Consider the following 115,343-nt stretch of genomic DNA (forward strand, 5'->3'; position numbering starts at 1 on the left):
GAACGTGAAGCTGGTGAAAGTGAATCCGAAGATGCACGACATCAAGGATCCTGCTTTCGAGAAGCACAACCACCTTGAGCAGATTGAGCTGCGCTACGAAAAAATCACCTGGACCTACAAAGACGGTAACATCATTCATTCCGATTCCTGGAACGAACGTACCACCGCGTAATCCTGATGCGGACAGGTTTTCCTGTCCGCAGTTTTTTTTGCTCAGCGCCTGAGATGCGGGTGTTCAGCAAAGAGAAAATACAATCTGCCTGCCTGACCCTGTGCGCTTTGGGTTCCTTTACGGAAAAGCGATGGGCGGTAGCGTGTCCGGAACTGATAAGAGAATATCTCATGGAAAATCCAGCCATCCTGTTACGTCGACTTAATCCTTATTGTGCCCGTGCGATGGAGGGGGCGGCTTCCCTGTGCCAGACTCGCGCGCATGCGGAAATTCTGCCCGAGCACTGGTTGCTGAAACTGCTGGAGCAGGGCGAGGGCGATCTGACGGTGCTGGCCCGCCGCTATGAATGGGATATGGACGCCATATGGCAGGACCTGCTGGCGTTTATGGACGCGTTACCCCGTTCGGTGCGCAGTCGCCCACAACTCTCGGATAATATTCAGACCCTGATGCAGGATGCGTGGCTGAGGGCCTCGCTGGCAGGCGAAGAACAGATCCGCAGCATTCACCTGCTGATGGTGCTGGCAGATAAGCCAAAACGGGTGCGCTGCGACGGACTGTGGCCGCTACTGACCCTGACGCAGAGCCAGCTTGAGCGCCTGCGCGGGCTTCTCGACGCGCAGTCGGACGAGCGTCCGGAGGTACAGCAGGAGGCAGAACTGGCGCAGGGTGGCGAGGTGGAATTAGTGGGCCGGCCGGTGAATGCTGATATTAAAGGGGAGCTGAGTCCTGCACTTCAGAACGCGCTGGACAAGTTCACCCTTGATGTCACCGCCCGCGCCAGGGACGGCAAAATCGACCCGGTGTTTGGCCGCGACACTGAAATTCGCCAGATGGTGGATATTCTTTCCCGTCGCCGCAAGAACAACCCGATTCTGGTCGGCGAACCCGGTGTCGGCAAAACCGCGCTCGTGGAAGGGCTGGCGCTCAGAATATTCGAAGGCAATGTACCGGACGCGCTGAAGCCTGTCTCCGTGCGCACCCTCGATCTTGGCCTGCTGCAGGCGGGCGCGGGAGTAAAAGGTGAGTTCGAACAGCGCCTGAAAAACATCATTGAAGCGGTGCAGCAGTCACCGCAGCCGGTGCTGCTGTTTATCGACGAGGCGCACACCATCATCGGGGCGGGCAACCAGGCGGGCGGTGCGGATGCGGCCAACCTGCTGAAACCAGCACTTGCACGCGGTGAACTGCGGACCATCGCCGCCACCACCTGGAGCGAGTACAAGCAGTACTTTGAGCGCGATGCCGCGCTGGAGCGCCGCTTCCAGATGGTGAAGGTCGACGAGCCGGACGACGATAGCGCCTGCCTGATGCTGCGTGGCCTCAAGTCACGCTACGCGGAGCACCATGGCGTACATATTACCGATGATGCGGTGAAGGCAGCCGTCGCGCTCTCAAGACGTTATATTACCGGTCGCCAGCTGCCGGATAAGGCGGTTGATCTGCTGGACACCGCCTCGGCCCGCATCCGCATGAGTCTCGATACCGTGCCGGAACAACTGACCTGCCTCAGAGCGCAACTCACTGCACTGGAGATGGAGAAGCAGGCGCTGCTGGAGGATATTGCAGTGGGTAACAGCGCCCACAGCGAACGACTGGCCTCTATCGAACAGGAAGAAGTCAGTATTATTCTGCAACTTGACGAAAAGGAAGCGCAGTACGGCCAGGAGCTAAAGCTGACGGAAGAACTGCTCGCCTGCCGCGCAGATATCTCTCGCCAGGCAGACATTGCCGATTTGCAAAAACAGCTTAATGTTGTTCAGCAAAATAACCCGCTGCTGGGACTGGATGTGGATGTCCGCACTGTCGCCACGGTGATTGCCGACTGGACCGGGGTGCCGCTCTCCTCGCTGATGAAAGATGAGCAGACGGAGTTGCTGAATCTGGAAGAGAGCTTAAGCAAGCGCGTGGTGGGGCAGGACGCGGCGCTGAACGCTATCGCGCAGCGCCTGCGCGCCAGCAAAACCGGCCTTGCGCCGGAGAACGGCCCGCAGGGCGTTTTTTTGCTGGTCGGCCCGAGCGGTACTGGCAAAACCGAAACGGCGCTGGCGCTGGCGGACGAACTGTTCGGCGGCGAGAAATCCCTTATCACCATCAATCTCTCCGAATATCAGGAACCTCACACTGTCTCCCAGCTAAAAGGCTCTCCTCCAGGCTACGTCGGCTACGGGCAGGGCGGCATCCTCACCGAAGCGGTGCGCAAGCGCCCGTACAGCGTGGTGCTGCTCGACGAAGTGGAGAAGGCGCACCGCGACGTGATGAACCTGTTCTACCAGGTCTTTGACCGGGGCTTTATGCGCGACGGCGAAGGACGGGAAATCGACTTTCGTAACACGGTCATCCTGATGACTTCCAACCTCGGCAGCGACCACATCATGCAGATGCTGGACGAACAGCCGGAGGCAACCGAATCTGACCTGCATGAACTGCTGCGTCCGCTGCTGCGCGACCACTTCCAGCCCGCACTTCTGGCTCGATTCCAGACGGTGATTTATCGTCCGCTGAAGGACACGGCCATGCGCACCATCGTGGATATGAAGCTCGCACAGGTCAGTAAGCGCCTGAATCGTCACTACGGCCTGAGCACGAATATTGACGAGAGCCTGTATGACGCGCTGACTGCCGCTTGTCTGCTACCGGATACTGGCGCGCGCAATGTCGACAGCCTACTCAATCAGCAGATTCTGCCGGTGCTGAGTCAGCAACTGCTGACCCACATGGCCGCGAAACAGAAACCACATACCCTGATGCTCGGCTGGAGTGATGAAGAGGGGATTGGGCTGGAGTTTAAACATGGCTGAAGAAACTCAGGATCCGTTCAGAATTAAAGAAGGTGGTGTCAGGCTACTTACGACGGGTGAGATACAGCTGGCATACTCTGTTTTTTTATCCACTATTGATTATTCGAAAGTATGGATCCACAGGGAAAGTTACCTCCCTTTCAATTTACAGGATAAGAATACGGCGATGACGCCGGACGGGGAGATCTATTTTCGCGATCAATACTGTGATGATTTTTCCCAGACGACAGACGATCTTCAGCATCTGTTCATCCATGAAATGGGACACGTCTGGCAACGTGTAAAGGGGATGAATGTCATCTTCAGAGGATTGGTAAGCTGGATGGTAAGTTATCATTATACACTTGATGGTCGCTTCTTAAGCGATTATCCGATGGAGCAGCAGGCGCAGATTATTGCAGATAATTTTACGTTGCAAACTCAGGGATATAAGGTATGGCATCGATTGTGGGGCGGTAAAAATCCAACCATTACTCTTGATGGTGATACTACTGAGTCAGTCATACGTGAACAATACAAAATTGCATTGCGAGGGTTTCCATGGTGAAAGTATTTGGTTTTCGTATGTTTTACTCTGTGGTTTTTTCTGGTGTGCCTCTATTGATATTAACTGGATGCCCTGGTCCGGGAGATAGATTTATCCCCCATGAAACCACATCCGTTAGCAAGCAGGGAAAAAATGTATGTTTTAACATTAATGATGCGCAGGATTATCAACTTGCTGATATAGGAATAAATCCACGAGGAACTCCCTCGAAGGAAAAAGATTTTAATTTTTCCCCTGGCCTCACCATCGCTGATGGTGAATTATGTATTCCACCTTCTTTTTATCATTTTCCTGATAATGGGAGGTTCATTGTCGAATATATATTAACTTCAAAGAAACATGATGATGAACCACGGAAGTTCGTTGTCGGTGTGGGGATAAATCATGGGGAGTTTTACAATTTTCCGTTGACCGATCGTGAAATTGCAAGACCGTATGGCTCAATTAAAGTTTCTGAATAGTACCCCGGCATAAAGTCATGAAGTTTTTTTATTTTTTCACTTTAGTGGCGACGGCGAATATGGCATGAATAATTTTTAAATGACCGTTTTGCTGATTAAAACCCTTGCCTGCGCCCTCGGGGTTGGAGCTGTAATCACTCTTTTTCGTACTTGCTGAGTACCCTGATTAAACCTGCAATGTGCTCGTCGGCAATAGCATCATGGACAGCAGGTTATCCCATGGAGTCAATATCATGAGTCTGACCGATACGCTTAAGAATCCCCTGTCTGCATTAACTGAAAGTGGGCTGAACCGCTACCGCCTGGATATTCCATCCTGTACAGCAGCACTGGATGTGGAAAGTTTCGCCGGTAAGGAGTTTATGAGTGAGCTTTACTACTATCAGATTATCTTTACCAGCAGTGATCAGAATATCAGTTCAGCGCAACTGCTGACCAGGCCTGCCACGCTGACCATGGGGACAGGGCCGCTGATGGGGCTGACCGGGCAGAAAGTGGTACATGGTGTGGTGACGCATTTTAAGCGTATCAGTGGTTCACGAGACCAGGCGACGTACCAGATTATTATTGAGCCATTCCTGTCTCTGCTGCGCAAACAATTCCGTACCCACCGCTTTTTCGTCAATAAGTCGGTCCCGGAAGTTGTCACCGAAGTATTGCAGGAGCATGGCCTGAAAGGCTGGGAGTATGAGTTTACCCTCATGGCTGATTATCCGAAGCGTGAGCAGATAAACCAGTACAAGGAAAGTGACCTCGCTTTCATAGAGCGCCTGCTGGCCGAAGTGGGGATTTTCTACTTCTTCACCCTGCAACCGGACACGCAAACCGAAGTGGTGCACTTCGCGGACAAGCAGAGTGCATGGACCTTCGGTAAAACGCTGCCTCTGAACAGCCCGTCAGGGATGAATGACAATAAAGCCGATGCTGTATGGGGCGTAAACGTCCGGCAAAACGTGGTTGAGCGCTCTGTCATCGCCAGTGATTACAACCACCGTGAAGCCCAGAATATCCTGACCTCTGTACCGGCGGACATGACCCGGGGTGAAGGTGACGGAGTGACCTATGGCGAGGTTTATCACTACCTGCCGCGTCATCTTGAACGTGGCGACAAAATCACACCTTCCGCGGAAACCGGCAACTTCTGGGCCCGCCTCGAGCACGAGCGTTTTCTGTCGGGACAAACGACTGTCAGCGGATGCAGCAATGATGCCCTGCTTTCTCCGGCTCAGGTACTGACCATCAGTGAACTGGCGATCCCGCCGACTTTACCCTCTGAAACGGATAACGGCATTATCATTACCCGCACGGGTTATACCGCCAGTCGAAAGAATGCTTTGTTAGTGACGTGGGAAGGTATGCCTTATTACGAAAACCGTTGCTGGCGTCCGGCTCCTAAAAAGCGCCCGGTGGTCAGCGGCACCCTGACGGCACGAGTGACCAGCGCCAAAGATAACGATATCTACGCCTGGCAGGATACATCGGGCATGTACCGGGTGAAATTTGATGCTGACCGTGACGATAAACGCCAGGGTATGGAAAGTATGCCGGTGCGTTTTGCCAAACCTTACGGTGGTGACAAGTACGGCTTCCACTTTCCGCTGATACAGGGTACTGAAGTCGCCATTGCCTTCCATGACGGCGATCCGGATCGTCCGTATATTGCTCATGCCCTCCACGACTCCCGCCACGTTGACCATGTTACGGAGGCCAACAGCACGCGCAATGTTATCCGCACCGCTGGCCTGAACAAACTGCGGATGGAGGACAAGCGCGGCGAAGAGCACATTAAGCTCAGCACGGAGTATGGCGGCAAAACCCAACTCAATTTAGGGCATAACGTCAATGCTTCCAGGGTTCTTCGTGGCGAGGGGGCGGAGCTGCGCACTAACGATTGGGTCAGCGTTCGCGGTGGAAAAGGTGTTTTGCTTACCGCAGATGCGCAACCTGATGTCGGCAGTAAAATGCTTGAAATGGATGCGGCGATTGAGCAGCTTACACAGGCGCTCACGTTAGCCAGGAGCCTCCAGGCCTCAGTTAAGGGCGCGAAGGCTACATCATCAGATATCGACAGCCAGAAAAAACTTAACAGTTCATTGAAATATCTAAAAATGCCAGGATTGCTGGCCAGTGCTCCCGCTGGAATAGGCATTCTCAGTCCTGAGGCTGTCCGGCTTGCTTCAGGCGGGGCAAGTATTGGCCTCATGTCAGGTAAAAACACAGATATCAGCACCGGGCAATCGTTCACTGTAGCGGCAAGCGAAGCTGTAAGTTTGTTTGCACAGGCTGCTGGAATGAAAATGTATGCCGGGGCTGGGAAGGTTGATATTCAGGCACAAGCTGACGCCATGAATGTCTCAGCATTACAGGACATCACTGTCGCCAGTAGTCAGGGGAGCGTGAAGGTAAATGCCAGCAAGGAACTGATTTTAAGTTGCGGTGGTGCTTATATAAAGCTTAGCGGCGGGAATATTGAACTGGGATGTCCGGGAAATATTTTGCTGAAAGCGGCCAATGTTAATCAGACAGGTCCTGCCAGCTTAGATACACCGCCGGTAACTTTCCCTAAAGGATATGGCGGGACTTTTACCGTTACCGATCCCGAATCAGGAGATATTAAACCATTCACCAGTTATAAAGTAACGTCTCCTGATGGTGAGATATTTGAAGGAATATCCGACTTGTCAGGGAAGACCGCACCGCTTTACACGTCGATGCCTGGCAACGTAAACATTGAATTTCCACGTGAGCAAAAGAATGAAGGGCCAGGGCATTGGGTTACTGTTGATCATGATTATCATGGGTTGAAAAATACTGCAATTATGGCAATCAATCGCTTAACCTCTATGGGAGATGAAGGACGTGTTTTTGGTTCTGAAGGAAAGGACTATATGAATACGAAAAGAGATAAAATTCAGGAATGGCTGCCTTTGCCATCTGATGCTACAGACGAGATAGCGCAGCAATCGGCAGTACATCGTTACGGAGAACAGAGAAAGGTCACGCAAACTTTTCTGGAAGGTGATGATGCCTGGGCTGTTACAGGTCAGTTGTGGCATTGGCAACCAACGACCGCTGATGATGTCTATGAGGGAAGTAAATGAAAGTTATTTTAAAACGGAATCGTGTATTGCATTGTTGGGCCATATTTGACCTCTTTTACATTATCAGATTTGGTTGGTTGAATATCTCTCAGGGCCGAATTCCTTTAGTTGATGATATATTATCTTTTAGCGAAATCTATCCGCAGCAAGGTGTTTATCCGCTAATCCTTTTTTCTTTCTCGTTACTGTTTAACGTGTCAGTTATATTTTCTGCTGTAATGTTCTTAAAAAAGTGGAAGTATGCGAATTGGATAGTCTATGTTCAAACGCCATTCAGACTATTCTTCATGATCCCTTCTGTTTCGATATTGCCATGGATGTTCAAAACTATGTCAATCAAAGTTGGAGCGATGTTTCTTGCCGCTGTATTCTTATCAGAGATAATTAAGCTTGGGACATTTTATCTTACAAGAGAAAAGAGCTCATGAATTTTTGTTAAATCTGAATAAAGAGGGATGTTTATGGCAGGAAATTCATTAGTGACATCTGTGACACATACAGAGGCAAAAGCTACGGCGGGAAGGCAAAAACCTTATTGGGTTGAGTTTCAATTGGTAGATGAGCAGGGTGATCCCGTGGCGAATATGCCATGGTCTGTTGAAAGTTCTCATCCTGTTTCCGGGCCGGTGGAGGGATTCACTTATTCGGGTCAGAGCGATGCTGACGGGCTAATCAGAGTTGATATGCCGCATGGGCTGGAGCTGAGGCTGACGTTAGATGGCAATCAGCTTGCTACGGAAATGGAAAAACGTGCCTTACGCGTTAGCCGCGATGCGGAAAATGATTCTGTTGTGCGCCCTGAAGCTGAAGAGAAAGGATATATCTGGCATCATGCCGTTATCGGTGAACTTTGTCAGAGTTCACCAAACCTGAAATTAAGACCTGGGGAAATGTTACCTGCATACCACTTTCCTGCAAAAACAGCATTTAAAGGATTTAAATTCCGAACGAATGAACTTGAAAAGCGTCATGTAATAGAAATATGCCCTTTCAGAGCCTGGGAACTTGTTCTGCATCATCAAAAGGACTATTCCATTGCGAATGGAATTAACCTTGGGGCAGCAGCAACACTTGCCTATGCAGATGACAGTACTCTGGATACGGTGTCAATTACGCGCTTTTTTATTAACCAGTGCCAGGATCTATCCCGCTTACCTCAGCTTTATAAAGACGGCTCTGCATGGAATATGTTAGTACAGGATGTTCCCTTTAGTGAACGATATCATCCCCCGGTATTTATGGATACCTCACGAGACACGTCACCTGAGGAAGACGAGAAGAACCCACTTGGAACAGTACAGGCAGAAGATGATACTGCTGTAACAAAGGCAGACGGTGATACGCAGTTTTATTATGTCTATAACGCGAATAAGGTGATTGTTGCCTGGCGTGGAACGGCCAGCTTGTTTGATGTGGGGACGGATCTTGCGTTTAGGCCGATAAATTCAGAATTATGCGATATAGATAAAACGCAATGCACTCCGTTACTACCTGCTGGGAAAGTGCATACTGGGTTCTGGAGTGGATATAACAGAGTTGAAAAAAAATTTAGTAAAGAAGTTTCAAAATTTGAACAATTGGCAGGTGAGCGTGAACTATTTATTTGTGGCCATAGCTTAGGGGGCGCGCTGGCATTAATTCATTCGGTAAAGTTAAAGAATGTTAATCCAGTTCTTCATAGCTATGGAATGCCACGAACTTTTACACGTGATGCAGTGATGCAATTGTCGGAGATTACCCATTACCGTCATGTGAATGATAATGATCCTATTCCAGCCGTACCCGCAGAAGCCAACCTTGATAACGAGTTATATAAATTATGGGGATGGTTTGGTGGAACCCTAGGCTTTTTCTGGTCATTGGGTGAGCTTCTCGCTTACCAGATGGTTGCCTGGGGAGACTGCTTCTGGCACCACGGCAATGCGGTTGCCTTTCTCACAGCCACACAGAGCCGGGAATGGAATGAGTGTAAGAGGGATCTCCCAACTCCTGCAGGGTGCATTACCATCAGAAATCCACTTCCACTAAAGGCTAAGCTTTATATGGTGCCCGCTCTGGCGGAACAAGAGATGCAACAGGCCGGTAAGAAACAGAAAGAATTTAAAGCGTCATTGACGCAATCGGATCTAAAAAATTTCTTCCCTAAAGGTAGCAACCCTGACAGAGGGATTAATTTAAATATTTTTGAACACTTTATGACGTCCTATATGCCCTATATGTATAACAAGGTGTTAGAGTTGATTGATAATGCCGGCATAGTGGAAAAACGCACATTTACTGAGCACCGGTATAATGTGGATGCATTCAGGGAGCAGATGGGAGAAAATAAAAATGATATACCGAATGATGAATTATCCAGAAATGAAATTTTCCTCAATATAGAAGGCTTGTTGGGAATATCGCTGACTCCAACATTATCTATGCCGTCTGGCAATGATACGCTTTTGCGGTTTGCTCAATATGGAGAAGAGGTAATGGAAAATGTATAATCAATCAATAATTATTCTGCTTTCCCTGGTGTTGTTTTCCTCTGCAGGATGCAGTGTTAGCCAGGCCGTTAACAAGACGTTATCTCCACCGGCGGATACAAAATGGGTTAATTTTGAAGTAAAAAACCCTTCTCAGTACACGAAACCGATTCCACTTGAGGTCAGATACATCTCGCATGAATGTATGAAAAAAAGAATCAGTGGATTTGATGGCTCAGTTATCACAGAGCCAAGCTATAACGTTATTGGGATCCCCATGCAGCAAGGTAGCGGGGATATCTGGAAAGCAAAAGTTGCTATGACTGGTGGTGGTTCATGTAAATGGACGTTGAGTGCGGTCAATTTAGGTATCGAGTATATAGACGCGACACATCTTGGCAAAGATCTTGTTCCTGGTACGGCGGTGGGGGTGTCGCTCGCTTTTGATAATGATGCCTCCAGAAACGGGCAGTATACTGCAACTTTTGGTGATTTAAATTTATCTCCAAAATATTACCCATATATAATAGAGTGGAAATTAATTCGTAATAGGAATGACTTAACTCTTTTAGGCCGGTATGACTTTATTTTAAGTCAGGTTACTAATATAAATAATGTAAAATTTGAGCCGTTATTGGATGAAAGTAAAATAATTAGATATATTGAGCCTGAAAAAAAGATTAAAGGTATTCACGCTAAAATAATATATCCAGATGGCAGTGTTATATCCGATGGCACTGTGTTTCCTGATTTTGATAAGATTGATAAAATGAATGTTAAAAAGTAAAAATGATAGCGTTTTTTTTGCTAAACGTATCAGGCTAATTAATTGTTATAATTAAGGGCTGTAACGCGTTTTTATGATTGGTTTAATATAGAGCAGAGGTAATGAAAAATGTCTAATCAAACAAAATTTATTCTGCTTTCCCTGGTGTTGTTTTCCTCGGCAGGATGCAGTATTAGCCAGGCCGTTAACAAGACGTTATCTCCACCGGCGGATACAAAATGGGTCAATTTTGAAGTGAAAAATCCATCTCAGTATACGAAACCGTTTCCGCTTGAGGTCAGATACATCTCGTATAAATGCATGAAAAAGAGAATCAGTGGATTTGATGGCTCAGTTGTTACAGAACCCAGCTATAACGTTATTGGGGTCCCCATGCAGCAAGGTAGCGGGGATATCTGGAAAGCAAAAGTGGCTATGACTGGTGGCGGTTCATGCAAATGGACTTTAAGTGCAGTAAATGTAGGTATTGAATATATAGATGCGACTCATATTGGAAAGGATCTTATCCCAGGCCCCGCTGTAGGTGCAACAGTTGCATTTGATACTGATGCTTCTAGAAATGGACAGTTTGAAATCATAAGTGGAAATAAATTCAATTACTCCCCTAAATATTACCCCGTATTAGAAAGGTGGAGCGCTCAAAAGAACTCTACAAAATCAGATAAGCTGAACTTGTTTGGGGAGGATAATTCATTTTTTGATGTTCGTATGATTATAAAAGATAATGATGCGTGGGTTAATTACCATCCAACAATCGAAGAAAATAAGAAAGTTGAGATGATATTCCCTTATGAAAAGAAAAAAGGAGTGGCATTCACTTTTGTATACCCCAATGGTGAAAAGGTGTCATCGCGAGAAATAAAACCTGACTTTAAAAAGCTTGATGAAATGAAAATTAATTAATTGTGTGTTTTTATTAGTTGAGAATTAAATATGACAAAAGGCTTAGTTTTACTTGGTGACAAAACTTCTCATGGCGGAAAAGTGATCTCCGCCTCTTCCAATATTACTGTCGACGGGAAAAAAACTGCGTTAGTTGGTGATATGGTGAGTTGTCCGGTTGATGGGCATGGAACAAATCCTATCGTGGAAGGATCACCGCACCGGACATTTAACGGGCGGGCTGTTGTCGTCGATGGCTGCAAATGTCAGTGCGGTTGTACTGTAATTTCAAGTGCTCAGAACAGCACAATAGGATAATCAATGGGCTGGGAAAGGACGAAAGCAACAACTATGGAGTTGCCTCCTGAGCCATCTTTTACGGGATGGCTGTTGGCAGGAGGTGTAGCCGCGGTTGTGGGTATTTTGCTGTTTATCCTGCATGCGTCAGGCATGGTTAAGGCACTTGCTGTATTCAATATCTGGTGGCTGGCATCCAGCCCGGTTCTTGGCTGGTTTTTCATGTTTTGTTTGCGGGGATGGCGGTGGGGCAGAACAGTCAATGAACATCAGTTTTTGCAGAAGGAAGCGGAATACGGACAGCAACAGTGGGAAGCCTGGGCTGGACGCTATCTGGCTGTGCTTGGAAGCAGCATACTGCTACCTTCCGGAGTGACCTCTGAGGCCATTGCTAAATCAGATGCTGCAGATGCGCCGCAATTGCTTTCACTGACCAGCCATTTTGATGCGAAATCGACGACGTCCATCTCCTTGCTCGAACTGGGTCTGGCCGGTGTACAAAACGCGATCGCGATGTTGCCTGCGACAGTGCCGTTCAACGTTACCATTGTGAGCGACATGTTTTCGTCTGACTTCGAGACCCGGTTTCGCAAAACATGGGGAAAAATTTATCCAGGTCGTGCGCTGACAGGTTCGGTTTCATGTTGTGAAGCCCTTTCTTTTGCCTGGATCGAAGAGCGACTTAAAAATCCCGTTTTCGATATTGATTTGATCCTGATATTGCAGAATCAGGGGGCTAAACAGTATTCCGATGCACTCGCAGCGATGGTACTTACCAGCGATGATGTTGCTGAAAAATACCAGCTTTCACACTCCGCCCGCATATTGCGACCGATGCCGCTGGACATGACAAATTTCAGGCCTGATATGGGGTTGTTCCTCGAAACACAAACGATCGCCTGTCAGACGTCAAACGTGTTCTGTGATTACGGGCACTGGAATGACGGGTTTGCTGATCTAATGACTGCGTCTCAATCACATCTGACACCGTGGGTGCCCCAGGAAATTGATGTACTGGAAAAATATAACGGAATTCCAGGGGCCGGGAGTGCGTGGCTTCTGGCCACATTACTGGCCGACATCGTGTCCGTCAGCAACAAACCTGTTTTAGGGTTGTTTACCTCAGATGCTGATCGTTTTGTCAGTACTGTTACCTCAGGGAGTGAAAATAATGATGCCGGGTAGTACATGGAGCAGAGGAGGGCTTGCCGGCATAATAGCCTGCATCTCAGCGATTATTGTGGCCTTGATCCTTCATTTCGGCCCCTCGCATGGCCTTGATACCCGACCGATGCAAGTGCTTGCATTCGTTGCCGTATGGATAGTCCTGCTGATTGTTTTCTATACGCCGTTCATGTTCCGGTTTATGAAGGAAAGATATCATCGCTGGCGGGAACAAAAGAACAATGCTTTGCCTTCTGATGAATCAAGGGTTACCCGGACTCCACCACGCAATGTCACCGTTGATACAATCCGTGACGCCATGCGTAACCTCTACGGTCGTCGCTGGGCCCGTAAAACACGCATCCTGCTGATCACTGGCACCGTCTCTGAGGTAGAACTGCTGACCCCTGGTCTTACAGCCCAGCTCTGGCAGGAAGACCGCGGCACATTGTTGCTGTGGGGCGGTGACCTCAATACCCCAGCAGACAGAGCCTGGCTGACAGCGCTGCGTAAACTGCGCCGTCGCCCGGTAGATGGGCTGGTGTGGGTCACTTCAGCGTTTGACCAGCTCTCAGCACCAGGGCTGGAACAGCCGTTGCCGGTACCGTCTGAAAGCACCATGGATTCCCTGTCTCACGCCATCAGCGCACGTATGGAAACGCTTGGCTGGAAGCTCCCGCTGTATGTCTGGTCCCTGCATCCGCGCGCCGGTAAGCCGGAAGGGCGCATTACGCAGGCGACCGGCTGCCTGTTATCTGCTGGTTGTCGTACCGAAGGGCTGGCAGAACAACTCTCTGTCCTGACGCCAGATTTGACCTCGCAGGGTTTGCAGCAGACCTGCGGCGAGGTGACACATAACTTCTTACTGACGCTTGCCGACCAGCTCATTCGCGAACCGGAGAGCGTGACCGCACCGCTGTCGGTGATGCTCAATCCGTACCGCCCGCTGCCTCTGGCCGGCGTGGTGTTCAGTCAGCCTTCCGGTGGTGCTGAACGTTCTGTGTCGCACCACTGGGGCATGGATAAGCGCTGGGATGTTCTGCCTGACTCCGTCCGGACGCTCCCTGCCGGGCTGCGCCCGCGCAAGCCGGGCGTTCCATGGCGTAACGTATTTGCGTCAGTTGCAGCCCTGGCGATGGTCGCCTGGGCCGCCTGGATGAGCATTGCGTATGTCACCAACCGCAGCCAGATTGACGGTGCGAATGTCCAGGCTGCACTTGCCGCCCGACAGAATCAGCCCCTGGAGCAGCGCCTGCACGCACTGTCTGAACTGCAAAAAAACCTTGCCCGCCTGCAGTACCGTTCAGAGCACGGCGTGCCGTGGTACGGGCAGGCCGGGCTGAGCCAGAACAATGCGCTGCTGGCGGCGCTCTGGCCACGCTACCGGGACAGCGCCTTGCCGCTGCTGCGTGATGCCGCCGCTGTTCACCTGCAGATCCGGCTTAATGCCTTTAATGCGCTACCGCCGGATAGCCCGCTGCGCGAGCAGAGGGCAAAAACGACCTATGACCAGCTGAAGCTTTATCTGATGCTGGCGCGTCCTGAGCATATGGATGCGGCCTGGTTCAGCGCGGCACTGCTTCAGGACTGGCTGAAGCGTGACGGTGTGAAAGACGGTGTCTGGCAGGGCATGGCTCCGTCGCTGCTGTCGTTCTTTGGCTCTCAACTGGTCACGCATCCGGACTGGAAGCTCCGTGCCGATGAGAGCATGGTCAGCCAGGCGCGGTCGCTGCTGGTTCGCCTGATGGGCGTACGCAACAGCGAATCGTCCCTGTATCAGAAGATGCTCTCCCAGGTAGCGCACCTCTATGTTGATATGCGCCTCGAAGACATGACCGGGGATACCGATGCATCCCGTCTGTTCAGCACCACGGAAATCGTGCCGGGTATGTTTACCCGTCAGGCCTGGGAGCAGGCCGTGCAGCCCGCCATTGAGAAAGTGGTGAAGGCGCGCCGGGACGAGCTCGACTGGGTGCTGACTGACAGCAAACGTCCGGTCAGTAAGCAGGATGACATCTCTCCTGAAGCGCTTAAAAATCGCCTGACGGAACGTTATTTTGCCGATTTTGGCGGCGCCTGGCTGGAGTTCCTCAACAGCCTGCGCTGGAACCAGGCGACCACGCTGTCCGACTCCATTGACCAGTTGACCCTGATGGCCGACGTGCGTCAGTCACCTCTGGTGGCGCTGATGAATACCCTGAACGTGCAGGGGCGTACCGGGCAGACCGGCGAGGCTATTTCAGACTCACTGGTGAAATCCGCCAAAAATCTGCTCGGTGGTGACAGTAAGGATGCAATTGATCAGAGTGTCGGTGTTCATGGCCCGCTGGATGCGACCTTTGGTCCGGTGCTGGCGCTGATGGACAAGAGCCGCTCGGGTGCTCAGGAACAAAGTTTGCAGTCGTTCCTGACCCGCGTGACACAAGTGCGTCTGCGTCTTCAGCAGGTGACCAATGCTGCCGACCCGCAGGCAATGACTCAGACCATTGCCCAGACCGTATTCCAGGGCAAAGCCGTGGACCTGACTGAAACACGCGACTACGGCAGCCTGATTGCCGCCGGTCTGGGCCAGGAGTGGAGCGGCTTTGGACGGACAGTGTTTGTGAGTCCGATGGAGCAGGCCTGGCAGCAGGTGCTGATCCCGGCGGCTGAGAGTCTCAATGTCCAGTGGCAACAGGCGGTGGTCAGCGAATGGAACTCTGCATTTGGTAGCCGTTATCCATTTAACAACTCCGGCAGTGATGTCTCGCTTCCGCTGCTGGCTAAATATCTCAACGCGGATTCCGGGCGTATCGCGCAGTTCCTGCAGATCCGCCTCAGGGGCGTGCTGCATAAAGAAGGGAACCGCTGGGTACCGGACAGCATCAACTCACAGGGGCTGGTCTTTAACCCGGCGTTCCTCAGTGCCATCAATACCCTGAACCATATCTCGGATGTGGCTTTCACCGAAGGCTATGCCGGGATGAGCTTCGAACTGCGTCCGGGCACTGCTGATGGCGTGATGCAGACGGACATGGTTATCGACAGGCAGAAGCTGATTTATGTGAACCAGTTGCCGTCATGGAAGCGCTTTGCCTGGCCTGCAGATACCGAAGCACCCGGTGCGAACCTGAGCTGGATAAGTACGCAGGCAGGAACCCGTCAGTACGCCGATTTCCCTGGCGCCTGGGGTTGGATCCGTCTGCTCGATAAAGCTGTGGTCAGGGCTTATCCGGGTGTTGACAGCAGTTACAGTCTGAGCTGGAAAGCACAGGACGGACGCACGCTCAATTACACCCTGCGTACCGAGGCGGGCGAGGGGCCACTGGCGCTGCTGAAACTGCGTAATTTCCGTCTGCCGGAAACCATCTTCAGCACCTCCGGTGCAACATCACCAGACCAGGTTGCCAGTGCAGGCAATGATATAGAGGACGTATACTGATGAGCACGCTCAATGCCTTACTCAGCGCCTGCCAGACAGAGCAGGAACCTCTGCTTGCGGCAACCCGTGAGCGCGTGGCGCAGTGGGACAACTGGCTGCAGCCGCTGTCCGGTTCATCGCCCGCTGGCGAAGAGCCCGGCTATGACGATGACTTCCAGCAGATGCGCGAAGAGGTCAATAAACTCTCCGGCGCCGATACCGAACTCATCTGCCGGCTGGCGGAGAAGCTGCTGACCACCACAGCGAAAGACATTCGCGTCGCGACGTACTACTGCTGGGCGAAGCTGCACCGCGAAGGTGAGCAAGGGCTGGCTGAAGGGCTTGAACTGCTGGCCGGGTTGCTGGAGCGCTTTGGACCACAGTTGCACCCGCAGCGTGACCGCAGCCGTAAGGCGGCGCTGGAATGGCTGGCGGGGTCACGTCTGACGGATTCACTTTCCCTGTACCCGGAAGTGGTCAGGGAAGAGGCCATACGTACCACCGGTGCGCTGCTGTTGATAGCGCAGCTTACCGAAAACGAGCCGGATGAAACCCGTCCGGAACTTAACGCCCTGTACGGTGCGCTGGAAAATCGTCTACAGAAAGCGGGGGGCGTGGATGCGGTGGTACCGCAGAACGCCAGTACCAGCGAACCCCCTTTCTCTGCCGGTCACGGCGATGCCCCGGCTATCGGGCGGATCACTTCCGGTCAGGATTTGCTGGCGCAGGCCCGTACGCTCACCGAATACCTGCGCGAACAGCCGGATGGCTGGCTGTCAGCGCACCATCTGATGAAAAGCCTGCGCCATGACACCTTGCTGGCCATCCCGGCCCCGGATGCGCAGGGGCGTACACGCATTGAGCCGCCAAGGGCGGATCAGCGGGCGTTACTTAAGCGCCTGTACCTTCAGCAGAACTGGGCTGAAATGCTGGAAACCGCCGACAGCACGTTTTCCCGCGGTGCCAATCACCTGTGGCTGGATTTGCAGTGGTATATCCATCAGGCGTTGACCAAAACCGGCCAGGAAACACTGGCCGGTATTGTCGCTGCTGACCTGAAAGGGCTGCTGACACGCCTTTCTGGCCTCGAAACGCTGGCATTCAGCGACGGTACGCCGTTTGCGGATGAAGTGACCCTGAACTGGATCCAGCAGAGCGTGCTGGACACGGCGGGTGGGTGGGGTAATGACACTCCTTCCGCGCAGGTGTCCAGTGGAAACGATGACATTCTGGCGCTTGAACCGGAAGCGGTGACATTGGCTGATAATGAAGGGCCGGAGGCAGCGCTGGGATGGCTACAGACTCGCCCGGGCATAGCCACCGATCGTCAGAAGTGGCTGTTGCGCCTGCTAATGGGGCGTATTGCTGAGCAGTACGGGAAAAATGAGCTGGCGGCCCATCTGTTTGCTGAGTTGAGTGAGCAAGCCAGTGAAATCACCCTCAGTGACTGGGAGCCTGAGCTGCTGTTTGAAGTGCGCGCCCGCCACCTGAAACTCCTCCGACTGAAAGCCAGTCGCAGTGAGGCTGATAAGTTTCGACTGACTCCGTTGATGGACCAGCTACTCGCTGGATTGATTGCGGTCGATCCTGCCCGTGCAGTTGTCCTTTGCGGTTAGTTCCACTGGAAAATGAATAAATGGAAGACTTAACCCTGCGCTATTTTGACGCAGAAATGCGCTACCTGCATGAAGCCGCGAAAGAGTTCGCGCAGACCCATCCCGATCGCGCAGCGATGCTCGACCTTGATAAAGCCGGAACACCCGATCCGTATGTCGAACGCCTGTTTGAAGGCTTTGCCTTCTCGGTGGGGCGGCTGCGTGAAAAGATAGATGACGATCTACCGGAACTGACCGAAGGGCTGGTCAGTATGCTCTGGCCACACTACCTACGTACCATACCGTCACTCTCGGTTGTGGCGTTTACGCCCGCGCTTCAGGCCGTGAAGATGGCGGAAGTGATGCCAGCAGGGCTTGAGGTATACTCTCGCCCGGTAGGGCCTAAAAACACGATCTGCCGCTATCGCACCACCCGCGATGTGATGCTCAATCCTATGAGCATTTCAGGGGTGACCATGACCACTGAGCCTGACGGGCGTTCGCTGCTGCGGATGCGCTTTGCCTGCAGCACCCAGGCGGACTGGTCCCATGCTGACCTCAGTCACCTGAGCCTTTATCTCGGGGCTGACGCGCCCGTCAGCAGTCATCTGCATTTAATGCTGACTAAACGGCAGGCGGCACTCTATATACGCCTGCCCGGGCAGACCGACCGTATTCGCCTTGACGGATATTTCTCGCCGGGAGGATTTGCGGAGGAAGACGGACTCTGGCCGAAAGGGGATACCGCCTTCAGCGGCTACCAGCTGCTGCTGGAGTACTTCACCTTCCGCGACAAGTTTATGTTTGTCCACTTCAACGGTCTTGAAGGGGTAACCCTGCCAGTTGGGGTGGAGTACTTCGACATTGAAGTCGTGTTCAGTTCACCCTGGCCATCAGAGCTGCCGGTCGCTGATGATGCGCTTCGTCTTCATTGTGTCCCGGTGATTAACCTGTTCACCCTGGAAGCTGACCCGCTCACCATTACGGGTCTTGAAAGTGAGTACCTGCTGCGTCCCAAACGGCTGCAGGACGGACATACCGAAATTTATGCGGTGGATTCGGTTACCGGCTCCAGCCGCACCAGTGACGCGGAGTATGTCCCGTTCAGCTCCTTCCGCCATAAAGGCGGGATGATGCGCCGCCAGGCACCACCGCGTTACTACCATACCCGCGTGAAGCGCAGTGTGACCGGGTTGTATGACACCTGGTTAATACTGGGAGGACATCAGTGGGAAAATGATTGTCTGTTTGAACGTGAAGCCGTGTCACTGCAAATCACCGGCACTAACGGTCAGTTACCTCGCCGTGCGCTGCAGAGCACGCTGCTTGACCGCTGTGAACAGGTGGTCAGTACACCGCTTTCGGTACGCAACCTCTGCAAACCGACTCTTCCAGTCTATCCGCCAGCCGAAGACCGTTTCCACTGGCGGGTATTGAGCCATCTGGGCTCCGGATTCCTGAACATGATGAGCACCGCCGAAGTGCTGCGCGGCACCCTGGCGCTGTACAACTGGCAGGAAGATGAAATGAACACCCGCCGTCTGGAGGCGATTCAGCATGTTGAACACCACCGACTGCAACGGTTTGAGCAGGGCTACCTGATGCGGGGGCTGGATATTGAAGTCGCACTCGACAGCAACGGTTTTACTGGTGAAGGGGACATTCATCTGTTTGGCGAGATGCTCAACCGCTTCTTCGCCCTTTATGCAGATATGAACCAGTTTAACCAACTCACCCTCATCATTCAGCCAGAAGGAAAATGTATACGGTGGAAAGAGAATCACAGTCCGCGCCTGCCCGGTTGATAGCGCAACTTGGCGACCGGCTGCCGTACATCAACTTTTACCGCTTTTGCCAGTTGCTGGAGCAGAGTCAGCCGGATAAACCCGTGGTGGGGAGTACCTGGCAAGTGCGTCATGAACCGGTGTGCTTCCGGCCGCATCCGGGTATGGGCTTCCCGGCCTCCGAAGTCAGAGGGGTGGAACGTCCGGAGCATTCAGACCTGCCACCAGTGGTCCGTATCACTTTTATGGGACTATACGGCGTTGAGTCACCACTGCCAACACACTATACCGATGACATCACCCAGCGCCGGGAAGGGTATGAAGCAACAGCCGCCTTTTTAGATATCTTCAACCACCGGCTGATTTCTCAGTACTATCGTATCTGGCGTAAATACTCATACCCGGCGACCTTCGAGGAAAGCGGTAAGGATAAAACCTCGCAATACCTGCTGGGGCTGGTAGGGCTCGGGATTGACGGTTGCACAGACAGTATCGCGGCACCAGCTTCTCGCTTTCTGGCGCTGCTGCCGGTGATGCTGTTGCCTGGACGCACTGCAGAAGGCCTCGCCTCGCTGGTACGCCTGCTGGCACCGAATACGCAGGCTCGAATCTGGCATCACGATAAACGCCGGGTACCGCTGCAAAAACCGCTAACCATGAGTATCCACCAGCCAGTCGCCCTGACAAATCGTCCCGTGATGGGCAACTATGCCATTGATGTGAACAGTCAGGTGCTGATGAGGCTTACCACCACCGACCCTGTGGAAGTACAGGGCTGGTTGCCGGGTGGGGAACTTCATACGGATCTATTGGCGCTGCTGCATGTTTATCTTGGCTCACGCCTTGATGTCCGTCTGCAACTGCTCGTGGACCGACGTCTTTTGCCTGATGCGACGGTAAGTACCAGGCCCAGGGCTGATACCGTGCAACTGGGGCGCACTGCCGTCATGCGTCCGCTGAATCAGGCGAACACCACAACATGCCCCAAAACAATAACCATTAATCTTGGCCGCTATGAGCGGGTACAGGAAAATATTTACCGCAGGGAGACCAATGAAGATGGCGATTACCGCTGGTAACACCGCAATGACGTTGCTGGCATTAACACTCGCAACGGCCTTGAGCGGCTGTGGCCTGACACAAACCGTCAAAGACGGGACGATTTCAGTAACAAAATCCATTTTTTACAAGCAGGTAAAAATCCTGCATCTGGATATTCAGGCTCGCTCAGGGATGAATAACAACGCGAAAGGCGCGTCGCTGGCGACGGTCGTGCGCATCTACCAGCTTAAGGACCGTAAGGCATTCGACAGCACGGATTACCCGTCGCTGTTTGCTGACGACAGCCAGGCCCTCAAAGCCGATCTGCTGGTGGAGAAAGATATTCGCCTGCGTCCGGGCGAATCGGTGGCTCTGGATATGCCAATGGATGAGAAGGCACAGTTTGTGGCGGTGGCAGGGATGTTTATGTCGCCGGATCAGACTAACGATACCTGGCGTATCGTGCTTACCCGTGACGTTCTTGACCCTGACAAGCCGCGCATTATCGAAGCCAGCAATAACCGCCTGACGTTACAGCCACTGAAGGATAATTGAGATGCCTCGTCCTTCCCTGTATGAAACTCTGTTCGGCAATTTCGCTGGCGGACTCGACCTGCACGACGTCAGCGAGGAGAACCAGCTTATCCTGTCTGTACTGGACAACATGCAGCGCATTCTTAACTGCCGCGCTGGTACGCTGACGCATCTTCCGGACTACGGCCTGCCGGAGATGACAAAAATCCTGCAGGGGATGCCTGGCTCCGCGCACCAGCTCATCAACACGTTGTCGAAGGTGCTGCTGAAATATGAACCCCGTCTGAATAAGATCACCGTAGTGATGCTGGAGCAGACGCAGCCAGGCGAGCTGCGCTATGCCATTGACGCGGAACTGAAGGGCATCGGACTTGTACGCTATGGTACCGAGTTTATGCCTGAAGGCAAAGTGCTCATCCGCCATTTGAAACAACAGCAGTACCTTGATTCCCGCTCCACGATTTAGTTTTTTTCTCTGGCTGAAACTCTCATGACGACACTCACAGAATGCTACTTTAAAACCGGTGGCGACCCGCGCACGCTTGCGGATTACGCGGCACTTCGCGAAGAAATGAATAAACTGACCCACCCGGCGCGTCCGGACGTTAACTGGCCGTATGTGGAAAAACGCTGTCTGTCGCTGTTTGAGCAAAACGGCGTGGAGCTGCAGACTGCCGCCTGGTACACGCTTGCCCGCATGCATCTGGCCGGACTGTACGGCCTGAACGAAGGGCTGGCGATACTTGAAGCCCTGGTTAGCCGACAGTGGGGCAACCTTTGGCCGCAGCCAGTCCATGCGCGTATCGAAATTCTCAGTATGCTGAGTAAACGTCTTCAGCAGACGATGCGTACCCTGATGCTGACGTATGCCGACCTCAGCCAGTTATACCAGGCGGAAACGTATCTGATCGCTCTCGAAGAGGTATTGCAGCGCCTGGAGTTAAAACATGCCAGCCAGCTTGATCCCCTGCTTAATCAGGTTCATCAAGCGGCGGTAAGGCTCGAAGACAGTAATCATGCGGGCGTCAGTCAGTCCGGTGAAATGGCTATCCCTGCGGGAGTCAGTCTCACGGAACCCACAGAGAGCAGTCGATGGATTTATGTGGCGGAACCTGAGCTACAACCCGTCGCGCAAACGAAAAAAGCGGCATCTTACGGGAACTGGAAGCCGTTTGCCGCCGGGATGCTGACTATGCTGGTCGTGGCGGGAGCGGGGGGATGGGGATGGACGACATTCTTCCGGCCAGATCCCACTGAGGCGAGGCTTGCCGCAACGCTTTCGCCGTTACCTGTAGCGCTTTCAACTGAGCAGCAGACAGTGCTGCGGCAAAAATCGCTGCCACCCGAGCCGGGAATAAAACAAACGCAGCAGCAGCTGGAACGTCTTGCGCAGCTAAAGCCGGACTGGGCCGTAAGCTATGGCGATAACCTTGTTCAACAGGCACTAACACTGTGGCCCGAACAGGCAAAACCGCTTGAGAGCCAGTGGCGGCGTCAGCTTAATACAGCTGCTTTCCCAGTCGATAACCTCAGTGGCTGGCATCAGGGAATGGAGCAGCTACAGCAACTGGCAAACCGACTCAATTCTCTGGATGAGCAGAAGGGAAAGTACATCACGGTGAGTGAACTGAAATCAGCCGTGTTTACGATGATGCAATCCTTCAACCGCACTGTTCCGGTTGAGGAACGCCTAAGGCAGCTCTCTGAGCAGCAAAAAAATATTACCGGGTTTTCAGCACAGCGAAGCCAGACGGAACAGCACCTGCAACAGCTCATTGCGCGTTTTGCCTTGCTGAAACAATCGAATGACGATATGCCGTCAACATCTACCCAGCACAACGTAAACACAGGGAATTAACGTGTCAGCCAAAGAGCGTTTTTTGAAAAAAGTACAGCCAGGTTTGGCCAGCGCATCCTGTGGTAAAACGTCCGTGGAGGCCGATATCCAGGCGTTTCGCTGGCGGATGGACGATTTGGCGCAGCAGGTCAGCGAGTGGTTTGCCGGCACCTCTATTACGGTGACATTGGGGATAAGGCATATTCACGATCTCAGCACGATCGGCTATAGCCTCGGAAACGGCATATGCCGCTACGATATCACTACGATATGCCTGCAAAACGGTGAGCGCAGCGTGAGTATTATTCCTGAACAACTTTGTCGGGGCAGGGAGATCGGTTGCGTGGTTATACGCGTTGAGACGGCGGATATACAGGTTTTCCAACTGAGCCTTGCACCAGAAAAGGGCTGGTTCATACGAACAGAATATCAAAGTGCACAGGACAATGTGATGATGACCGAGGAGCTTTTTTTTCGGGCTATTGATAAACTTGCGTAAGCAAACGCAAGACATAAAAAAACCAGCCATAAGAGGCTGGTTTTCAATGTGTTTTTGGTCGGCACGAGAGGATTTGAACCTCCGACCCCCGACACCCCATGACGGTGCGCTACCAGGCTGCGCTACGTGCCGACGCATAGAAAGAATACTACTCGATTCCGTTTTGAATGCAAGGGAATCTGTCGCTAACTGGTTTATAATTAATCAGTTAGCGATGAAGCGCTTCTCATCCGTCAGGACCTGCAGCAGCAGGCTCAGCTGCGGTTTCTGGTCTTTCAACCGTTCACCCTGCAGATTATACGTCTGGTAATTCCCGTTGCTGTTCAGCACCAGCGTCAGCTTCGGCGTGGTCACCACCAGCGTGTTACTCCCGGCAGCCGTGACCCAGTTATGGCGGCGCGCGGCGCTGAAGAGATCCTGTCCCTGCGAATACTCATTTGCTGGCGTGCTGACGTGCAGCAGGCGTTGCATCAGGGTGGTCATGACATCTTTATGCTCGGTAAGCATATTGATGCGCTGAGCCGGGGTGCCAGGCCAGTGGATCACCAGCGGAACCTGCAGGTTCGGGCGCGACCAGCTCATACTCTTCGTCTCGTTGCCCAACGGTACGCCATGGCCTGCGGTGACGATCACCACGGTGTTGTCCAGCTTGCCTGACTCGCGTAGCGCGTCGAGTACGCGGCCTATCTGCGCATCGACATCGCCAGCCGCGCGGCCGTAGCGTCGCGCAAAGTCATTCTTATTACTGTTGGCAAGGGTTGTGCCGTTAAAAGCAACCCATGAGAACCAGCGGTTATCTTCCTGGGCGTAGCGCTGCAGCCAGTTTATCCATTGGCTAGCGGTCTGTGCATCGGACTGATTTTGCGCTGGCGGCAGCGAGAAATCTGACAGCAGCGCCTGACGGTAGAGCGGGCTGTTAAAGCCATCTGATGAGAACAACCCTAGCTGGTAACCTTGCTGATTCAATCCGGTAATCAGCGCCGCAGGTGTGCGGGTAGAGAGTACGCCGTCCATGTAGCCGGCTGAAATGCCATAGAAGAGGCCAAAGATGCCCGCATCGGTTGAGTTACCGGAGCTCATATGCTGAGTAAACGTGACGTTTTTACTCGCGAAATCGGCCAGCGCAGGCATCTGCTTCTCGTAACGGGAATAGTTCAGGCCGTCGACGGTGATCAGCAGGACGTTTTGCCCGCGACCCATATCGCGATAGCGTAGGTCGCTCAGGGGATACTGAACGCTGACGGCTTCCGGATTACCCTGTTCGACCAGGCGGCGCTGGTACTCCTGCGCATCAAGCAGGCCGTGTTTCTCGAGGAAGCGACGGGCTGTCATAGGATACGAGAGCGGCAGGTTAGCGCGCTGCATGGTAATAGGGCGATAGAAGTTCGCATCCGCCCAGATATACATGATGTGCGAACTGATAAAGGAGACAAAAAAGAGCGTGGCGACAGGCTTCGCGTAATGGCGTCGCCGGGTCAGGCTGCGAAGTTTTTGCCAGCTCCAGGTGGCAAACAGCATCTCAATCAACAGGATCACCGGGACGCTGATAAACATCAGCTGCCAGTCACGGGCCGTTTCATTTTGGTCGGGGTTAATCACCAGTTCCCAGACGATGGGGTTGAGATGCAGGTGGAAGCGGGTGAACACTTCGCTGTCGATAAGCAGCAGCGTCATCCCCACCGTCGCAAGGATGGCGGACAAGAACCGCATCAGACGCTGCGACATGACGATAAACGTCAAAGGGAACAGGATCAGCAGATAGGTGGCGAAAACCAAAAAGCTAAAGTGACCCACAACGCTCATCCAGGAGTAGATACGCCCGGTTAGCGTTGTTGGCCAGTCTGCGACAAACAGATAACGACAGCCAATGACCGTCGCCAACAGAATGTTGAACAGGGCAAACCAGTGCCCCCAGCTGACCATCTGGGAGACTTTTTCACGGTAGCGCTGACGATTCGTCACCATAAACTGTTGTTCGTATCCCTTAATGGGCCTGGTCGTTGCTGACGGATGACTGTAAAGCCTGGGCGAAAGATTTTGCGATCGCCTGACGCTGAGCCGGAGCAACGCTGGTGTTAATAAGGTTGGTGACCATATTTCCCAAAACCATCAGGGAGAGATCGGTCGGCGTTTTATGTTTTTCCAGTACGTTGACCAGCTCACTGAGCAGTTGTTCAACGTGTTCATCACTGTAGCGGGAATGTTGTGGCATAAATCAAAATCAGTTTGTTGATGAAAGGGCAACATATTACCGTAGCAACAGCTTTTTTTCCCCTTTTTTATCTGTTGTTGCACACATGTCCTGGTGGTGGTTGAATACCGCCCGGTCTAAAAGGAGAGTTTATCATGAGTCTGGAAATCAACCAGATTGCCTTGCACCAGCTTATCAAGCGCGATGAGCAAACCCTTGAAGTGGTGCTGCGCGATTCGTTACTGGAACCCACGGCGACCGTTGTGGAGATGATGGCAGAGCTGCATCGCGTCTACAGCGCCAAAAATAAAGCCTATGGCCTGTTCAGCGAAGAGAGTGAACTGGCAGATAGCCTGCGCCTGCAGCGTCAGGGCGAAGAGGATTTCCTGGCGTTTAGCCGCGCCGCTACCGGGCGTCTGCGCGACGAGCTGGCGAAATATCCCTTCGCCGACGGCGGGATCGTGCTGTTCTGCCATTACCGCTATCTGGCGGTGGAGTATCTGCTGGTGACCGTGCTGAATAACTTAAGCAGCATGCGCGTGAACGAGCAGCTGGATATCAGCTCGACGCACTATCTGGATATCAATCATGCGGATATTGTGGCGCGTATTGATTTGACCGAGTGGGAAACCAACCCGGAGTCGACCCGCTACCTGACTTTCCTGAAGGGACGCGTGGGCCGAAAAGTGGCGGATTTCTTCATGGACTTCCTCGGTGCCAGCGAAGGTCTTAACGCCAAAGCGCAGAACAAAGGTCTGCTGCAGGCGGTTGACGACTTCACGGCTGAAGCTCAGCTCGATAAATCTGAGCGTCAGAACGTACGCCAGCAGGTTTACAGCTACTGCAACGAACAGCTGCAGGCAGGGGAAGAGATTGAGCTGGAGTCGCTGTCAAAAGAGCTGGCGGGCGTGAGCGAAGTCAGCTTCCAGGAATTCACCGCGGATAAAGGCTATGAGCTTGAAGAGAGCTTCCCGGCGGATCGCAGTACGCTGCGTCAGTTAACCAAGTTTGCCGGCAGCGGTGGTGGGTTAACCATCAATTTTGACGCGATGTTGCTGGGTGAACGCATTTTCTGGGATCCGGCCACCGATACGCTAACCATCAAAGGTACGCCGCCGAACCTGCGCGATCAGCTTCAGCGCCGCACCTCGGGCGGGAAATAACAGCCATAAAAAAACCCCGCAGAAGCGGGGTTTTTTTCGACGTGTTTGCGATTACGCGCGAACGAAGTCGATGTGAGACAGTTTTGGCTTGAACGGGTGACGCTGAACAGCCTGAACCTTCACTTTTTCTTCTTTCCCGCCAACAACGAGAGTCAGAACTTCGCTGTAAAAACCTTCTTTGGTCTGCAGGTTCCACAGTTTGTCGTGGTCCAGTTCGATTGCAACTGGAGCAGCTTCGCCACCATAAATGATAGCTGGGAACTTGTTGGCGTTACGCAGGCGGCGGCTCGCACCCTTACCCTGAACGCTACGTACTTCTACTTCGATAGTAAACATTGATTTCTCTCTGTATTTATAACCCTGCTACAGGCGACCCAGCAGCAGGCGAGTGTTCTGCCCCACGGATGTGGAGCGGGCGGCATTTTATACTCATATGCCCCTCACTTCAATGAAAAGTGCCGTTAACCGCGCATTTCGTTCGCCCGGCGGAAGCGGCCTTCATAGTCAAAGACCTTCTCACGCACCTGCCAGAACTGGCCTTTTTTACGGGCAACCACAAAATCAGGATGACGCAGCAACACCTGCTGATGGACGATGTCGGCAACGGTTATCCAGCGCAGAGGCACCCCGGGCGTACGCGTATGAGGGTGGATGAAGAGATGTTCGAAGGCCGTGCGCTGGGCTGGAGTCTGCAGGCGAAACCGCTCGCTAACGTCGGCTCCGTCTTCATCGTAATAGGTGATCTTCAGCCACTCACCTTTGTCGTCCGCACCAGGCTGCAGCGCCATGCCGGAACAGCGCAGCACCAGCGCATCTTTCAGCTTCAGCGCCGCTTTCAGCATATCGTCCGGGTCAACCAGCACCGTGTCGCATTCCCGGCAGCGACGGGCGGCAATGTCGTTTTCGGCGTTGCACTGCGGGCAGTTTTTAAAACGGAAACGGAAATCGCACTGCTCGCGATGCCCCTCGTCATCTTCAAACCAGCCCTGACAGCGGCGGCCAAAGTGTTCGATCAGCGTGCCGTTAGCAGTGGTTTTTCCCCAGAAGGTGTTGGCAAACCCGCAGGCCGGGCAAAAGACCTGCACGGGCACGTTGTCGCTTTTTCCTTTTGGCGCGCCGACTTCAGGCGTATAGAGATCGTGCGGGTTACCGGCATAATCCAGAATCAGGCAGTCGGTTTTTCCCGGAGCCAGACGCAGGCCGCGGCCAACAATTTGCTGATACAGACTGACCGATTCGGTTGGGCGTAAAATGGCGATCAGGTCGACGTGCGGCGCGTCAAAGCCGGTGGTCAATACCGACACGTTAACCAGATAGCGGAACTGCTGGGCTTTAAAGGCGTCAATCAGGCTGTCGCGCGCCGGGCCGGGCGTCTCGCCGGTGATTAACGCCGCGTCGCCAGAGGGCAGTAACCCGGTGATTTCTCGCGCGTGCTCAACGGTGGCGGCAAAGATCATCACCCCTTTGCGCGTCGCGGCGAACTCCTCAATCTGGCTGATGATATGCGGCGTAATACGCTTTTGTTTTTTCAGCTCCTGGTTAAGATCCGCTTCGCTGAATAAACCGTTACTCTGCGCCTGCAAACGGCTGAAATCGTACTGCACCACCGGCATATCCAGCCGTTCTGGCGGTGTCAGATAGCCATGCTTAATCATGTAGCGCAGCGGAAGTTCATAAATGCAGTCGCTAAACAGGGCTTTGTCATCGCCGCGCACCATGCCGTGATAATGGTAGCGATAGATCCAGCCTTTACCCAGACGAAACGGGGTTGCCGTCAGGCCCAACAGGCGTAAGTGAGGGTTCACCTCTTTCAGGTGCGTCAGGATTTGCTGATACTGGCTGTCGTCGTCATCGCTGATACGGTGACACTCGTCGACAATCAGCAGCGAAAATTCGCTGCGAAACAGGTCCAGATTGCGGGCCACCGACTGCACGCTGCCAAAGACCACTTTGCCGTGGCTCTCTTTGCGCTTGAGCCCGGCGGCGAAAATGTCGGCTTCCAGTCCAAGTGCACAATACTTGGCGTGGTTTTGCGCGACGAGTTCTTTGACGTGCGCCAGCACCAGCACGCGACCACGGGCCAGGCGTGCCAGTTCGGCGATGACCAGGCTTTTGCCTGCACCGGTCGGGAGCACAATCGCCGCCGGTTCGCGATGTTTACGGAACCAGGCGAGGGTAGCGTCAACGGCTTCCTGCTGGTAGGGACGAAGTGTAAAAGTCATAGGGTCTCGGTTTCGTTATTCCGCACATATACCCGTCATACTTCAAGTTGCCTGTGCGTTGGCTGCACTCGTTCACCCCGGTCACTTACTTATGTAAGCTCCCGGGGATTCACTCCTTTGCCGCCTTCATGCAACTCGAATTATTTAGGGTATAGATAGTATGCCACGAAACTTTTTCCCTTGAGTGGCGCAACCAGACCATTATACTGAACCGTTCCAGACTGCTTCTTTTTCGGACCTGTTGTCCGACTTCCAGCACCATTAAGGCTAAAAAGATTTCATGCGACTTGATAAGTTTATCGCTCAGCAACTCGGCGTAAGCCGCGCTATTGCCGGGCGCGAAATTCGCGCCAGCCGCGTTACCGTGGATGGCGACATTGTGAGAGACACCGCTTTCAAACTCCAGCCCGAGCATCAGGTTGAATATGATGGCAATCCGCTGACCCAGCAGCATGGTCCGCGCTATTTCATGCTCAATAAGCCGGAAGGCTATGTCTGCTCAACGGACGATCCGGATCACCCGACGGTGCTCTATTTCCTCGACGAACCGGTTGCACACAAGCTGCATGCCGCAGGCCGACTCGATATCGACACCACCGGTCTGGTGCTGATGACCGACGACGGGCAGTGGTCTCACCGCATCACCTCTCCGCGCCATCACTGCGAGAAAACGTATCTGGTCACGCTGGAATCTCCGGTTGCGGATGACACGGCAGAGCAATTCGCGAAAGGCGTTCAGTTGCATAATGAAAAAGATCTCACCAAACCCGCTGTGCTTGAGGTGATCGCTCCGACCGAAGTCCGTCTGACCATCAGTGAAGGGCGTTATCATCAGGTGAAACGTATGTTTGCCGCAGTGGGAAACCATGTTGTGGGCCTGCATCGTGAGCGGATTGGTGCGATTGAACTCGATCCCGACCTGGCACCTGGCGAATATCGCCCGTTAACGGAAGAAGAGATCGCCAGCGTCGGTCTGCCTTCGCACTAATTTCAGGAGAGCTCTGTGACCACCAGGCCACACTCGTCGTTCAAAATCGTCTTCATTCTTGGCCTGCTGGCCATGCTGATGCCGCTGTCTATTGATATGTACCTGCCCGCGCTGCCGGTCATTTCTGCGCAGTTTGGCGTTCCGGCGGGCAGCGCGCAAATGACGCTCAGCACCTATATTCTCGGCTTTGCCCTCGGCCAGCTGTTTTATGGCCCGATGGCGGACAGCCTTGGACGCAAGCCCGTCATTCTGGGTGGGACGCTGGTCTTCGCGGCCGCTGCGGTTGCCTGTGCGCTGTCGCAGACCATCGATCAGCTGATTATCATGCGCTTCTTGCATGGTCTGGCGGCAGCTGCGGCAAGCGTGGTGATCAACGCCCTGATGCGCGATATCTACCCGAAAGAAGAGTTCTCGCGCATGATGTCGTTTGTGATGCTGGTGACGACGATTGCGCCGCTGGTGGCTCCGATGGCGGGTGGTGCGGTGCTGGTGTGGTTTAGCTGGCATGTGATTTTCTGGATCCTGGCACTGGCCGCGCTGCTGGCCTCGGCGATGATTTTCTTCTTTATTGATGAAACGCTTCCCGTCGAGCGCCGCCAGAAATTCCACATCCGTACCACAATCGGCAACTTTGCCTCGCTGTTCCGCCACAAACGCGTGCTGAGCTATATGCTGGCGAGCGGGTTCAGCTTCGCCGGGATGTTCTCCTTCCTGAGCGCCGGGCCGTTTGTCTACATCGAACTGAACCACGTTTCGCCTCAGCATTTCGGCTATTACTTTGCGCTCAACATCGTCTTCCTGTTTATCATGACCATCATCAACAGCCGTTTTGTCCGGCGGGTAGGGGCGCTGAATATGTTCCGCGCCGGGCTGTGGATCCAGTTTGTGATGGCTATCTGGCTGGTGGTGAGCGCGTTTCTTGGCGTGGGCTTCTGGGCGCTGGTCGTTGGTGTGGCGGCCTTTGTCGGCTGCGTGTCGATGGTGTCATCTAATGGAATGGCGGTTATCCTGGATGAGTTCCCACATATGGCGGGCACCGCATCGTCGCTGGCTGGGACGTTCCGCTTTGGCATAGGTGCTATCGTCGGGGCGTTGCTTTCCATGGCCACCTTTACAACGGCATGGCCAATGCTGTGGGCGATGGCTTTTTGCGCAACCAGCTCCATACTCTTCTATCTTTACGCCAGTCGACCGCGAAAAGCGGCTCACTAAAATACAGAGAAGGCCCGAGAGGGCCTTTTTTGTTGATACATATCAACCAAACCCCCGTTCGTTTATGCCGTGTTTGTTTATTTTATGTAAAATCTATTTGTGTAAAAAGTCACATCATTGTATTCAAAAAGGTTGAGTTAGATCGCAGAAACGGGTACATATAGCGCCAACGCGAGCCTGGACACGAATAAAAAGCGCTGAATAGTGCAGGCTGGCGATGATGTGTTACTATAAATGTAAATAAATTGTGAAGTAAATTTTGCTTCCGGGGAACGAACGTGAATACATTACAGCTCTCGATTGTCCATCGCTTGCCCCAGAGCTATCGCTGGTCGGCGGGTTTTGCAGGTTCGAAAGTTGAACCGATTCCGCAAAGCGCTGCAGAGGGCGAGAATTGTCTGGTTGCGCTCAAGCTGCTGAGCCCGAGCGAAGGAGAAGCATGGCCGGTGATGGAGCGTCTCAGCCAGGCCCTGACGGATATTGAAGTAGACAGCTCCGTGCTGGAGTGTGAAGGTGAGCCGTGCCTGTTTGTGAAAAGCCAGGACGAGTTTGCTGCTACCTGTCGCCTGAAGAATTTTGGCGTTGCTATCGCTGAGCCTTTCTCTGGCCAGTACCCGTTCTGAGCGCTAGTCTGCCGATAACAGCTGGCGCGTGTAGCGCTGCGTTGGTGCGCTAAACACGCGCTGGCACTCACCCTGCTCGACCACCTCTCCCTGTCGCAACACAATCACCTGATGGCATAGCGCCCGCACCACCTGTAAATCATGGCTGATAAAGATATAGGCCAGCCGATGTTTTTCCTGTAACCCTTTGAGCAGCGCCAGGATCTGCGCCTGAACGGTTCTGTCCAGAGACGACGTCGGTTCATCCAGAATAATCAGCTCCGGTTTCAGGATCAGCGCGCGGGCAATCGCGATACGCTGGCGCTGCCCGCCGGAGAATTCAGCCGGATAGCGGTGACGCGTCTCGGGATCTAAGCCCACTTCGGCCATTACCCGTATGACCTCCTGCTCGCGTTGCTGAGCGCTCAGGGCGGGCTGATGCACCCGCAGGCCCTCTTCGACAATCTGTAACACGCTGAGCCGCGGGTTAAGCGAGGAGTTGGGATCCTGAAAGACCACCTGCATGCGGGGACGCACGGGCAGCATCTGACGCCGGTTCCAGCGGTGCAGCGGCATGCCGTCAAAGAGGATTTCACCCTGTGAGGCAATTAAGCGCAGCAGCGCCAGACCGGTGGTGCTTTTGCCCGAACCGGATTCGCCCACCAGCCCCAGGGATTCACCAGGGCGCAGCGAGAAGCGGATGTTTTTCAGCACCGGGTTCCGATCGACAATACGCCGCAGAATACCTTTGCGGATCGGGAACGAGACGGACAGATCCTCAACGCGCAGCAGCGGCGCGCTGTTCGCATCGAGAGGAACCGGATCGCCGGAGGGTTCGCTGTCGAGCAGGCGTTGCGTATACGGATGTTGCGGCGCGTTCAGCAGCGTGGACGCATTATTCTGTTCAACACATCGCCCGTTTTGCATCACCGCGACGCTGTCGGCCAGCTTTCTCACAATGCTCAGGTTGTGCGTGATAAACAGCAGGCTCATATTCAGTTCGTCGCGCAGCTCCCGCAGCAGCGTCAATATTTGCGCCTGTACCGTCACGTCCAGCGCCGTTGTGGGTTCGTCGGCAATCAACAGTTCGGGGCGCGTGAGCAGGGCCATGGCAATCATCACGCGCTGGCGTTCGCCGCCGGAGAGCTGGTGCGGAAAATCATTCAGCCGTTTGGCCGCATTGCGTATGCCTGTCCGTTCAAGACAATCCAGAATTTCTCCCCGCGCCGCCTCTTTGCGCATCCCCCGATGCAGGGAGAGTACTTCATAGAGCTGTTTTTCCAGGCTGTGCAGAGGGTTGAGGGAAACCATCGGCTCCTGGAAGATCATGGCGATCTTGTTGCCGCGAATGCCGCGCAGGGTATGTTCGTCGGCATGCAGCAGCGAACTGCCGTGAAACAGAATATCCCCTTGCGGGTAGCTCACCGGCGGAGACGGCAGCAGGCGCAGGATAGAAAGTGCCGAAACGCTCTTGCCTGAGCCCGACTCTCCCACCAGGGCCAGCGTTTCACCGCGCTGGATCTGCAGCGACAAGTCGGTGACCACGGTGCGCGTCTCGCCCTGCGTTGAAAAAGCAATCGACAGGTTATCAATGCTGAGAAGGGGCTGGGTCATCTTATACCGCCTTGTTCGGATCGAAGGCATCGCGCACGGCTTCGCCAATAAAAATCAGCAGCGAAAGCAGCACGGCCACAGAGAGAAAGGCGGCGAAACCTAACCACGGCGCCTGAAGGTTGTTCTTGCCCTGCAGCAGCAGTTCGCCGAGCGACGGGGAGCCCAGCGGTAACCCAAAGCCAAGAAAATCCAGTGATGTGAGAGTGGTGATGGAGCTACACAGAATAAACGGCAGGAAGGTGAGCGTTGCCACCACGGCGTTTGGCAGCATATGGCGGAAGATGATCCCGCGGTCGCTCACGCCAAGCGCCTGCGCGGCGCGAATATAGTCAAAATTGCGGGTGCGCAGGAACTCTGCCCGCACCACACCCACCAGCGCCATCCAGCCGAACAGGACGGTGATGCCTAACAGCCACCAGAAGCCCGGCTGCACCACGCTGGAAAGCAGGATAATCAGAAACAGCGTTGGCATGCCTGACCAGACTTCAATAACCCGCTGACCCCACAGGTCAATTTTCCCGCCGTAGTAACCCTGAACGGCGCCTGCCACGACGCCCATCACGCTGGAGAAGATCGTCAGCATCAGCCCAAAGAGGATTGAAATTCGGGTGCCATACAGAATGCGCGCCAGCACATCGCCACCGTTGGCATCCGTTCCCAGCCAGTTTTTCGCGGAGGGCGGTGAAGGGAAGGGGGTCGTGGTGGAGAAGTTAATGCTGTTTGCGCCAAAGCGCACCGGCGCCCAGAGCGCCCAGCCGTGCTGCTCGATCTGCTGGCGGAGCCACGGATCCTGATACTCTGCCGGCGTTGCAAACGGGCCGCCAAAATCGCTTTCGCTGTAGTTGGCGATGACCGGCACGTACCAGCGGTCATTAAAATGCACCAGCAACGGTTTGTCGTTGGCGATCAGCTCCGAAAACATGCTCAGGACAAACAGTACGGCAAAAATCCACAGCGACCAGTAGCCGCGACGATTGTGGCGAAAACGGGCCCAGCGGGCCTGGTTGACGGGGCTTAAACGCGGCATCAGCGACCCTCAAAATCGATTCGGGGATCGACCAGCGTATAGCTGATATCACTGATGATATTCAGCAGCAGGCCAATCAGGGTGAAAATATAGAGCGTGCCAAACATCACCGGATAATCACGCGACACGGTGGCCTCATAGCCCAGCAGGCCCAGACCGTTGAGCGAGAACATCACCTCTATCAGCAGCGAGCCGGTAAAAAACATACTGATGAACGTGGCAGGAAATCCGGCAATTACCAGCAGCATGGCGTTGCGAAACACGTGCTTCCACATGATCTGCTTCTCGCTCACGCCCTTGGCGCGGGCAGTGACGACGTACTGTTTACGAATTTCATCGAGAAAGGCATTTTTGGTCAGCATGGTCAGGGCTGCAAACCCGCCAATGACCGTGGCCAGAACCGGCAGCGTGATATGCCAGAGATAGTCGGTGATTTTCTGGTACCACGGTAAGGTGCTGAAATCGGCGGAGACTAACCCTCGCAGCGGGAAGAGATCGAAATAACTTCCCCCGGCAAAAAAGACAATCAGCAGGACGGCAAACAGAAACGCCGGGATGGCATAGCCAATGATGATGAACGTGCTGCTCCAGATGTCAAAGCGGCTGCCGTTGTAAACCGCTTTGCGGATCCCGAGCGGAATAGAGACCAGATAGATGATCAGCGTTCCCCACAGCCCCAGCGTTATCGAAACCGGCAGGCTTTGCTTAATCAACGTTAACACTGACGCGCTGCGAAACAGGCTATCGCCAAAATCAAAGCGGATGTAATCCCAGAGCATTTTGAAATAGCGCTCGTGAATCGGTTTGTCAAAGCCGTAGCGGTGGGTGATCTCGGCGATCACCTCCGGATCCAGCCCGCGTCCGCCGCGATAATGGCTTTCGCTGATATTCCCTACGCCGGTTCGCGCATGGCTCGCGCCCATGCCTTCACCGCCTCCGCCGGGCATCCCGCCGCTGTTGCCAAATTCAATGGCGGCAATCGCCTGATCGACCGGGCCCCCGGGGGCGATTTGCACGATAAAAAAGTTAATTGTGATGATCGCCCACAGGGTGGGGATGACCAGCAGAAGACGGCGGATAAGATACGCACCCATGATGATTCCTTATCGCCGCTCAGCGGGAAGTCTGGCGGCTTTGTTAACGTCATACCACCAGGTATCAAATCCCAGGGAATAGACAGGGCGCAAGGCAGGCACGGAGAACTTGTCCCAGCGCGCAAGGCGATCTTCCCCCATATACCACATCGGCAGCATGTAGTAGTTCCAGGTTAAGACTCTGTCGAGGGCGCGCCCAAGCGGCACGAGCTTTTCTTTATCCCCCTGGGCCGCCACAATTTTCGCAATCAGCGCGTCAATCGCCGGGCTTTTGACCCCTGGCGCATTGTATGAAGAGTCGATGTAGCTGGAGGCCCAGGAAATTTGCAGGTCCGAACTGGGCCACGGCTGCGCGGGCCACAGGCGCTGCATCATATCGTAATCACGGCTGCGCATGCGGCTGGTGATTTGCGCGTTATCAACCTGACGAATGTTCATGGTCACGCCCAGCCGCTCAAGGTTGTGCTTAAACGGCAGTACCCACTGATCGTTGCCTCCGGACGAGAGCAGCAGCTCAAAGCTGAGGGGCTTACCCGTTTTGGCATCAACGCGCTTTTGATTCTTCAGGTGCCAGCCCGCGTCATCCAGCAGCTTGCTGGCTTTCAGCAGGTTGTCGCGATCGTAACCGTCACCGTTCGACGCGGGTGGCTGAAACACGGTGGTGAAAACCTGCGGCGGAATTTCCGCTTTCAGTGGCGCCAGCAGAACCAGTTCGTCGGCTTTCGGATAATCACGGGCGGCGTACTCGGTATTTTGAAAATAGCTGTTGGCGCGGCTGTACGCGCCGTAAAACAGGGCTTTGTTCATCCATTCAAAATCAAAGGCCAGGGAAATGGCTTCCCGTACCCGGCGGTCATTAAATACCGGACGCTGAATATTAAACGCCAGCCAGCGGGTGTCCTGGGCCGATTCATTTTTATGTTCGTCTTTGACGATATAGCCTTTGGCGAAATTTTTACCGATATAGCGGGTCGCCCAGTTTTTGGCGCTGCTCTCGACGCGTAAATCAAAGGCTCCGGCTTTGAAGGCTTCAAACGCCACGTTATCGTCAAGGTAGTAATCATAGCGAAGGGTGTCGAAATTCCAGCGTCCGCGGTTTACCGGCAGGTTGGCCGCCCAGTAGTCTTTGACGCGGGAATAGACCACATACTGCCCCATGCGCCAGTCGGTAATGCGATAGGGGCCGCCTGCCAGCGGTGGGGTTGAGAGCGGGTCGCTTAGCTTATGATTTTTCCAGAACGATTCCGGCATCACGGGCAGCGAGAACAGACTGAGCATATTCTCTTTGTTCGGTTCGCTCAGCTCAATGCGCACGGTGAGCGGCGCAATGGCTCTGACCGACGCGCCTTTATAGACGATGCGGAACTGGGGAACGCCTTCTGTCATGAATTTATGGAAGGTGAATGCGACGTCGCTGGCCTTAACCGGCGTACCGTCATGAAAACGTGCCCGTGGGTTCAGCGAGATTTCGGCCCAGGCGAAGTTATCCGCGTAGCGCACGTTATCGGCAATGAGTGGATAGTAGCTGCCGGGTTCATCATCAGACGTGACAAAGAGAGTATCGTAGAGCGATTCCGTTCGCGCCGCCGCCACGCCGCGCAGGGCGAAGCGGTTGAAGTTATCGAAGGTTCCCGTGGCGGAAAGCGTGACCTTTCCGCCCTTTGGTGCGGCAGGGTTGACGTAATCGAAGTGCGTAAAATTAACCGCGTATTTCGGCTCGCCAATTACCGCGAAGGCGATATTTTCTTTGATGGTTTGCGCCTGGCTGGACAGGCTCGTTAATGCCAACATCAGCAACATGAAGCGCATAAACATCACGCGGCGGCTCCCTCTTTTACAGACCTGCTCAGTTAAGCTGAATAATAAGTGACGTCACGGGCAATGTGAAATTATTCACCGTCGGGTGAAACGTCAGGCCGCCAGTTGCGGAACTGCTCCAGCGGCATCGGGCGGCTAATCCAGTATCCTTGCAGGTAATTAACGCCGTGTTCGCGTAGCCAGGCGGCCTGTTCCGGCGTTTCCACCCCTTCGGCAACGGTCGACATATTCAGTCGTCTTGCCAGCGTCAGTACGGCATCCAGCACCGGCGACGTCACCGTCTCAGTGCCAATGGCATTAACAAAACCACGGTCGATTTTGAGGTAGTCCATGGTGAAATGCTCAAGATAGATCAGCGCGCTGTGGCCAGTACCAAAATCATCTATGGCTATCTCAAAGCCTTCGTTGTGCAGCCATTCGAAGAGGCTATTGGCTTCCCGATGGTTAAGCATGTCGCGCTCGGTGATTTCCAGCACGATCTGGAAGTAATCCGGCGGCAGCAGGGCTTTGAAGGTGCGCATATCGTCTTTGAAGCTTTCCGCATGCAGATGCCCCGGCGCAATGTTGATGCCCACTTTTGCCCCCGGGGGTAACAGTGTTTGTAACACGGGGGCATCGCGAATAATAAGATCAAAGAGATGCAGCGTCAGCGGGACAATCAGCTTCTGCGCTTCGGCAAAATTGATAAACGCGTCCGGCGGAATTTCCCCCATTGTCGGGTGTTTCCAGCGCATCAGTACTTCGAGCCCGGTCATCCTGAGCGATGTGGAATCAACGACGGGCTGATAGACCACGTAAAACTGACCGCGCTTAATGGCGCTTAAAATCTCTTTGCCCGGATTCAACCGTATGTTGAGGATATAGTAGTTGAGCGATCCGGCACAAATCCCGCAGACCAGCCCGAAGAACAGGGCGTAGAGAATTTCATCGCTGGTCCATGCATCCGCATACAGCTTAATGGTCAGGGGGACGTCTTTCAGCGTCGCGGTGCGGGCCGGGATTTCATGTAAGTCGTGCGCATTGACCAGCGTGCTGGACCGCGTTGACAACGCATGATCGCCAATGATGATGGCGATGCCCGTGAATTCATCCTGGCGCGCGGTATAGAGCAGGTAAGGGGTCAGATTGATATTCACCGAGGTGAACACACCGCCATCCTTCACTAAGGGGTTACGGTACCAGATGGCAATCGCGGGCTTATTGGGCAGCATGGGTGTACCTGGAAGCAATGCCATATCGATCTGTTTGTTGACGTGCAGCTCAGGTATCAGCTCCTCCATCGGGGCATTCATCGGGCCTGTGGCAGACGAGCAGAACGCCATTTTGTTTCTGACCAGCAGGAATGCGCGAACGTTAATGCTAAAGGCGGCGCGCGAGGTGAGTTCCTGGTTGACGTCATGGCAATTGTCCAGCGTGAGTGGCTGGAGCGTATCGATAGCGTTTTTTAACTCATCGAAATAGCTCGCCATGTAGATGCTCACATCGTGGATCAGGGTGTCGAGTTTGGCTTCTCGTTTGTGGTAGCTCCAGAAAAATTGCAACGAACCCAGGAGCAGGGCGGCGATGAGGCCTGTGATAATACTGAGGATCAGTATCTTGCGATTACTGGAGAAGTAGCGGGTGAACATAGACGTCGTGATTCCTGAAATGCCGCTGGATGTATTCAGTGTAATGGGCAAAAAAAAACACTGCCGAAGCAGTGCTTTTTTTCATCGTATCGCCAGCCAAGGGATAACCAACGATACAATTGTCATATTAACTGCGGGTCAGTACACGGCGCGCTTCGTTATAACGCTTCTTCCAGTACGGTTCGTTCATGCTGGAAATGGTCACACCGCTGCTGGTGGAGGCATGTACAAACTGGTCATTACCAATGTAGATGCCAACGTGTCGACCTGTGGAACCTGCACGGAACAGAACTAAGTCACCGGTGCGAAGTTTAGTGCGCGAAATCGACTTGCCCATCTCCTGCTGCTCATATGTTGAACGCGGAAGATCTAACCCAAATTGCTCGCGGAACGTACGCTGCACAAAACCGGAACAATCGATACCTGTTTTTGTGCTGCCACCAAGACGATAGCGCACGCCTTTCCAGCTAGCATACTGGTCCATAATGCGGGACTTCACGTCCAGATTACGTACCATATTTTCAAATTCATCCTGAGAGGCTTGCAGTGACGAGGAATCTTCCATTCCCACAACACGCGTCTCAGGATGCATATTCTTTGCGGTATTCGATGTACTACATGCAGACAACAGTACCGCGACTGCTATCGCCGGGATTCCCCGTAAGATATATCTCAGAAACGGTTGAGATTTGACCATTTTGTTTATTTTCCCTTGAAGTCCTTAACGACAAATATCGTTATAAAAATGCCAAACGTGACGAGACTAATTATCTGTTCACATTGAGACAATTCTTTCTGGTCACATTTGTGGCACAGCGCACAAAATTATTCACCAGCGAAATAATTATCTCTATGGGGCAAAACGAGTTCGAGATTAACCGATTGCCAGGGGTATTGCGAGTAAAAAAAGCCTTTTTTTTATAAGAAATTGTGATACGGAAAGTAAAAATCCGTAATTGCTTAAATTGCAGTCAGATCCGACGTTTAATCGCGCAATTGCTTCATTTTTATCATGAATATGATGACGAGAATATGACAGTGGGGAAAGATCGCGCTGAGAGCAGCATCAGGGATCATGTCGATCCATGATGCTTAACGTTAATTTTGGTTAGTTATTTGTTTAATTATTGTTGCGTTTTGCCGGGAAGATAGCGATCGAAGAGGGCTATTATCCTGTCGCTCAGGGGAGTCATCAGACACCACGGCAGCGCAATCAGCGCAACGGAGAGCGAGCCGACGGCAATATCGGTGAACCAGTGTGCGCCAATCATTACGCGCGGGAAGGCAAAAACCACAAAAATAATCAGGGCTATCGCAAAGGCTTTTCTGCCGAAATAGCGAAGCATAATTGCGGAAAAAATAAGCAGCATCATACCGTGATCGCCCGGGAAACTGTCCTTCGACGCATCTTTTGTAGGAATATGCAGCAACTCGCTGACGCGATAAATATCGGTGAAGAATAGCGTTGGACTTGAACGCTTAACCGGAATAATCGCGGTGGCCAGCTGGTTAATTATCACCGCAAACAGCAGCATCACCAGACCGATAATCAGAATACGCCGGCGTCCGGTTTTATCGTCTTTCAGCCAGAAAGAGAGCATCAGGCAGCCCATGGCCAGCAGTGAGAAGCCGTCAAAGGCACGGTTGTTGGTGATAGCCACCAGCCACAGGAACGCGTTGCTCTTCACCAGCTCCTGGTTGAAGAAGTGAAAAATGGCAGAATCCAGCGGGAACCAGAAACCATGACTCGCCGGGATATACCAGGAGAAGAAAAGCGCCAGACCGGCGACATTAAGCAGTAATATCAGGGAAAATCGAGTTGTCATAACGTTCTGCATAGAGTGAAAACTGGGGCAACGTTAGCCGCCCGAACTTAAACGAATACTCAACAGGCTGGACTGCAGGGCATTCCAGTCGGCGTTAACCGCACTAATTAACTCTATACGGCTGTCCGGTGGTGCCACATTTTGCGTTTCAATAAAGAAATCCTCGCCCTGGCGGTTGATCCGCACCAGCCCGTCCGGCGTGCGCATGATCCCTTTCACGCGATCGACGGGCGCAAGTCGGGCCCACTCCAGGATCCCGATGGTGTCGAAAACGGTTTCAGCATCAAAAATCCATCCGCAGGCCTGATATCCCTGACCGCTGTTCAGATTACGACGCCAGCGCTGGTGCTCTGGCAGACTCAGGGCAGCCAGACCCTGCTTAACCGGATGACTGTGCGCATGATCCGCGCTGGCAGGTAGCTCGGTGAGGTTCAGACGGGGAAGGTCAAGCAGGGCAGTGTCAATTTTTCCCTGCGTGGTCTGCACCCGCGTGCGATTGCCGCCGAAATGCTGCCACCACGCGTCCAGCGCGGCCTGGCTTTCAGCCGTGGCGCGATCTTCTTTGTTGGCAACGATAACGTCTGCTGAGGCGAGCTGATCGCGGAAGTTCTCGTTGGCCACCGCTTTGTCATCCAGAAGCTGACGAGGATCGAGCAGGCACAGGGTGGCGCGCAGATCGATCCACGGCTCATAAACCGGGGCGGTCAGTAAATCGAGAATCTGCTTTGGGTGACCCAGCCCGGTGGGTTCAATCAGAAGTCGGTCGGGTTTGCCCTGACGCAGCAGCGTATTGAGCCCCACCTGCATCGGCAGGCCATTGACGCAGCACATGCATCCGCCTGGGATCTCTTTAATCATCGCGCCGCTGGAGGACAGCAATGCGCCATCAATGCCCACCTCGCCAAATTCATTGACCAGCACGGCCCATTTCTCGGCCGGATCTTTATTCGCCAGCAGGTGGAGAATGGAGGTGGTTTTACCGCTGCCGAGAAAACCGGTGATGAGGTTGGTTTTGGTCACGTGTGCTCCGCAAGAGAAGTGTGATGCTATAACTCTGTTCTCTCTATCCTGGCGAAAAACGTGACCTGTGAGAAGGGGAAGGGCGAACGGAGGCCTCATCCGTTCGCGTTAAGCGCAATAATCGTTAAATATTTAACGTTTCGATAACAGCCTGGCGTGCGCCATGGCGGGTAATGCGCTGCCAGGCCTCGCTGACAGCCTCAATAAAAACGCTATTTTGCGCGAGATCGTGTCCAAAGACCTCGCTCAGCCCCAGCAGCGCGTTGACGCGGTCATCCTCGCTGCTGGCGGTGACCATCGCGCGGATTTTATCGCTGAGGGGATCGCGAACATCAATCGCATTGCCACGGTCATCGGTACCGCTGACGTAGCGTAGCCAGCCGGCCACGCCCAGGGCCAGCAGCGGCCATGGCGTTTTTCGCTCAAGATGAACGCGGATCCCATCCAGCATTCTTTGCGGAAGCTTCTGGCTACCGTCCATTGCGATTTGCCACGTACGATGCTGTAGCGCCGGGTTGGCAAAGCGTTCGAGCAGGCTATCGGCATATGCGGTGAGGTCGACATCCTTAATACGTAATGTGGGAGCCTGTTCATCCAGCATGAGCCGCCGGGCGGCAGCACGGAATGCAGCGTCCTCCATGCATTCATTGATATGCGCGTAGCCCGCGAGGTATCCCAGATACGCCAGGAAAGAGTGGCTGCCGTTGAGCATGCGTAATTTCATCTGCTCCCACGGCAGAACATCCTGCACCATCTGGACACCTGCAGCTTCCCACGCCGGACGGCCGGCGACAAAGTTATCTTCCACTACCCACTGAATAAACGGTTCGCAGCTGATGGCGCACGGATCTTCAACGCCGAGCGCTTCGGTGATTTCCGCCAGCGAGGCTTCAGTCGCGGCGGGAACAATCCTGTCGACCATCGTTCCCGGGAAACTCACATGGTTATCAATCCATTCTGACAGCGCTGCGGAACGTTTCTGCGCCATGCCCAGCACCGCATTTTTTACCACGTGCCCGTTATCAGGGATATTGTCGCAGGAAAGCACGGTAAATGCGGGCAAGCCGCGCTCGCGGCGACGGTGGAGCGCTTCGACCAGGATCCCTGGAGCGGAATGCGGCGCGGAGGGGTTTTCAAGGTCGTGGACGATCCGCGCGTTGTGCAGATCAAGTTTACCGGTGGCGGGATCGATGCAATAGCCTTTCTCCGTGATGGTGAGCGACACAATAGCGACCTGAGGCTCACAAAACTTCTCAATAATCGCCGACAGAGAGTCCAGCTTTGCGTTCAGGCATTCATGGACGGCACCAATGATGATCGGCTGATTACCTTCAGCGCCTTTCTCCAGCACGGTAAACAGATGATCCTGCGCGCGCAGCTGACTCATCAGCACATCGCCGCTGAAAAGGCTAATCTCACAAATACCCCAGTCGCCGCCTTTTTCATTCAGCACGCGGTTTGTTAACAATGCCTGGTGCGCGCGGTGAAATGCGCCAAAGCCAAAATGGACGATGCGGGAGCGTAATTGCGCGCGATCGTAGCGAGGTTGCTGAACGTGGGCAGGAAGCGAGGTGGAGGCAATTGTCTTCATGAAATACACACCTGATTAACCATTAATTAACAATGCCAGTGTAAAGTTATATGACAGCAAATAAAATTGGTGAGCCGTAAATATCCCCGTTCTGTGAGTTTGATCAATCAATGTGTGGCGGTATGTTGACCCTTAGCGGCAAACATGTATGGTAGTCGTCATTGCAGTAACGCATATTGGTATAACAACTTAAGAGGGTGAGGCAATGGAACAAACCTGGCGTTGGTACGGGCCGAACGATCCGGTTTCTCTTGATGATGTGCGTCAGGCTGGCGCAACGGGTGTCGTCACGGCGCTGCATCATATTCCTAACGGTCAGGTATGGCCGGTTGAGGAAATTCAACAGCGTCAGGCGCTGCTGGCAGAGAAGGGATTAACCTGGTCTGTGGTGGAAAGTATTCCGGTTCATGAAGATATCAAAACCCATTCAGGGGAGTACCAGACCTGGATTGCTAACTACCAGCAGAGCATTCGCAACCTGGCGGCCTGCGGCATTGATACAGTCTGCTATAACTTCATGCCCATTCTGGACTGGACGCGGACCGATCTTGAATATCAGATGCCGGACGGTTCAAAAGCGCTGCGTTTCGATCAGATTGCCTTTGCGGCATTCGAACTGCACATTCTTAAACGTCCTGACGCCGAAGCGGATTACACCGCAGAAGAGCAGCAGCAGGCGCTAGCGTGGTTTAACGCCGCCAGTGACGCAGACATCGAAAAACTGGCCCGTAATATTATTGCTGGCCTGCCGGGTGCTGAAGAGGGTTATACGCTGGATCAGTTCCGCGCGCGTCTGGCGGAATACGGCGATATTGATAAGCACCAGCTGCGTGAAAATATGGCGTATTTCCTGCGTGCTATCGTGCCGGTCGCTGAAGAGGCGGGCGTACGCCTGGCCGTGCACCCGGACGATCCACCGCGTCCTATCCTGGGTTTGCCGCGTATCGTTTCCACCCTTGAAGATATGCAGTGGCTGAAAGAGACGGTAAATAGCATCTATAACGGCTTTACCATGTGTACCGGCTCCTACGGCGTGCGCGCGGATAACGATCTGGTACGGATGATTGAAACCTTCGGCGATCGTATCCACTTCACGCATCTGCGTGCGACCTGCCGTGAAGAGAACCCGAAAACCTTCCACGAGGCGGCGCACCTGGGCGGTGATGTGAATATGGTCGCGGTGGTGGACGCTATTCTGGCGGAAGAGGCGCGTCGTAAGCAGGCGGGCGATGTGCGTCCTATTCCATTCCGCCCCGATCACGGACACCAGATGCTGGACGATCTGCGTAAGAAAACTAACCCGGGCTATTCGGCGATTGGCCGTCTTAAAGGGATGGCGGAAGTGCGCGGCGTTGAGCTGGCGCTGAAGATGACGAAGTATCCGGAGCTTCTGTAAGCTCTGTTGCCCGGTGGCGCTACGCTTACCGGGCCTACAAAAAAACCGGCCTGAGAGCCGGTTTTTGTGTTTTTGTAGGTCGGGTAAGGCGAATCCGCCACCCGACAAATGCCGCAATCAGTCAGCGCGACCCATATAGCGTTTTTCTTCGATATGGATGCGGATTTTCTCGCCAGCAGAGAGATATTCCGGAACCTGCACAACCAGGCCGGTCGTCAGGGTAGCCGGTTTGTTGCGCGCACTTGCGGACGCGCCTTTGATGCCTGGCGCCGTTTCAACAATTTCCAGATCGACGGTCTGAGGCAGTTCCAGCGCCAGCAGCACGCCGTCCCAGGTCAGGACCTGCATGTCAGGCATACCGCCTTCAGGGATGAACAGCAGCTCTTCTTCAATCTGATCTTTGGTGAAGATGTATGGAGTGTAATCTTCTTTGTCCATGAACACGTATTCGTTGCCGTCGATGTAGGAGAAATCGACATAGCGACGGGTCAGGGTCACGGTATCGACGATATCGTCACCTTTAAAGCGCTCTTCCACTTTCAGGCCGGTACGTACATCGGCAAAGCGCATTTTGTACAGCGTTGCTGCACCACGGGCGCTCGGGGCCTGAATGTCGATATCTTTCACAATCAGCAGTTTGCCGTTGTAATTCAGCACCATACCTTTCTTAATTTCGTTCGCTCTTGGCATTGCAGTAATCCTGTTTACGGGAGGTAAAAAATATCGCGCCAAATTACTCGCGCGCGGCCTTTCAGGCAAGTGGAATTCGTGGCTTTTGCTATCAATACGCAAAAGGTGTTACTGTGCGCGCGATGCCCGACTACGCGGGCGTCCGTCAGCGAAAGAGAGCATTTATGGATTGCCGTCCAGACTGTGGCGCGTGCTGTACAGCACCGTCCATTTCAAGTCCCATTCCAGGAATGCCCGAGGGTAAGCCTGCCAATACCCGCTGCGTACAGCTCTCGGAAACGAATCTGTGTATGATCTTTGGTTCGCCTTTGCGCCCGAAGGTCTGCTCCGGGCTTCAGCCCACTGCCGAAATGTGTGGCAGCACGCGCGGGCAGGCGATGACGTACCTTCTTGAATTGGAAGCGCTCACCGCGCCTTAAACGTCTTTAATCCGCGTCAAACAGCCAATCGTCAGCGTACACATCACCAGCGCAATCCAGAACACCGTGTGGTAGTTCCAGATTTCAGCCACAACGCCGGCCATTGAACCAGCGATAATCCAGCCCACGCGGGTGGTATTGGTATAAAGAGTGGTGGCTGAGCCTGCCTGACCCGGCATCAGATCCTGAAAGTAGAGCATGCCTATCCCGGCGAGAATGCCGATATAAATGGCATTCAGCAGCTGTAAAGCCAGCAACAGCCCCGGCGTATGAACCGTCAACATACCCATATAAAACAGCAGGCCGGCGACGGCGGCGATGCGCATTAAAAAACGCTTTCCGAAACGCTTTGCGTAATATCCCGCGATGAGCATAGTTGGGATCTCAAGCCCGGCTGCGGTGCCCATCATAATGCCCGCCAGCTTCTCCGACAGGTGCAGTTCATCAATAATAAACAGCGGCATATTGATGATATACAGGCTGTTGGTGCCCCACATCAGCGTGCAGACAACAAACAGGAGCAGGGCATCGCGGCGGTTGCGGCGCGGCGCTTCCAGCACACCCGTTGCCACTTTGGGCTCTTTGCGCATGGACGGCAGGAAGAACCACACCAGCGCGCCGCACGCCACAAACGCGACAGCCGCGCTCAGGTACATCACCGTAAAGCCAAAACCCATCGCCAGCGCGTAAGCCAGCGGCGGGCCAATCACCCATGCCAGCGACACCTGAGCACGCATGACAGAGCTGAACATCACCGCTTCACGCCCGGTATGGTCGGCGTGTTCGCGGGCAAGGGCGAACATCTGCGGGTTCGCCGTCGAGCCAAAGCTGCTCAGAAATACCCCAACGAAGAGCAGAATGAAGTAGTTGCGGTTCCAGGCAAACAGAACGCAGGCCATTACACCCAGCAGACAGCAGAAAACGATCAGGCTCTTACGATCGCCTTTTCTGTCGGATCGCCCCGCCAGAAACTGACTGACCAGGATGCCGATGATGGCGCTTCCGGTAAAAAAGAAGCCAACCATGGCCGGACGGGCGTGGACCTCATTTGTCAGAAATAAACTCAGCGTCGGCGTCTGTAACGCACCGGCAATGCCTGTGAAAAAGGCAACAACCAGGAATGCCGCAGAGGTCAAATCAAAGGGCTTCGGCGAGGCGGCCGCAGGGGTGTTATGCATGTTTTATAATTAGCGAGTAGCAGAGAGGAGGCGGAGTTTACGCCGTCAGCTAAAAAATAAACAGTGGGTGCGGTCAATGATGCCACGAAAAATCAAAATGGCATTTCAACTTATGAACAGTCTGGCTGACCTTAGCTGAAACTGATTTGCTGAACTTCAGCAAAATTCAGCTCAACGAAGAAGAAATGTGCTGTATCTCTAAATTCTGACATCAGAAATACGAGTTTACTTGCAAGGTATTGCAGAAAGCGCAAGACTTTTTGAAACGTTTCAGCGCTATCTTGTTTTTACAAACGGAGCAGGCTAGCGCATTTTTTCTCATTAAAGCTGAAACGATTCAAGTTCAGCAGGAGTGGAGAACCATGTTCCAGTTATCTGTTCAGGATATCCACCCGGGCGCTCAGGCCGGGGATAAAGAAGAGGCTATTCGCCAGGTTGCCGCTGCGCTTGTGCAGGCGGGCAACGTCGCGGACGGCTATGTAAACGGCATGCTGGCCCGCGAGCAGCAGACCTCAACCTTCCTCGGCAATGGCATTGCCATTCCGCACGGCACAACCGACACCCGCGATCAGGTGCTGAAAACCGGCGTTAAGGTTTATCAGTTCCCGCAGGGCGTGCTCTGGGGTGACGGTCAGGTGGCTTACGTGGCTATTGGTATCGCGGCCAGCAGCGACGAACACTTAGGCCTGCTGCGTCAGCTGACGCATGTCCTGAGTGATGACGCGGTAGCTGAACAGCTTAAGTCCGCCACGACAGCGGAAGAGCTGCGCGCCTTGCTGATGGGCGAAAAACAGAGTGAAGCGCTGAAACTTGATAATGAAACGCTGACGCTGGACGTGGCTGCCTCCGATCTGGTGACGCTGCAGGCGCTGAACGCAGGTCGTCTGAAAGAAGCCGGCGCGGCAGATGCCACCTTTGTCACCCGCGCGATCAACGATAAGCCGTTGAATCTGGGTCAGGGTATCTGGCTGAACGACAGTGCTGAAGGCAACCTGCGCAGTGCTATCGCCGTGAGCCGCGCGGCCAATGCGTTTGACGTAGAAGGCGAGCCAGCAGCCATTCTGGTGACCGTGGCGATGAACGATGAACAGCCGGTTTCCGTGCTGAAGCGTCTGGGCGACCTGCTGCTGAACAACAAAGCTGAAAAACTGCTGAACGCTGATGCCTCCACCGTGCTGGCACTGCTGACCAGTGATGATGTGCTGACGGATGACGTGCAGACTGCGGAGTTCGTTGTGCGCAACGAACACGGCCTGCATGCCCGTCCTGGCACCATGCTGGTGAATACCATTAAACAATTCGAGAGTGAGATCACCGTGGCGAATCTTGATGGCACGGGCAAACCGGCCAACGGCCGTAGTCTGATGAAAGTTGTCGCGCTGGGCGTGAAGAAAGGCCACCGTCTGCGTTTCACCGCGCAGGGTGCGGATGCTGAACAGGCGCTGAAAGCGATTGGCGACGCCATCGCAGCGGGTCTGGGGGAGGGCGCATAATGAGCAGACGTGTTGCGACTATTACGCTGAACCCGGCTTATGACCTGGTGGGATTTTGCCCGGAAATTGAGCGCGGCGAAGTCAATCTCGTGCGTACCACTGGCCTGCATGCCGCGGGCAAAGGGATTAACGTCGCGAAAGTGCTCAAGGATCTCGGTATCGATGTCACGGTAGGCGGTTTCCTCGGTAAAGACAACCAGGATGGTTTCCAGCAGCTGTTCAGCGAGCTGGGCATAGCTAACCGTTTTCAGATTGTTCAGGGCCGTACCCGTATCAACGTTAAGCTGACGGAGAAAGACGGTGAAGTGACCGATCTGAACTTCTCTGGCTTCGAAGTGACGCCGTCTGACTGGGAACGTTTTGTGAACGACTCGCTGACCTGGCTTGGTCAGTTTGACATGGTCTGCGTTAGCGGCAGCCTGCCGTCCGGCGTGAGCCCGGAAGCGTTTACCGACTGGATGACGCGCCTGCGCAGCCAGTGCCCGTGCATTATTTTTGACAGCAGCCGCGACGCGCTGGTTGCGGGTCTGAAAGCCTCTCCATGGCTGGTGAAGCCGAATCGCCGCGAGCTGGAGATCTGGGCGGGCCGTAAGCTGCCAGAATTAAAAGATGTGATTGACGCTGCCCATGCGCTGCGCGAGCAGGGTATCGCTCACGTGGTTATCTCTCTTGGTGCAGAAGGCGCGTTGTGGGTTAACGCGTCTGGCGAATGGATCGCCAAACCGCCGTCGGTTGACGTTGTCAGTACCGTTGGCGCAGGGGATTCCATGGTTGGCGGCCTGATTTATGGTCTGCTGATGCGTGAATCCAGTGAACATACTTTACGTCTTGCCACCGCCGTTGCTGCCCTGGCCGTAAGCCAGAGCAATGTCGGAATTACCGATCGTACCCAGTTAGCCGCGATGATGGCGCGCGTTGACTTAAAACCTTTTAACTAACAGCAGGAGAGGAATAATGAAAACGCTGCTGATCATTGACTCCGGTCTCGGACAGGCTCGCGCCTATATGGCGAAGACCTTGCTGGGCGCGGCGGCACAAAAAGCACATCTGGATATCATCGATAATCCAGGCGATGCAGAACTGGCCATTGTACTGGGCGATAAAATCCCGGCTGACAGTGCGCTGAACGGCAAAAAAGTGTGGCTGGGCGATATCAATCGTGCAGTGGCACACCCTGAACTGTTCCTGAGCGAAGCGAAAGGTCACGCGTCAGTCTACAGCGCGCCTGTCGCGACGGCGCCGGCTGCGGCCACAGGGCCGAAACGCATTGTGGCGGTGACGGCCTGCCCGACGGGCGTGGCTCACACCTTTATGGCGGCTGAAGCCATTGAAACCGAAGCGAAAAAACGCGGCTGGTGGGTAAAAGTTGAAACACGCGGCTCCGTTGGTGCCGGCAACGCTATCACCCCTGAAGAAGTGGCTGAGGCCGATCTGGTGATCGTGGCGGCGGATATCGAAGTGGATCTGGCGAAATTTGCCGGTAAGCCAATGTACCGTACCTCTACCGGCCTGGCGCTGAAAAAAACCGCTCAGGAGTTTGATAAAGCGCTGGTGGAAGCGAAACCGTATCAGGCAACCGGAGCGCGTCAAACCGCAACGGAAGGAAAGAAAGAGTCTGCAGGCGCCTACCGCCATCTGCTGACCGGCGTGTCTTACATGCTGCCAATGGTGGTTGCGGGTGGTCTGTGTATTGCCCTCTCGTTCGCATTTGGTATTACCGCGTTTAAAGAACAAGGGACGCTGGCCGCTGCGTTAATGCAGATTGGCGGTGGATCCGCGTTCGCGCTGATGGTGCCTGTGCTGGCTGGCTTTATTGCCTTCTCCATCGCTGACCGTCCTGGCCTGACACCGGGTCTTATTGGCGGTATGTTGGCCGTGAGCACCGGTTCCGGCTTTATCGGCGGTATCATCGCCGGCTTCCTGGCCGGTTACGTTGCGAAGCTTATTAGTTCGAAGCTGAAGCTGCCGCAAAGTATGGAAGCGCTGAAGCCGATTCTGATCATCCCGCTGATTTCCAGCCTGGTGGTCGGCCTGGCGATGATTTACCTGATTGGTAAACCTGTTGCGGGCATCCTGGCGGGTCTGACCCACTGGCTGCAAACCATGGGCACCGCGAACGCGGTTCTGCTGGGTGCTATCCTCGGTGGCATGATGTGTACCGACATGGGTGGTCCGGTGAACAAAGCGGCGTACGCCTTTGGCGTTGGTCTGCTGAGTACCCAGACCTACGCGCCGATGGCGGCCATCATGGCGGCAGGTATGGTGCCTCCTCTGGCGCTCGGTCTGGCAACGATTATTGCCCGTCGTAAGTTCGATAAAGCGCAGCAGGAAGGCGGTAAAGCCGCGCTGGTGCTGGGTCTGTGCTTCATCACCGAAGGCGCGATTCCGTTCGCGGCCCGTGACCCAATGCGTGTCCTGCCATGTTGTATCGTTGGCGGCGCGGTTACCGGGGCTATCTCGATGGCGATTGGTGCAAAATTGATGGCACCACACGGCGGTCTGTTTGTTCTGCTGATCCCTGGCGCAATCACTCCGGTGCTGGGTTACCTGCTGGCGATTATCGCGGGTACGCTGGTGGCGGGTCTGTCTTATGCGGTGCTGAAGCGCCCTGAAGCAGAAGTGGTTGCGAAAGTGGCCTAAGCGTTAACGTAATAAAAAAGCCGGGTGCGTAAGCAGCCCGGCTTTTTTTATGCCGCCTGTTCAGCGGTTTGCTGCGCTTTGAGCCAGGCGATTTCTTCTGCCCAGATATCCGGATTGATGGTTTCGAGCACCATTGGAATACCGTCGAAGCGGGCATCCTGCATAATAAAGCGAAACGCATCATGGCCGATGTTGCCTTCGCCCAGGCTGTGGTGACGGTCAACGCGGCTGCCAAAGGCGCTTTTCGCATCGTTTAGGTGCATTCCGCGCAGGTACTTAAAGCCAACAATCCGCTCGAACTCCTCGAACGTGTTTTTCGTTGCCTCGGTCGTGCGCAGGTCATAACCGGCCGCAAACGCGTGGCAGGTATCAATGCACACGCCCACGCGGGATTTATCTTCCACACCGTCAATAATGGCCGCCAGATGTTCGAACTTAAAGCCGAGGTTGCTGCCCTGACCGGCGGTGTTCTCAATCACCGCCGTCACGCCCTGGGTTTTATCCAGAGTGATGTTGATGGACTCGGCAATGCGCGCCAGGCAGGCATCTTCATCGATTTGCATCAGATGGCTACCCGGATGGAAGTTCAGCAGCGTCAGCCCCAGCTGTTCGCAGCGCTGTACTTCATCCAGAAACGCCTCGCGGGACTTATCCAGCGCTTCCTGAACCGGATGCCCGAGGTTAATCAGGTAGCTGTCGTGGGGGAGGATCTGGCCGGGCCCGTAGCGGTATTTCTCACAGGCGGCTTTGAAATCATCAATTACGTCAGCGGTAAGCGGCGCGGCGCGCCACTGGCGCTGATTTTTGGTGAACAGGGCGAAAGCGGTCGCCTCAATTTCGGCGGCGCGAATGGCGGCATTCGCAAGGCCACCTGCAGCGCTAACGTGCGCTCCAACATATTTCATAAAGGGACTCCTGTTAACCCGAAATGCCTATGATAGCGGGTTAACAGGAGAAGGATGTAGTGGTTTATGCCATCAGGCTATGGACCACGAGGTTAATCGCGCCGCCGCCGACAATCAGCCAGATGAAGAGCACCAGCGCCATCAGCAGCGGTTTCGCACCGGCTTTTTTCAGCGCGCTGACGTGCGTGGTCACCCCCAGCGCCGCCATGGCCATTGCCAGCAGCACCGTATCCAGCGTCACCAGCATATCGACAACGGCTTTCGGCAGCAGGTGGAAGGAGTTGAAAATCGCCACCACGATAAACAGGATCGCAAACCACGGAATGGTTATTTTGCTTTTCTCGCTACCGCCCGCCGGAGCCAGCTGTTTAACCCGCGCGGCCAGGAAAATCAGGAATGGCGCGAGCATCATTACGCGCAGCATTTTGGCAATCACCGCCGCGTTTTCAGCTTCCGGGTTAATGGCGTGCCCTGCAGCGACCACCTGGGCCACTTCGTGCATCGTCGAACCGATATAAATGCCGTACGTTTCCGGGCTAAACCAGTGAGCAACCAGAGGATACATCGCCGGGTAGAGGAAGATCGCCAGCGTACCGAAGATCACCACCGTCGCCACCGCCACCGTCACCTTGCTGGCTTCGGCTTTAACGACGGGTTCCGTTGCCAGCACCGCCGCGGCCCCGCAGATACTGCTCCCGGCACCGATCAGCCAGCTGGTTTGCTTATCCAGGCCAAAGACTTTCTGACCGATAAAACAGGCCAGTAAAAAGGTGCTGGTCAGGGTCAGGACGTCGATGGCGATCCCGCTCACGCCCACATCCGCAATCTGCGAAAAGGTGAGACGAAAGCCGTAAAGAATGATCCCGAGACGCAGCAGATGCTGTTTGGCAAAGATCACGCCGCCGTCGCAGGATTTCCAGATATGCGGGTAAACGGTATTGCCCACGACCATACCGAGCAATATTGCCAGGGTTAACGCGCTAAAACCTGCTCCCGCGATGGCCGGAATACTTCCGCCCCATAGTGCCACGCCGGTAACCGCTGCGCTGAGCGCAAGACCCGGCACGAAGTGCCACAATGTACGATGATGCTGTAAGGTGAGTTCTGACATAACCTTCTCCTTTGTCTGGCTAAAGGTTACGGCGCTCTGGCTTAAAAATAAAATTGATTATATACTTATAATCAATCTATATAAGTGGTAAGCAACCATGCACATTACATTGCGTCAGCTGGAGGTCTTTGCCGAAGTGCTGAAAAGCGGATCGACAACACAAGCCTCGCAGATGCTGGCGCTCTCTCAATCTGCGGTCAGCGCGGCGTTGACCGATCTCGAAGGGCAGCTGGGCGTTCAGCTTTTCGACAGGGTAGGGAAGCGTCTGGTGGTCAACGAACATGGCCGTCTGCTCTACCCGCGCGCGCTGGCATTGCTGGAACAGGCTATCGAAATCGAACAGCTGTTCCGTGAAGAAAACGGTGCGATCCGCGTCTACGCCAGCAGCACGATCGGGAATTACATCCTGCCGGAAGTGATTGCCCGCTACCGCCGGGATTTCCCGACCCTGCCGCTGGAGATGAGCGTGGGGAACAGCCAGGACGTCATCAACGCGGTGATCGATTTTCGCGTGGATATCGGCCTCATCGAAGGACCCTGCCATAACGTCGATATCATTGCCGAGCCCTGGCTGGAGGATGAACTGGTGGTGTTTGCTTCCCCGGCCTCGTCTTTACTGCAGGGGGAAGTGACGCTGGAACGCCTCGCGCAGGCGCAGTGGATCCTGCGTGAGCAGGGCTCCGGTACGCGGGAAATTGTCGATTACCTGCTGCTTTCCCATCTGCCGCAATTCCAGCTGGGGATGGAGCTGGGTAACTCGGAGGCCATCAAGCATGCGGTGCGCCACGGGCTGGGCATCAGCTGTCTTTCCCGGCGGGTCATTGCGGAACAGCTTGAGACGGGCTCGCTGGTGGAAATTTCCGTTCCGCTCCCGAAACTGGTACGCACGCTGTGGTGTATTCACCATCGTCAGAAACACCTTTCCAGCTCGCTACAGCGTTTTCTGCGCTATTGCGAGATGTAATCTTCTCCTCACCCTGACCCTCTCCTCAAATGGGAGAGGGGAAAGCCCCGATTTCTGCTTTACTTATAATCTTGGCCGAGTCATGAAGCTCTCTTATAACTGAGTATTTCTGCCGGAAGGAACGCGGATCGTCTGCTACAATCGCGCCTCATTTATTAAATGGACAGCATTTTCACATGGTTTCAGAAATTAAAACCACAGAAGCGCCCACGCTACGTCGTGAACTTAAGGCGCGTCACCTGACGATGATCGCCATTGGCGGTTCAATCGGTACAGGTCTTTTCGTTGCCTCTGGTGCAACAATTTCGGCAGCAGGCCCGGGTGGGGCACTTTTCTCTTATATCCTGATTGGCCTGATGGTGTATTTCCTGATGACCAGCCTGGGCGAACTGGCCGCGTACATGCCGGTATCCGGTTCGTTTTCGACATACGGTCAAAAATACGTTGAAGAAGGCTTCGGCTTCGCGCTGGGCTGGAACTACTGGTACAACTGGGCGGTGACCATCGCCGTTGACCTTGTCGCCGCACAGCTGGTGATGAACTGGTGGTTCCCGGATACGCCGGGCTGGATCTGGAGCGCGCTGTTCCTGGCCGTCATCTTCCTGCTGAACTACATCTCCGTGCGCGGTTTCGGCGAAGCGGAATACTGGTTCTCTTTGATCAAAGTGGCAACCGTCATCATCTTTATCGTCGTCGGTGTGGCGATGATCGTTGGTATTTTCAAAGGCGCTGAACCTGTGGGCTGGAGTAACTGGACAATAGGCGATGCGCCGTTTGCCGGTGGCTTTTCGGCGATGATTGGCGTGGCAATGATTGTCGGCTTCTCCTTCCAGGGGACCGAGCTGATTGGTATCGCCGCCGGTGAGTCAGAGAACCCGGAGAAAAATATTCCGCGTGCGGTCCGTCAGGTCTTCTGGCGTATCCTGCTGTTCTATGTGTTCGCAATCCTGATTATCAGTCTGATCATTCCGTACACCGATCCAAGCCTGCTGCGTAATGACGTAAAAGACATTAGCGTCAGCCCGTTCACGCTGGTCTTCCAGCACGCCGGTCTGCTTTCTGCCGCGGCAGTGATGAACGCCGTGATCCTGACCGCCGTGCTTTCAGCCGGTAACTCCGGGATGTACGCGTCCACCCGCATGCTCTACACGCTGGCGTGCGACGGTAAAGCACCGCGTATCTTCGCGAAACTGTCCCGTGGCGGCGTACCGCGTAACGCGCTGTACGCGACAACGGTGATTGCCGGTATGTGTTTCCTGACCTCTATGTTTGGCAACCAGACGGTATACCTGTGGCTGCTTAACACGTCCGGGATGACGGGCTTTATTGCCTGGCTGGGCATTGCCATTAGCCACTACCGTTTCCGCCGTGGCTACGTCATGCAGGGGCACGATCTTAACAACCTGCCGTATCGCTCAGGATTCTTCCCGCTGGGGCCTATTTTTGCCTTCATTCTGTGCCTGATCATTACGCTGGGACAGAACTATGAAGCCTTCCTGGCGGACACCATTGACTGGGGCGCCGTCACGGCAACCTATATTGGTATTCCGCTGTTCCTTGTCATCTGGTTGGGTTACAAACTGACCAAAGGAACACGCTTCGTTCGCTACAGTGAAATGGAATTCCCGGAACGATTTAAATAATAACCGCACTTCCTCTCTATTTAGCCCGCTCATTCGAGCGGGCTTTTTTATGGTCGCTTAGAAACTATAAGTCATACCGACGGTATAGCGGCGGCCGTCGAGTACGGTGTCGTAGGTTTCGTAATCAATCTGCTTATCAAGCACGTTATAAACACCGGCGGTAAGCAGCAGGTTCTTATTCGCGTTATAGCGCAGGCCCACATCAACCTGGGTATAAGACGGCGTGCCCTGAGACATTGACGTGCGGCTCAGGTATTCAGAGGTTTTACCGCGCAGATTCAGACGGCTCCAGAATCCAACATCCGGCGTGGCCTGCCAGTCCAGCGTGGTGTTGAACATGTGCTTCGGCATTTTGTTCAGCGGCTTACCGGAGAATTGGCCACTTTTTTGTTCAGATTCGGTGTAGGTGTAGTTAGCGGTCCAGTTAAGATCGCGCGTGATTTTCCAGCCGAAGGTGGATTCCACGCCGCGCATGTTAGCCTTGTCGACGTTGACGCGATCGCTGACGAAATCATAGGTATGATTGCCGATGGTACAGGCGGGATCCGCACTGCTGTTGCAGCGCCGCACTTCAGTGATTTTGTCCTTGAAGTCGGTATTGAACAGCGTCACTCCAGCATTAAGGTTGTCGCTGTTGTCCCAGAGCAGGGCGATCTCTTCACTCAGGCTTTTCTCCGGTTTCAGGTCCGGGTTCCCTACGATGATACCGTCAAGGCGTCCACCGCCCGTTGCCTGGCCCCAGCTGGCAGAAGACTGGCGCAGGTCCGGCGCACGGTAGCCAGCAGAGACTCCGCCCTTCAGCGTCCACTGTTCTGCCAGATGCCATACGCCATAGCCGCGTGGCGTCCAGTTGGTACCGTAGTTTTGGTCTTTATCCATTCGCAGACCGCCGGTCAGCGTAAAGCTGTCGGTCATTGCCCATTCATCTTCGGCAAACAGTGCCCAGCTCCAGCGCGTCAGTTTGTTCAGCCCATCAGCGGCTTCCAGCTGGTTGCCGTTGTCGCGCAGTTTCTCATAACGATACTGCCCGCCGAGGGTCAGGGTGTGATCGCCCAGGAAGATCTGGTTTTGGTTGTTGAACGTAGTGTTCCAGGAGCGCATGTCACGATCCGGGTTGTTCGTCTCTTCCTGCTGGATGTAGCTGGTGGTATTGAAGTCGCTGTAATAGCCGCTGTGGGTTAATGAGTACGTTGTATGCTCGTAGCGTGTCTCACTTTTGGTATTCGGCTTACAGGTATTACCGCGGCAGGTTTCAGCCGCTTTAGACATGCCTGGCGTACTGTTTCTGTCCTGAAGTTCACGGGCAAAATCGAGGTCGATATCATTTTGCTCGTCCGGGGTAAAGTTCAGCGTAACGCCGCCGTTACGCATTTTCTGCTCGTTATAACCGTTTACGATTTTATCTTCCGAGCGGCGTGACAGCAGGCCCGTCACTTTTGCGCCAAGCAGGCCGTCAATCAGAGGGCCAGAGGCATAAGCGTTGGTCTGGAAGATATCGCCGGAATCACTGTTTTCCTGGAACGTACCATCCCCGTGCAGGGAACCGGTCCAGGCTTTAGTATTCGACACTTTTTTGGTGATGACGTTAATCACGCCGCCCATGGCGTCTGAGCCATACAGCGATGACATAGGGCCGCGGATCACTTCAATGCGCTCAATGGATTCCAGCGGCGGTAGCCAGCCTTGTTCAATACCCGCGTTGTCGCTGTTAGGGCGCGTGCTGCGCGTGCTGACACGCTTGCCGTTGACCAGGAAAAGGGTGTACTGGGATGCCATGCCGCGAATACTGATATCGCTGCTGCTGCCCCCGCCGGTGACGACCACGCCGGGCACATCTTTCAGCGCATCGGTGACGTCGCGATAGGCTTTGTCTTCAATTTGCTGTTTCGAAATGACGGAGATGGAGGCGGGAGCATTCTGGATCTTTTGTTCAAAACCCGTGGCGGTGACGACAACGGTGTCTTGATCGGCTGCATGAACGAATGGTGGAAGTGTGGCGACGCCAACGGCGATAGCCAGTGCCTTAACGCGAGGTATAGTCATTTGTACATTCCGTATAAAAAGAAAAAAACTCCATCGGGATAACCCTGATAACGCTATGTCTTTGTCTTGTAAGAACGCTTTGTGATGGAGAAGAGCCTGGAATTGTACAAAAGAATGTAGATTTGTAAACACAAATGATAATCGAAATCATTTGTGTTTGATGTTAGATTCAGACTAATGATGCACATTCAAAAAAATAAGATAGGGAAGCTTGCCCGGTAAGCAGAGCGTCACCGGGCGAGAAGGGCACTTACCTGAACAAATGCTCCGCATGGAAGCGGAGATGGTCCTCAATAAAGGACGCAATGAAGTAATAGCTGTGATCGTATCCCGGTTGAATGCGCAGCGTCAGCGGCCAGTCTTTCTGGCGTGCAGCTTCTGCCAGCACCGCAGGCTGTAGCTGTCCGGCGAGGAATTGATCCGCATCACCCTGATCGATGAGAGTGGGAATGACCTCTTCAGCGTTGCTGTTCAGCATCAGCGCGCAGCTGTCCCACGCCAGCCATTTTTCCGCATCTTCACCCAGATAATGGGTAAAGGCTTTTTGCCCCCACGGTACCTGAGAGGGGTTCACAATAGGCGCAAATGCCGACACGCTGGTGTATTTACCCGGGTTTTTCAGTGCCATTATCAGCGCCCCGTGTCCGCCCATCGAGTGGCCGCTAATCGCGCAGCGGTTACCTACCGCAAACTCAGACTGCACCAGGGCAGGAAGTTCATCGCGAATGTAATCATACATACGGTAGTGGCGCGCCCAGGGCTGCGCGGTCGCATTCAGATAAAAACCGGCACCTTTACCCAGATCGTATCCTGCATCGTCGGCCACATCATCGCCACGCGGGCTGGTGTCTGGCATCACCAGTGCAATGCCCAGCTCGGCGGCAATACGTTGTGCACCTGCTTTAGTGGTGAAGTTTTCGTCGTTGCAGGTCAGGCCTGAAAGCCAGAACAGAACCGGAGGGTTTTCCGTCGGGGGCAGGAAAATGCTGAACGTCATCGCACAGTTCAGAACGGTGGAGTCGTGCCGCCAGCGCTGCTGTCGACCTTCAAAACAACGGTGCTCTTCGAGCAGTTCCATGCAGGGCTCCTTAATGAGAATGCGCATTCATAACATCCATAATACAGCGTTTTCATTGACCTGTGAGTAACTTTCACTTTCGCCGGACGGCGAGATGCTGCATCATAAATTTACTTTTCTTTAACATTTGGAGCCGTCATGGCGCTGCGTATTGCGCTCAGTGGGTTTGTCGTTCTGGTGGTGGCAATGGGAATCGGGCGTTTTGCCTTTACGCCTCAGGTGCCGCTAATGATTGCTGCCGGGCAGCTTACGTTGACCAGCGCGGGTCTGGTCGCGGCGATGAATTATCTGGGCTATCTGGTGGGCGCATGGGATGCGATGCGCGCCCACCGCTTTGTTGAAACGCGCCTCTGGCTTGGCATCACTGGCGCGGTGGCGCTGACGCTGCTCTCCGCTGCGGCGGATAACGCCATCGTGCACGGCCTGCTGCGCTTTGTGATTGGCTGCATGAGCGGCTGGTCAATGGTGCTTATTGCCGCATGGACTAACGAGCGGCTGGGACAACTGGGTAAACCGGGTCTGAGCGCTGCCGTGTTTGCCGGCCCGGGCGCGGGAATTGCCCTGAGCGGGTTGCTCGCCGTGTATATCCAGGCGAAATCCCTTTCGGCCGGGGCGGCATGGCAAATCTACGGCGTGCTGGCGCTGGTGCTGATTGTGCTGGTGGCGCGCTACCTGCCGCGAGCCGGTCAACTCCATCGACCAGGAACCGCGCCGGAGCCGCTGGTGCTGACGGCGGATTTAAAGCGTCTGGTCTGGAGCTACAGCCTGGCCGGGTTTGGTTATATTCTGCCGGCGACCTTCTTATCGCAGATGGCGGCCGTACGTTTTCCCGGCAGCCTGTTTGCCCAGTTTGTCTGGCCTATTTTTGGTATCGCCGCCGTGGTGGGGATTGCGCTCAGCATTCTGTTGCGCCACACCTCAACGGCTAACCGCAGGCTGGCTATTGTGTTGTGGTTACAGGGGGCTGGGGTACTGGCGGCCTGGCTGCTGCCGGGAATAGGCGGATTGCTGACGGGTGGGCTACTGGTTGGCGGTGGGTTCCTCTGCGCCGTTCAGCTCTCGCTTTTATACGGTCGCGAGCTGGCACCGAACCACACGCGGTACATGGCGGGACTGCTTACCACCGGGTATGCGATTGGGCAACTGGTGGGGCCGGTGACCTCGGCGTTTTCGACCTGGCTTACCCACCGGCTGGAGCCTGCGCTGGGCCTCGCGGGTCTTGCGCTGTTCGTCGGGGGGGGCCTGGTCTGGAATCGTCACGCTGAAAGGCAACAGCAATTGCAATAATTATCGTCGTGAATACTGGATTATGTGCGCGGCCTCACGCACAATGAGCGCATACTTTTGCCACAACGAGGGCAAAAGACGCCACACCTGCAGGAGAACAAAATGTCATCACTCAGTAAAGAAGCTGCCCTGGTCCACGAAGCCCTGGTTGCGCGCGGTCTTGAAACGCCACTGCGTCCACCCGTTCAGGATCTGGACAATGAAACCCGCAAGCGTCTGATTGCCGGTCATATGACCGATATCATGGAGCTGCTGAATCTCGATCTGAGTGACGACAGTCTGATGGAGACGCCGCACCGTATCGCAAAAATGTACGTCGACGAAATTTTCTCCGGCCTGGATTACGCCAACTTCCCGAAAATCACCGTCATCGAAAATAAGATGAAGGTGGACGAGATGGTCACGGTACGCGATATCACGCTGACCAGCACCTGCGAACACCATTTCGTCACCATTGACGGTAAAGCGACCGTGGCGTATATCCCAAAAGATACGGTGATTGGCCTGTCGAAGATCAACCGCATCGTGCAGTTCTTTGCTCAGCGTCCGCAGGTGCAGGAGCGTCTGACGCAGCAGATCCTGACCGCGCTGCAAACGCTGCTGGGCACCAATAACGTGGCTGTCTCTATCGACGCGGTTCACTACTGCGTGAAAGCGCGCGGCGTGCGTGATGCCACCAGCGCGACCACAACAACCTCGCTGGGTGGTCTGTTTAAATCGAGCCAGAATACCCGCCAGGAGTTCCTGCGCGCTGTACGTCACCACAACTAATCGGACAGGGCAGGGACCATGGAGCGAAACGTCACGCTCGATTTTGTTCGCGGCGTCGCCATTCTCGGTATCCTGCTGCTTAATATTAGCGCCTTCGGTCTGCCGAAGGCGGCTTATCTCAATCCTGCGTGGTATGGCGACATCACACGCAGTGATGCCTGGACGTGGGCAGTCCTCGATCTCTTCGCACAGGTCAAATTCCTCACGCTCTTTGCCCTGCTGTTTGGCGCAGGCCTGCAGCTCCTCCTCAAACGCGGAACGCGCTGGATACAGTCGCGCCTGACGCTGTTGGTTCTCCTCGGGTTTATCCACGGCCTGTTCTTCTGGGACGGCGATATTCTTCTCGCTTATGGGTTAGTCGGGCTCATCTGCTGGCGCCTCATTCGCGACGCGCGCAGCGTAAAAAGCCTGTTTAACACCGGTGTGATGCTTTATGTCATGGGGCTTGGGGTACTGCTGCTGTTAGGAATGATCTCTGGTGAGGCGACAAACCGTTCCTGGATCCCGGATGCCGCTAACCTGCAGTACGAGCAATACTGGAAGCTGAAAGGCGGTACGGAAGCGATAAGCAATCGTGCGGATATGCTGGGAGATAACCTCCTTGCGCTGGGCGCGCAATACGGCTGGCAGCTGGCGGGAATGATGCTGATGGGCGCGTCACTGATGCGCACCGGCTGGCTGAAAGGCGAATTCAGCCTGCGCCACTATCGCCGCACGGGCGCGGGCCTGGTGCTGCTTGGCGTGTTGATTAACCTCCCGGCGGTGATTGCTCAGTGGCACCTCCACTGGGATTACCGCTGGTGCGCTTTCCTGCTCCAGGTGCCGCGCGAACTGAGCGCACCGTTCCAGACTATCGGCTACGCAGCGCTGATCTATGGCTTCTGGCCAACGCTTTCTCGCCTGTGGATTGTCAGCGCTATCGCCTGCGTGGGTCGCATGGCGTTAAGCAATTACCTCCTGCAAACGCTGATATGCACCACGCTTTTCTATCGCTTTGGTCTGTTTATGAAATTCGACCGCCTCGCGCTGCTGGCGTTTGTTATCCCGGTCTGGGTAGTGAACCTGGCGTTTTCTGTTCTCTGGCTACGTTATTTTCGCCAGGGGCCGCTGGAGTGGGTGTGGCGTCAGTTAACCGCACATGCTTCAGGGGTATCATTGAAAAACACATCCAGATAACGATCTGGATCACAATCATTAACAAAACGGATGTAAGCGTTTTCATGAGTGTGAGCTTCTTCACGTAGTCCCCTTTCTCTCACTGCCAAAATAGCCACCTTGCTAAACACAGGGGGTGTCTGTGAGTTGCTGCAATCCTTTGAAGGATGGTGAATATGATCACCATTCGTGACGTCGCCCGTCAGGCGGGCGTTTCTGTGGCTACCGTTTCGCGCGTGCTGAACAACAGCGCGCTGGTCAGCCCTGAAACCCGTGAAACAGTAATGAAAGCCGTGACCCAGCTTGGGTACCGGCCAAATGCCAATGCCCAGGCGCTTGCGACGCAGGTCAGCGACACCATCGGCGTGGTGGTGATGGATGTCTCCGATGCCTTTTTCGGCGCGCTGGTGAAAGCGGTTGATGTGGTCGCCCAGCAGCACCAGAAATACGTCCTGATCGGCAATAGCTATCATGAGGCGGAAAAAGAACGCTATGCCATCGAAGTGCTGATCCGCCAGCGCTGTAACGCTTTGATTGTCCACTCAAAAGCCCTGAGCGACGAAGAGTTAATCGGGTTTATGGATCAGATCCCGGGTATGGTGTTGATCAACCGCATCGTCCCGGGCTACGCCCACCGCTGCGTCGGACTGGATAACGTCAGTGGCGCAATGATGGCCACGAAAATGCTCATCAACAACGGGCATCAGCGGATTGGTTATCTGGCCTCCAGCCATCAGATTGAAGATGACGAACTGCGGCGCGAGGGGTGGCAAAACGCCCTGAAAGAGCACGGCATTACGCCATCAGACAGCTGGACAGGGACCGGCACGCCGGACATGCAGGGCGGTGAGGCGGCCATGGTGGAGCTGCTGGGCCGCAATCTGCAGCTTACCGCGGTGTTTGCCTATAACGACAGCATGGCGGCTGGCGCCCTGACGGCATTGAAAGATAACGGCATTGCGGTGCCACAGCATTTATCACTCATCGGCTTTGACGATATTCCGATTGCCCGTTACACCGACCCGCAGCTGACAACGGTGCGTTACCCCATTGCCTCTATGGCTAAACTGGCGACTGAGCTGGCGTTACAGGGGGCGGCAGGGCTGCTGGATCCGGGGGCAACACATTGTTTCATGCCGACTTTAGTACGTCGTCACTCCGTCGCGGCCCGGCAAATTGTGGTTCCGATCACTAACTGATTACATGAGGTGATGTAACCGTTTTCAATCTGTGAGTAAATTCACAGTATCTTAACAAGGCGCTGACTATGATGTCAGCGTTTTAGGGGCTGAAACGCTATGTAACAGTGATTATTCACTTTCACTATAGCCAATGTGCCGCAAACAACGAATAAAACGCATTTCTGGAGCGTTACCGAACACGGAAGATAGAAATTTTATAAGTGAACTTCGGCTGTCAGTAACGTTTTATTAACACCTGCCCGCCGATCGTTATTCACAAGAACTACCCTGCATAAAAAAAACCGGAGATACCATGAATAAGAAGGTGTTGACCCTGTCTGCTGTAATGGCAAGCATGCTTTTTGGTGCAGCAGCGCACGCTGCAGATACCCGTATTGGTGTGACCATCTATAAATACGACGACAACTTCATGTCTGTTGTGCGTAAAGCAATTGAGAAAGATGCTAAAGCAGCGCCAGACGTTCAGCTGCTGATGAATGACTCCCAGAATGACCAGTCCAAACAGAACGACCAGATCGACGTTCTGCTGGCGAAAGGCGTGAAAGCCCTGGCTATCAACCTGGTTGACCCGGCTGCAGCAGGCACGGTTATTGAGAAAGCGCGCGGCCAGAATGTGCCAATCGTCTTCTTCAACAAAGAACCTTCCCGTAAAGCGCTGGATAGCTATGACAAAGCGTTCTACGTGGGTACCGACTCCAAAGAGTCCGGTATTATTCAGGGCGATCTGATCGCGAAACACTGGGCGGCGAACCCGAACTGGGACCTGAACAAAGATGGTCAGATCCAGTTCGTTCTGCTGAAAGGCGAGCCTGGCCACCCGGATGCTGAAGCGCGTACTACTTACGTTATCAAAGAGCTGAACGACAAGGGTCTGAAAACCCAGCAGCTGGCGTTAGATACCGCAATGTGGGATACCGCTCAGGCAAAAGATAAGATGGACGCGTGGCTGTCCGGCCCTAACGCGAACAAAATCGAAGTGGTTATTGCCAACAACGATGCGATGGCAATGGGTGCGGTAGAAGCGCTGAAAGCACACAATAAATCGTCCATCCCGGTATTTGGTGTGGATGCGCTGCCAGAAGCGCTGGCGCTGGTTAAATCCGGTGCGATGGCCGGTACCGTGCTGAACGATGCCAACAACCAGGCGAAAGCGACCTTCGATCTGGCGAAAAACCTGGCCGATGGCAAGGGCGCGGCAGATGGCACCAGCTGGAAAATTGAAAACAAAATCGTTCGCGTACCTTACGTGGGCGTAGACCAGTCCAACCTGGCTGAGTTTATCGGTAAATAAGTTAGCGGTACTGTCTCCACTGGGCGCAATTCGTTGCGCCCTTTTATAACGCGATATGCGAGGCCAACAAGGTATAATTATGGTCAGCACAACTACTCAGTCATCCGGTGAATACCTGTTGGAAATGAGCGGTATCAACAAGTCATTTCCCGGTGTTAAGGCACTCGATAATGTTAATTTAAAAGTTCGTCCTCACTCTATTCATGCGTTGATGGGTGAGAACGGTGCGGGTAAATCAACATTATTAAAATGTCTTTTTGGGATCTATCAAAAAGATTCTGGCAGCATTCTTTTTCAGGGGAAAGAGATCGATTTCCATTCAGCGAAAGAAGCACTGGAAAACGGTATCTCGATGGTTCACCAGGAATTAAACCTGGTACTGCAGCGTTCGGTCATGGATAACATGTGGTTGGGGCGTTATCCAACCAAAGGTGTTTTTGTCGATCAGGAAAAAATGTATCGCGACACCAAAGCGATTTTCGATGAGCTGGATATTGATATTGACCCGCGCGCCCGCGTGGGAACATTATCCGTATCCCAAATGCAGATGATCGAAATTGCTAAGGCGTTCTCCTATGATGCGAAAATCGTCATCATGGACGAACCCACATCGTCATTAACGGAAAAAGAGGTTAATCACCTTTTTACCATTATTCGTAAGCTGAAAGAGCGCGGCTGCGGCATTGTGTATATCTCGCACAAAATGGAAGAGATCTTCCAGCTGTGTGATGAGATAACCATCCTGCGCGACGGCCAGTGGATTGCCACGCAGCCGCTGGAAGGGCTGGACATGGACAAGATCATCGCCATGATGGTCGGCCGTTCCCTGAACCAGCGCTTCCCGGACAAAGAAAACAAGCCGGGTGAAGTGATCCTGGAAGTGCGTAACCTGACCTCGTTACGCCAGCCGTCTATCCGCGACGTCTCCTTCGACCTGCACAAGGGTGAAATCCTGGGGATTGCCGGCCTGGTGGGGGCAAAACGTACCGACATCGTGGAAACCCTGTTTGGCATCCGTGAGAAAGCTCAAGGCACCATTACGCTGCATGGTAAGAAAATCAATAACCACAACGCCAACGAAGCCATTAATAATGGTTTTGCGCTGGTGACGGAAGAGCGTCGTTCGACCGGTATTTATGCCTATCTGGATATTAACTTTAACTCGTTAATTTCTAATATTCGCAATTACAAAAACAAAATTGGTCTGCTGGATAACTCCCGCATGAAGAGCGATACCCAATGGGTTATTGACTCCATGCGCGTGAAAACGCCAGGACACCGCACCCAGATTGGTTCGCTTTCGGGCGGTAACCAGCAGAAAGTCATTATCGGCCGTTGGTTATTAACCCAGCCAGAAATTCTGATGCTGGATGAACCGACCCGCGGTATTGACGTCGGCGCGAAGTTTGAAATCTATCAGCTGATTGCCGAGCTGGCGAAAAAGAATAAAGGGATCATTATTATTTCTTCCGAAATGCCGGAATTGTTAGGGATCACAGATCGTATTCTGGTTATGAGCAATGGTCTCGTTGCCGGTATTGTTGACACCAAAACGACAACGCAAAACGAAATTTTGCGTCTTGCGTCTTTGCACCTTTAAGATCAGGGGCTCCTCATGAGTGCGTTAAATAAGAAAAGTTTTCTCACTTACCTGAAAGAAGGCGGTATTTACGTTGTTCTTTTAGTACTGCTGGCTATTATCATTTTCCAGGACCCTACGTTCTTAAGCCTGTTGAACCTGAGTAACATTCTGACCCAGTCTTCCGTGCGTATTATCATTGCGCTGGGCGTGGCGGGCCTGATCGTGACCCAGGGGACGGACCTCTCCGCGGGGCGACAGGTTGGTCTGGCGGCGGTTATCGCGGCAACCCTGCTGCAGTCGATGGAAAACGCCAACAAGGTCTTCCCGGAAATGGCTACCATGCCAATTTTCGTGGTGATCCTGATTGTCTGCGCCATCGGCGCGGTGATTGGTCTGATCAACGGTATTATCATCGCTTACCTGAACGTGACGCCATTCATCACCACGTTGGGTACGATGATCATCGTTTACGGTATCAACTCCCTGTATTACGACTTTGTCGGTGCTTCTCCTATCTCTGGCTTTGACAGCGGCTTCTCGACCTTTACGCAAGGGTTTATCGCGCTGGGCAGCTTCCGCCTGTCGTATATCACCTTCTATGCGCTGATTGCGGTGGCCTTCGTCTGGATCCTGTGGAACAAAACGCGCTTTGGTAAAAACATCTTCGCTATCGGCGGTAACCCGGAAGCGGCGAAAGTCTCCGGCGTAAACGTTGCCCTGAACCTGCTCTTCATCTATGCCTTGTCCGGTGTGTTCTACGCTTTCGGTGGGATGCTGGAAGCGGGCCGTATCGGCTCTGCAACGAACAACCTTGGCTTCATGTACGAGCTGGATGCGATCGCAGCCTGCGTGGTGGGCGGTGTTTCCTTCAGCGGTGGTGTGGGTACCGTACTTGGCGTCGTGACCGGTGTGATCATCTTCACCGTCATCAACTACGGGTTGACCTACATCGGCGTGAACCCGTACTGGCAGTACATCATCAAAGGCGCCATCATTATCTTCGCGGTCGCGCTGGATTCACTGAAATACGCGCGTAAGAAGTAAGATTCTCTCGCATTATCCGGCCCGCTCAACGAGCGGGCTTTTTTTATGCCCTATGCAAGATTTGCCTCCTCTCGGGTCACAATGCGCTCAAACCAGTCGAGTTCAGAGAGCTTGCAGGCGACCCATTGTGCGGAAAAGGCCTCACCCAGGCTGTCGGTGAGATACTGACAGCGGGCAAAGGTTTCAATCGCTTCCTGCTGAAACAGCGGCAGTTCGGGTTGATCCTGCTGCGGTTCAGGTAACTCCTCCACGTCGATATTTTCCAGCCCGTACAGCATGCCGGTCAGGATGGTTGCGGCCACCAGATACGGATTCGCATCAGCCCCGGCCAGCCGATACTCGATACGACGGTTGCTGTCATCCGAGCAGGGAATACGCAATGCGGCGGCGCGGGTGTTATAGCCCCAGGAGTTAAACACGGGTTCCGTCAGGTTTTTACGCAAGCGACGAAACGCGTTAACGCCTGGCGCAAGAATGGCGACGGAGGCGGGCATCAGCGCCAGCTGGCCCGCGATGCATAAACGCATCATGCTGTTAAGCGCGTTCACCGGTGAGGCAAAGACGTTCTCACCGCGGCTGTCATTGAGGCTGAAATGGAAGTGCAAACCGCTGCCGGAAAGCTCACTGAAAGGCTTGGCCATAAAGTTGGCCTGCAGGCCGTGCTTTTCGGCAACGTATCGGGTCAGGCGGCGCAGCGCCAGCACGTTATCACAGACCTCAACTACGCGGTGGCTATGTTTCAGGTTTAATTCGTACTGGCCGGACTCGGCTTCCGCCACGATCCCGGTCAGCGGGATGCGCTGGAGGTGTGCCAGCTGTTCCAGCTCGTCAAACAGCGCCGCGTGGGCTGTCGTGGTATCCATATGAAAACAGCCCTGATTTTGCGCATCCTGGCGTTCATGTCCCGTCAGATAAAATTCGATTTCCGGGGCAATGACCGGGAAGAGGCCGTGCTGGTGGAAGCGGGCAAGGACGTTCTGCAGGATCGCGCGCGGCTCAAGCAGGCAGGGTTTATTGTCGCTGTCTTTCATCGTCAGCAGGATCTGTGCGTTGTGCTGCGGATCCTGCGGACAGGGGCGCAGGGAGCCGGCAACGGGGACGCAGAGTCGGTCGGGTTCATCATGAAGCGGGGCGGCGATTTTGCCTTTCTGGTCCATCGAGTAGACGGAAAGGGGAAAATAACAGCCGTTTTCCAGAGACAGCATGCTCTCTACCGAGAGGCGCTTGCCGCGCATCGTGCCGTTGATATCGTTCAGGTAAACGTCAACGTGTTTCGTCTGTGGATAGCGTTCCAGATAATCTGCCACTTCCACTGCAATGTTGTGCTGTAGGGCGTCAATTTTTTGATCAAGCCAGAGGCCAGAATTGAGTGCGCCAGGGAGTGATAAACCGGGAAAGTTAAAATACGGGCGAAGACTTTTCAGGAAAAACGCATTCATTATCGAGTTCATAGTCATTCTTCAATGAAGCCGTAGCGGCAGTGAACTCAGCTTAAAAGAGCCGGCGTAAAGGGGGGATAAAAAGCGTCAGGACCGGCGTAAAGAAAGTATAAAGGCGAACCTATTTTTTCTCTTTTTTCTGCATATCAAGCAGCTGTTCTGGCGTGACGGCAGGGTAACCCTGGGCGTCTTCAGGCACTTCATGCATCGCCGGAATCGGCACCAGCGGGCCTAAAAAGCGCGGTTCGCGTTTGAAGATATAGAGGTCAGCAAGGGCGCCAAAACGAGCACCAAACTCGCGGACGCGGACGCTCAGCATATCTTTTGGCGACGGCACCGCGTAGCACTGCGCCTGAATGCCCATATGCAGGGCGATAAACAGCGCGCGCTCGCAGTGGAAGCGCTGGGTAATGATGATGAAGTCATTGGTGTCGAAGACTTTGCGCGTGCGCACGATGGAATCCAAAGTGCGGAACCCGGCATAGTCGAGCACGATATCGGCAGGGTCCACGCCCGCGGCAATCAAGTCCTTACGCATCGTCACCGGCTCGTTGTAGCTTTGCAGGGCGTTATCCCCGCTTAACAGCAGGTAGTTCACCTTGCCGCTGTTGTAGGCGTTCAGCGCGCCCTGAATGCGGTAACGGTAATACTGGTTAATGACGCCGGTACGGTAATACTTGGCGGTGCCGAGCACCACGCCAACCTGACGATAAGGCAGGTCCTGCAGGTCATCAAAGATGTAGGGGGCGGTTTTCCAGCTCATCCAGCGATCGAGGCCCAGCACGATCAACAGCAGTATGCCGACCAGGACAGACAGGCTGTAAAAAACGCGCTTTAACATGCAGATGGCTCGTACCGAAGGTGAAATTTAACTCAGGCTACTTTACCCGCCTGGTTAGCGCAAGAAACAGCGACTCAACTGAGGGGTTTTTCAGCAAACGGGCGGGCATTTCTGCCCGCCGGAAGGATTACGCAAGCAGTACGCGGTCAATCGTCGTGCAGCCCAGCGCTTTAAGCGTCGCGGCGGTTGCATCCCACTGAATCAGCGGGGCATCGGCAATTTCTGCCAGAATGGCGCGCTGAATGTCAGGATAGTCATAGCCGTTCAGGCTCAGCAGGTTGAGTGCGCCCTGCAGCGGCGGCAGCGTTGGGTTAAACGCTGCGTTTTCTGCATAGCTGCCGCTAAAGATACGGCCATCGCGGCACTGCAGCGCTACGCCGCTCGGAGCCTTGCTGTACGGCGTGTGGCTCTTGTTGGCAGCGCGAATGGCCGCCTGGCTCAGGTCATCGCCGGACAGGGCGAAACCGTGGTCCTGCTCGTCCATCAGCAGCGTTTTGATCTCCAGATCTTTCGGGCCAAACGCGTCTGGCAGGTAATCCGCCAGCGTGTGCGGCGCGCGACCCGGCAGGTTGATGCGCAGCTGCAGCCCGCTGTTCAGCTCGTTCATAAACTGACGGCAGTGGCCGCAGGGGGTGTAGTTCACGGTAATGGCGCTCAGCGCTTTTTCACCGCGCAGCCAGGCGTGACTGATGGCGCTCTGCTCGGCGTGAACGGTTTGCTGCATGGTTGCGCCCAGGAACTCCATATTGCCGCCGAAGTACCAGGTGCCGCTGACGCCACGCGCGATGGCACCAACGTTGAAGTGGGAGAGATCGGCCCGCGCGCAGGCGGCGGCCAGGGGGAGCAGTGCGAAAGCCAGCGCGTCTTCGTCCAGTCCCGTTGCCTGTTTCAGCATCGTGACCTGCTCAGCCGTCAGCAGGGCGGGGAAGTGTGCATCTGCCAGAACGGGAGCCAGGGCTGACTGCAAATTCTCTGCAAGCTGGGCGAAAGCAGCTTGAAAACGTGGGTGCATGGCGTTTGCCTCATAAAGGTTAATGGATCGGTAGTTTACGGAGCCGTCAGGGCTTTATATGTGATCCACTTCTCATTATGTATGCAACTTATGAAATCAAAATGAAATTTGCGCGACGCATCGCAAATTTTAGCCCATTACCGCCAGAATCAGCGGGAAAATGAACGGGGCCAGCAGGGAGGTGATAATCCCGCAGATTACCAGCGCCAGGGAGCTAAACGCCCCTTCCTGATAATCCAGCTCCGCGCAGCGGGCGGTGCCCAGCGCGTGCGAGGCGGTGCCCATCGACAGTCCCCGTGCCGCCTTAGTATGAATACGCATCGCGTTCAGCAGGGTGTGACCAAACACCGCGCCGAGAATACCGACGAAAATAACGCACATCGCGCTGATGGCCGGAATACCGCCGAGGCTGCCGCCAACCGCCATCGCAATAGGCGTGGTCACCGATTTAGGCAGGATAGAGGCCGCAATCTGCGGGGAGGCCCCCATCAATAGCGCCACCGACGTCCCGGTGATCATCGCCACAAGGCTGCCCACAAAACAGATCGTAATGATGGATTTCCAGCGAGCGCGGATCTGGTGCAGCTGCTCATAAAGCGGAAAGGCCAGCGCGACAACGGCGGGCTGCAGCAGGTCGTTTAAAATTTTGCTGCCGGCAAAGTAGCGTTCATAAGGAATGCCGGTGAGCAGCAGGAACGGAATAATCACCACCATCGCCACCAGAAGCGGGTTCAGCAAGGGCATTTTGAAGCGTGCAGCAAGTTTGCGAGCGGCGAAGAACACCGCCAGGGTTAACGGCAGCGACCACCAGATATTGGCCATCATTTCTTTGTTTTCTCCCCAATCACGTTACGTTCGCCATGCACCAGATGTGAACTCCAGCTCACCACCAGGAAAACCACCAGCGTACTGACCGCGCAGGAGACCACAATCGGGCCGAACTGGGCTTTGAGCAGATCAAAATACTGCATGACTCCAACGCCGATAGGTACGAAAAGCAGCGCCATATAGCGAATGAGGACGAAGCAGCCGGGGTTGACCCACTTTGCGGGCAGGATTTGCAATGCCAGCAAAACAAAGAGGATCAGCATACCGATAATGCTGCCGGGAATGGTGATGGGCAGCAGCGAAGCGATGAAAATCCCGGCATACAGACAGGCGTAAATCAGGACGAATGCGCGCAGATATTGCCAGATAATGTTCAATGATTTACTCATGGTGATAGTCCTTGCTAAAACGCATTCATCATACAATTAAACCTAGAAATGTGCCACGGATCACATCATGAATTTTGAGCATACCAGACATTCCAGAATGGAACGTCCGGCATTTCCACAAATGGACAGCCTCCCGTTTAAATGCCAGTATTTGTTTTATTTATGAATCAAGTGATTAAGCATCACGACGCAGGAGATACTCAATGTCGTCAATCATCATTAAAACCGCCGATGAGCTTGCCCGGCAACGGCATGCCGGGGAGCTGCTGGCCTCCGTCTTTACCATGTTAGACGGCTTTATCGCACCCGGCGTCACGACGATGGCGATTAACAATCAGGTTGAAGATTTTATTGTGAATCAACTCCATTCCCGTCCGGCCAGCAAAGGTCAGTATGATTTCCCCTATGTGCTGAATACCTCTATTAACGAGGTGGTATGCCACGGTATTCCCAAAGCGTCCGAGCACCTGAAATCGGGCTCAATTGTGAATGTGGATATCACTCTTGAGAAAGACGGCATGATTGCCGACTCCAGTAAAATGTACCTGATTGGTGAGGTATCACCGCTGGCGCGTCGACTGGTGAAAAAGACCTATGAAGCCATGTGGAAAGGGATCAAGGTCGTGAAGCCCGGCGCGACGCTGGGGGACATTGGTCACGCCATCCAGACGCACGTCGAAGGTAACGGTTACAGCGTGGTGCGCGAATATTGCGGACACGGCGTAGGTAAAGAGATGCACGAAGATCCGCAGGTGCTGCACTACGGTAAGCCGGGTGAAGGGGCAGTTCTGCAGGAAGGGATGGTGTTTACCATTGAGCCGATGGTGAATCAGGGCGACAGCCGGCTCAAAACCAAAAAAGATGGCTGGACGGTGGTCACCCGCGATAAAAAACTGTCCGCACAGTGGGAGCATACTATTGCCGTGACGGCCGATGGCTTCGAGGTGTTGACGCTGCGTCCGGAAGAGACGATCCCGGAATAACGCCCGGGCTTTCCACATACCTGCAGAGCGGCTACTATAGCGCGTCTTTTTTCACAGGTACTCTGAATGCGTGTTTTACTGGCCCCAATGGAAGGCGTGCTCGACTCCCTCGTGCGCGAGCTTCTGACCGAGGTGAACGATTACGATCTCTGCGTGACGGAATTTCTGCGCGTGGTCGATATGTTGTTGCCGGTAAAATCCTTCTTCCGCCTATGTCCCGAGCTGCACAACCAGAGCCGGACCTCTTCCGGCACGCTGGTGCGTATACAGCTGCTCGGCCAGTATCCGGAATGGCTGGCGGAAAACGCCGCCCGCGCGGTTGAACTGGGCTCTTACGGCGTGGATCTCAACTGCGGCTGTCCGTCGAAGCTGGTGAACGGCAGCGGCGGCGGGGCGACGCTGCTGAAAGATCCTGAGCTGATTTACCGTGGCGCGAAAGCGATGCGTGAGGCCGTGCCCTCGCAGTTGCCGGTGACGGTTAAGGTACGCCTGGGATGGGACAGCGACGCGCGGCAGTTTGAAATCGCCGATGCGGTACAGCAGGCCGGGGCCACCGAGCTGGTGGTGCATGGCCGCACCAAAGACGATGGCTATAAAGCCGAGCGCATTAACTGGCAGGCGATCGGTGAGATCCGCAAACGCCTCACCATTCCGGTGATCGCTAACGGCGAAATCTGGGATTACGAGAGCGCACAGGCCTGTCTGAACGCCACCGGCTGTGATGCGGTGATGATTGGTCGCGGCGCGCTGAATGTGCCCAACCTCAGCCGGGTGGTAAAATATAACGAGCCGCGTATGCCGTGGCCAGACGTCGTCACGCTGCTGCAAAAATACAGCCGTCTGGAAAAGCAGGGCGACACCGGTTTGTATCACGTGGCGCGCATTAAACAGTGGCTGAGTTATTTACGCAAAGAGTACGATGAAGCGCTGGGATTATTTCAGGAGATCCGGACATTACAAACTTCTACGGATATTGCCCGGGTGATCCAGTCTAAATAATAAGCGTTAAATCGCTCACACTTTTATAAACCGGAAAACAGTTCAGGTTTTCAACGTGGCACGACGGTGTTAAGGTGCCACTGTTTTTAACGCAGGATTGTTACTGGTTAACAGGCAAAACCTAAGCGTTTCACAGCATTCTCGCTGTGGAGCGCTTAGGTTTTTTTTTTGCCTGTCATTTACGCAGGAGAGAAATTTGGCTTAGCGCTTTTCACTGATTTTAAAAAATGAAATATCGACAGGAAATAGAAAAATTTCCTGCGACCGGTTACGCACTAAATACTCAAACACAGGTTGTTATAATGGCATATAAAAATAAACTCTATGCGTTCGCCTTATTGACCATATCCCCACTGTCGATGGCGCAAGACTGGAACGGAACGGTATTAGGCTTTGAGGCTCCACCGGCTCCCCTTCTCGGCGAAATGCTCGGCGTCCGTCAAATCCTCAACGATAACGGCTTTACGTACAATCTCGGCTATTTGAATGAGATCGGCTGGAACGGCGGCGGGGGCTATAACCACGATCCCCACGTGGCGTATATCGACCAGTTTGCGCTGACCTTTAACCAGGATCTGGAGCGCTGGACCGGCATTCCCGATGCCCGCATTGAGGGGAACATCGTCAACCGCAACCACAATGACGATCTCACCACCAAACGGGTGCAGGACCCGCGCGTTAACTTTAACGACCTGACCCAGGAGAGCTGGGGCGGGCAGTCGATTACCCGCCTGGGCTGGCTCACTTTTGCCCGCAGCTTTGACGACCGGCGTCTGACCTGGCGCATCGGGATGATGAACAAGGTGCAGACTTTTGACCAGATCATCCCCTGTGATTTCCAGCTGCTGTCGCAGTGCGGCGGGAAGTCTGCCAACTCGCTGACATGGAACAACTGGAACGTGCACACCTGGGGCACCACGCTGGAGTACAAGGTCACGCCAGTAGTCACCTTAAAAGGCGGGGTGATGGAGCAGAACCCGAATGCCTCCAGCCGCAGCCACGCATGGAGCTGGTCAACAAAGGGCAGCAAAGGGGTCTTACTGCCGGTTGAAATCGAAGCGCGCCCGCTGATTAACGGCCTGCCTGGCGCGTACAACCTGGGCGTGGTGTTTACCAACGCGCCGCAAACCGATCTCTATCGCGGCAAATCCGGCGGCGCGGGCGCCTCCGACCCGGCCGGTTATGACACGCACAACCGCACCTGGTTTATGTACGCCGGTCTTAACCAGCAGATAACGCAGCATCAGGATGACCCGAATCGCGGGTTGAGCACCTCGTTCAGCATGAGCCTTGCTGATCAAAGTACCAACTATATGCACCAGGTTTACGCCGCCTCGCTGCGCTACCGCGGGCTGTTTGATGCGCGGCCGGAAGACTGGATTGGCTTCGGCTTAACCTGGATTGATATGAGCAGCCAGTACGCGCGCAACCAGCGCTACCAGAACAGCCTGAGCGGCGTCGCGGACTATAACAATCCGGCATATCACCCGGTGCCGGGCCATTCCCTGAACGGCGAGTTTTACTATCGCTTCCGCCCGGTGTCATGGCTTGAGCTGCAGCCGGGCATTCAGTACTGGCACCATCCGGGAGGTGTTTCCCGCACGCAGGATGCCTGGGTAACGGAGCTGAAAACGGTGGTGAGCTTCTGATATCACCGTAGCAAGTTCGATCCGCGTCACGTTTCTGACGCGTGAGGCATTGAGGCTACGAATGAAACTGATAGAGTGCCAGAACTGGATTGTTACTGCTTCGGCAGGCAAAACCTGATTTTCTGGCATCTGCCGGAGGTCAGGTTTTTTTGTTTCTGGGGTTCCGATGAAAATCGCCAAAATTCTTAATAACAATGTGGTGGTTGTTCAGGATGAACGCGGATGTGAACAGGTGGTGATGGGGCGCGGGCTGGCTTTCCAGAAACGCGTCGGTGATGACCTGGATACCGCGATGATTGAAAAGGTGTTTGCGCTACAAAGCGATGAGCTGGTGCGTCGACTCGGGGAGCTGCTGAACCAGATCCCGCTGGACGTGATGACCACCTGCGATCGCATCATTGGGATGGCGGCGCAGCGGCTGGGTAAATTGCAGGACAGTTTGTATATCACGCTAACGGACCACTGCTACTTTGCGATTGAGCGCCAGAAGAAAGGACTGGCCATCAAGAACGTGCTGCTGTGGGATATCAAGCGGCTGTATCCGAAGGAGTTCGAATTAGGGCAGGAGGCGCGGGCCATTATCGCCAGACGCCTGAACGTCGAACTGGAGGAGGATGAGGCCGGGTTTATCGCCCTGCACCTGGTGACCGCGCAGCTGAACAGCGAAATGCCGGACGTGATGCACGTGACGCGGGTGATGCAGGAGATCCTGCAGCTGGTGAAGTATCAACTGCAGCTTGAGTATGACGAAGAGTCGATCAGCTATCAGCGTTTTGTCACTCACCTGAAGTTTTTTGCCCAGCGGATGCTCACCCGCACGGTGGTGGAAGACGACGATATCTCGCTGCATACGGCGGTAAAGGACAACTACGCGAAAGCGTGGAAATGCGCCGAGAAAATCGCCCAGCATTTGCATAAAAGCTATCAGCGCGAGCTGACAACCGAAGAAATTATGTTCCTCGCCATTCATATTGAGCGGGTGAGAAAAGAGGGGCGTTAAGCCTCAAAACGGGATTGTTACTGCATCACGCAGGCAAAACCCGAGCGCGGCCTTCGCAAGGAGGCCGTTCTCGGGTTTTTTTATTTTTTGTACTCAGTCAACAGGTGCCTGCGGGCATCGGATGTAAGGAAATCGAGATGGAATACCAGGCTTTAGCGAAGGATATTCTCGGCCACGTTGGCGGAAAAGAGAACATCGTCAGTCTTGTACACTGCGCCACCCGGCTTCGCTTCAAACTGAAAGAGAATCAAAAAGCGGATGCGGAAGGGCTCAAGAAAAACCCGGGCGTGATCATGGTGGTCGAAAGCGGCGGCCAGTTTCAGGTAGTGATTGGTAACCACGTTCACGACGTCTGGCAGGCGGTGCGCAATGAAGCGGGGCTGAGCGATGATGCGCCCGTCGTGGAAGAGAAGGGTGAAAAAGGCAATCTGCTGGGCCGGCTGATTGACATCGTCTCCGGGATTTTCACGCCGTTTATCGGCATTCTGGCGGCGTCCGGTATTCTGAAAGGATTGCTGGCGCTGGCCGTGGTCTGCGGCTGGCTCACCACCGAAAGCGGTACCTATAAAATCTGGTTCGCCGCCAGCGACGCGCTGTTCTTCTTCTTCCCGCTGGTGCTGGGCTATACCGCCGGGAAAAAATTCGGCGGCAACCCGTTTATTACCATGGTGATCGGCGGAGCGCTCACCCATCCGATGATGATTGCGGCGTTTAACGCCAGCCAGCAGCCGGGCGCGGTATCCGAAGTCTTTTTGGGCATCCCTGTCACCTGGTTCAACTACAGTTCATCGGTGATCCCGATTATTCTCGCCTCGTGGGTGAGCTGCTGGCTGGAAAAGCAGAGCACGAAGCTGCTGCCTTCCTCTATGAAAAACTTCTTCGCGCCGCTGATCTGTCTGGGCGTGACCGTGCCGCTGACTTTCCTCGTTATCGGGCCACTTGCGACCTGGCTGAGCCAGATGCTGGCGAACGGCTATCAGAGCATCTACGTTCTGGCGCCGTGGCTGGCGGGAGCGGCAATGGGGGCGCTGTGGCAGGTCTGTGTCATTTTTGGCCTGCACTGGGGGCTGGTACCGCTGATGATTAACAACCTCGCGGTGCTGGGACATGATTCCATGCTGCCAATGCTCTTGCCCGCAGTGTTTGGCCAGGTGGGCGCAGCGCTCGGGATCTTCCTGCGCACCCGCGATGCCCGCCAGAAGATGCTGGCCGGTTCGTCCGTCACGGCGGGGATATTTGGTATCACCGAACCGGCGGTCTACGGTGTGAACCTGCCGCTACGCCGTCCGTTTATCTTTGGCTGCGTGGCGGGCGCTATCGGCGGTGCCATTGTCGGCTTCAGCGATACCCACGTTTACTCTTTCGGCTTCGCTAATATCTTTACCATCGCCCAGATGATCCCGCCGGGTGGGGTGAACGCTACGCTGTGGGGGGGCGTGATCGGCACCGTGGTGGCGCTGGTACTCAGCTGCGGCCTGACGCTTCTGGCCGGAATGCCGGGTCGCACAGCGCCGGAAGTTGCGGTTACGGCAGGGGAAAACGGGGTCTTATCCCCGATGACCGGCACCGTTCTGGCGCTTGAACAGGTGCCAGATACCACGTTTGCCAGCGGCCTGCTGGGCAGCGGTGCCGCCATTATTCCTTCCGATAACAAAGTGATTGCCCCGTTTGCCGGCGTGGTGGCCTCGCTGTTCCAGACCAAACACGCCATCGGCCTGCTCAGCGACAGCGGCATTGAAGTGTTGATCCACGTGGGTATCGACACCGTGAAGCTCGACGGTAAGCCGTTTACCGCCCACGTGAAGGTGGGCGACAAAGTTCAGCCGGGCGACCTGCTGCTGGAGTTTGACCGTCAGGCGATTATCGATGCCGGATACGACCTGGCGACCCCGATTATTATCAGTAACAGCGACGAGTATCGCGAGGTGGTGACCGTGGCGGCAACGTCCGTTAACGCCGGTGCGCCGTTACTCAGCGTAAGCCATCAATAACAGGAGAACGTGATGAAAACTTTCCCGGACGATTTTTTATGGGGCGGCGCGGTTGCCGCGAATCAGGTAGAAGGCGCGTATCTGGAGGATGGAAAAGGGCTGTCCACCTCAGACGTTCAGCCGCAGGGGGTCTTCGGCCCGGTGGTTGAACGCGTCCCCGGGGACAGCGGCATAAAAGATGTCGCCATCGACTTCTATCATCGCTACCCGGAAGACATCAAGCTGTTCGCTGAGATGGGCTTCAGCTGCCTGCGCGTCTCCATTGCCTGGACGCGTATCTTCCCGAGCGGTGACGAGCAGCAGCCGAACGAGGCGGGGCTGGCGTTTTACGACCGGCTGTTTGACGAGCTGGCCGCGCACAGCATTACTCCGCTGGTGACGCTGTCCCACTACGAAATGCCGTGGGGGCTGGTGAAGCAGTACGGCGGATGGGGCAGCCGTCAGACCATTGGGTTCTTCGAGCGCTACGCCCGTACCGTGTTTGCGCGCTACAAAGAGAAGGTGAAGCTCTGGCTGACCTTCAACGAGATCAATATGTCTCTGCACGCGCCGATGACCGGCGTGGGTCTGCCGGAAACCAGCAGCAAAGGGGAGGTGTACCAGGCAATCCACCACCAGCTGGTGGCCAGCGCGCTGGCTGTGAAGGCCTGCCACGAAATCATCCCGGATGCCAGAATCGGCAACATGCTGCTGGGCGGCCTGATGTATCCGCTGACCTGCAAGCCGGAAGATGTTCTGGAGACGCTGCAGGAAAACCGCGCGTGGCAATTCTTTGGCGACGTGCAGTGCCGCGGCGCCTACCCGGGGTATATGCAGCGCTTCTTCCGCGACAACGGAATTCAGCTTGAGGTCACGGATGCCGACCGCGAGGCGCTGAAATCGACCGTTGATTTTATCTCATTCAGCTACTACATGACGGGCTGCGTCACCGCAGATGAGGCTCTCAACCAGCAGGCGCGCGGCAATATCCTGAGCATGGTACCCAACCCGCATCTGGCAAGTTCCGAATGGGGCTGGCAGATTGACCCGCTCGGCCTGCGTACCCTGTTAAACGTGCTCTGGGATCGCTACCAGAAGCCGTTGTTTATTGTGGAAAATGGTCTGGGGGCGAAGGATAAACCGGATGCTGACGGCGTGGTGCAGGATGATTACCGCATCAGCTACCTCAACGACCATCTGGTACAGGTGCGTGAAGCGATTGAAGACGGCGTTGAGGTGATGGGCTATACCAGCTGGGGGCCAATCGACCTGGTGAGCGCGTCTAAAGCTGAACTCTCTAAGCGTTACGGCTTTATTTACGTCGATCGCGATGACAGCGGAAAAGGCACGCTGGCGCGCAGCCGTAAGAAAAGTTTCTACTGGTATAAAGAGGTTATTGCCACGAAAGGCGCTTCGCTGAAAGTGTAATGAAGAGATCAACCTGACAGGGGAAGTGAACGTTGTCGGGTTGATTATTTTTTATTTGCATAATTAAATCCAAATAATAATTTTGGTGAATATTTTTCCGTATATTTAAATATATGACAATTTGCGCTTTGCCACGCATTACTAAAAAAATAAGCAGCATCAGGCGTAATTTGCGCCTTTATTTTTTGCGTGAATGGCGTAATGAAACGTTTTCTTATTTTATCTCTGAGTGCTCCACTGACATTTATTCTCTTCGGCTGCGCGCCGCAACATGCCACGGTATCCGCTATTCAAACCCAGCCGGTCACGGCGTCGGTGAATACGGTTCTGAATCATCAGGACTGGCCGAAAAATGAGTGGTGGAAAACGTATAACGATCCTCAGCTAACCGGGCTTATTGCGAAAGCACTGAACGATGCGCCGGATATGCAGATTGCCCGTCAGCGCATTACGCTCGCTGAAGCCCAGGCAAAAGCCGCTATGGCCGCCGACGGTCCGCAGATTGATTTTTCAGCGGATGCTGAACGTCAGAAAATGTCCGCGGAAGGGCTGATGGGGCCCTTTGCCATTACCGACCCGGCTGCAGGCACCACCGGGCCGTGGTACACCAACGGCACCTTTGGCCTGACTGCAGGCTGGGATCTCGATCTGTGGGGGAAAAATCGTGCGCAGGTCGAAGCCCGAATTGGCAAAGTGAATGCGCAAAAAGCGGAGCTGGAGCAGACCCGACAGCTGCTGGCCAGCAGCGTGGCGCGGCTCTACTGGGAGTGGCAAACTCAGGCCGCCGCGGGGGAGATCCTCGCGCAGATTAAACGCGAGCAGGGCAACATTATTGGCGCCGACCGCGAGCTATATCAGCACGGGATCACCTCCTCCGTGGAAGGGGTCGAAACCGATATCAACGCCAGCAAAACCGAAGAGCAACTGGCGGAAGTCAACGGGAAGATGAAAGCCGTAGAGGCGCGTCTGGTCGCGCTGACCAATTCCTCTTCCATAACGCTTACGCGGCACGCGCTGCCGACGGGCGAGGCTGCGTTACCGGCGACGCTGGGATATGAACTGCTGGCACGCCGCCCGGATCTTCAGGAGGCGCACTGGTATATCGAAGCCTCCATGAGCGAGGTAGAGGCCGCCAGAGCGGCTTTCTATCCTGACGTGAACCTGATGGCTTTCTTACAGCAGGACGCGCTCCACCTGAGCGATCTGTTTCGCGCTTCAGCGCAGCAGATGGGCGTGACCGCCGGGCTGACGCTGCCGATTTTCGACAGCGGCAGGCTGAACGCGAGCCTGGATATCGCTCAGGCGCAGAACAATCTCTCGGTGGCGAACTACAACAAAGCGGTGGTAGAGGCTGTCAATCAGGTGGCTCGTACGGCCAGTGAAGTTGAAACCCTGACGGCGAAGAACCGCCAGCAGCAGCAGGTTGAAAAAGATGCGGCACGGGTGGTGGCGCTGGCGCAGGCGCGTTTTAGCGCAGGTATTATTGCGGGCTCCCGGGTCAGTGAAGCCAGAATACCGGCCCTCAAAGAACATCTCGCCGGCGTGATGCTGAAAGGCCAGTATATCGACGCCACGCTGCAGCTGACGTCGGCGCTGGGCGGCGGCTATCATCATGGCTAAAAATGGCCATTATCTATACTTACCTCTTTGTAGTTTTTCAGGAGGTGAGTATGACCAGAGTAGCGATTGTTACCGCATCGGATTCCGGGATTGGTAAAACTACGGCCCTGATGCTGGCCGGGCGTGGGTTTGATATTGGCGTCACCTGGCACTCGGATGAGCAAGGGGCGCTGGAAACCTGTCGTGAGGTCGAAGCGCAGGGGCAGCGCGCAGAGGCCATCCATCTTGATTTAAGCACGCTGCCGGAAGGTGCAGAGGCCATTGAAACGCTGATTGCGCGTTTTGGTCGGCTGGACGTGCTGGTTAACAATGCAGGTGCGATGACCAAAGCGCCTTTCCTGGAGATGCCGTTTGACGACTGGCGGAACATTTTCACCGTCGACGTGGACGGCGCGTTTCTTTGTTCGCAAATTGCCGCACGTCAGATGGTGAAGCAGGGGGAAGGGGGGCGGATTGTCAATATCACCTCGGTACATGAGCACACGCCGCTGCCGGAGGCCAGCGCCTACACGGCGGCAAAACATGCCCTCGGCGGGTTAACCAAATCCATGGCAATGGAACTGGTTAAGCACAACATTCTGGTGAACGCCGTCGCCCCGGGCGCCATTGCCACACCGATGAATGACATGGATGACAGCGAAGTGAAGGAAGGTTCAATGCCGGAAATTCCGCTGGCAAGACCGGGCCACACGAAAGAGATCGCCAGCCTGGTGGCGTGGCTGTGCGACAGCGACGCCAGCTATACGACGGGGCAATCGTTTATTGTTGACGGAGGGTTTATGCTGGCGAACCCGCAGTTTAAGCCGGAGAGGTAAGTTTCCCCTCACCCCTGTGGGAGAGGACCGGAGTGAGGGCAGCAGGCTGCACTCACTCTTCATCCCGCGTTTTTTCCCGATGCTTCAGCCACAGCCTGACCCCGATCACCGCCACAACCACCAGGATCAACCACGCCCAGTGCTTCAGGTGCTGATCGAGATTATGCAGCCACGGGGCAATCACTTCGCCACCCACGTAACCGAGCGTCGTAAAAATTAGCGCCCAGGCAATCGCGCCAACAATATTGAGCGGCAGGAAAATTTTTGGCGGCAGATGGCTGGCGCCGATCAGTATCGGGCCAATGATGCGAAAGCCATACATAAAGCGCGTGCCAATAACGAACAGATAGGGATGGCGTTGAATGAGCCGCTGAGCGCGCCGGATTTTCTTCTGATGCTTTGCGAAACGCCTGAGCAGCGTTGGCCCGAAACGCAGCCCCAGAAAATAGAGCAGCTGATCGCCAATCATGCCCCCGAGCGCGACCGCGGCGACGACCAGCGGGAATTTCAGCAACCCCTGATGCGCGGCGACACCGCCCAACAACGTGACCGTTTCGCCTTCTGCCACGCTACCGATGACCAGCGCGGCGTATCCATATTGTTCAATAAGACTGTTGATATCCATTACGTGAACGTTATCTCCCTCTGCATTCCCTCGTTAATCATATACCCCATGAATCAACAGCGGGGAAATCAACGGAAATTTCCCACTGTACATAAAATAATCTAAAGCCTGCATTATACTTAAGGTATCGATGACGGGCCGACAACAAGGGGGCGCTATGAACCATGTCTGGGGACTTTTCTCCCATCCCGATCGTGAGATGCATGTCATTAAAAGTGAGAACGAAACGGTCTCGCATCATTACACGCACCATGTGCTGCTGATGGCTGCGGTGCCGGTAATATGCGCCTTTATTGGAACAACACAAATCGGCTGGAACTTCGGTGATGGCACCGTGGTCCAGCTTTCATGGTTTACCGGGCTTTATCTGGCCATCGTTTTTTATGGCCTGATGCTGGCGGGTGTGGCGGTCATGGGGCGCGTCATACACTGGATGGCGCGTAACTATCCGCAACGTCCATCGCTGGCGCACTGTATGGTCTTCGCCGGGTATGTCGCGACCCCGCTGTTCTTAAGCGGTATTGTCGCGCTCTATCCACTGGTCTGGCTGTGCGCGCTGATCGGTACTATTGCCCTCTTTTACACCGGTTATCTGCTGTATCTGGGGGTCCCTACCTTCCTGAATATCAATAAAGAAGAGGGCCTGAGCTTCTCCAGCTCAACGCTCGCCATCGGCGTGCTGGTCCTGGAGGCGCTACTGGCGCTGACGGTCATCCTTTGGGGTTATGGATACCGTCTCTTCTAAGCTCACTGCATTGCTGGCGTAAATGCCAGCAATGCAGCATCTGTTCACGATTATCCGCTGGCGACAACGCCCGGTGACCGCTATGATGCCGAAGCCAGCCTGTGTTTATCCGTCGACGCAGGCGGTGTACGTCATAACGTGCGTGAATAATTATCAGAAGTCTCACCATGCTGAAATTCCGAGTTTCTTTACTTAGCCTGGCGCTGCTGCTGGGCGCGTCCGCTGCCGTGCCAGCCGTCGCCAAAACGCCCGCGGTGACCGCCGCTGCTGCCCAGCCGCAAATTGCGTCCGGCAGCGCGATGATTGTTGATCTCAACACCAATAAGGTGATTTACGCCAGCCATCCGGACCTGGTGCGCCCGATCGCCTCGATTACCAAATTAATGACCGCGATGGTGGTGCTTGATGCCCATCTGCCGCTGGACGAAAAGCTGAAAGTGGATATCAGCCACACGCCGGAGATGAAAGGGATCTACTCCCGCGTGCGACTGAACAGTGAAATCAGCCGTAAGAATATGCTGCTGCTGGCGCTGATGTCGTCTGAAAACCGCGCTGCGGCGAGCCTGGCGCACCACTATCCGGGCGGCTACGACGCGTTTATCCGCGCGATGAACGCAAAAGCCAAATCACTGGGGATGACCAATACGCATTATGTTGAGCCGACGGGTCTGTCGATCAGCAACGTCTCCACGGCCCGCGATCTGACGAAACTGCTGATCGCCAGCAAACAGTACCCGCTGATTGGACAGCTCAGTACCACCCGTGAAGAGATGGCGACCTTTGCGAACCCGGCCTACACGCTGCCGTTCCGCAATACTAACCATCTGGTTTACCGGGATAACTGGAATATTCAGTTAACGAAAACTGGCTTTACCAACGCGGCAGGACACTGTCTGGTGATGCGCACGGTATTTAACGGTAAGCCCGTGGCGCTGGTGGTGATGGATGCCTTTGGCAAATATACCCACTTTGCCGATGCCAGCCGTCTGCGCACCTGGATTGAGACAGGGAAAGTGCAGCCAGTCCCGGCTGCGGCATTGACGTATAAAAAGCAAAAAGCGGAACAGATGGCAACGGCGCAGAACGACTGAGCCGTCTGTCAGTGCCGGGTGGCGGCTTCGCCTTACCCGGCCTACAAAGACCTCGATACGTAGGCCCGGTAAGCGAAGCGCCACCGGGCGAAAGCGCCTACTCTGGCAGCGTCCAGTCTCCATCGTTGAGCGGGCGCTGCATAATCACCGTATCCCGCCAGTCGCCTTTCTTATATCCCACGCTGCGCATCTGGCCGACAATCTCGAAGCCGTGTTTTTTATGCAGCCGCAACGAGCCGGCATTATTATTGCCATCTCCCACCACGGCAACCATCTGGCGCCACGGGCCTTGTTCGCAGCGTTCAATCAGCGCAGACATTAATGCCGAGCCAAAACCGCGCCCGGTAATGCTGGCATCCACGTAAATAGACTCTTCCAGGGTATAGCGGTAGGCCTGTCGCGGACGGTACGGGGTGGCGTAGCAATAGCCCACGACAATGCCGCGATACAGCGCAATAAGCCACGGTAAACCGTTCTCAGCCACGCTTTTCATACGATGACGCATTTCATCGACGGTGGGGGGGACCTCTTCAAATGACGCGCGTCCGTGAAGCACATGCCAGGCATAGATGGCGGCGATGGCATGCACATCATCGGGAAGGGCATCGCGCACTTCCAGTTCGGTCTCGGATAAAACATCAACAGCCGACATGATGTGCCTGCTCCTCGTTATAGAAAGCCGGAGAAACGTTTCTCCGGCGACAGGCAGTTACTCTATTACGATTAAGGAGCGCTTAACAATCTCTCAAATTTGGCTGTAGGAATTAATCAGACGCTTGCGTAATCTGCTGCTCCGTATCGGCACTCTCTTTCCAGTATTTATTCCGCGTTGTTTTACCGATGCCGGGATTCATGCTGTTTGTAGGGTCATTCTCGCGATAAAACTGCTTAAGTGCGTCAGGGGCTTTATAAAGATGCCCGACGTTGTGTTCCGCAGGATATTGTGCGCCACGTTCACGTAACAGGGCGAGCATCTGCTCCTTCAGCGCGTGCGCATCGACCCCTTTTTTGACAATGTAGTCCTGATGGAAGACGTAACACATAAAGTGGCCGTAATAGAGTTTGTGAACCAGCTTGCTGTCAATTTCCGGCGGCAGGTGTTCAAACCACTCGGTGTCGTTACGTCGCAGGGCGATATCCAGCGCCAGAATATCTTCCACCTCTTCTGAATGTACCGCCTGATAACGAATGGCGGCTCCAGCGGCGGCAAAACGGTGCAGGAACGCTTTGCTGCCTTCTTCAGGCGTACAGGCAAAGAAATCCCCTTCGGCGGTTTTGAAGAATTCGCTCAGCCAGGTCTGCGCTTCGGCAATGCCGTCCCCGGCCATTTTCAGCAGCAGATGATGCTCATATTTATCGCGCCAGGTTTTCATTCTCTGGGGTAAATGCGCCGGGAAAACGTTACCCAGCTTTTGCATAAAGCGGTCGGTGAAGTGGGGTTTGAACAGCGACACTTTCTCCAGCATCGCATCGGTACGGCCCTTCATGGTGAAGAAGAACGGCATTTTGTCGGTGCCGAGCTTGTCGATCATCAGGAAGGTATCTTTGCCGTAGCGCTCGGCAATGTCGTAAATGTCCCGGTGCATGTACTCACCCGCCACGGGCAGGTGGGTGAATTCGCCCAGAATATGACGGCGGATCTCCGTCAGGACCTCAGGCTGATTGGTACCGATGTAAAACACCTGCTGTTTTTTCTCTGCCGGGAAGGTGTCGAGACGCACCGCAAAAACGGCCAGCTTGCCCGCGCAGCCGGAGGATTCAAACAGGCGATCCGGATCGGCGTTGTAACGCGCCGGCGTATCGGCTTCGATATTCCTTACGCGGGTCACGTAATCGTGATCGTGCGCATGACGCCCGTCGTGCTGAACGTCTTCATCCTTCACGCGATCGTCGTCGAGCTTGCTGAGGATCTGTTCCGGCGTCACGCCCAGATCGATGCCCAGATGGTTAACCAGCGTCAGCTTGCCGTTTTCATCAATACGGGCAAACAGCGACATCTCGGTGTAGGCCGGGCCGCGCTGCACCAGCGAGCCGCCGGAGTTATTGCAGATCCCACCAACCACCGAGGCGCCAATGCAGGAGGAACCGATCACCGAGTGCGGTTCACGGCCCAGCGGCTTAAGCGCTTTTTCCAGGGAGTAGAGCGTCGTGCCGGGGAACGCGAGCACCTGCTCGCCTTTATCCAGCAGGTGCAGCTTGTCGAGGCGCAGGGTGCTGATGATCACGATGTCACGATCGTAATCGTTGCCGTTCGGCGTTGAACCTTCGGTCAGGCCGGTGTTGGCCGCCTGCATTAAAATAATCTTGTCTGCGGCGACGCAGGCGCTTAGCACGCGCCACAGTTCCAGGAGCGTGCCGGGGAAAACCACCGCCAGCGCCTCGCCCTGGCCGGAGCGGAAGCCCTTGCGGTAGCGGGCGGTTTTGGCCGGGTCGGTAAGCAGGTGAGAGGAGCCAACCAGGCGCGACAGTTCGTTAATAAAAGTCGTGTTATCGTTTGTTCGAACAGAAGACATCTTCCACTCCTTGTGGTGGGGCAAATTTCTCGCTGTAAAGCATAGCGCGATTAACTGTTAAGCGGTCGAGTATTCACGAAGATAATCAGAGAAAAATCAGAGAATAACCCTGCAACGTTCAGAGGGTTTATGGCACACTGCGCTTTTCGCACGGTTTGGCCGAGATCTTCCGGCGGTTATTGATGAGAGAGTAAAACGACATGAAATGGCTATGTTCTGTAGGTGTCGCCGTCAGCCTGGCACTGCAACCTGCGCTGGCAGAGGATTTGTTTGGCAATCACCCGCTCACGCCTGAAGCACGGGACGCGTTTGTCACGGAATTGCTCAAGAAAATGACGGTCGATGAGAAGATCGGCCAGCTGCGTCTTATCAGCGTCGGCCCGGATAACCCGAAAGAGGCCATCCGCGAGATGATCAAAGACGGGCAGGTAGGGGCCATCTTTAATACCGTCACCCGCCAGGATATCCGCAAGATGCAGGATCAGGCGATGGATCTCAGCCGCCTGAAAATTCCTCTGTTCTTCGCCTATGATGTGGTGCACGGCCAGCGTACCGTCTTCCCCATCAGCCTCGGCTTAGCCTCCTCCTTTAACCTCGACGCGGTGAAAACCGTCGGGCGTGTGTCTGCTTATGAAGCCGCGGACGATGGCCTGAACATGACCTGGGCACCGATGGTCGACGTCTCGCGCGATCCGCGCTGGGGGCGTGCATCGGAAGGCTTTGGTGAAGACACCTTTTTAACCTCCACGATGGGTAAAACCATGGTGGAAGCGATGCAGGGCAAAAGCCCGGCGGATCGCTACTCGGTGATGACCAGCGTCAAGCACTTTGCGGCCTACGGCGCGGTTGAAGGCGGTAAAGAGTACAACACCGTCGACATGAGCCCGCAGCGCCTGTTTAACGACTACATGCCGCCGTATAAGGCAGGGCTGGATGCAGGCAGCGGCGCGGTGATGGTGGCGCTGAACTCGCTGAACGGCACGCCTGCGACGTCTGATTCCTGGCTGCTGAAAGACGTGCTGCGCGATCGGTGGGGCTTCAAGGGCATTACCGTTTCTGACCACGGGGCGATTAAAGAGCTGATCAAACACGGCACGGCTTCCGACCCGGAAGACGCGGTGCGCGTCGCGCTCAAGTCCGGCATTAACATGAGCATGAGCGACGAGTACTACAGCAAATACCTGCCGGGGCTGGTGAAGAGCGGCAAGGTGACCATGGCGGAGCTGGACGATGCCGCGCGCCACGTGCTGAACGTGAAATACGACATGGGTCTGTTTAACGATCCGTACAGCCATCTGGGCCCGAAAGATTCTGACCCGGCAGATACCAATGCCGAAACACGTCTGCACCGTAAAGAGGCCCGTGACGTGGCGCGCGAAAGTCTGGTGCTGCTGAAGAACCGCCTCGACACGCTGCCGCTGAAAAAATCCGGCACCATTGCCGTGGTGGGCCCGCTGGCCGACAGCAAGCGCGATGTCATGGGCAGCTGGTCTGCCGCAGGCGTGGCTGACCAGTCCGTGACCGTGCTGACCGGTATCAAGAGTGCGGTCGGTGAAAACGCCAAAGTGCTGTATGCCAAAGGCGCGAACGTCACCAACGATAAAGACATCGTGACTTTCCTCAACCAGTACGAGGAAGCGGTGAAGGTCGATCCGCGCACTTCGAAGGAGATGATCGACGAGGCGGTGAATACCGCGAAACAGTCTGACGTCGTTGTCGCGGTCGTGGGTGAAGCGCAGGGGATGGCGCACGAAGCCTCCAGCCGTACCGATATTACCATTCCGCAGAGCCAGCGCGATCTGATCGCCGCCCTGAAAGCGACCGGCAAGCCGCTGGTGCTGGTGCTGATGAACGGTCGTCCGCTGGCGCTGGTGAAAGAAGATCAGCAGGCTGACGCTATTCTGGAAACCTGGTTTGCCGGTACCGAAGGCGGTAACGCCATCGCCGACGTGCTGTTTGGTGATTACAACCCGTCGGGCAAGCTGCCGATGTCCTTCCCGCGCTCCGTCGGACAGATCCCGGTCTACTACAGCCACCTGAACACCGGTCGTCCGTACAACGCCGACAAGCCGAACAAGTACACCTCGCGCTACTTCGATGAAGCCAACGGCCCGCTGTATCCGTTTGGTTACGGCCTGAGCTACACCACCTTTAAGGTCTCTGAGGTGAAAATGTCTGCGCCAACCCTGAAGCGTGATGGCAACGTCACCGCCAGCGTCGAGGTGACCAACACCGGCAAGCGCGAAGGGGCGACGGTTATCCAGATGTACGTTCAGGACGTGACTGCCTCCATGAGCCGTCCGGTGAAACAGCTGCGCGGCTTTGAGAAGGTCACTCTGAAACCTGGCGAAACCAAAACCATCAGCTTCCCGATTGACGTGGATGCGCTGAAGTTCTGGAACCAGCAGATGAAATACGATGCGGAACCGGGCAAGTTCAATGTCTTTATCGGCGTGGATTCCGCCCGCGTGAATAAAGGCGAGTTCGAGCTGCTGTAACCTTTCCTTCCTTTGCCTCCCCCATCCTGCGGGGAGGCGTCTTACCTTATGCTAAAAAGGCATTTTGACGGTTAATTCCGCCGTTTTAAGCTACGCTTTTCTCTCAAGCCTCTGAAAAAGGCAGCAAAAAAAATGAGGATAGTGGAATGACGATTGCAAAGGGGATGTTGGGATCTGCGGTGCTGCTGGCGGCGCTGAGTCTGCCGCTACAGGCGGCGGAGCCGGTAAAAGTGGGCTCAAAGATCGATACCGAAGGCGCGCTGCTCGGCAATATTATTTTGCAGGTGCTGGAAAGCCACGGCGTGAAAACCGTCAATAAAGTCCAGCTCGGCACCACGCCTGTCGTGCGCGGCGCGATTACCTCCGGCGAGCTGGATATCTACCCGGAATACACCGGCAACGGCGCGTTCTTCTTCAAACAGGAAAACGATCCGGCATGGAAAAATGCCAAAGCCGGGTATGAGAAAGTCAAAAAACTCGACGCGGAGCAGAACAAACTGGTCTGGCTGACCCCGGCCCCGGCCAACAATACCTGGACTATCGCGGTGCGCAAGGACGTGGCGGAGAAAGGGAAGCTGACCTCGCTTGCGGATCTCAGCCGCTATCTGAAAGAGAAGGGCGACTTTAAGCTTGCAGCGTCCGCGGAATTTATCGAGCGTCCTGACGCGCTGCCCGCGTTTGAAAAAGCCTACGGCTTCAAGCTCGATCAGCCGCAGTTGCTCTCTCTGGCAGGTGGGGATACCGCGGTGACCATCAAAGCGGCGGCGCAGCAAACCTCTGGCGTTAACGCGGCCATGGCCTACGGTACCGACGGCCCGGTGGCGGCGCTTGGCCTGCAAACCCTGACCGATCCAAAAGGCGTACAGCCGATTTACGCCCCAGCTCCGGTTGTGCGTGAGGCAGTGCTGAAAGCGTATCCGCAGATTGCCGACTGGCTTAAACCGGTCTTCAAGAAGCTGGATGAAAAAACGCTGCAACAGCTGAATGCCAGCATTGCCGTCGAGGGGCTGGATGCCAAAAAAGTGGCCGCCGACTTCCTGAAACAACAAGGGCTTGTGAAGTAACGGGAAAGGGCTGTGCCAATAAAATGTCATAACCGCGTACTGCTGCTGTTGGCCTGCGTGGCCATCGCTGCAGTCGCGCTGCCGTTTGTGAATGTTGCCCCTAACCGCCTGATGTCAGGGGAAGGACGCTCTCTCTGGGAAGTGTGGTCGTTTACGCCGTGGTGTCTGGCGGCGGCGCTGGGCGCGTGGGTCGCGCTAACGCTCTGGCAAGGCCGCACGGCGCAGTGGCTGACGCTGCTCCTCGCCGAAGGGCTGTTTATCATCCTGTTCTGGGGCGCCGGGCTGGCGGCAACGCATATGGCGTCGGCGGAAAGCCCGCTGGCGAGAACCACGGTGGGCAGCGGCCTCTGGCTGTGGCTGGCGCTGTGTCTGCTGGCCTGCAGCGATGCCATTCGTCGACTCATCTCCAGCGCCGTCTGGCGCTGGGTGCTCAACGCACAGATATGGTGTATTCCATTGTTCCTGCTGTTCAGCGGTGAGCTGAACAATCTCTCGCTGTTAAAAGAGTATGCCAACCGTCAGGAGGTGTTTGATGATGCCCTGGCGCAACACCTGACGATCCTCTTCGGCACGCTCTTTCCGGCGCTTCTGCTCGGGATACCCCTGGGCATGTGGTGCTATCGCCATCCTTCACGTCAGGGCGGGGTCTTCGCCGTGCTCAATGTTATCCAGACCATTCCTTCCGTCGCGCTGTTTGGTCTGCTGATTGCGCCCCTTGCCGGGCTGGTGAAGTCGTTTCCTGTCCTGGGAGTGCTGGGAATAGCCGGGACGGGGTTAACGCCTGCTCTTATCGCGCTGGTGCTGTACGCGCTGTTGCCGCTGGTGCGCGGCGTGGTCGCGGGCCTAAGCCAGGTCGCGCCGGATGTGCTGGAAAGCGCCCATGCGATGGGAATGAGCGCGCGGCAGTGTTTCTGGAAGATTCAGCTCCCGCTGGCGCTGCCTCTGCTGCTGCGCAGCCTGCGGGTGGTGGCGGTACAAACCGTTGGCATGGCGGTGATTGCGGCGCTGATTGGCGCGGGTGGCTTTGGCGCGCTGGTGTTCCAGGGGCTGCTGAGCAGCGCCCTGGATCTGGTGTTATTAGGCGTGGTTCCCACTATTGCGCTGGCGGTTGTCGTCGACGCGCTGTTTGCCTTATGGCTCGCGCTGCTCAGGAGAAGAGCCAATGATTGAATTTCATGATGTCAGTAAAACCTTTGCCGGCCGCCCGGCGGCGAGCCATCTGAACCTGAACTTTGCCGAGGGCGCGTTTTCCGTGCTGATTGGCACCTCCGGGTCGGGAAAATCCACCACGCTAAAGATGATCAACCGTCTGGTTGAGCATGACAGCGGCTTGATCCGCTTTGCCGGAGAAGAGATCCGCAGCCTGCCGGTGCTGGAGCTGCGTCGCCGGATGGGGTATGCCATTCAGTCTATCGGCCTGTTTCCGCACTGGACGGTGGCGCAGAACATTGCCACCGTGCTGCAGCTGGAGAAATGGTCGCGGGCTAAAATCACTGACCGTGTTGATGAACTGATGTCTCTGCTGGGGCTGGAGCCCGCGTTGCGTGACCGCTATCCGCACCAGCTTTCCGGTGGCCAACAGCAGCGCGTGGGCGTGGCGCGCGCGCTGGCGGCCAACCCGCAGGTGCTGCTGATGGATGAACCCTTCGGCGCGCTGGACCCGGTTACGCGCGGGGCGCTTCAGGCGGAGATGACCCGCATTCACCGCATTCTCGGACGCACGATCGTTCTCGTGACGCACGATATTGATGAAGCTCTGCGCCTGGCCGACCATCTGGTGCTGATGGATCATGGCGAAGTGGTGCAGCAGGGCTCGCCGCTTGAGCTGTTAACATGGCCGAAGAACGACTTTGTGCGTGAGTTTTTTGGCCGCAGCGAGCTGGGCGTCAGGCTGCTCTCTCTGCGGACGGTCGGCGATTATATGCGTCGGGAGGCGGTGCCGGTGAGCGGTGAACCGTTGCAGGAGCAAATGAGCCTGCGGGATGCCCTCTCCGCGTTTGTCGCGCGCCAGTGCGAGGTATTGCCCGTTTCGGACGCCCGCGGGACGCCGTGCGGAACCTTACATTTTCGCGATCTGCTGGCAGGGGAGGTGACGCGTGAAGGCACTGCGTGATCCGCTCCTCTGGCTGGTAGCGCTCTTTATCGCCTTACTGTTTCTGATGCCGCACAGCGCGGCGCTGTTTAACGCCATTTTCCCGGGGCTGCCGCGGCCAGTGTATCAGCAGGAGAGCTTTATTAATCTCGCCCTGGCGCATCTCTGGCTGGTGGCGCTCTCAAGCGCCATTGCGGTTGTGCTGGGCACAGGTGCTGGCATCGCGGTCACGCGGCCGGCGGGCCGGGAGTTTCGTCCGCTGGTAGAGACAATTGCGGCCATTGGACAGACGTTTCCGCCGGTGGCGGTACTGGCGATAGCGGTTCCGGTGATGGGCTTTGGCCAGCAGCCTGCCATTATTGCGCTGATTCTGTATGGCGTATTGCCGGTGCTGCAGGGCACGCTGGCGGGTCTCGCGGCGGTACCTGCCTCAGTGCTGAGCGTGGCAGAAGGGATGGGGATGAGCCGCGGGCAGCGGCTGCGCAAGGTTGAACTGCCGCTTGCTGCACCGGTTATCATTGCCGGGATCCGCACGTCGGTGATCGTTAACATCGGAACGGCAGCCATTGCGTCTACGGTCGGTGCTAATACGCTGGGAACGCCGATTATTATCGGCCTGAGCGGGTTTAATACGGCTTACATTGTGCAGGGGGCTGTGCTGGTCGCGCTGGCGGCAATCGTCGTCGATCGCCTTTTTGAGCGGCTGGCACTGTACCTCAGCCGACACCGCCGCGAACAATAAACGAGTACCCTGCCAGCATTACGCCGCCGATACCGCTCACGGCCATCAGGACAAAAAGGGTAATAATGGCCAGTTTGGTTGCCTTCATCATGTGCTCCTGTTGTTAACGGAGCAATTATACGGTGAAGCGCAGCTGTTAATGAACCATTAAATGCCGTTATGGCTCATCCGGCCCAAGGGAATAAACCGGATAACCATTCTCACGCCATTGTGCCAGCAGCTGTTGCTGTGAGGCGGACGGTACTTCGCCACACCAGACCAGCAGAGTCTGGCCGTCAAAAAACTCGGGCTTAAGCTGCGCCAGCGAGTGCGCAAGGACATCCACGCGCCAGCCCTTTTGGGTCGCAATCCACGCTTCCAGCCACAGGCGGGTGGTATCGTGCACGTTCCAGCCGACCACCAGCGCATCTTTTCCTGCCTTGTTCTTCGCCGAGGCAAGGCAGACAGCGATGTAGTTGATCAGCACCCCATCAAGAAGGCTGAGCAGCGCCTGCAGCGTAGACTGCTGGCACTGCAGGCGTCGACGGAGCGGAATGAAAAGATGGGTGATCAGCGTCTGTGCCGGGTAATCGCGGCCCAGCTCTTTTATCCATGCGCGCAGGCGCTGCAGATTGCCCGCCTGCAGAAGCCGCAGCAGGGTTTCCTGTTGTTCTCGCCAGAGGTGCTGCGTGTCAGGATCGTCGTGGCTCAGCAGGGATTTCACTTTCCCGACCTGCACCCCGTTGTCGATCCAGCTTTTGATCTCGCGGATGCGGTCGATGTCGGCATCATTAAAAAGGCGATGCCCGCCGTCTGTTCTCTGCGGTTTGAGTAATCCATACCGTCGCTGCCACGCCCGTAGGGTAACGGGATTGATATCACAAAGGAGTGCCACTTCACCTATCGTGTAAAGCGCCATATTCGCCCCCTGGCTTACGCGTCCCCAGCTTAACTGTAGACCCACTTTGCCGAACCAGGAAGGATTGATTGTTTTTTGCACAAAGAATGCGAAGCTCATGCGATGTTCTGAAAAAGGTGTGATAACGGACACGATTTTGCGCTTTTTTGGGGTGCTTCAAAGAAAGTTGAGCCGCATCCGTGTATGTTACGCGTTTTTAGCGTGTGCGGTTTTGAGTATGTACGAGTTCAATCTGGTGCTGCTGTTGCTTCAGCAGATGTGTGTGTTTCTTGTCATTGCCTGGCTGATGAGTAAAACGCGCCTGTTTATCCCGCTGATGCAGGTCACCGTACGTCTGCCGCATAAGCTGCTCTGTTACGTCACCTTCTCTATTTTCTGCATCATGGGGACCTATTTTGGCCTCCATATCGAAGACTCTATTGCCAATACGCGCGCTATCGGCGCGGTGATGGGCGGGCTGCTGGGCGGTCCCGTCGTCGGTGGCCTTGTCGGTTTAACCGGAGGGCTGCATCGCTATTCCATGGGCGGGATGACGGCGCTGAGCTGTATGATCTCGACGATCGTGGAAGGGCTGCTCGGCGGCCTGGTCCACAGCTACATGATTAAACGCGGCCGGCCAGATAAAGTTTTTAGTCCGCTTACCGCCGGGGCGATCACCTTTGTGGCCGAAATGGCGCAGATGGCGATCATTCTGCTGATTGCCCGCCCGTTTGAAGATGCGCTGCACCTGGTCAGCAGTATTGCCGCCCCGATGATGGTGACCAACACCGTGGGCGCAGCGCTGTTTATGCGTATTCTCCTCGACAAGCGAGCCATGTTTGAGAAGTACACCTCAGCCTTTTCCGCCACGGCGCTGAAGGTCGCCGCGTCGACTGAAGGGATCCTGCGCCAGGGGTTTAACGAAGAGAACAGCATGAAGGTCGCGCAGGTGCTCTACAAGGAGCTGGACATCGGCGCGGTGGCAATAACCGACCGCGAGCGGCTGCTGGCCTTTACCGGCACCGGGGACGATCACCACCTGCCGGGTAAACCCATCTCTTCAGCCTATACGCTGCGCGCCATTGAAACCGGCGAGGTGGTGTATGCCGACGGTAACGAAGTGCCTTACCGCTGTTCGCTGCATCCGCAGTGCAAGCTGGGCTCGACGCTGGTGATTCCGCTGCGCGGGGAAAATCAGCGGGTGATGGGCACCATCAAGCTGTATGAGGCGAAAAACCGTCTGTTCAGCTCCATCAACCGCACGCTGGGGGAGGGGATCGCCCAGCTGCTTTCCGCGCAAATTCTGGCCGGACAGTATGAACGGCAGAAAGCGCTGCTGACGCAGTCCGAAATTAAGCTGCTACATGCCCAGGTCAACCCGCATTTCCTGTTTAATGCCCTCAATACGCTCAAAGCGGTGATCCGCCGCGACAGCGATCAGGCCGCGCAGCTGGTGCAGTTTCTGTCGACCTTTTTCCGTAAAAACCTGAAACGGCCATCAGAGATCGTGACCCTCGCCGATGAGATTGAGCACGTGAATGCGTATCTTCAGATCGAGCAGGCGCGTTTCCAGTCGCGCCTGCAGGTGTCGCTTTCCGTTCCGGATGAGCTGGCGTATCAGCATCTCCCGGCCTTCACCCTGCAACCTATTGTTGAAAACGCTATTAAACACGGTACGTCACAGCTTCTGGGGACAGGGGAGATAACCATTGCGGCCAGCCGTTTCAACCACCATCTGGTGCTGGATATTGAAGATAATGCCGGGCTTTATCAGCCTTCCGCCTCCGGCGGTTTAGGGATGAGCCTGGTGGATAAACGCCTGCGCGCCCATTTTGGCGATGATTGCGGCATTACCGTCGCCTGTGAGCCAGACCGATTTACCCGTATTACCGTACGGCTGCCGCTGGAGGAAAACGCATGTTAAGAGTGCTGATTGTGGATGACGAGCCGCTGGCACGGGAAAACCTGCGCGTTCTGCTGCAGGAGCAGCCTGATATAGAGATAGTGGGGGAGTGTGCGAACGCCATTGAGGCCATCGGCGCGGTTCACAAGCTGCGCCCGGACGTGCTGTTTCTCGACATTCAGATGCCCCGAATCAGCGGGCTGGAGATGGTCGGCATGCTTGACCCGGAGCATCGCCCCTACATCGTGTTTCTGACGGCGTTTGATGAATATGCTGTTAAAGCCTTTGAAGAGCATGCCTTTGACTATTTACTCAAGCCGATTGAAGAGAAGCGTCTGGAAAAAACGCTCACTCGTTTACGCCAGGAGCGAACCGTACAGGACGTCACGCTGCTGCCGGAAAACCAGCAGCCGCTGAAATTTATCCCCTGCACCGGGCACAGCCGGATTTACCTCCTGCAGATGGATGATGTGGCGTTTGTCAGCAGCCGCCTGAGCGGGGTGTTTGTCACCAGCGCAGAGGGTAACGAAGGCTTTACCGAGCTGACGTTGCGCACGCTGGAGAGTCGCACGCCGCTGATTCGCTGTCATCGTCAGTATCTGGTCAATATGGCGCACCTGAAAGAGATCCGCCTGGAAGATAACGGCCAGGCCGAGCTGGTGCTGCGCGCGGGGCAAACGGTACCCGTCAGCCGTCGCTATCTGAAGAGTTTGAAAGAGGCGATTGGCCTGTAAAACTGGTACACTGCGCGGCATTGCAACATCGACAGTTAAAGGCACTCATGATTAGTAATGACATTCTTCGTAGCCTGCGCTACACCCTGAAAGCAAACAACAACGACATGGTGCGCATTCTTGCGTTGTCCGATATGGAAGCCACGTCTGCAGGTTTCGATACCTGGATGACCAAAGAAGATGAAGAGGGCTTTGTTCGCTGCCCTGACATCATTCTGTCGGGTTTCCTGAACGGCCTGATTTACGATAAGCGTGGCAAAGATGAGTCCGCGCCAGAGCTGGCGCTGGAGCGTCGGGTGAACAACAACACGGTGCTGAAAAAGCTGCGCATCGCGTTCTCGCTGAAAACGGACGATATTGTGGCGATCATGACGGAGCAAAAATACCGCGTTTCCGTGCCGGAAGTGACCGCCATGATGCGCGCGCCGGACCACAAGAATTACCGCGAATGCGGGGACCAGTTTCTGCGTAATTTCCTGCGTGGGCTGACTCACCGGGTGCATCACCCGAAGGCGTGATTTTTAGCCGGGTGGCTGCTTCGCCTTACCCGGCCGACAAAACCCGTAGGCCCGTGCAAGCGCAGCGCCGCCGGGCAAAAAAAAGCCGGAGATAATCTCCGGCTTTTTTGTTATTTCACCTGTTGACCCGGCTTCGCGCCTTCGTCTGGGTTTAACAGGAAGATATCCTTCCCGCCAGGGCCCGCGGCCATCACCATCCCCTCGGAGATGCCGAAGCGCATTTTGCGCGGTGCCAGGTTGGCGACCATCACGGTCTGACGACCAATCAGCACCTGCGGGTCCGGATACGCAGAACGGATGCCGGAGAAGACGTTACGCTTCTCGCCGCCCAGATCCAGCGTCAGGCGCAGCAGTTTGTCAGAGCCTTCCACGAATTCCGCATTTTCAATCAGCGCCACGCGCAGGTCGACTTTGGCGAAATCGTCAAAGGTAATGGTTTCCTGAATCGGATCGTCTGCCAGCGGGCCGGTAACCGGTGCTGCAGCTGCCTTCACCTCTTCTTTAGACGCTTCCACCAGGGCTTCAACCTGCTTCATCTCGATGCGGTTGTACAGCGCTTTAAAGGTGTTCACCTTGTGGCTGAGCAGCGGCTGCGCCATGGCATCCCAGGTCAGTTCGGTGTTCAGGAACGCTTCAGCACGGGCTGCCAGCTGCGGCAGAACCGGCTTCAGGTACGTCATCAGCACGCGGAACAGGTTGATGCCCATGGAGCAGATGGCCTGCAGATCGGCATCGCGGCCTTCCTGCTTAGCGACAACCCATGGTGCCTGCTCGTCCACATAGCGGTTTGCCAGGTCAGCCAGCGCCATGATTTCGCGCACTGCTTTACCGAATTCACGGGTTTCCCACGCCTCGCCAATGGTGGCCGCCGCGTCGGTGAAGGTTTTGTACAGAGCTGGGTCAGCCAGTTCTGCCGCCATCACGCCGTCGAAACGCTTGGCAATAAAGCCCGCGTTACGGGAGGCGAGGTTCACCACCTTATTGACGATGTCCGCGTTCACGCGCTGCACGAAATCTTCCAGGTTCAGGTCGATATCGTCGATGCGGGAAGAGAGCTTCGCCGTGTAGTAGTAGCGCAGGCTGTCCGCGTCGAAATGGTTCAGCCAGGTGCTGGCTTTGATGAACGTCCCGCGAGATTTGGACATCTTCGCGCCGTTCACCGTCACGTAGCCATGAACGAACAGATTGGTTGGCTTACGGAAGTTGCTGCCTTCCAGCATCGCCGGCCAGAACAGGCTGTGGAAGTAAACGATGTCTTTGCCGATGAAGTGGTACAGCTCGGCAGTGGAATCTTTCTTCCAGTATTCGTCGAAGCTGACGGTGTCGCCACGCTTGTCGCACAGGTTCTTGAAAGAGCCCATGTAGCCGATTGGCGCGTCCAGCCAGACGTAGAAGTATTTGCCTGGTGCGTTCGGGATTTCGAAGCCGAAGTACGGCGCATCGCGGGAGATATCCCACTGCTGCAGACCGGATTCGAACCACTCCTGCATTTTGTTCGCCACCTGCTCCTGCAGCGCACCGCTGCGGGTCCACGCCTGCAGCATTTCGCTGAAGGACGGCAGGTCGAAGAAGAAGTGCTCGGAGTCACGCATCACAGGCGTTGCACCGGAAACTACAGATTTCGGCTCGATAAGCTCGGTAGGGCTGTAGGTCGCGCCGCACACTTCGCAGTTATCGCCGTACTGGTCCGGAGATTTACATTTTGGACAGGTGCCTTTGACGAAACGGTCCGGCAGGAACATGCCTTTTTCCGGATCGTACAGCTGAGAGATGGTGCGGTTTTTGATAAAACCATTCTCTTTCAGACGGGTGTAGATCAGCTCCGACAGCTGACGGTTTTCGTCGCTGTGCGTGGAGTGATAGTTGTCATAGCTGATGTCAAAGCCAGCAAAATCGGTCTGATGCTCCTGACTCATTTCGGCAATCATCTGCTCCGGGGAAATCCCCAGCTGCTGCGCTTTCAGCATGATCGGCGTGCCGTGAGCATCGTCCGCACAGATGAAGTTAACCTCGTGGCCGCGCATTCGCTGGTAACGGACCCAGACATCAGCCTGGATATGCTCCAGCATGTGGCCGAGGTGGATTGAGCCGTTGGCGTACGGCAGTGCGCACGTTACCAGAATTTTCTTCGCGACTTGAGTCATAGTAGGCATTACTTCTTTTAACTGTGAAAAGGGTTTTTGATATTACCAAAAGGGGCATTATTAAGTAAGCACAAACCACGGCCTTTCAGGTAAACTTGTTCTTCTAAGGTCTTATTCACAAGAACAAAGGAGTCGGGATGAGTTCTCAATCCCAGGCCAAATCACCGGAAGCCTTACGAGCAATGGTCGCCGGGACGCTGGCTAACTTTCAGCATCCAACCCTGAAGCACAATCTCACTACGCTGAAAGCGTTACACCACGTTGCCTGGCTGGACGATACGCTGCACATTGAGCTGCAGATGCCGTTTGTCTGGACCAGCGCCTTTGACGCGCTGAAAGAGCAAACCAGCGCTGACCTTCTGCGCATTACCGGTGCGAAAGCGATTGACTGGAAGCTGACCCACAGCATCGCCACGCTTAAGCGCGTGAAGAATCAGCCCGGCGTGAACGGCGTGAAAAACATCATTGCTGTCAGTTCGGGCAAGGGTGGGGTGGGTAAATCCTCCACGGCCGTCAACCTGGCCCTGGCACTTGCTGCCGAAGGGGCAAAAGTCGGTATTCTGGATGCCGATATCTACGGGCCGTCCGTGCCGAACATGCTGGGCGCGGAAAACCAGCGTCCAACCTCACCGGACGGCACCCATATGGCACCGATTATGGCGCACGGTCTGGCCACTAACTCCATCGGTTATCTGGTCACCGACGATAACGCCATGGTCTGGCGTGGTCCGATGGCCAGCAAAGCGTTGATGCAGATGCTGCAGGAGACGATGTGGCCGGATCTGGATTATCTGGTGCTGGACATGCCGCCGGGTACCGGTGATATTCAGCTGACGCTGGCGCAAAACATTCCGGTCACGGGTGCGGTCGTCGTGACGACTCCGCAGGATATCGCGCTGATCGACGCCAAAAAAGGCATCGTGATGTTCGAGAAGGTGGAAGTGCCGGTGCTCGGTATCGTCGAGAACATGAGCATGCACATCTGCAGCAACTGCGGTCACCACGAACCTATCTTCGGTACCGGTGGGGCAGAAAAACTGGCCGAGAAGTATCACACCCAGCTGCTGGGTCAGATGCCGCTGCACATTACCCTGCGTGAAGATCTGGACAGCGGAAAGCCGACGGTTGTCAGCCGTCCGGACAGCGAATTTGCAGAGATGTATCGTCAGCTGGCGGGGCGTGTTGCGGCGCAGCTCTACTGGCAGGGCGAAATCATTCCGGGGGAAATCGCGTTCCGCGCGGTGTAAATCCCCAACGCTGGATTGCCGGGTGGCGGCTTCGCCTTACCCGGCCTACAAATGGCACCATCACGTAGGTCGGGTAAGGCGAAGCCGTCACCCGACTTTAACGCAATCGGTAATGCATCAGATAATACTCTCCTTCCGGAGAATCTCCCGTCGCCTCAATGTGCCAGCCGTGTCGCTGGTAAAACGCGATAGCCCGCGCATTCTTCACCAGACATTTAAGTGAACCCGTACTGGTAAACGCCTTCTGCACCTGTTCCAGGAGCAGACGCCCGACCCCGAGGCTTTGATACTGCGGGTCAACAAACAGGTTGTGCAGAAAATTATCGTTCGTCCAGACGGAGGCAAAACCCAGACGATGGCCGTTCTGAACAGCAACCCAAATCACTTCGTCACGGGTTGCCGTGTCAAAATCTTCAAGCTGCCAGTCTGAACTGTCCAGCCATGGCCAGGCTTCGCGCCGGGCGTGGTGGAAGAGCGTACGCAGGAAAGGGCGGTCACTTTCCTGCCAGGGACGAACCAGGATCGTATCAGCGATGATAGAAGATATCTCCATTGTAGGCTTTGTAGATTTTGCCGTCTGCATCGCCAATCAGGACGTAGTTTTCGCCCATATAGGTCCAGTGGGTACCCGCATCCGGGGCCGGAAGGTTACGCAACTGGTACTGTTTAATGGTGTACTCGGGGGTTTGATACTGCGCTGGCGCTGTATCGCCAATTTTAAACTTTGTAAAATCCGCGATGAACTCTTGTTCCTCGTAGGCTTTGATGCCGGATGGCGCAGATGCCGTTTGCGGGGCCGCTGAAGCCGCACTTGCAAGAGACATTACTACACCCAGAAGCAGCCATGTACGCTTAGCCATTTTATCTCCAGTTATACCGTTACTGATACTTTCAGCCTGCTGTTGTGTTGATGATATGGCAGACAGCCTATTTTAAGTATCGCAGCAGAGTCTGTTCGAAAAAAAATGTAACAAAAGTGAACGGTTTTGTGTAGATCAAAAGGTTAATAGTATTTTGTTTATGAATGTTATTTGCTAAGACTAATTCAGTGCAGTAATGTTTTTTTTAATTAAATCTGAAAATACAGTTTTATCATAGATTTGTAGCCTGAAGTACATGCATTTTATTAAAAGCCGATTTAAACTTATAAAAGCGGAGCGGTTTAATTCTCATCTTACGTGATTCCGGTCCTTCATTTATTCCCATACATCACATCGGTGATGTGTGTTTTCGATTTAATTACTTTAAAAAGCAATGCGTTGAAAAATAGGTAATTCTTAATGGGTTGCCTGTTGCGCGTTTGTTGCAACCATGAACGATAAATTAATTCTAATGAAAAACACAACGGTATTATCTGTAATATTCTTAGCGATAAGTCAGTTAACGGGCTGCGTATTTTCTCCTGGGCAAACATTAAGCTCGTCGGGGAAAAATATTATCGCGTCCGGAGATGACAATACTAATTTAGATAAGCGTGTCGATCTTTATCCTCTTACCCCTGCTCTTATTGAGAAACTGCGTCCTGCCAGTGCGAAATCTCAGCCAAATCCTAAGCTGGATGAGCAGGTCAAAAACTGGGAATACCGTATCGGAACTGGGGATATTTTAACCGTCACCGTTTGGGATCACCCTGAACTGACGACCCCGGCCGGGCAATATCGCAGCGCCAGTGACACCGGTAACTGGGTGAATGCGGACGGTACGCTCTTTTATCCCTATGTCGGCAAACTCCCTGTCGCAGGAAAAACGGTTTCTGAAGTCAGGGAAGAGATTGCCGCACGCCTGGATAGCGTCATCGAAAGCCCGCAGGTGGATGTCAGCGTGGCGGCATTTCGTTCACAAAAAGCCTATGTCACCGGAGAGGTCGCCAAATCCGGCCAGCAGGCGATTACCAACATCCCTCTGACGGTAATGGATGCCGTCAACGCGGCGGGGGGACTGTCTGCCGACGCTGACTGGCGCAATGTGGTACTCACCCACGAGGGGAAAGATTCGCGCCTCTCTCTTTACGCGCTGATGCAGCACGGCGACCTGACGCAAAATAAGCTGCTCTATCCCGGCGACATCCTGTTTGTTCCGCGTAATGACGCTCTGAAAGTCTTTGTGATGGGCGAAGTGATCAAGCAGAGCACGCTGAAGATGGACAGGAGCGGGATGACCCTTGCAGAAGCGCTGAGCAATGCGGGTGGGTTAAATCAGGACATGGCCGATGCGACGGGCATTTTTGTCATTCGCTCCATCAGGAAAGGCAATCATGCGGGGAAAATCGCCAACATCTACCAGCTAAATGCGCAGGATGCCTCCGCGATGGTGTTGGGCACCGAGTTTCAGCTTGAGCCCTACGACATTGTCTATGTCACCACGGCACCGCTGTCGCGCTGGAATCGCGTCATCACTCAGCTTGTACCGACCATCTCTGGCGTTCATGACCTGACCGAAACGGTTCGTTACATCAGACAGTGGCCGCAATAATGTTCGATTCCATCTTAGTGGTATGCACAGGAAACATTTGCCGCTCGCCGATAGGAGAGCGGCTGTTGCGTCAGCGGGTACCGGGAAAGCGAATAACGTCTGCAGGCATTTTTGGGCTGGAGGGAAGCCCGGCGGATGTCGGTGCCCGGGAAGTGGCCTGGCGACATGGGATCTCACTGGAAGGGCATCGCGCGCGCAGGCTGACCCCCCAACTGATGCGGGAATCGGATCTTATTCTGGTGATGGAGCCTGCCCATCTTCGCTTTATCTCCGCCATGGCCCCGGAAATCCGCGGCAAAACACTGCTCTTTGGACAATGGCTTGAGCCGCAGGACATCCCCGATCCCTATCGTAAGAGTCATGAAGCATTTGACTATGTTTTCGGGCAGTTGGGAAAAGCCAGTCAGGAATGGGCGTATCGGTTGAGTCAAAAAGGAATGAAGCGTTAATGTCGTCATATACAACAGACAGTTACGGTGCAGCAGCACCCGAAAATCACGAAATTGATCTCGTTCGTCTCCTCGGCGAGATGCTCGATCACCGTGCAGTTATTTTAACAATGACTCTCGTTTTCACTCTGCTTGCTGGGCTGTATGCCTTTTTGGCTACGCCCGTTTATCGCGCAGACGCCTTAATCCAGGTCGAAGGAAAACAGGATAACAGCCTGCTCAAAAATCTCAGCCAGTTCAGTAATGAACTGTCCCCCGATGTTGAGCCAGAACTCCTCCTGCTGAAATCGCGCATGATCCTGGGCGCAACGGTAGACGCATTGGGCTTAACGCAGCATGTGACAGAGCGTACTCTCCCTGTTGTGGGACGCCTGTGGGCGCGTTTGCAGGGCCGCAAGCCCGCCACCTTAACCCTTGGCTGGCTTCAGCTCTCTCCGGTTGAAGGCAAACCACGCTCTCTTATGCTTACCGTGATGGGACAAGGCGCGTATCGGCTGGAGGGGGACAATTTTTACGCCGAGGGCAGGGAAGGGGCTGCGCTGGAAAAGGAGGGGGTATCCCTGCTGGTCAAGACGCTTAATGCCCCACCAGGCACGCGGTTTACGCTCCAGACCAAGACCCGTCTGGAGGCGATTAACGACCTGAGTGCACAATTCAACGTGGCTGAGTCTGCCAGGCAGAGCGGCGTGCTGACGCTGACCCTGACCGGTAGCGATCCTGAGCATATTGCTAATGTCCTCAACCGAATTGCTCACATTTATCTGCAGCAGAATATCGCCCGCCAGGAGGCGCAGGATGCCCGCAGCCTTGCCTTTTTGCAGCAGCAGTTACCCAAAATCAGAAACGACCTGGATTTGGCCGAAGAGCGGCTGAACCAGTATCGCAAACAGCGGGATTCGGTCGACCTCTCCCTTGAAGCGAAATCGGTTCTCGAGCAGATCGTGAATATTGAAAACCAGCTTAACGAGCTGACGTTTCGTGAGGCGGAAATCTCGCAGCTGTTTAAGAAAGAGCACCCGAACTACCGCGCATTGCGTGAAAAACGTCAGACGCTGGAACAGGAAAAGGTCCGTCTGAATCAGCGTATTTCAGCCATGCCCTCCACCCAACAGGATATTTTGCGCCTCAGTCGGGACGTGGAGTCCGGGCGCACCATCTACCTGCAGCTTCTCACCCGCCAGCAGGAGCTGAACATTTCTCGTTCCAGCGCCATCGGCAACGTGCGAATTATCGACAGCGCGGTGACGCAACCCGAACCCATTAAACCGCGGAAACCGATGATTATCGTCGCTGGTATCCTGCTGGGGCTGATGTGCTCGATGGGCCTGGTGCTGGTCCACATTGCACTCCGACGCGGCATCAATACCTCTGAGCAACTGGAAGGGCTGGGCGTACAGGTGATGGCTACCTTGCCGCGTTCGGTATGGCTGTGGAAAAAAACCAACCTGCGCAGAAAACGAGCGTTTGGCACGCGCTGGAAACATAGGGTAACCGACGTACCCTTTCTGCCCGTAGACCGGCCTGCGGATATTTTTGTCGAGGCGGTACGGGGGTTGCGCACCAGTCTGCACTTTACGCTGCAGGAAGCCGCTAACCGAATCGTCATGATTTCGGGTCCCACCCAGGACTGCGGAAAAACGCTTGTCAGCACCTCGCTGGCCGCGATTGAGGCACAGGCCGGGCTCAGGGTGTTATTCATCGATGCAGATATGCGCGAGGGGTATGTCCACAACGTGTTTGGCCTGAAAAATCACACCGGACTGTCCGGCGTACTTGAGGGACAGTGCGCGTGTCAGGAGGCGATTCAGCGCTATGAAAAAGGCAATATTGATGTTCTGACCTGCGGGCCGGTTCCGCTGCGGCCTGCAGAACTGCTGATGAGCGAACGCTTCAGGGCGGTAATGGCATGGGCAGATGAACACTATGATCTTGTGATCCTTGATACGCCGCCGGTGCTCGCCGTTACCGATACCGCAGTGGCCGCCCCGGTGGCGGCAACCTCACTGCTTGTCGCCCGCTTTGGCAAGACCAGCCTGAAAGAGATGGAAAACAGCATCAAGCGTCTGCAACAAACGGGCGCGCGTATCAACGGTACCGTGCTGAATGACGTGGTGAAATCGGCCGCGCTTTATTACAGTGCGGGCTATGGCCATTACGAGTATGGTCAAAGCCCGACACGGCAACAGCGCAAGGATTAATGCTTCACCAGCGTGGCAAAGTAATAGACCAGCGGGATGGCGAGGATCCAAAGTCCAACAGGGATTTCTCGCCATTTTCCTGCAATCGCTTTAATGACAATGTAAAACAGCAGGCCCCCTGCAATACCTGTCCCAAAGCTGTTGGCAATGAGCGTAATCATTACCATCATCAGCACCGGCAGCCCGTCAGTGAAGTTCGCCAGATCCACCTTACGCAGGCCGCTGAACATGTTCAGACCGATCAGGATCAGGGCGGGCGCAGTGGCTTCTTTCGGGATCATCAGCGCAACGGGGGTAAACAGCAGCATCAGCAGGAACATGAACGCGGCAGCCAGCGCCGTCATGCCGGTTTTCCCGCCCGCTTCCGCGGCCGCCGAGGATTCAATCAGCGCAGTGGCGGCAGGAATGCCGACCCACGGACCTATCGCGGCAGCAATGGAGTCCACCATAAACGGACGATTGATATTGGCCATATTGCCCTCTTCATCCAGCAGCCCGGCTTCGCCCCCAACCGCCAGCGTGGTGCCCATGGTGGAGAAAAACTCCGAGGCAAAGAAGACAAACAGGAACGGCAGGAAGGCAATATTCAGTGCACCCAGCATGTCTATGTGGCCCAGCACCGGCGTCAGCGAGTGGGGCATATCAATGAAGCTGGCGGGTAATTTTGTTACGCCCAGCGGGAGGCCGACGAGGGTTGCGAACAGGATTGCCCATAAGATCGCCCCCGGAATACGCCGCGCCTGCAGGGCAATGGCCAGGAACAAACCGGCTAATGCCACCAGCGCTGCGGGCGACAGAAAATCGCCCAGCATCAGCGCGTTGGTTTTCGCGTTGGCCAGCACCAGCCCGGCGTTGCGAAAGCCCAGTACGGCAACGAACAGTCCAATAGACGCCGTCAGCCCCAGCTTGATGGACTGCGGCACCGAACGGGTGACGACTTCACGCAGGCCAAAGCGGGTGAGAAGGAAGAACAAAATCCCCGACCAGCAGGCAATGCCCAGGCCAATTTGCCAGCCGATGCCTTCACTCCCAGCCAGCGTCACCCCGACCAGCACCGAGCCACCAATGCCCGGCCCGACGATAAACGGCAGGTTGGCGTAAAACGCCATCAGCAGCGTACCGGCCACAAACACTAAAATCGTGCCCGTGGTCGCCGCCCCTTTATCCATCCCGCCCACGGCCAGCAGCCCCGGGATGACCACCAGCAAATAGGCTGCGGCGAGAAAACCGGTAAGACCTGCCAGACATTCGGTACGCACGGTACTGCCGCGCGTATGCAGTGCAAAACGACGTTCAATCCAGCTCCCTGGTGCTGGCGAATTAACGGTGTTGTCGGCCATTATCCGGCTCTCCTTCGATATTATTGCGTGGTGTCCGGGGTTTCCCGGTAGGAAATCAGCGGATTGACAATCTGGCGCGTGCTGCCGTCGGTCAGTCCAAGATCGGTCAGATGCGGCCCGGCGTTACACGCAAGGCAGGTTCCTTCAATGGCTTTAAAGACCCGGTACGGTGGCTCCCAGTCGGCAATCTGGCTGCTGCGATCGCGTAATTCGCTGAACTGGCGGGCCAGCTCGGCAGGGGGAAGTTCTGACAGCATGCCCGCGATCGGCATCGCAACATGCGCGATAACGCTACCGTTTTGGACCAGCGCCATCCCGCCACCGCTCTCGATCAGCGTGTTGGCGGCCAGCGCCATATCGTCTGGATCGCGGCCCAGCACCACCAGATTGTGCGAGTCGTGGGAATAGCTGGTGGCGATGGCTCCACGCAGCTCTCCCCAGCCTTCCAGCAGAGCGATTTGCGGTGTTGCCGCATGCCGCGCGTGGCGGTGCTGAACCCAGATCAGGCTAAAGCCAGCCGGTATCTCAATGCGTCCGTGACGTACCCGGGCGTCAGTTTCGCCCCAGCGGGTAAAACGTGCGCCGCTGATATGGCGCAGGCGCGCAACGCCGTGTTTCGCGTTATCGATGCGCATGTAAAAATCACTGGCGGCCAGGGGCGACAGGCGCACGGTATCACGCGGTAGCGCCAGCGGCGTAGCTGCGAGTGGCTCGATCATCGCCCCGTCGCGGGCAATGCATTTTCCGGCGACGTACACCCGGCGAGCCGAGAGTTTTTCCAGGGAGTCAAACACCACCAGGTCCGCGCGTCGACCGGCGGCAATCAGCCCGAGGTCGTTGCGCTGCAGGCGAAGGGAGGCATTCAGGGTGGCAAACCGCAGCGCGTCCGTTGCCGGAAGACCGTGTTCAATCAGCAGGTTGAGCAGGGCGATAATACCGCCTTTTTCCAGCAGGACGTCAGGCGGAACATCATCGGTGCAGACCGTGATTTGTGACGAGAGATGCGGCAGCGTTTTCAGGGCGCTAACAATCTCGGGCAGCAGATAGGGGTGCGAACCGCGGATCTCCAGCGTCAGCCCGGCGCGCAATTTTTCGAGCGCATCCTCGGCGGAGGTGAGTTCATGATCGGAGGTGACGCCCGCCGCCAGATACGCCTGTAAATCGGCGCCGCTGAGGCCGCGCGCGTGGCCTTCAATGAGCTTCCCACTTTCCAGGCCTGCCTGCAGGATCGCCAGCATACGCTGGCTGCCGTTCAGCACCCCGTGCATGTCCATCACCTCCGCCACGCCGCGCACTTCTGGCCAGCCGAGCAGGGTATTCATCTCTTCGCCAGCAAAGTCCGCGCCGGACATCTCCAGCCCCGGTGTGGAAGGCACGCTCGAGGGCGCCGCGACCATCACCTGCAGCGGCAGGTTGCGGCTGGCCTCAATCGCAAAACGGACGCCATTCATCCCGAGCACGTTTGCCAGCTCGTGCGGATCCCAGAAGACCGCCGTGGTGCCCTGCGCCAGCACGATCTCCGCGTAGCGCGCGGGCAGCAGATGCGAGCTTTCAAGGTGAACATGCGTATCCATAAGGCCCGGAGAGAGGAACTGGTTGTTCAGGTCGTGTGTTTCAAGCGCATCGTCACGGCTGCCGCGTGGGTGAACGCTGGCGATGAGTGAGCCAACGATGCCCACATCCGCCTCGCGGATCTCACCGGTTGCCATATCGACAATGCGGGTATGGGTAAGCAACAGGTCAAACGGCGTTTCGCCTCGTGCGGCCTGAACGGCGCGGCGTCGGGTTTCGGCAGTCATGCAATTAACAGTTCCAGCATTGAAATATTGACGTTACTCTATGCACCCGGCAAACGTTTGCCCAGCTGATAAAATTTATCGCCCGATAACCCCGGGTTATTCTGTGACGCGTGTAATGGATAATGATGACGGAACCCTGGCAGCGCTTGCCTGCGCTCTCCCTTCGGCAGCTTCAGTACTTTGTCACTCTGGCGCAGCTGCGTCATTTTACGGATACCGCCAGTAAACTGGCCATCAGCCAGCCTGCGCTCAGCAGCGCCCTGCGGCAAATCGAAACGGTACTCGGCGGCAAGCTGGTCAATCGAACCGCGTCTGCAGTCACGCTGACCGAGCTGGGCCACGCCATTTTGCCGCACGCGCAGCGGGTGCTCAGCGTGGCGCAGATTGCGTTTGATGATATGCAGCAGATTGTGCAGGCCGGCGGCGACGGCACGGTACGTATCGGCCTGGTGCCTTCCGTTAGCTCACTGCTGTTTCCGCTGCTGCCGCAGACGCTTGCCCAGGCCTTTCCACGCCTCCGGGTGGAGTTTCACGATCAAACCAACGACGCGCTGGTGGCGCAGCTCCTGAAAGGGCAGATTGATTTTGGTATCGGGGCGCTGGACAGCTCGGTTCCCGAAGAGCTGGACGTGTTCCCGCTGCAGGAGGACCCGTTTGTCGCGGTGTTCCACTGCGACGATCCGCTGGCCGCGTCGGCGCACGTGCCCTGGAAACAGCTGGTGGGGCGGGATATTGCCGTCTTCTCCAAAGGTAACATCCAGCGGCTGGTCAATGCGCTTGCCGAAAGCCATCGTCTCTCGCTGCAGACGCGCTATCAGCTGGACTATATCGAGACGCTCTACGGCCTGGTGCGTTCGAAGCTGGCCGTGGCGATATTGCCGCAGCTTTATACCACCCATCTGCAGGATCCGCAGCTTAAGGTAGTTCATCTTCAGCAGCCGGCCCTGTCCCGCACGGTGGCGCTGATGCGTGCTCCGCAGGCGCTTCCCCCGCTCATTGAATCCTGCTTTACGCTGATGGTCGACACCTTACGCACGAAGTAACGCGACACTTCTTTACAGCATGGTGGCGCGCAGCCCGATAAGATGACCTTCGTTAAATCAAGAGGTCACAATGGACAACCGCAAAATGAGTCGACTGCGCCGCTGGGTGCGGGAAGGGATCATCCTCGTTCTGCTGACGCTGGTCGTGGTGTGGGGCGTGGATCGGTACCGTCAGCCGACGCTGCCCGCCAGCTTTAGCACAACCCCGATGCAGAGCATTGACGGCAAGATGCACGATATCGCGGCGCTCAGCCAGGAGCGACCGCTGCTGATTTACGTCTGGGCCACCTGGTGCAGCATTTGCCGCTACACGACGCCTGCGGTTAATCAGCTGGCAGAAGAGGGCGGAAATGTGGTGAGTATTGCCATGCGCTCCGGTGATAACGCAAAGCTTGAGCGCTGGGTTGAAAAGAAACAGCTAAAAATGCCGGTGATAAACGATGAAAACGGTGCGATGTCGCAGGAATGGCAGGTGAGCGTGACGCCGACGCTGGTCATTGTGTCGAAGGGTAACGTTGTCAGCACCACGACGGGCTGGACGAGCTACTGGGGATTAAAAATCAGGATGTGGTGGGCAGGCGTATAAAGATAAACCCCTCTTCCGGCGGAAGAGGGGTTTTGTATTACTTAGCCAGAACTTCCTTCGCGGTGCGCTCAACCAGTGACAGCAGGATTTTAATATCCTCCAGCGTCACGGTTGGGTTCAGCAGCGTCAGCTTCAGGCAGGTCACACCGTTATGCTCGGTGACACCGACGTTTGCACGGCCGGATTCCAGCAGCGCATCGCCAATTTTCTGGTTCAGCAGGGCGATACCCGCGTCGTCCATCTGGACCTGTCCATGGAAGCGGAACAAGACGCTTGCCAGCTGTGGCTGCATAACCAGTTCCAGAGCAGGCTGCTCTTTCACGTAAGCCGCAACCTGCTGTGCCAGCGTCACGCCGCAATCGATGATCGCCGCGTACTGCTCCTGACCCAGCGCTTCCAGGCTCATCCACAGCTTCAGCGCGTCAAAACGACGGGTGGTCTGCAGAGATTTGGACACCAGGTTTGGCACGCCTGCCTCTTCGTCGAACTCAGAGTTCAGGTAGGCCGCCTGGTAGCGCATCAGCTCATAGTGGCGCGCTTCTTTCAGCAGGAACGCGCCGCAGCTGATGGTCTGGAAGAACTGCTTGTGGAAGTCCAGGGTAACGGAATCCACCAGCTCAATGCCGTCCAGGTAGTGACGATACTGCTCAGACATCAGCAGCGCGCCGCCCCAGGCCGCATCAACGTGTACCCAGATGTTCTGCTTCGCCGCCAGTTCGGCAATGGCACGCAGCGGGTCGATAGCACCGGCGTCGGTGGTACCTGCCGTCGCGACAATCGCCAGAATCTGTTCGCCGTTCGCATTGCACCGATCAATTTTCGCCGCCAGATCGGTCAGATCCATACGGGAGAATTCATCCGTTTTCACCTGCACGACGGACTGGTAGCCCAGACCCATCAGCGCCATGTTTTTCTGCACGGAGAAGTGTGCGTTCTCAGAGCACAGCACGCGGATTTTGCGCAGATCGCCAACCAGACCGTCCTGCTGAACGGAGTGGCCCTGACGCGCAAAGAACGCATCACGAGCCAACATCAGGCCCATCAGGTTGCTCTGGGTGCCGCCGCTGGTGAAGACACCGGCGTCGCCAGCCTGATAACCCACGCGGGTACGCAGCCATTCGATCAGTTTGATCTCGATGATGGTTGCGGACGGGCTTTGATCCCAGGAGTCCATACTCTGGTTAGTGGCGTTGATCAGCACTTCCGCCGCCTGGCTTACCACCAGGCTTGGACAGTGCAGGTGCGCCACACACTGCGGGTGATGAACGGACAGGCTGTCTTTCAGGAAGAACTCCACGGCGCGTTCAATCGCCGCTTCGTTGCCCAGCCCTTTCGGGTTGAAATCCAGCTTAATGCGGTCGCGCAGTTCCGCGACCGTTTTGCCCTGGTACATCTCAGGCTGTTTCAGCCACTGCATCACAGCCTGAGTGCTTTGTTCAATCGCCTGCTGGTAAGCTTCAATGCTCTGCGCAGAGGAGAACAAAATTGGGTTTGAATCAGACATCGTAATCAACAACTCCGGTTACGCCGGGCGAACGCCCGCAGCAAGCAGCGCCTGCTCGAATTTATCCAGGAAGATCTTCAGCTCTTCATCGCTGATCAGCAGAGAAGGCAGCAGACGCAGGACGATACCGTTACGGCCACCGCGCTCCAGAATCAGACCGGCTTCGAAGCACTTCTTCTGAATCAGTGCAGACAGCTCGCCGTCGCCCGGGAAGCAGCCCATGTGGTCAGCGGCTTCGTGTGGCTTAACGATCTCAATACCGATCATCATGCCCAGACCGCGAACGTGGCCGATAACCGGGTAACGTTTCGCCATCTCTTTCAGCTGGCCTTTCAGCCATTCGCCCTGTGCAGCCACTTTGCCTGCGATGTTCTGGTCTTTCAGGATTTTCAGCGTCGTCAGACCGGTTGCCATCGCCAGCTGGTTGCCGCGGAAGGTACCGGTGTGGTGACCTGGCGCCCATGCATCGAACTGCTTTTTGATACCGAGCACGGCCAGTGGCAGACCGCCACCTACAGCTTTAGACATCACGATGATGTCTGGCTCAATGCCAGCGTGTTCGAAGGCGAAGAATTTACCGGTACGGGCAAAGCCAGCCTGAACCTCGTCGAGGATCAGCAGAATGCCGTGTTCCTGAGTCACTTTACGGATGCGCTGCAGCCACTCAGCCGGAGCCGGGTTCACACCGCCTTCGCCCTGAACCGCTTCCAGGATGACGGCAGCAGGTTTACGCACGCCGCTTTCAACGTCGTTAATCAGGTTATCGAAGTAGTAAGTCAGCGCTTTCACGCCCGCGTCACCACCGATACCCAGCGGGCAACGGTATTCGTGCGGGTAAGGCATGAACTGTACTTCTGGCATCATACCGTCAACCGCTTCTTTCGGAGACAGGTTGCCGGTCACGGACAGTGCGCCGTGGGTCATACCATGGTAACCACCAGAGAAGCTGATGATACCGCTACGACCGGTCACTTTTTTCGCCAGCTTCAGCGCCGCTTCAACGGCGTCAGCACCGGATGGACCGGTAAACTGCAGGCAGTACTCTTTGCCCTGACCAGGCAGCAGAGAGAGCAGATATTCGGAAAACGCGTCTTTCAGAGGCGTTGTCAGATCCAGAGTATGTAACGGCAAGCCGCTGGTAATGACATTTTGGATGCTTTTCAGCACATCAGGATGGTTATGGCCAAGCGCAAGGGTGCCTGCGCCTGCTAAACAGTCAAGGTATTCTTTATTATCTGCATCGGTAATCCACACGCCTTCTGCTTTAGTGATCGCTAAAGGCAGTTTGCGCGGATAACTCCTGACGTTAGATTCAAACTCGGCCTGACGGGCCAGATAGGTTTCGTTGCTTTTGTGGGCATCTACGGTGTCAATACGGACTTTATCCGTCATCATATCACTCCTACAACCGCCGCTTCGTTATGAGCCACGATTGAATAAAAAGTTAAAAAACAGATGGGGGCCTGAAAAAAACGCCGCCAATATAGAGCCTTTTGCCACGGGGCTCAATGGTTAATTTGTTTACCGTTTTGTGACATGGGGCACAGGGGAGGAATTATCCCCGTTTCCAGAAAAAGAGTTGCACTTTATGGCAAATAAAAACAGCCTGTTACGTGTTTTCTGCCCTGACGTTAAAATCATAAAAAAGAGTGTGACAAATCGTGCCATTCGCTAACTGAAAAGGAGGCTGACCGCCTCCTTAGCACACTTATTTCTGCGACAGGTGCAAAAAGCGGTGGTCATGAGGGATGCGCAACGGAATGACGCATTAATAATGGACTTTCAACACGCGTGGTTTCCCGATGGGTTTCACCGTTAATAATATGCAGGGCGCTCAGGCGACCAATTTCATAATGCGGCAGCTGCACCGTTGAAAGAGGGGGGAGAAAGAGCTCTCCAATGCCCACCATATTGTCATAGCCGATAACCGCGATATCTTCAGGAATGCGAAGCCCTTGCGCCAGCAGGGTCTGGTACACCATCAATGCGATACGATCGTTACCGCAGATAACGGAATCGAAATTGGGAATGCCATTCTGAATATGCGCCAGCAGGACTGACGGGATGTCACGATAGTGCTCGTCCCCGAACGCCATGTAGCTGTGTTCCAGGCGGTCCGGGTCGAGCCCCGCTTCACGGCATGCACGCTCCAGCCCCCGGCGGCGCCGGGTTGTAGCCAGATGGTCCGCGGGTAAATGCAGACACAGGGGCCGTCGATAGCCCTCGGCGAGTAACGCCTGCACGGCGGCGTACTGCCCCTGTTCATCATCAGGGATATAGCTGGCGACCTGTTCACCGACACTTTCGCAGTTGGCCAGCACGCAGGGAAGGGTGAGGAGCTTGGCAGGAAGAGGAACCTGGCGTAATCCCATTGTGGTGTAAATAATCCCGTCCGGGCGGTGGGAGAGCAACAGATCGACGATCATATCCGGGTTGTCATCGGTAAACATATTCATGACGAAGCTGTTCCAGCCGTGCAGCCGGGCCGTCTCTTCAATGGACAGCGTAATCTCCACCGAGAAAGGTGTCGTCACCGTATCGAGCGCCAGCACGCCTATGGTTTTTGGCGAGGCATGCGCACCGCGTATTTTCTTGGCGGAAAGATCCGGTACGTAGCTGGTTTGCTCGATAGCCTGCTGTACGCGCGCCAGCGTTTCCGGTTTAAGGCGTTCCGGAGTGTTAAGGGCACGTGAGACGGTCATCAGCGATACGTTAGCCAGCTTTGCGACGTCCTTCAGGGAAGCCATTTTCTTACTCCGTCTATGCTATTAGTTAGAGGGTATACAACTAAGTGACTGATGTAAAAGGAAGGGTATGTATAAAGCAATATCAGCGCGTCGTGATTGACGAATAGTCGATCGCGATCTCACTTCTTTAATGTTAACGTTAACTTTCGTGATTAACATCATAAATCTGATCCAAACTGCA

The 115,343-nt window shown here is 55.1% G+C and carries 97 protein-coding genes, 1 tRNA gene and 1 pseudogene (1 of these 99 running past the window's edge); 61 read left to right on the plus strand and 38 right to left on the minus strand.

The features are described from left to right. From hcp to E3U32_RS04715, 19 genes are all read left to right on the plus strand, one after another. Positions 1 to 172, plus strand: partial view of a type VI secretion system effector Hcp gene (gene hcp / locus E3U32_RS04625; protein WP_029883904.1) — the final stretch only. The gene continues 320 nt to the left of window position 1, outside the view; 172 of the gene's 492 nt are visible here — the last part of the coding sequence; its start codon lies off the left edge, out of view; its stop codon occupies positions 170 to 172. 170 nt (positions 173 to 342) lie between these two features. Continuing rightward, positions 343 to 2,973 carry a type VI secretion system ATPase TssH gene (gene tssH / locus E3U32_RS04630; protein ID WP_134347815.1) on the plus strand — a complete coding sequence of 877 codons (2,631 nt, stop codon included), beginning with the start codon at positions 343 to 345 and terminating at the stop codon, positions 2,971 to 2,973. Next, entirely contained in the window at positions 2,966 to 3,520 is a 555-nt protein-coding gene (locus tag E3U32_RS04635) for a type IV secretion protein Rhs (protein WP_134347816.1), read from the plus strand. Before tssH ends, E3U32_RS04635 begins: the two co-directional genes overlap by 8 nt. Next, positions 3,514 to 3,981, plus strand: a complete 468-nt coding sequence (locus E3U32_RS04640; RefSeq protein ID WP_286164162.1) for a putative T6SS immunity periplasmic lipoprotein — start codon at positions 3,514 to 3,516, stop codon at positions 3,979 to 3,981. Before E3U32_RS04635 ends, E3U32_RS04640 begins: the two co-directional genes overlap by 7 nt. 233 nt (positions 3,982 to 4,214) lie before the next feature. Further along, positions 4,215 to 7,082: a type VI secretion system Vgr family protein gene (locus E3U32_RS04645; RefSeq protein WP_286164163.1), complete on the plus strand. Its 2,868-nt coding sequence runs from the start codon at positions 4,215 to 4,217 to the stop codon at positions 7,080 to 7,082. Next, on the plus strand, positions 7,079 to 7,510 hold the full coding sequence (locus E3U32_RS04650; RefSeq protein ID WP_134347817.1) for a hypothetical protein: 432 nt from the start codon (positions 7,079 to 7,081) through the stop codon (positions 7,508 to 7,510). The genes E3U32_RS04645 and E3U32_RS04650 overlap by 4 nt, the downstream gene beginning before the upstream one ends. A 33-nt stretch (positions 7,511 to 7,543) precedes the next feature. Next, entirely contained in the window at positions 7,544 to 9,571 is a 2,028-nt protein-coding gene (locus E3U32_RS04655; protein ID WP_134347818.1) for a lipase family protein, read from the plus strand. Then, complete coding sequence (locus E3U32_RS04660) at positions 9,564 to 10,337, plus strand: hypothetical protein (RefSeq protein ID WP_134347819.1); 774 nt, start codon at positions 9,564 to 9,566, stop codon at positions 10,335 to 10,337. The genes E3U32_RS04655 and E3U32_RS04660 overlap by 8 nt, the downstream gene beginning before the upstream one ends. 108 nt (positions 10,338 to 10,445) lie before the next feature. After that, a complete protein-coding gene (locus E3U32_RS04665; RefSeq protein WP_134347820.1) occupies positions 10,446 to 11,240 on the plus strand; it encodes a hypothetical protein in 795 nt (264 codons plus the stop codon). A 30-nt stretch (positions 11,241 to 11,270) separates the two neighbouring features. Beyond that, positions 11,271 to 11,537, plus strand: a complete 267-nt coding sequence (locus E3U32_RS04670) for a PAAR domain-containing protein (protein ID WP_134347821.1) — start codon at positions 11,271 to 11,273, stop codon at positions 11,535 to 11,537. Positions 11,538 to 11,540: 3 nt separating this feature from the next. Next, on the plus strand, positions 11,541 to 12,701 hold the full coding sequence (locus E3U32_RS04675; protein WP_134347822.1) for a hypothetical protein: 1,161 nt from the start codon (positions 11,541 to 11,543) through the stop codon (positions 12,699 to 12,701). Further along, positions 12,688 to 16,101, plus strand: a complete 3,414-nt coding sequence (locus E3U32_RS04680; RefSeq protein WP_134347823.1) for an ImcF-related family protein — start codon at positions 12,688 to 12,690, stop codon at positions 16,099 to 16,101. The genes E3U32_RS04675 and E3U32_RS04680 overlap by 14 nt, the downstream gene beginning before the upstream one ends. Then, positions 16,101 to 17,696 carry a type VI secretion system protein TssA gene (gene tssA / locus E3U32_RS04685; RefSeq protein ID WP_134347824.1) on the plus strand — a complete coding sequence of 532 codons (1,596 nt, stop codon included), beginning with the start codon at positions 16,101 to 16,103 and terminating at the stop codon, positions 17,694 to 17,696. The genes E3U32_RS04680 and tssA overlap by 1 nt, the downstream gene beginning before the upstream one ends. A gap of 20 nt (positions 17,697 to 17,716) precedes the next feature. Next, on the plus strand, positions 17,717 to 19,480 hold the full coding sequence (tssF, locus tag E3U32_RS04690) for a type VI secretion system baseplate subunit TssF (protein WP_134347825.1): 1,764 nt from the start codon (positions 17,717 to 17,719) through the stop codon (positions 19,478 to 19,480). Continuing rightward, entirely contained in the window at positions 19,435 to 20,538 is a 1,104-nt protein-coding gene (gene tssG, locus E3U32_RS04695) for a type VI secretion system baseplate subunit TssG (RefSeq protein WP_134347826.1), read from the plus strand. The genes tssF and tssG overlap by 46 nt, the downstream gene beginning before the upstream one ends. Continuing rightward, positions 20,519 to 21,055, plus strand: a complete 537-nt coding sequence (tssJ, locus tag E3U32_RS04700; RefSeq protein WP_208527897.1) for a type VI secretion system lipoprotein TssJ — start codon at positions 20,519 to 20,521, stop codon at positions 21,053 to 21,055. The genes tssG and tssJ overlap by 20 nt, the downstream gene beginning before the upstream one ends. 1 nt (position 21,056) lies before the next feature. Then, positions 21,057 to 21,500 (plus strand): type VI secretion system baseplate subunit TssE, encoded by a 444-nt coding sequence (gene tssE / locus E3U32_RS04705; protein ID WP_134347828.1) that lies wholly within the window; start codon positions 21,057 to 21,059, stop codon positions 21,498 to 21,500. A gap of 24 nt (positions 21,501 to 21,524) precedes the next feature. Then, complete coding sequence (locus E3U32_RS04710; RefSeq protein WP_134347829.1) at positions 21,525 to 22,892, plus strand: VasL domain-containing protein; 1,368 nt, start codon at positions 21,525 to 21,527, stop codon at positions 22,890 to 22,892. A gap of 1 nt (position 22,893) precedes the next feature. Further along, on the plus strand, positions 22,894 to 23,370 hold the full coding sequence (locus E3U32_RS04715; RefSeq protein ID WP_134347830.1) for a hypothetical protein: 477 nt from the start codon (positions 22,894 to 22,896) through the stop codon (positions 23,368 to 23,370). A gap of 55 nt (positions 23,371 to 23,425) precedes the next feature. Here E3U32_RS04715 and E3U32_RS04720 read toward each other — a convergent pair. The 3 genes from E3U32_RS04720 to E3U32_RS04730 all read right to left on the minus strand — a co-directional run bounded on the left by E3U32_RS04720 (position 23,426) and on the right by E3U32_RS04730 (position 25,582). Next, positions 23,426 to 23,502, minus strand: a tRNA-Pro gene (locus tag E3U32_RS04720). Between the two features lie 72 nt (positions 23,503 to 23,574). Then, entirely contained in the window at positions 23,575 to 25,335 is a 1,761-nt protein-coding gene (gene yejM, locus E3U32_RS04725) for an LPS biosynthesis-modulating metalloenzyme YejM (RefSeq protein WP_134347831.1), read from the minus strand. A gap of 19 nt (positions 25,336 to 25,354) precedes the next feature. Continuing rightward, positions 25,355 to 25,582, minus strand: a complete 228-nt coding sequence (locus E3U32_RS04730; RefSeq protein ID WP_014884596.1) for a YejL family protein — start codon at positions 25,580 to 25,582, stop codon at positions 25,355 to 25,357. Positions 25,583 to 25,716: 134 nt separating this feature from the next. Here E3U32_RS04730 and yejK point away from each other — a divergent pair, with 134 nt between their 5' ends. After that, positions 25,717 to 26,724, plus strand: coding sequence for a nucleoid-associated protein YejK (gene yejK / locus E3U32_RS04735; RefSeq protein ID WP_047346586.1), 1,008 nt, complete (start codon positions 25,717 to 25,719; stop codon positions 26,722 to 26,724). 51 nt (positions 26,725 to 26,775) lie between these two features. On the opposite strand, the gene rplY is transcribed toward yejK, so the two are convergent. Both rplY and E3U32_RS04745 read right to left on the minus strand, forming a co-directional pair. Next, positions 26,776 to 27,060 carry a 50S ribosomal protein L25 gene (gene rplY, locus E3U32_RS04740; protein WP_134347832.1) on the minus strand — a complete coding sequence of 95 codons (285 nt, stop codon included), beginning with the start codon at positions 27,058 to 27,060 and terminating at the stop codon, positions 26,776 to 26,778. A 125-nt stretch (positions 27,061 to 27,185) separates the two neighbouring features. Then, a complete protein-coding gene (locus tag E3U32_RS04745) occupies positions 27,186 to 28,946 on the minus strand; it encodes a DEAD/DEAH box helicase (RefSeq protein ID WP_134347833.1) in 1,761 nt (586 codons plus the stop codon). A gap of 280 nt (positions 28,947 to 29,226) precedes the next feature. Between E3U32_RS04745 and rsuA the strand changes: the two genes are divergently transcribed. The 3 genes from rsuA to E3U32_RS04760 all read left to right on the plus strand — a co-directional run bounded on the left by rsuA (position 29,227) and on the right by E3U32_RS04760 (position 31,769). After that, a complete protein-coding gene (gene rsuA, locus E3U32_RS04750; protein WP_134347834.1) occupies positions 29,227 to 29,934 on the plus strand; it encodes a 16S rRNA pseudouridine(516) synthase RsuA in 708 nt (235 codons plus the stop codon). 15 nt (positions 29,935 to 29,949) lie between these two features. Further along, the gene (locus tag E3U32_RS04755; protein ID WP_134347835.1) at positions 29,950 to 31,146 is read left to right on the plus strand and encodes a Bcr/CflA family multidrug efflux MFS transporter; all 1,197 of its coding nucleotides are present in this window, start codon (positions 29,950 to 29,952) and stop codon (positions 31,144 to 31,146) included. Between the two features lie 278 nt (positions 31,147 to 31,424). Further along, entirely contained in the window at positions 31,425 to 31,769 is a 345-nt protein-coding gene (locus E3U32_RS04760; RefSeq protein WP_134347836.1) for a YejG family protein, read from the plus strand. Positions 31,770 to 31,772: 3 nt separating this feature from the next. Here the strand turns inward: E3U32_RS04760 and yejF are convergent, their stop codons facing one another. The 9 genes from yejF to E3U32_RS04805 all read right to left on the minus strand — a co-directional run bounded on the left by yejF (position 31,773) and on the right by E3U32_RS04805 (position 43,366). Further along, on the minus strand, positions 31,773 to 33,362 hold the full coding sequence (gene yejF / locus E3U32_RS04765) for a microcin C ABC transporter ATP-binding protein YejF (protein WP_134347837.1): 1,590 nt from the start codon (positions 33,360 to 33,362) through the stop codon (positions 31,773 to 31,775). A 1-nt stretch (position 33,363) separates the two neighbouring features. Next, on the minus strand, positions 33,364 to 34,389 hold the full coding sequence (locus tag E3U32_RS04770; protein WP_134347838.1) for an ABC transporter permease: 1,026 nt from the start codon (positions 34,387 to 34,389) through the stop codon (positions 33,364 to 33,366). Then, a complete protein-coding gene (locus E3U32_RS04775; RefSeq protein WP_134347839.1) occupies positions 34,389 to 35,483 on the minus strand; it encodes a microcin C ABC transporter permease YejB in 1,095 nt (364 codons plus the stop codon). The genes E3U32_RS04770 and E3U32_RS04775 overlap by 1 nt, the downstream gene beginning before the upstream one ends. Positions 35,484 to 35,492: 9 nt before the next feature. Further along, complete coding sequence (locus E3U32_RS04780) at positions 35,493 to 37,298, minus strand: extracellular solute-binding protein (protein WP_134347840.1); 1,806 nt, start codon at positions 37,296 to 37,298, stop codon at positions 35,493 to 35,495. Between the two features lie 74 nt (positions 37,299 to 37,372). Beyond that, positions 37,373 to 38,929 (minus strand): cyclic di-GMP phosphodiesterase, encoded by a 1,557-nt coding sequence (locus E3U32_RS04785; RefSeq protein WP_134347841.1) that lies wholly within the window; start codon positions 38,927 to 38,929, stop codon positions 37,373 to 37,375. Positions 38,930 to 39,056: 127 nt separating this feature from the next. Then, on the minus strand, positions 39,057 to 39,626 hold the full coding sequence (mepS, locus tag E3U32_RS04790) for a bifunctional murein DD-endopeptidase/murein LD-carboxypeptidase (RefSeq protein WP_047346578.1): 570 nt from the start codon (positions 39,624 to 39,626) through the stop codon (positions 39,057 to 39,059). 427 nt (positions 39,627 to 40,053) lie between these two features. Then, a complete protein-coding gene (locus E3U32_RS04795; protein WP_166790902.1) occupies positions 40,054 to 40,755 on the minus strand; it encodes a phosphatase PAP2 family protein in 702 nt (233 codons plus the stop codon). A 33-nt stretch (positions 40,756 to 40,788) separates the two neighbouring features. Then, positions 40,789 to 41,775, minus strand: coding sequence for a CobW family GTP-binding protein (locus E3U32_RS04800; protein ID WP_134347843.1), 987 nt, complete (start codon positions 41,773 to 41,775; stop codon positions 40,789 to 40,791). 124 nt (positions 41,776 to 41,899) lie between these two features. Next, positions 41,900 to 43,366, minus strand: coding sequence for a mannitol dehydrogenase family protein (locus E3U32_RS04805; RefSeq protein ID WP_134347844.1), 1,467 nt, complete (start codon positions 43,364 to 43,366; stop codon positions 41,900 to 41,902). A 205-nt stretch (positions 43,367 to 43,571) separates the two neighbouring features. Between E3U32_RS04805 and uxuA the strand changes: the two genes are divergently transcribed. Next, on the plus strand, positions 43,572 to 44,762 hold the full coding sequence (uxuA, locus tag E3U32_RS04810) for a mannonate dehydratase (protein WP_134347845.1): 1,191 nt from the start codon (positions 43,572 to 43,574) through the stop codon (positions 44,760 to 44,762). A 117-nt stretch (positions 44,763 to 44,879) separates the two neighbouring features. Here uxuA and yeiP read toward each other — a convergent pair whose 3' ends face one another. After that, positions 44,880 to 45,452, minus strand: a complete 573-nt coding sequence (yeiP, locus tag E3U32_RS04815) for an elongation factor P-like protein YeiP (RefSeq protein WP_008500940.1) — start codon at positions 45,450 to 45,452, stop codon at positions 44,880 to 44,882. A 164-nt stretch (positions 45,453 to 45,616) separates the two neighbouring features. On the opposite strand from yeiP, the gene E3U32_RS04820 reads away from it, so the two are divergent. Continuing rightward, the gene (locus tag E3U32_RS04820; protein WP_023312483.1) at positions 45,617 to 45,871 is read left to right on the plus strand and encodes a YkgJ family cysteine cluster protein; all 255 of its coding nucleotides are present in this window, start codon (positions 45,617 to 45,619) and stop codon (positions 45,869 to 45,871) included. Here E3U32_RS04820 and setB read toward each other — a convergent pair. After that, the gene (gene setB, locus E3U32_RS04825) at positions 45,868 to 47,049 is read right to left on the minus strand and encodes a sugar efflux transporter SetB (protein WP_134347846.1); all 1,182 of its coding nucleotides are present in this window, start codon (positions 47,047 to 47,049) and stop codon (positions 45,868 to 45,870) included. The two genes, E3U32_RS04820 and setB, sit on opposite strands and share 4 nt — an antisense overlap. A 362-nt stretch (positions 47,050 to 47,411) precedes the next feature. Between setB and fruB the strand changes: the two genes are divergently transcribed. From fruB to fruA, 3 genes are read left to right on the plus strand one after another with little or no spacing between them, the layout of a single operon-like run. Next, positions 47,412 to 48,542: a fused PTS fructose transporter subunit IIA/HPr protein gene (gene fruB / locus E3U32_RS04830; RefSeq protein ID WP_134348073.1), complete on the plus strand. Its 1,131-nt coding sequence runs from the start codon at positions 47,412 to 47,414 to the stop codon at positions 48,540 to 48,542. Continuing rightward, entirely contained in the window at positions 48,542 to 49,480 is a 939-nt protein-coding gene (gene fruK / locus E3U32_RS04835; protein WP_047346570.1) for a 1-phosphofructokinase, read from the plus strand. Before fruB ends, fruK begins: the two co-directional genes overlap by 1 nt. A 16-nt stretch (positions 49,481 to 49,496) precedes the next feature. Continuing rightward, on the plus strand, positions 49,497 to 51,182 hold the full coding sequence (gene fruA, locus E3U32_RS04840) for a PTS fructose transporter subunit IIBC (protein WP_134347847.1): 1,686 nt from the start codon (positions 49,497 to 49,499) through the stop codon (positions 51,180 to 51,182). A 47-nt stretch (positions 51,183 to 51,229) separates the two neighbouring features. On the opposite strand, the gene nfo is transcribed toward fruA, so the two are convergent. Next, positions 51,230 to 52,087: a deoxyribonuclease IV gene (nfo, locus tag E3U32_RS04845; protein WP_134347848.1), complete on the minus strand. Its 858-nt coding sequence runs from the start codon at positions 52,085 to 52,087 to the stop codon at positions 51,230 to 51,232. Between the two features lie 64 nt (positions 52,088 to 52,151). Further along, on the minus strand, positions 52,152 to 53,198 hold the full coding sequence (locus E3U32_RS04850) for a YeiH family protein (RefSeq protein WP_134347849.1): 1,047 nt from the start codon (positions 53,196 to 53,198) through the stop codon (positions 52,152 to 52,154). Positions 53,199 to 53,295: 97 nt separating this feature from the next. Between E3U32_RS04850 and yieE the strand changes: the two genes are divergently transcribed. Further along, positions 53,296 to 54,162, plus strand: a complete 867-nt coding sequence (gene yieE, locus E3U32_RS04855; protein ID WP_134347850.1) for a DNA-binding transcriptional regulator YeiE — start codon at positions 53,296 to 53,298, stop codon at positions 54,160 to 54,162. 176 nt (positions 54,163 to 54,338) lie between these two features. Continuing rightward, positions 54,339 to 55,805, plus strand: a complete 1,467-nt coding sequence (locus E3U32_RS04860; RefSeq protein ID WP_134347851.1) for an amino acid permease — start codon at positions 54,339 to 54,341, stop codon at positions 55,803 to 55,805. Between the two features lie 57 nt (positions 55,806 to 55,862). Here E3U32_RS04860 and E3U32_RS04865 read toward each other — a convergent pair whose 3' ends face one another. Next, positions 55,863 to 57,848, minus strand: a complete 1,986-nt coding sequence (locus E3U32_RS04865; RefSeq protein WP_134347852.1) for a ligand-gated channel protein — start codon at positions 57,846 to 57,848, stop codon at positions 55,863 to 55,865. A 250-nt stretch (positions 57,849 to 58,098) separates the two neighbouring features. Further along, positions 58,099 to 58,926: an S-formylglutathione hydrolase gene (fghA, locus tag E3U32_RS04870; RefSeq protein ID WP_134347853.1), complete on the minus strand. Its 828-nt coding sequence runs from the start codon at positions 58,924 to 58,926 to the stop codon at positions 58,099 to 58,101. A gap of 138 nt (positions 58,927 to 59,064) precedes the next feature. On the opposite strand from fghA, the gene E3U32_RS04875 reads away from it, so the two are divergent. The 7 genes from E3U32_RS04875 to mglC all read left to right on the plus strand — a co-directional run bounded on the left by E3U32_RS04875 (position 59,065) and on the right by mglC (position 67,258). Then, complete coding sequence (locus E3U32_RS04875) at positions 59,065 to 60,213, plus strand: YbfB/YjiJ family MFS transporter (RefSeq protein ID WP_134347854.1); 1,149 nt, start codon at positions 59,065 to 59,067, stop codon at positions 60,211 to 60,213. A 102-nt stretch (positions 60,214 to 60,315) separates the two neighbouring features. After that, a complete protein-coding gene (gene folE, locus E3U32_RS04880; protein ID WP_008500927.1) occupies positions 60,316 to 60,984 on the plus strand; it encodes a GTP cyclohydrolase I FolE in 669 nt (222 codons plus the stop codon). A gap of 18 nt (positions 60,985 to 61,002) precedes the next feature. Then, positions 61,003 to 62,160, plus strand: coding sequence for a DUF418 domain-containing protein YeiB (gene yeiB, locus E3U32_RS04885; RefSeq protein ID WP_134347855.1), 1,158 nt, complete (start codon positions 61,003 to 61,005; stop codon positions 62,158 to 62,160). A gap of 155 nt (positions 62,161 to 62,315) precedes the next feature. Next, positions 62,316 to 63,338 (plus strand): HTH-type transcriptional regulator GalS, encoded by a 1,023-nt coding sequence (galS, locus tag E3U32_RS04890; RefSeq protein ID WP_134347856.1) that lies wholly within the window; start codon positions 62,316 to 62,318, stop codon positions 63,336 to 63,338. A 295-nt stretch (positions 63,339 to 63,633) separates the two neighbouring features. After that, positions 63,634 to 64,632: a galactose/glucose ABC transporter substrate-binding protein MglB gene (gene mglB / locus E3U32_RS04895; protein ID WP_134347857.1), complete on the plus strand. Its 999-nt coding sequence runs from the start codon at positions 63,634 to 63,636 to the stop codon at positions 64,630 to 64,632. A gap of 79 nt (positions 64,633 to 64,711) precedes the next feature. Then, entirely contained in the window at positions 64,712 to 66,232 is a 1,521-nt protein-coding gene (mglA, locus tag E3U32_RS04900; protein ID WP_134347858.1) for a galactose/methyl galactoside ABC transporter ATP-binding protein MglA, read from the plus strand. A gap of 15 nt (positions 66,233 to 66,247) precedes the next feature. After that, a complete protein-coding gene (mglC, locus tag E3U32_RS04905; protein ID WP_029740401.1) occupies positions 66,248 to 67,258 on the plus strand; it encodes a galactose/methyl galactoside ABC transporter permease MglC in 1,011 nt (336 codons plus the stop codon). 50 nt (positions 67,259 to 67,308) lie between these two features. On the opposite strand, the gene E3U32_RS04910 is transcribed toward mglC, so the two are convergent. The 5 genes from E3U32_RS04910 to E3U32_RS04930 all read right to left on the minus strand — a co-directional run bounded on the left by E3U32_RS04910 (position 67,309) and on the right by E3U32_RS04930 (position 71,767). Continuing rightward, entirely contained in the window at positions 67,309 to 68,697 is a 1,389-nt protein-coding gene (locus E3U32_RS04910; protein ID WP_134348074.1) for a glutamine synthetase family protein, read from the minus strand. A gap of 121 nt (positions 68,698 to 68,818) precedes the next feature. Then, a complete protein-coding gene (gene sanA, locus E3U32_RS04915) occupies positions 68,819 to 69,538 on the minus strand; it encodes an outer membrane permeability protein SanA (RefSeq protein WP_014884561.1) in 720 nt (239 codons plus the stop codon). A 127-nt stretch (positions 69,539 to 69,665) separates the two neighbouring features. Next, entirely contained in the window at positions 69,666 to 70,550 is an 885-nt protein-coding gene (gene cdd, locus E3U32_RS04920; protein ID WP_134347859.1) for a cytidine deaminase, read from the minus strand. Between the two features lie 129 nt (positions 70,551 to 70,679). Next, positions 70,680 to 71,375, minus strand: coding sequence for a CidB/LrgB family autolysis modulator (locus tag E3U32_RS04925; protein ID WP_024908161.1), 696 nt, complete (start codon positions 71,373 to 71,375; stop codon positions 70,680 to 70,682). Next, positions 71,372 to 71,767 carry a CidA/LrgA family protein gene (locus E3U32_RS04930; RefSeq protein ID WP_014884558.1) on the minus strand — a complete coding sequence of 132 codons (396 nt, stop codon included), beginning with the start codon at positions 71,765 to 71,767 and terminating at the stop codon, positions 71,372 to 71,374. Before E3U32_RS04930 ends, E3U32_RS04925 begins: the two co-directional genes overlap by 4 nt. Positions 71,768 to 71,970: 203 nt before the next feature. Here E3U32_RS04930 and map point away from each other — a divergent pair, with 203 nt between their 5' ends. The 8 genes and pseudogenes from map (at position 71,971) to E3U32_RS04970 (ending at position 82,231) form a co-directional block, all read left to right on the plus strand. Next, the gene (gene map / locus E3U32_RS04935) at positions 71,971 to 72,750 is read left to right on the plus strand and encodes a type I methionyl aminopeptidase (protein WP_134347860.1); all 780 of its coding nucleotides are present in this window, start codon (positions 71,971 to 71,973) and stop codon (positions 72,748 to 72,750) included. Between the two features lie 66 nt (positions 72,751 to 72,816). Beyond that, a complete protein-coding gene (gene dusC / locus E3U32_RS04940; RefSeq protein ID WP_134347861.1) occupies positions 72,817 to 73,749 on the plus strand; it encodes a tRNA dihydrouridine(16) synthase DusC in 933 nt (310 codons plus the stop codon). 359 nt (positions 73,750 to 74,108) lie between these two features. Further along, positions 74,109 to 75,398 (plus strand): carbohydrate porin, encoded by a 1,290-nt coding sequence (locus E3U32_RS04945; protein WP_407057613.1) that lies wholly within the window; start codon positions 74,109 to 74,111, stop codon positions 75,396 to 75,398. A gap of 166 nt (positions 75,399 to 75,564) precedes the next feature. Next, positions 75,565 to 76,398, plus strand: a complete 834-nt coding sequence (gene licT / locus E3U32_RS04950; protein ID WP_134347863.1) for a BglG family transcription antiterminator LicT — start codon at positions 75,565 to 75,567, stop codon at positions 76,396 to 76,398. Between the two features lie 24 nt (positions 76,399 to 76,422). Continuing rightward, positions 76,423 to 78,389, plus strand: a pseudogene (gene bglF, locus E3U32_RS04955) (PTS beta-glucoside transporter subunit IIABC). Positions 78,390 to 78,401: 12 nt separating this feature from the next. After that, complete coding sequence (locus E3U32_RS04960; protein ID WP_134347865.1) at positions 78,402 to 79,796, plus strand: glycoside hydrolase family 1 protein; 1,395 nt, start codon at positions 78,402 to 78,404, stop codon at positions 79,794 to 79,796. Positions 79,797 to 79,997: 201 nt separating this feature from the next. Beyond that, positions 79,998 to 81,416: a multidrug resistance outer membrane protein MdtQ gene (gene mdtQ / locus E3U32_RS04965; protein ID WP_134347866.1), complete on the plus strand. Its 1,419-nt coding sequence runs from the start codon at positions 79,998 to 80,000 to the stop codon at positions 81,414 to 81,416. Between the two features lie 50 nt (positions 81,417 to 81,466). Then, complete coding sequence (locus E3U32_RS04970) at positions 81,467 to 82,231, plus strand: SDR family oxidoreductase (RefSeq protein ID WP_134347867.1); 765 nt, start codon at positions 81,467 to 81,469, stop codon at positions 82,229 to 82,231. A gap of 52 nt (positions 82,232 to 82,283) precedes the next feature. Here E3U32_RS04970 and E3U32_RS04975 read toward each other — a convergent pair whose 3' ends face one another. After that, a complete protein-coding gene (locus tag E3U32_RS04975) occupies positions 82,284 to 82,856 on the minus strand; it encodes a DedA family protein (RefSeq protein WP_134347868.1) in 573 nt (190 codons plus the stop codon). A gap of 157 nt (positions 82,857 to 83,013) precedes the next feature. On the opposite strand from E3U32_RS04975, the gene E3U32_RS04980 reads away from it, so the two are divergent. Together E3U32_RS04980 and pbpG are read left to right on the plus strand one after the other, a co-directional pair. Further along, entirely contained in the window at positions 83,014 to 83,601 is a 588-nt protein-coding gene (locus E3U32_RS04980; protein WP_023312454.1) for a Yip1 family protein, read from the plus strand. A 167-nt stretch (positions 83,602 to 83,768) separates the two neighbouring features. Next, positions 83,769 to 84,692: a D-alanyl-D-alanine endopeptidase gene (gene pbpG / locus E3U32_RS04985; RefSeq protein ID WP_134347869.1), complete on the plus strand. Its 924-nt coding sequence runs from the start codon at positions 83,769 to 83,771 to the stop codon at positions 84,690 to 84,692. A gap of 97 nt (positions 84,693 to 84,789) precedes the next feature. On the opposite strand, the gene E3U32_RS04990 is transcribed toward pbpG, so the two are convergent. Both E3U32_RS04990 and dld read right to left on the minus strand, forming a co-directional pair. Beyond that, positions 84,790 to 85,344, minus strand: coding sequence for a GNAT family N-acetyltransferase (locus E3U32_RS04990; protein WP_134347870.1), 555 nt, complete (start codon positions 85,342 to 85,344; stop codon positions 84,790 to 84,792). A 112-nt stretch (positions 85,345 to 85,456) separates the two neighbouring features. Beyond that, positions 85,457 to 87,205: a D-lactate dehydrogenase gene (gene dld / locus E3U32_RS04995; protein WP_134347871.1), complete on the minus strand. Its 1,749-nt coding sequence runs from the start codon at positions 87,203 to 87,205 to the stop codon at positions 85,457 to 85,459. Between the two features lie 200 nt (positions 87,206 to 87,405). Here dld and bglX point away from each other — a divergent pair, with 200 nt between their 5' ends. The 5 genes from bglX (at position 87,406) to E3U32_RS05020 (ending at position 93,601) form a co-directional block, all read left to right on the plus strand. Further along, positions 87,406 to 89,703 (plus strand): beta-glucosidase BglX, encoded by a 2,298-nt coding sequence (bglX, locus tag E3U32_RS05000; RefSeq protein WP_134347872.1) that lies wholly within the window; start codon positions 87,406 to 87,408, stop codon positions 89,701 to 89,703. Between the two features lie 146 nt (positions 89,704 to 89,849). Next, positions 89,850 to 90,767, plus strand: coding sequence for a glycine betaine ABC transporter substrate-binding protein OsmF (gene osmF, locus E3U32_RS05005; protein WP_134347873.1), 918 nt, complete (start codon positions 89,850 to 89,852; stop codon positions 90,765 to 90,767). A 12-nt stretch (positions 90,768 to 90,779) separates the two neighbouring features. Beyond that, positions 90,780 to 91,937: an ABC transporter permease gene (locus E3U32_RS05010; RefSeq protein ID WP_134347874.1), complete on the plus strand. Its 1,158-nt coding sequence runs from the start codon at positions 90,780 to 90,782 to the stop codon at positions 91,935 to 91,937. Further along, the gene (locus E3U32_RS05015; RefSeq protein WP_134347875.1) at positions 91,930 to 92,880 is read left to right on the plus strand and encodes an ABC transporter ATP-binding protein; all 951 of its coding nucleotides are present in this window, start codon (positions 91,930 to 91,932) and stop codon (positions 92,878 to 92,880) included. Before E3U32_RS05010 ends, E3U32_RS05015 begins: the two co-directional genes overlap by 8 nt. Then, positions 92,864 to 93,601 (plus strand): ABC transporter permease, encoded by a 738-nt coding sequence (locus tag E3U32_RS05020; protein WP_134347876.1) that lies wholly within the window; start codon positions 92,864 to 92,866, stop codon positions 93,599 to 93,601. Before E3U32_RS05015 ends, E3U32_RS05020 begins: the two co-directional genes overlap by 17 nt. Here E3U32_RS05020 and E3U32_RS05025 read toward each other — a convergent pair. Continuing rightward, entirely contained in the window at positions 93,576 to 93,689 is a 114-nt protein-coding gene (locus E3U32_RS05025; protein WP_008500895.1) for a protein YohO, read from the minus strand. The two genes, E3U32_RS05020 and E3U32_RS05025, sit on opposite strands and share 26 nt — an antisense overlap. Positions 93,690 to 93,758: 69 nt before the next feature. Further along, complete coding sequence (gene mlrA / locus E3U32_RS05030; RefSeq protein WP_134348075.1) at positions 93,759 to 94,499, minus strand: HTH-type transcriptional regulator MlrA; 741 nt, start codon at positions 94,497 to 94,499, stop codon at positions 93,759 to 93,761. 217 nt (positions 94,500 to 94,716) lie between these two features. On the opposite strand from mlrA, the gene E3U32_RS05035 reads away from it, so the two are divergent. The 3 genes from E3U32_RS05035 to E3U32_RS05045 are packed head-to-tail and all read left to right on the plus strand — an operon-like array spanning position 94,717 to position 97,633. After that, complete coding sequence (locus E3U32_RS05035) at positions 94,717 to 96,402, plus strand: sensor histidine kinase (protein WP_024908145.1); 1,686 nt, start codon at positions 94,717 to 94,719, stop codon at positions 96,400 to 96,402. Beyond that, positions 96,396 to 97,115: a two-component system response regulator BtsR gene (gene btsR, locus E3U32_RS05040; RefSeq protein WP_024908144.1), complete on the plus strand. Its 720-nt coding sequence runs from the start codon at positions 96,396 to 96,398 to the stop codon at positions 97,113 to 97,115. The genes E3U32_RS05035 and btsR overlap by 7 nt, the downstream gene beginning before the upstream one ends. A 47-nt stretch (positions 97,116 to 97,162) precedes the next feature. Continuing rightward, positions 97,163 to 97,633: a DUF1456 family protein gene (locus E3U32_RS05045; RefSeq protein WP_006176388.1), complete on the plus strand. Its 471-nt coding sequence runs from the start codon at positions 97,163 to 97,165 to the stop codon at positions 97,631 to 97,633. Between the two features lie 110 nt (positions 97,634 to 97,743). On the opposite strand, the gene metG is transcribed toward E3U32_RS05045, so the two are convergent. Further along, a complete protein-coding gene (metG, locus tag E3U32_RS05050; protein WP_134347877.1) occupies positions 97,744 to 99,777 on the minus strand; it encodes a methionine--tRNA ligase in 2,034 nt (677 codons plus the stop codon). A 137-nt stretch (positions 99,778 to 99,914) separates the two neighbouring features. Between metG and apbC the strand changes: the two genes are divergently transcribed. Beyond that, positions 99,915 to 101,024 (plus strand): iron-sulfur cluster carrier protein ApbC, encoded by a 1,110-nt coding sequence (gene apbC / locus E3U32_RS05055; protein WP_134347878.1) that lies wholly within the window; start codon positions 99,915 to 99,917, stop codon positions 101,022 to 101,024. Between the two features lie 97 nt (positions 101,025 to 101,121). Here the strand turns inward: apbC and E3U32_RS05060 are convergent, their stop codons facing one another. Together E3U32_RS05060 and E3U32_RS05065 are read right to left on the minus strand one after the other, a co-directional pair. Further along, entirely contained in the window at positions 101,122 to 101,577 is a 456-nt protein-coding gene (locus E3U32_RS05060) for a GNAT family N-acetyltransferase (RefSeq protein WP_134347879.1), read from the minus strand. Beyond that, positions 101,552 to 101,884: an RcnB family protein gene (locus E3U32_RS05065; RefSeq protein WP_134347880.1), complete on the minus strand. Its 333-nt coding sequence runs from the start codon at positions 101,882 to 101,884 to the stop codon at positions 101,552 to 101,554. Before E3U32_RS05065 ends, E3U32_RS05060 begins: the two co-directional genes overlap by 26 nt. 472 nt (positions 101,885 to 102,356) lie before the next feature. Here E3U32_RS05065 and E3U32_RS05070 point away from each other — a divergent pair, with 472 nt between their 5' ends. The 3 genes from E3U32_RS05070 to etk are packed head-to-tail and all read left to right on the plus strand — an operon-like array spanning position 102,357 to position 106,143. Then, positions 102,357 to 103,496: a polysaccharide export protein gene (locus E3U32_RS05070; protein ID WP_134347881.1), complete on the plus strand. Its 1,140-nt coding sequence runs from the start codon at positions 102,357 to 102,359 to the stop codon at positions 103,494 to 103,496. Further along, positions 103,496 to 103,945 (plus strand): protein tyrosine phosphatase, encoded by a 450-nt coding sequence (locus E3U32_RS05075; protein WP_134347882.1) that lies wholly within the window; start codon positions 103,496 to 103,498, stop codon positions 103,943 to 103,945. Before E3U32_RS05070 ends, E3U32_RS05075 begins: the two co-directional genes overlap by 1 nt. Beyond that, the gene (gene etk, locus E3U32_RS05080) at positions 103,945 to 106,143 is read left to right on the plus strand and encodes a tyrosine-protein kinase (RefSeq protein ID WP_134347883.1); all 2,199 of its coding nucleotides are present in this window, start codon (positions 103,945 to 103,947) and stop codon (positions 106,141 to 106,143) included. The genes E3U32_RS05075 and etk overlap by 1 nt, the downstream gene beginning before the upstream one ends. Here etk and E3U32_RS05085 read toward each other — a convergent pair. Together E3U32_RS05085 and E3U32_RS05090 are read right to left on the minus strand one after the other, a co-directional pair. Next, complete coding sequence (locus E3U32_RS05085; protein WP_134347884.1) at positions 106,140 to 107,483, minus strand: NCS2 family permease; 1,344 nt, start codon at positions 107,481 to 107,483, stop codon at positions 106,140 to 106,142. The genes etk and E3U32_RS05085 overlap by 4 nt on opposite strands. Before the next feature lie 20 nt (positions 107,484 to 107,503). Then, positions 107,504 to 109,282: an adenine deaminase gene (locus E3U32_RS05090; RefSeq protein WP_134347885.1), complete on the minus strand. Its 1,779-nt coding sequence runs from the start codon at positions 109,280 to 109,282 to the stop codon at positions 107,504 to 107,506. Between the two features lie 122 nt (positions 109,283 to 109,404). Between E3U32_RS05090 and E3U32_RS05095 the strand changes: the two genes are divergently transcribed. Together E3U32_RS05095 and E3U32_RS05100 are read left to right on the plus strand one after the other, a co-directional pair. Continuing rightward, entirely contained in the window at positions 109,405 to 110,325 is a 921-nt protein-coding gene (locus tag E3U32_RS05095; RefSeq protein WP_166790904.1) for a LysR family transcriptional regulator, read from the plus strand. 70 nt (positions 110,326 to 110,395) lie between these two features. Further along, positions 110,396 to 110,911, plus strand: a complete 516-nt coding sequence (locus tag E3U32_RS05100) for a protein disulfide oxidoreductase (RefSeq protein WP_134347886.1) — start codon at positions 110,396 to 110,398, stop codon at positions 110,909 to 110,911. Between the two features lie 37 nt (positions 110,912 to 110,948). On the opposite strand, the gene E3U32_RS05105 is transcribed toward E3U32_RS05100, so the two are convergent. From E3U32_RS05105 to E3U32_RS05115, 3 genes are all read right to left on the minus strand, one after another. After that, a complete protein-coding gene (locus E3U32_RS05105; RefSeq protein WP_134347887.1) occupies positions 110,949 to 112,415 on the minus strand; it encodes a pyridoxal phosphate-dependent decarboxylase family protein in 1,467 nt (488 codons plus the stop codon). Between the two features lie 18 nt (positions 112,416 to 112,433). Next, positions 112,434 to 113,810 carry a diaminobutyrate--2-oxoglutarate transaminase gene (locus E3U32_RS05110; RefSeq protein ID WP_134347888.1) on the minus strand — a complete coding sequence of 459 codons (1,377 nt, stop codon included), beginning with the start codon at positions 113,808 to 113,810 and terminating at the stop codon, positions 112,434 to 112,436. 344 nt (positions 113,811 to 114,154) lie between these two features. After that, entirely contained in the window at positions 114,155 to 115,162 is a 1,008-nt protein-coding gene (locus tag E3U32_RS05115) for a LacI family DNA-binding transcriptional regulator (protein WP_134347889.1), read from the minus strand. Positions 115,163 to 115,343 lie beyond the last annotated feature (181 nt).

Source organism: Lelliottia nimipressuralis, assembly GCF_004402045.1.
Classification (GTDB): Bacteria; Pseudomonadota; Gammaproteobacteria; order Enterobacterales; family Enterobacteriaceae; genus Enterobacter; species Enterobacter chinensis.

Coding starts and splice junctions, on each gene's coding strand:
- setB (WP_134347846.1), bottom strand. CDS start 47,049: ATGCATAACACCCCTGCGGCCGCCTCGCCGAAGCCCTTTGATTTGACC.
- E3U32_RS04660 (WP_134347819.1), top strand. CDS start 9,564: ATGTATAATCAATCAATAATTATTCTGCTTTCCCTGGTGTTGTTTTCC.
- E3U32_RS04770 (WP_134347838.1), bottom strand. CDS start 34,389: ATGCCGCGTTTAAGCCCCGTCAACCAGGCCCGCTGGGCCCGTTTTCGC.
- E3U32_RS04820 (WP_023312483.1), top strand. CDS start 45,617: ATGGATTGCCGTCCAGACTGTGGCGCGTGCTGTACAGCACCGTCCATT.
- metG (WP_134347877.1), bottom strand. CDS start 99,777: ATGACTCAAGTCGCGAAGAAAATTCTGGTAACGTGCGCACTGCCGTAC.
- E3U32_RS04650 (WP_134347817.1), top strand. CDS start 7,079: ATGAAAGTTATTTTAAAACGGAATCGTGTATTGCATTGTTGGGCCATA.
- E3U32_RS04875 (WP_134347854.1), top strand. CDS start 59,065: ATGGCGCTGCGTATTGCGCTCAGTGGGTTTGTCGTTCTGGTGGTGGCA.
- pbpG (WP_134347869.1), top strand. CDS start 83,769: ATGCTGAAATTCCGAGTTTCTTTACTTAGCCTGGCGCTGCTGCTGGGC.
- fruK (WP_047346570.1), top strand. CDS start 48,542: ATGAGCAGACGTGTTGCGACTATTACGCTGAACCCGGCTTATGACCTG.
- E3U32_RS05075 (WP_134347882.1), top strand. CDS start 103,496: ATGTTCGATTCCATCTTAGTGGTATGCACAGGAAACATTTGCCGCTCG.
- E3U32_RS05090 (WP_134347885.1), bottom strand. CDS start 109,282: ATGACTGCCGAAACCCGACGCCGCGCCGTTCAGGCCGCACGAGGCGAA.
- mdtQ (WP_134347866.1), top strand. CDS start 79,998: ATGAAACGTTTTCTTATTTTATCTCTGAGTGCTCCACTGACATTTATT.
- fruA (WP_134347847.1), top strand. CDS start 49,497: ATGAAAACGCTGCTGATCATTGACTCCGGTCTCGGACAGGCTCGCGCC.
- E3U32_RS04980 (WP_023312454.1), top strand. CDS start 83,014: ATGAACCATGTCTGGGGACTTTTCTCCCATCCCGATCGTGAGATGCAT.
- E3U32_RS05060 (WP_134347879.1), bottom strand. CDS start 101,577: ATGGAGATATCTTCTATCATCGCTGATACGATCCTGGTTCGTCCCTGG.
- E3U32_RS05115 (WP_134347889.1), bottom strand. CDS start 115,162: ATGGCTTCCCTGAAGGACGTCGCAAAGCTGGCTAACGTATCGCTGATG.
- E3U32_RS04930 (WP_014884558.1), bottom strand. CDS start 71,767: ATGAGTAAATCATTGAACATTATCTGGCAATATCTGCGCGCATTCGTC.
- folE (WP_008500927.1), top strand. CDS start 60,316: ATGTCATCACTCAGTAAAGAAGCTGCCCTGGTCCACGAAGCCCTGGTT.
- tssE (WP_134347828.1), top strand. CDS start 21,057: ATGCCTCGTCCTTCCCTGTATGAAACTCTGTTCGGCAATTTCGCTGGC.
- cdd (WP_134347859.1), bottom strand. CDS start 70,550: ATGCACCCACGTTTTCAAGCTGCTTTCGCCCAGCTTGCAGAGAATTTG.
- E3U32_RS04670 (WP_134347821.1), top strand. CDS start 11,271: ATGACAAAAGGCTTAGTTTTACTTGGTGACAAAACTTCTCATGGCGGA.
- E3U32_RS04865 (WP_134347852.1), bottom strand. CDS start 57,848: ATGACTATACCTCGCGTTAAGGCACTGGCTATCGCCGTTGGCGTCGCC.
- E3U32_RS05015 (WP_134347875.1), top strand. CDS start 91,930: ATGATTGAATTTCATGATGTCAGTAAAACCTTTGCCGGCCGCCCGGCG.
- E3U32_RS05110 (WP_134347888.1), bottom strand. CDS start 113,810: ATGATGACGGATAAAGTCCGTATTGACACCGTAGATGCCCACAAAAGC.
- dusC (WP_134347861.1), top strand. CDS start 72,817: ATGCGTGTTTTACTGGCCCCAATGGAAGGCGTGCTCGACTCCCTCGTG.
- dld (WP_134347871.1), bottom strand. CDS start 87,205: ATGTCTTCTGTTCGAACAAACGATAACACGACTTTTATTAACGAACTG.
- E3U32_RS04640 (WP_286164162.1), top strand. CDS start 3,514: ATGGTGAAAGTATTTGGTTTTCGTATGTTTTACTCTGTGGTTTTTTCT.
- rsuA (WP_134347834.1), top strand. CDS start 29,227: ATGCGACTTGATAAGTTTATCGCTCAGCAACTCGGCGTAAGCCGCGCT.
- E3U32_RS05065 (WP_134347880.1), bottom strand. CDS start 101,884: ATGGCTAAGCGTACATGGCTGCTTCTGGGTGTAGTAATGTCTCTTGCA.
- bglX (WP_134347872.1), top strand. CDS start 87,406: ATGAAATGGCTATGTTCTGTAGGTGTCGCCGTCAGCCTGGCACTGCAA.
- galS (WP_134347856.1), top strand. CDS start 62,316: ATGATCACCATTCGTGACGTCGCCCGTCAGGCGGGCGTTTCTGTGGCT.
- yeiB (WP_134347855.1), top strand. CDS start 61,003: ATGGAGCGAAACGTCACGCTCGATTTTGTTCGCGGCGTCGCCATTCTC.
- E3U32_RS04945 (WP_407057613.1), top strand. CDS start 74,109: ATGGCGCAAGACTGGAACGGAACGGTATTAGGCTTTGAGGCTCCACCG.
- yeiP (WP_008500940.1), bottom strand. CDS start 45,452: ATGCCAAGAGCGAACGAAATTAAGAAAGGTATGGTGCTGAATTACAAC.
- E3U32_RS04850 (WP_134347849.1), bottom strand. CDS start 53,198: ATGTCAGAACTCACCTTACAGCATCATCGTACATTGTGGCACTTCGTG.
- E3U32_RS05100 (WP_134347886.1), top strand. CDS start 110,396: ATGGACAACCGCAAAATGAGTCGACTGCGCCGCTGGGTGCGGGAAGGG.
- E3U32_RS04925 (WP_024908161.1), bottom strand. CDS start 71,375: ATGATGGCCAATATCTGGTGGTCGCTGCCGTTAACCCTGGCGGTGTTC.
- E3U32_RS04970 (WP_134347867.1), top strand. CDS start 81,467: ATGACCAGAGTAGCGATTGTTACCGCATCGGATTCCGGGATTGGTAAA.
- yieE (WP_134347850.1), top strand. CDS start 53,296: ATGCACATTACATTGCGTCAGCTGGAGGTCTTTGCCGAAGTGCTGAAA.
- E3U32_RS04795 (WP_166790902.1), bottom strand. CDS start 40,755: ATGACAACTCGATTTTCCCTGATATTACTGCTTAATGTCGCCGGTCTG.
- E3U32_RS04665 (WP_134347820.1), top strand. CDS start 10,446: ATGTCTAATCAAACAAAATTTATTCTGCTTTCCCTGGTGTTGTTTTCC.
- E3U32_RS05105 (WP_134347887.1), bottom strand. CDS start 112,415: ATGTCTGATTCAAACCCAATTTTGTTCTCCTCTGCGCAGAGCATTGAA.
- fruB (WP_134348073.1), top strand. CDS start 47,412: ATGTTCCAGTTATCTGTTCAGGATATCCACCCGGGCGCTCAGGCCGGG.
- yejF (WP_134347837.1), bottom strand. CDS start 33,362: ATGACCCAGCCCCTTCTCAGCATTGATAACCTGTCGATTGCTTTTTCA.
- nfo (WP_134347848.1), bottom strand. CDS start 52,087: ATGAAATATGTTGGAGCGCACGTTAGCGCTGCAGGTGGCCTTGCGAAT.
- E3U32_RS04675 (WP_134347822.1), top strand. CDS start 11,541: ATGGGCTGGGAAAGGACGAAAGCAACAACTATGGAGTTGCCTCCTGAG.
- etk (WP_134347883.1), top strand. CDS start 103,945: ATGTCGTCATATACAACAGACAGTTACGGTGCAGCAGCACCCGAAAAT.
- E3U32_RS04990 (WP_134347870.1), bottom strand. CDS start 85,344: ATGTCGGCTGTTGATGTTTTATCCGAGACCGAACTGGAAGTGCGCGAT.
- mglC (WP_029740401.1), top strand. CDS start 66,248: ATGAGTGCGTTAAATAAGAAAAGTTTTCTCACTTACCTGAAAGAAGGC.
- E3U32_RS04975 (WP_134347868.1), bottom strand. CDS start 82,856: ATGGATATCAACAGTCTTATTGAACAATATGGATACGCCGCGCTGGTC.
- apbC (WP_134347878.1), top strand. CDS start 99,915: ATGAGTTCTCAATCCCAGGCCAAATCACCGGAAGCCTTACGAGCAATG.
- E3U32_RS04655 (WP_134347818.1), top strand. CDS start 7,544: ATGGCAGGAAATTCATTAGTGACATCTGTGACACATACAGAGGCAAAA.
- E3U32_RS04805 (WP_134347844.1), bottom strand. CDS start 43,366: ATGAAGACAATTGCCTCCACCTCGCTTCCTGCCCACGTTCAGCAACCT.
- E3U32_RS05045 (WP_006176388.1), top strand. CDS start 97,163: ATGATTAGTAATGACATTCTTCGTAGCCTGCGCTACACCCTGAAAGCA.
- mglA (WP_134347858.1), top strand. CDS start 64,712: ATGGTCAGCACAACTACTCAGTCATCCGGTGAATACCTGTTGGAAATG.
- mlrA (WP_134348075.1), bottom strand. CDS start 94,499: ATGGCGCTTTACACGATAGGTGAAGTGGCACTCCTTTGTGATATCAAT.
- tssF (WP_134347825.1), top strand. CDS start 17,717: ATGGAAGACTTAACCCTGCGCTATTTTGACGCAGAAATGCGCTACCTG.
- yejK (WP_047346586.1), top strand. CDS start 25,717: ATGAGTCTGGAAATCAACCAGATTGCCTTGCACCAGCTTATCAAGCGC.
- E3U32_RS04860 (WP_134347851.1), top strand. CDS start 54,339: ATGGTTTCAGAAATTAAAACCACAGAAGCGCCCACGCTACGTCGTGAA.
- fghA (WP_134347853.1), bottom strand. CDS start 58,926: ATGGAACTGCTCGAAGAGCACCGTTGTTTTGAAGGTCGACAGCAGCGC.
- E3U32_RS04635 (WP_134347816.1), top strand. CDS start 2,966: ATGGCTGAAGAAACTCAGGATCCGTTCAGAATTAAAGAAGGTGGTGTC.
- E3U32_RS04785 (WP_134347841.1), bottom strand. CDS start 38,929: ATGTTCACCCGCTACTTCTCCAGTAATCGCAAGATACTGATCCTCAGT.
- sanA (WP_014884561.1), bottom strand. CDS start 69,538: ATGTTAAAGCGCGTTTTTTACAGCCTGTCTGTCCTGGTCGGCATACTG.
- E3U32_RS04780 (WP_134347840.1), bottom strand. CDS start 37,298: ATGTTTATGCGCTTCATGTTGCTGATGTTGGCATTAACGAGCCTGTCC.
- tssG (WP_134347826.1), top strand. CDS start 19,435: ATGTATACGGTGGAAAGAGAATCACAGTCCGCGCCTGCCCGGTTGATA.
- licT (WP_134347863.1), top strand. CDS start 75,565: ATGAAAATCGCCAAAATTCTTAATAACAATGTGGTGGTTGTTCAGGAT.
- rplY (WP_134347832.1), bottom strand. CDS start 27,060: ATGTTTACTATCGAAGTAGAAGTACGTAGCGTTCAGGGTAAGGGTGCG.
- E3U32_RS04745 (WP_134347833.1), bottom strand. CDS start 28,946: ATGACTTTTACACTTCGTCCCTACCAGCAGGAAGCCGTTGACGCTACC.
- E3U32_RS05070 (WP_134347881.1), top strand. CDS start 102,357: ATGAAAAACACAACGGTATTATCTGTAATATTCTTAGCGATAAGTCAG.
- mepS (WP_047346578.1), bottom strand. CDS start 39,626: ATGGTCAAATCTCAACCGTTTCTGAGATATATCTTACGGGGAATCCCG.
- E3U32_RS04775 (WP_134347839.1), bottom strand. CDS start 35,483: ATGGGTGCGTATCTTATCCGCCGTCTTCTGCTGGTCATCCCCACCCTG.
- E3U32_RS05035 (WP_024908145.1), top strand. CDS start 94,717: ATGTACGAGTTCAATCTGGTGCTGCTGTTGCTTCAGCAGATGTGTGTG.
- E3U32_RS05025 (WP_008500895.1), bottom strand. CDS start 93,689: ATGAAGGCAACCAAACTGGCCATTATTACCCTTTTTGTCCTGATGGCC.
- tssA (WP_134347824.1), top strand. CDS start 16,101: ATGAGCACGCTCAATGCCTTACTCAGCGCCTGCCAGACAGAGCAGGAA.
- osmF (WP_134347873.1), top strand. CDS start 89,850: ATGACGATTGCAAAGGGGATGTTGGGATCTGCGGTGCTGCTGGCGGCG.
- tssH (WP_134347815.1), top strand. CDS start 343: ATGGAAAATCCAGCCATCCTGTTACGTCGACTTAATCCTTATTGTGCC.
- yejM (WP_134347831.1), bottom strand. CDS start 25,335: ATGGTGACGAATCGTCAGCGCTACCGTGAAAAAGTCTCCCAGATGGTC.
- mglB (WP_134347857.1), top strand. CDS start 63,634: ATGAATAAGAAGGTGTTGACCCTGTCTGCTGTAATGGCAAGCATGCTT.
- btsR (WP_024908144.1), top strand. CDS start 96,396: ATGTTAAGAGTGCTGATTGTGGATGACGAGCCGCTGGCACGGGAAAAC.
- E3U32_RS04730 (WP_014884596.1), bottom strand. CDS start 25,582: ATGCCACAACATTCCCGCTACAGTGATGAACACGTTGAACAACTGCTC.
- E3U32_RS04960 (WP_134347865.1), top strand. CDS start 78,402: ATGAAAACTTTCCCGGACGATTTTTTATGGGGCGGCGCGGTTGCCGCG.
- E3U32_RS04710 (WP_134347829.1), top strand. CDS start 21,525: ATGACGACACTCACAGAATGCTACTTTAAAACCGGTGGCGACCCGCGC.
- E3U32_RS05095 (WP_166790904.1), top strand. CDS start 109,405: ATGATGACGGAACCCTGGCAGCGCTTGCCTGCGCTCTCCCTTCGGCAG.
- E3U32_RS04645 (WP_286164163.1), top strand. CDS start 4,215: ATGAGTCTGACCGATACGCTTAAGAATCCCCTGTCTGCATTAACTGAA.
- uxuA (WP_134347845.1), top strand. CDS start 43,572: ATGGAACAAACCTGGCGTTGGTACGGGCCGAACGATCCGGTTTCTCTT.
- tssJ (WP_208527897.1), top strand. CDS start 20,519: ATGGCGATTACCGCTGGTAACACCGCAATGACGTTGCTGGCATTAACA.
- map (WP_134347860.1), top strand. CDS start 71,971: ATGTCGTCAATCATCATTAAAACCGCCGATGAGCTTGCCCGGCAACGG.
- E3U32_RS04680 (WP_134347823.1), top strand. CDS start 12,688: ATGATGCCGGGTAGTACATGGAGCAGAGGAGGGCTTGCCGGCATAATA.
- E3U32_RS04910 (WP_134348074.1), bottom strand. CDS start 68,697: ATGAATGCGTTTTTCCTGAAAAGTCTTCGCCCGTATTTTAACTTTCCC.
- E3U32_RS05085 (WP_134347884.1), bottom strand. CDS start 107,483: ATGGCCGACAACACCGTTAATTCGCCAGCACCAGGGAGCTGGATTGAA.